109 protein-coding genes and 1 riboswitch (2 of these 110 only partly in view) are annotated in these 115,343 nt (G+C 44.3%); of the genes, 63 read left to right on the top strand and 46 right to left on the bottom strand.

Annotated elements, in window-relative coordinates:
* The 4 genes in view from OCV24_RS13750 to OCV24_RS13735 are tightly spaced (at most 55 nt apart) and all read left to right on the top strand, a layout consistent with a single transcriptional unit that may run on beyond the window.
* On the top strand, positions 1-318 hold the 3' portion of the coding sequence (locus OCV24_RS13750; RefSeq protein WP_150879315.1) for a Mu transposase C-terminal domain-containing protein. The gene continues 1,818 nt to the left of window position 1, outside the view; the window shows 318 of its 2,136 coding nt (coding positions 1,819-2,136); its start codon lies off the left edge, out of view; the stop codon is at positions 316-318.
* The gene (locus tag OCV24_RS13745) at positions 318-1,742 is read left to right on the top strand and encodes an ATP-binding protein (RefSeq protein ID WP_150879316.1); all 1,425 of its coding nucleotides are present in this window, start codon (positions 318-320) and stop codon (positions 1,740-1,742) included. The genes OCV24_RS13750 and OCV24_RS13745 overlap by 1 nt, the downstream gene beginning before the upstream one ends.
* A gap of 32 nt (positions 1,743-1,774) precedes the next feature.
* Positions 1,775-3,358: a TnsD family Tn7-like transposition protein gene (locus OCV24_RS13740; RefSeq protein ID WP_150879317.1), complete on the top strand. Its 1,584-nt coding sequence runs from the start codon at positions 1,775-1,777 to the stop codon at positions 3,356-3,358.
* A gap of 55 nt (positions 3,359-3,413) precedes the next feature.
* A complete protein-coding gene (locus OCV24_RS13735; RefSeq protein ID WP_150879318.1) occupies positions 3,414-3,731 on the top strand; it encodes a hypothetical protein in 318 nt (105 codons plus the stop codon).
* Between the two features lie 310 nt (positions 3,732-4,041).
* Here the strand turns inward: OCV24_RS13735 and OCV24_RS13730 are convergent, their stop codons facing one another.
* Together OCV24_RS13730 and OCV24_RS13725 are read right to left on the bottom strand one after the other, a co-directional pair.
* Complete coding sequence (locus tag OCV24_RS13730) at positions 4,042-5,748, bottom strand: ATP-dependent nuclease (protein WP_062854496.1); 1,707 nt, start codon at positions 5,746-5,748, stop codon at positions 4,042-4,044.
* Between the two features lie 109 nt (positions 5,749-5,857).
* Complete coding sequence (locus OCV24_RS13725) at positions 5,858-6,202, bottom strand: hypothetical protein (RefSeq protein ID WP_062854497.1); 345 nt, start codon at positions 6,200-6,202, stop codon at positions 5,858-5,860.
* Positions 6,203-7,055: 853 nt separating this feature from the next.
* Between OCV24_RS13725 and OCV24_RS13720 the strand changes: the two genes are divergently transcribed.
* Together OCV24_RS13720 and OCV24_RS13715 are read left to right on the top strand one after the other, a co-directional pair.
* Positions 7,056-7,844 (top strand): hypothetical protein, encoded by a 789-nt coding sequence (locus OCV24_RS13720; protein WP_150879319.1) that lies wholly within the window; start codon positions 7,056-7,058, stop codon positions 7,842-7,844.
* Between the two features lie 128 nt (positions 7,845-7,972).
* On the top strand, positions 7,973-8,623 hold the full coding sequence (locus OCV24_RS13715; protein ID WP_244291745.1) for a hypothetical protein: 651 nt from the start codon (positions 7,973-7,975) through the stop codon (positions 8,621-8,623).
* On the opposite strand, the gene OCV24_RS13710 is transcribed toward OCV24_RS13715, so the two are convergent.
* Positions 8,555-9,523: an IS30-like element ISVa6 family transposase gene (locus OCV24_RS13710; protein ID WP_109376058.1), complete on the bottom strand. Its 969-nt coding sequence runs from the start codon at positions 9,521-9,523 to the stop codon at positions 8,555-8,557. The genes OCV24_RS13715 and OCV24_RS13710 overlap by 69 nt on opposite strands.
* 298 nt (positions 9,524-9,821) lie before the next feature.
* Between OCV24_RS13710 and OCV24_RS13705 the strand changes: the two genes are divergently transcribed.
* On the top strand, positions 9,822-10,235 hold the full coding sequence (locus tag OCV24_RS13705; RefSeq protein WP_012774818.1) for a hypothetical protein: 414 nt from the start codon (positions 9,822-9,824) through the stop codon (positions 10,233-10,235).
* 70 nt (positions 10,236-10,305) lie between these two features.
* Here OCV24_RS13705 and OCV24_RS13700 read toward each other — a convergent pair whose 3' ends face one another.
* Positions 10,306-11,337: a hypothetical protein gene (locus tag OCV24_RS13700; protein ID WP_150879121.1), complete on the bottom strand. Its 1,032-nt coding sequence runs from the start codon at positions 11,335-11,337 to the stop codon at positions 10,306-10,308.
* A gap of 554 nt (positions 11,338-11,891) precedes the next feature.
* Between OCV24_RS13700 and OCV24_RS13695 the strand changes: the two genes are divergently transcribed.
* Positions 11,892-12,743 carry a hypothetical protein gene (locus OCV24_RS13695; RefSeq protein WP_150879119.1) on the top strand — a complete coding sequence of 284 codons (852 nt, stop codon included), beginning with the start codon at positions 11,892-11,894 and terminating at the stop codon, positions 12,741-12,743.
* A gap of 108 nt (positions 12,744-12,851) precedes the next feature.
* Positions 12,852-13,070 (top strand): hypothetical protein, encoded by a 219-nt coding sequence (locus tag OCV24_RS13690; RefSeq protein WP_045966243.1) that lies wholly within the window; start codon positions 12,852-12,854, stop codon positions 13,068-13,070.
* 211 nt (positions 13,071-13,281) lie between these two features.
* Here OCV24_RS13690 and OCV24_RS13685 read toward each other — a convergent pair whose 3' ends face one another.
* On the bottom strand, positions 13,282-14,187 hold the full coding sequence (locus OCV24_RS13685) for a DMT family transporter (RefSeq protein WP_017055569.1): 906 nt from the start codon (positions 14,185-14,187) through the stop codon (positions 13,282-13,284).
* 138 nt (positions 14,188-14,325) lie between these two features.
* Between OCV24_RS13685 and rmuC the strand changes: the two genes are divergently transcribed.
* From rmuC to tatC, 7 genes are all read left to right on the top strand, one after another.
* On the top strand, positions 14,326-15,858 hold the full coding sequence (rmuC, locus tag OCV24_RS13680) for a DNA recombination protein RmuC (RefSeq protein ID WP_077679792.1): 1,533 nt from the start codon (positions 14,326-14,328) through the stop codon (positions 15,856-15,858).
* A 66-nt stretch (positions 15,859-15,924) separates the two neighbouring features.
* Positions 15,925-16,704, top strand: coding sequence for a bifunctional demethylmenaquinone methyltransferase/2-methoxy-6-polyprenyl-1,4-benzoquinol methylase UbiE (ubiE, locus tag OCV24_RS13675; RefSeq protein ID WP_029626870.1), 780 nt, complete (start codon positions 15,925-15,927; stop codon positions 16,702-16,704).
* Between the two features lie 100 nt (positions 16,705-16,804).
* Positions 16,805-17,410, top strand: coding sequence for a ubiquinone biosynthesis accessory factor UbiJ (locus OCV24_RS13670; protein ID WP_077679793.1), 606 nt, complete (start codon positions 16,805-16,807; stop codon positions 17,408-17,410).
* Positions 17,407-19,041 (top strand): ubiquinone biosynthesis regulatory protein kinase UbiB, encoded by a 1,635-nt coding sequence (ubiB, locus tag OCV24_RS13665; protein ID WP_046223403.1) that lies wholly within the window; start codon positions 17,407-17,409, stop codon positions 19,039-19,041. Before OCV24_RS13670 ends, ubiB begins: the two co-directional genes overlap by 4 nt.
* A gap of 53 nt (positions 19,042-19,094) precedes the next feature.
* Positions 19,095-19,349, top strand: coding sequence for a Sec-independent protein translocase subunit TatA (tatA, locus tag OCV24_RS13660; protein WP_004735565.1), 255 nt, complete (start codon positions 19,095-19,097; stop codon positions 19,347-19,349).
* Positions 19,350-19,352: 3 nt separating this feature from the next.
* Positions 19,353-19,760 (top strand): Sec-independent protein translocase protein TatB, encoded by a 408-nt coding sequence (tatB, locus tag OCV24_RS13655; protein ID WP_046223404.1) that lies wholly within the window; start codon positions 19,353-19,355, stop codon positions 19,758-19,760.
* Positions 19,761-19,907: 147 nt separating this feature from the next.
* Complete coding sequence (gene tatC / locus OCV24_RS13650; RefSeq protein WP_017055575.1) at positions 19,908-20,663, top strand: twin-arginine translocase subunit TatC; 756 nt, start codon at positions 19,908-19,910, stop codon at positions 20,661-20,663.
* A 275-nt stretch (positions 20,664-20,938) separates the two neighbouring features.
* On the opposite strand, the gene OCV24_RS13645 is transcribed toward tatC, so the two are convergent.
* The gene (locus OCV24_RS13645) at positions 20,939-21,703 is read right to left on the bottom strand and encodes a TatD family hydrolase (RefSeq protein WP_077679795.1); all 765 of its coding nucleotides are present in this window, start codon (positions 21,701-21,703) and stop codon (positions 20,939-20,941) included.
* 207 nt (positions 21,704-21,910) lie between these two features.
* Here OCV24_RS13645 and hemB point away from each other — a divergent pair, with 207 nt between their 5' ends.
* The 4 genes from hemB (at position 21,911) to OCV24_RS20845 (ending at position 27,206) form a co-directional block, all read left to right on the top strand.
* On the top strand, positions 21,911-22,954 hold the full coding sequence (hemB, locus tag OCV24_RS13640; RefSeq protein ID WP_017055577.1) for a porphobilinogen synthase: 1,044 nt from the start codon (positions 21,911-21,913) through the stop codon (positions 22,952-22,954).
* A 77-nt stretch (positions 22,955-23,031) separates the two neighbouring features.
* Positions 23,032-23,472: a GNAT family N-acetyltransferase gene (locus OCV24_RS13635; protein WP_150879117.1), complete on the top strand. Its 441-nt coding sequence runs from the start codon at positions 23,032-23,034 to the stop codon at positions 23,470-23,472.
* Between the two features lie 694 nt (positions 23,473-24,166).
* Positions 24,167-26,965, top strand: coding sequence for a DNA polymerase I (polA, locus tag OCV24_RS13630; protein ID WP_017055579.1), 2,799 nt, complete (start codon positions 24,167-24,169; stop codon positions 26,963-26,965).
* A gap of 193 nt (positions 26,966-27,158) precedes the next feature.
* The gene (locus OCV24_RS20845; protein WP_438356636.1) at positions 27,159-27,206 is read left to right on the top strand and encodes a hypothetical protein; all 48 of its coding nucleotides are present in this window, start codon (positions 27,159-27,161) and stop codon (positions 27,204-27,206) included.
* A gap of 264 nt (positions 27,207-27,470) precedes the next feature.
* Here the strand turns inward: OCV24_RS20845 and OCV24_RS13625 are convergent, their stop codons facing one another.
* Both OCV24_RS13625 and yihA read right to left on the bottom strand, forming a co-directional pair.
* Positions 27,471-28,070 carry a GTP-binding protein gene (locus OCV24_RS13625; protein WP_150879114.1) on the bottom strand — a complete coding sequence of 200 codons (600 nt, stop codon included), beginning with the start codon at positions 28,068-28,070 and terminating at the stop codon, positions 27,471-27,473.
* A gap of 230 nt (positions 28,071-28,300) precedes the next feature.
* The gene (gene yihA / locus OCV24_RS13620; protein WP_150879112.1) at positions 28,301-28,960 is read right to left on the bottom strand and encodes a ribosome biogenesis GTP-binding protein YihA/YsxC; all 660 of its coding nucleotides are present in this window, start codon (positions 28,958-28,960) and stop codon (positions 28,301-28,303) included.
* Between the two features lie 148 nt (positions 28,961-29,108).
* Between yihA and OCV24_RS13615 the strand changes: the two genes are divergently transcribed.
* From OCV24_RS13615 to hemN, 5 genes are all read left to right on the top strand, one after another.
* Positions 29,109-29,726 (top strand): c-type cytochrome, encoded by a 618-nt coding sequence (locus tag OCV24_RS13615; protein WP_017055583.1) that lies wholly within the window; start codon positions 29,109-29,111, stop codon positions 29,724-29,726.
* A gap of 557 nt (positions 29,727-30,283) precedes the next feature.
* Positions 30,284-30,922, top strand: a complete 639-nt coding sequence (locus OCV24_RS13610; protein WP_060466890.1) for a class I SAM-dependent methyltransferase — start codon at positions 30,284-30,286, stop codon at positions 30,920-30,922.
* Positions 30,922-31,479, top strand: coding sequence for a Der GTPase-activating protein YihI (gene yihI, locus OCV24_RS13605; RefSeq protein ID WP_136979614.1), 558 nt, complete (start codon positions 30,922-30,924; stop codon positions 31,477-31,479). Before OCV24_RS13610 ends, yihI begins: the two co-directional genes overlap by 1 nt.
* Before the next feature lie 6 nt (positions 31,480-31,485).
* On the top strand, positions 31,486-31,974 hold the full coding sequence (locus tag OCV24_RS13600) for a DUF2489 domain-containing protein (RefSeq protein ID WP_017055586.1): 489 nt from the start codon (positions 31,486-31,488) through the stop codon (positions 31,972-31,974).
* Between the two features lie 318 nt (positions 31,975-32,292).
* A complete protein-coding gene (gene hemN / locus OCV24_RS13595) occupies positions 32,293-33,684 on the top strand; it encodes an oxygen-independent coproporphyrinogen III oxidase (RefSeq protein WP_137007551.1) in 1,392 nt (463 codons plus the stop codon).
* A gap of 97 nt (positions 33,685-33,781) precedes the next feature.
* Here hemN and OCV24_RS13590 read toward each other — a convergent pair whose 3' ends face one another.
* The 5 genes from OCV24_RS13590 to glnA form a co-directional block, all read right to left on the bottom strand.
* On the bottom strand, positions 33,782-36,328 hold the full coding sequence (locus OCV24_RS13590) for a phosphodiesterase GepA (RefSeq protein WP_150879110.1): 2,547 nt from the start codon (positions 36,326-36,328) through the stop codon (positions 33,782-33,784).
* 108 nt (positions 36,329-36,436) lie between these two features.
* Positions 36,437-37,840 (bottom strand): nitrogen regulation protein NR(I), encoded by a 1,404-nt coding sequence (gene glnG, locus OCV24_RS13585; RefSeq protein ID WP_060466895.1) that lies wholly within the window; start codon positions 37,838-37,840, stop codon positions 36,437-36,439.
* A gap of 110 nt (positions 37,841-37,950) precedes the next feature.
* Complete coding sequence (glnL, locus tag OCV24_RS13580; protein WP_029626872.1) at positions 37,951-39,027, bottom strand: nitrogen regulation protein NR(II); 1,077 nt, start codon at positions 39,025-39,027, stop codon at positions 37,951-37,953.
* Between the two features lie 167 nt (positions 39,028-39,194).
* Positions 39,195-39,758 (bottom strand): DUF4124 domain-containing protein, encoded by a 564-nt coding sequence (locus OCV24_RS13575; RefSeq protein WP_017055591.1) that lies wholly within the window; start codon positions 39,756-39,758, stop codon positions 39,195-39,197.
* Between the two features lie 207 nt (positions 39,759-39,965).
* Positions 39,966-41,375, bottom strand: a complete 1,410-nt coding sequence (gene glnA / locus OCV24_RS13570; protein ID WP_017055592.1) for a glutamate--ammonia ligase — start codon at positions 41,373-41,375, stop codon at positions 39,966-39,968.
* A 561-nt stretch (positions 41,376-41,936) separates the two neighbouring features.
* Between glnA and typA the strand changes: the two genes are divergently transcribed.
* Complete coding sequence (typA, locus tag OCV24_RS13565; protein ID WP_077679802.1) at positions 41,937-43,769, top strand: translational GTPase TypA; 1,833 nt, start codon at positions 41,937-41,939, stop codon at positions 43,767-43,769.
* A 189-nt stretch (positions 43,770-43,958) separates the two neighbouring features.
* On the opposite strand, the gene OCV24_RS13560 is transcribed toward typA, so the two are convergent.
* On the bottom strand, positions 43,959-44,489 hold the full coding sequence (locus OCV24_RS13560; protein WP_150879108.1) for an AAA family ATPase: 531 nt from the start codon (positions 44,487-44,489) through the stop codon (positions 43,959-43,961).
* Between the two features lie 43 nt (positions 44,490-44,532).
* Positions 44,533-45,174: a DUF2959 domain-containing protein gene (locus OCV24_RS13555; protein WP_150879106.1), complete on the bottom strand. Its 642-nt coding sequence runs from the start codon at positions 45,172-45,174 to the stop codon at positions 44,533-44,535.
* A gap of 42 nt (positions 45,175-45,216) precedes the next feature.
* Here OCV24_RS13555 and OCV24_RS13550 point away from each other — a divergent pair, with 42 nt between their 5' ends.
* The 3 genes from OCV24_RS13550 to OCV24_RS13540 are packed head-to-tail and all read left to right on the top strand — an operon-like array spanning position 45,217 to position 47,516.
* The gene (locus tag OCV24_RS13550) at positions 45,217-46,158 is read left to right on the top strand and encodes a virulence factor BrkB family protein (RefSeq protein ID WP_017055597.1); all 942 of its coding nucleotides are present in this window, start codon (positions 45,217-45,219) and stop codon (positions 46,156-46,158) included.
* Entirely contained in the window at positions 46,130-46,564 is a 435-nt protein-coding gene (dtd, locus tag OCV24_RS13545; RefSeq protein WP_004735590.1) for a D-aminoacyl-tRNA deacylase, read from the top strand. Before OCV24_RS13550 ends, dtd begins: the two co-directional genes overlap by 29 nt.
* 16 nt (positions 46,565-46,580) lie before the next feature.
* Positions 46,581-47,516: a bifunctional GNAT family N-acetyltransferase/hotdog fold thioesterase gene (locus OCV24_RS13540; protein WP_017055598.1), complete on the top strand. Its 936-nt coding sequence runs from the start codon at positions 46,581-46,583 to the stop codon at positions 47,514-47,516.
* A gap of 63 nt (positions 47,517-47,579) precedes the next feature.
* Here the strand turns inward: OCV24_RS13540 and OCV24_RS13535 are convergent, their stop codons facing one another.
* From OCV24_RS13535 to hslR, 4 genes are all read right to left on the bottom strand, one after another.
* Entirely contained in the window at positions 47,580-49,550 is a 1,971-nt protein-coding gene (locus tag OCV24_RS13535; protein ID WP_150879104.1) for an AsmA family protein, read from the bottom strand.
* Positions 49,551-49,701: 151 nt separating this feature from the next.
* On the bottom strand, positions 49,702-51,327 hold the full coding sequence (pckA, locus tag OCV24_RS13530; RefSeq protein WP_017055600.1) for a phosphoenolpyruvate carboxykinase (ATP): 1,626 nt from the start codon (positions 51,325-51,327) through the stop codon (positions 49,702-49,704).
* A 335-nt stretch (positions 51,328-51,662) separates the two neighbouring features.
* On the bottom strand, positions 51,663-52,556 hold the full coding sequence (gene hslO / locus OCV24_RS13525; protein WP_146443869.1) for an Hsp33 family molecular chaperone HslO: 894 nt from the start codon (positions 52,554-52,556) through the stop codon (positions 51,663-51,665).
* An 18-nt stretch (positions 52,557-52,574) separates the two neighbouring features.
* Positions 52,575-52,961: a ribosome-associated heat shock protein Hsp15 gene (gene hslR, locus OCV24_RS13520; protein WP_060466906.1), complete on the bottom strand. Its 387-nt coding sequence runs from the start codon at positions 52,959-52,961 to the stop codon at positions 52,575-52,577.
* A gap of 287 nt (positions 52,962-53,248) precedes the next feature.
* On the opposite strand from hslR, the gene gspC reads away from it, so the two are divergent.
* From gspC to OCV24_RS13460, 12 genes are all read left to right on the top strand, one after another.
* Entirely contained in the window at positions 53,249-54,175 is a 927-nt protein-coding gene (gene gspC / locus OCV24_RS13515; protein WP_150879102.1) for a type II secretion system protein GspC, read from the top strand.
* A 41-nt stretch (positions 54,176-54,216) separates the two neighbouring features.
* Positions 54,217-56,241, top strand: a complete 2,025-nt coding sequence (gspD, locus tag OCV24_RS13510) for a type II secretion system secretin GspD (protein WP_137007547.1) — start codon at positions 54,217-54,219, stop codon at positions 56,239-56,241.
* Complete coding sequence (gene gspE / locus OCV24_RS13505; protein ID WP_150879100.1) at positions 56,241-57,743, top strand: type II secretion system ATPase GspE; 1,503 nt, start codon at positions 56,241-56,243, stop codon at positions 57,741-57,743. The genes gspD and gspE overlap by 1 nt, the downstream gene beginning before the upstream one ends.
* Position 57,744: 1 nt before the next feature.
* The gene (gspF, locus tag OCV24_RS13500) at positions 57,745-58,965 is read left to right on the top strand and encodes a type II secretion system inner membrane protein GspF (protein ID WP_017055606.1); all 1,221 of its coding nucleotides are present in this window, start codon (positions 57,745-57,747) and stop codon (positions 58,963-58,965) included.
* A gap of 96 nt (positions 58,966-59,061) precedes the next feature.
* Positions 59,062-59,508, top strand: coding sequence for a type II secretion system major pseudopilin GspG (gene gspG / locus OCV24_RS13495; protein ID WP_017055607.1), 447 nt, complete (start codon positions 59,062-59,064; stop codon positions 59,506-59,508).
* Between the two features lie 82 nt (positions 59,509-59,590).
* Positions 59,591-60,184 carry a prepilin-type N-terminal cleavage/methylation domain-containing protein gene (locus tag OCV24_RS13490; RefSeq protein ID WP_046223422.1) on the top strand — a complete coding sequence of 198 codons (594 nt, stop codon included), beginning with the start codon at positions 59,591-59,593 and terminating at the stop codon, positions 60,182-60,184.
* Positions 60,171-60,566: a type II secretion system minor pseudopilin GspI gene (gene gspI / locus OCV24_RS13485; protein WP_150879098.1), complete on the top strand. Its 396-nt coding sequence runs from the start codon at positions 60,171-60,173 to the stop codon at positions 60,564-60,566. Before OCV24_RS13490 ends, gspI begins: the two co-directional genes overlap by 14 nt.
* Positions 60,553-61,338, top strand: a complete 786-nt coding sequence (gspJ, locus tag OCV24_RS13480; protein ID WP_150879096.1) for a type II secretion system minor pseudopilin GspJ — start codon at positions 60,553-60,555, stop codon at positions 61,336-61,338. Before gspI ends, gspJ begins: the two co-directional genes overlap by 14 nt.
* Positions 61,331-62,380: a type II secretion system minor pseudopilin GspK gene (gene gspK / locus OCV24_RS13475; RefSeq protein WP_136997998.1), complete on the top strand. Its 1,050-nt coding sequence runs from the start codon at positions 61,331-61,333 to the stop codon at positions 62,378-62,380. Before gspJ ends, gspK begins: the two co-directional genes overlap by 8 nt.
* On the top strand, positions 62,349-63,578 hold the full coding sequence (gene gspL / locus OCV24_RS13470) for a type II secretion system protein GspL (protein ID WP_150879094.1): 1,230 nt from the start codon (positions 62,349-62,351) through the stop codon (positions 63,576-63,578). Before gspK ends, gspL begins: the two co-directional genes overlap by 32 nt.
* A gap of 19 nt (positions 63,579-63,597) precedes the next feature.
* On the top strand, positions 63,598-64,086 hold the full coding sequence (locus OCV24_RS13465) for a type II secretion system protein M (RefSeq protein WP_017055613.1): 489 nt from the start codon (positions 63,598-63,600) through the stop codon (positions 64,084-64,086).
* A 1-nt stretch (position 64,087) separates the two neighbouring features.
* Positions 64,088-64,867 (top strand): type II secretion system protein N, encoded by a 780-nt coding sequence (locus tag OCV24_RS13460; RefSeq protein ID WP_136979602.1) that lies wholly within the window; start codon positions 64,088-64,090, stop codon positions 64,865-64,867.
* Positions 64,868-64,986: 119 nt separating this feature from the next.
* Here the strand turns inward: OCV24_RS13460 and cysQ are convergent, their stop codons facing one another.
* The 4 genes from cysQ to OCV24_RS20780 form a co-directional block, all read right to left on the bottom strand.
* Positions 64,987-65,814 (bottom strand): 3'(2'),5'-bisphosphate nucleotidase CysQ, encoded by an 828-nt coding sequence (gene cysQ / locus OCV24_RS13455; RefSeq protein WP_017055615.1) that lies wholly within the window; start codon positions 65,812-65,814, stop codon positions 64,987-64,989.
* Between the two features lie 57 nt (positions 65,815-65,871).
* Positions 65,872-66,423, bottom strand: coding sequence for an ADP compounds hydrolase NudE (nudE, locus tag OCV24_RS13450; RefSeq protein ID WP_150879092.1), 552 nt, complete (start codon positions 66,421-66,423; stop codon positions 65,872-65,874).
* A 293-nt stretch (positions 66,424-66,716) separates the two neighbouring features.
* A complete protein-coding gene (gene nfuA / locus OCV24_RS13445; RefSeq protein ID WP_029626881.1) occupies positions 66,717-67,301 on the bottom strand; it encodes a Fe-S biogenesis protein NfuA in 585 nt (194 codons plus the stop codon).
* Between the two features lie 109 nt (positions 67,302-67,410).
* Positions 67,411-68,124 (bottom strand): ComF family protein, encoded by a 714-nt coding sequence (locus OCV24_RS20780; RefSeq protein WP_167514280.1) that lies wholly within the window; start codon positions 68,122-68,124, stop codon positions 67,411-67,413.
* Positions 68,125-68,217: 93 nt separating this feature from the next.
* On the opposite strand from OCV24_RS20780, the gene bioH reads away from it, so the two are divergent.
* Both bioH and OCV24_RS13430 read left to right on the top strand, forming a co-directional pair.
* Positions 68,218-68,994 carry a pimeloyl-ACP methyl ester esterase BioH gene (gene bioH / locus OCV24_RS13435; protein WP_017055618.1) on the top strand — a complete coding sequence of 259 codons (777 nt, stop codon included), beginning with the start codon at positions 68,218-68,220 and terminating at the stop codon, positions 68,992-68,994.
* Positions 68,995-69,187: 193 nt separating this feature from the next.
* Entirely contained in the window at positions 69,188-69,661 is a 474-nt protein-coding gene (locus tag OCV24_RS13430; RefSeq protein ID WP_017055619.1) for a hypothetical protein, read from the top strand.
* A 208-nt stretch (positions 69,662-69,869) separates the two neighbouring features.
* On the opposite strand, the gene OCV24_RS13425 is transcribed toward OCV24_RS13430, so the two are convergent.
* From OCV24_RS13425 to OCV24_RS13410, 4 genes are all read right to left on the bottom strand, one after another.
* Entirely contained in the window at positions 69,870-72,200 is a 2,331-nt protein-coding gene (locus OCV24_RS13425) for a Tex family protein (protein ID WP_150879090.1), read from the bottom strand.
* 178 nt (positions 72,201-72,378) lie between these two features.
* Positions 72,379-73,674: an NAD(P)/FAD-dependent oxidoreductase gene (locus OCV24_RS13420; RefSeq protein ID WP_150879088.1), complete on the bottom strand. Its 1,296-nt coding sequence runs from the start codon at positions 73,672-73,674 to the stop codon at positions 72,379-72,381.
* A 43-nt stretch (positions 73,675-73,717) separates the two neighbouring features.
* Positions 73,718-75,199, bottom strand: coding sequence for a Na+/H+ antiporter NhaC (gene nhaC / locus OCV24_RS13415; RefSeq protein WP_150879086.1), 1,482 nt, complete (start codon positions 75,197-75,199; stop codon positions 73,718-73,720).
* A 128-nt stretch (positions 75,200-75,327) separates the two neighbouring features.
* Positions 75,328-76,287, bottom strand: coding sequence for an ornithine cyclodeaminase family protein (locus OCV24_RS13410; RefSeq protein WP_017055623.1), 960 nt, complete (start codon positions 76,285-76,287; stop codon positions 75,328-75,330).
* Between the two features lie 168 nt (positions 76,288-76,455).
* Between OCV24_RS13410 and OCV24_RS13405 the strand changes: the two genes are divergently transcribed.
* Entirely contained in the window at positions 76,456-77,238 is a 783-nt protein-coding gene (locus OCV24_RS13405) for an AraC family transcriptional regulator (protein WP_150879084.1), read from the top strand.
* A gap of 33 nt (positions 77,239-77,271) precedes the next feature.
* On the opposite strand, the gene greB is transcribed toward OCV24_RS13405, so the two are convergent.
* A complete protein-coding gene (gene greB, locus OCV24_RS13400) occupies positions 77,272-77,742 on the bottom strand; it encodes a transcription elongation factor GreB (RefSeq protein ID WP_017055625.1) in 471 nt (156 codons plus the stop codon).
* A gap of 170 nt (positions 77,743-77,912) precedes the next feature.
* On the opposite strand from greB, the gene ompR reads away from it, so the two are divergent.
* On the top strand, positions 77,913-78,632 hold the full coding sequence (gene ompR / locus OCV24_RS13395; RefSeq protein WP_150879082.1) for an osmolarity response regulator transcription factor OmpR: 720 nt from the start codon (positions 77,913-77,915) through the stop codon (positions 78,630-78,632).
* 328 nt (positions 78,633-78,960) lie between these two features.
* On the top strand, positions 78,961-80,262 hold the full coding sequence (gene envZ / locus OCV24_RS13390) for a two-component system sensor histidine kinase EnvZ (RefSeq protein ID WP_150879080.1): 1,302 nt from the start codon (positions 78,961-78,963) through the stop codon (positions 80,260-80,262).
* 76 nt (positions 80,263-80,338) lie between these two features.
* Here envZ and recG read toward each other — a convergent pair whose 3' ends face one another.
* The 4 genes from recG to gmk all read right to left on the bottom strand — a co-directional run bounded on the left by recG (position 80,339) and on the right by gmk (position 85,867).
* Positions 80,339-82,417, bottom strand: coding sequence for an ATP-dependent DNA helicase RecG (gene recG / locus OCV24_RS13385; protein WP_150879078.1), 2,079 nt, complete (start codon positions 82,415-82,417; stop codon positions 80,339-80,341).
* A gap of 243 nt (positions 82,418-82,660) precedes the next feature.
* Positions 82,661-84,787, bottom strand: coding sequence for a bifunctional GTP diphosphokinase/guanosine-3',5'-bis pyrophosphate 3'-pyrophosphohydrolase (gene spoT, locus OCV24_RS13380; RefSeq protein ID WP_017055629.1), 2,127 nt, complete (start codon positions 84,785-84,787; stop codon positions 82,661-82,663).
* Between the two features lie 67 nt (positions 84,788-84,854).
* Positions 84,855-85,127: a DNA-directed RNA polymerase subunit omega gene (rpoZ, locus tag OCV24_RS13375; RefSeq protein WP_017055630.1), complete on the bottom strand. Its 273-nt coding sequence runs from the start codon at positions 85,125-85,127 to the stop codon at positions 84,855-84,857.
* Positions 85,128-85,243: 116 nt separating this feature from the next.
* Complete coding sequence (gene gmk / locus OCV24_RS13370; RefSeq protein ID WP_017055631.1) at positions 85,244-85,867, bottom strand: guanylate kinase; 624 nt, start codon at positions 85,865-85,867, stop codon at positions 85,244-85,246.
* A gap of 324 nt (positions 85,868-86,191) precedes the next feature.
* Positions 86,192-86,291, top strand: a riboswitch (purine riboswitch).
* A gap of 58 nt (positions 86,292-86,349) precedes the next feature.
* Between gmk and OCV24_RS13365 the strand changes: the two genes are divergently transcribed.
* The 3 genes from OCV24_RS13365 to cspE all read left to right on the top strand — a co-directional run bounded on the left by OCV24_RS13365 (position 86,350) and on the right by cspE (position 88,826).
* Complete coding sequence (locus tag OCV24_RS13365) at positions 86,350-87,720, top strand: NCS2 family permease (RefSeq protein WP_017055632.1); 1,371 nt, start codon at positions 86,350-86,352, stop codon at positions 87,718-87,720.
* 155 nt (positions 87,721-87,875) lie between these two features.
* Positions 87,876-88,301: a phosphate-starvation-inducible protein PsiE gene (locus tag OCV24_RS13360; RefSeq protein WP_046223433.1), complete on the top strand. Its 426-nt coding sequence runs from the start codon at positions 87,876-87,878 to the stop codon at positions 88,299-88,301.
* 312 nt (positions 88,302-88,613) lie between these two features.
* Positions 88,614-88,826 carry a transcription antiterminator/RNA stability regulator CspE gene (gene cspE / locus OCV24_RS13355; RefSeq protein ID WP_017055634.1) on the top strand — a complete coding sequence of 71 codons (213 nt, stop codon included), beginning with the start codon at positions 88,614-88,616 and terminating at the stop codon, positions 88,824-88,826.
* A 357-nt stretch (positions 88,827-89,183) separates the two neighbouring features.
* Here the strand turns inward: cspE and OCV24_RS13350 are convergent, their stop codons facing one another.
* Entirely contained in the window at positions 89,184-90,050 is an 867-nt protein-coding gene (locus tag OCV24_RS13350; protein WP_017055635.1) for a YicC/YloC family endoribonuclease, read from the bottom strand.
* Positions 90,051-90,382: 332 nt separating this feature from the next.
* Here OCV24_RS13350 and rph point away from each other — a divergent pair, with 332 nt between their 5' ends.
* Both rph and pyrE read left to right on the top strand, forming a co-directional pair.
* A complete protein-coding gene (rph, locus tag OCV24_RS13345; protein WP_017055636.1) occupies positions 90,383-91,099 on the top strand; it encodes a ribonuclease PH in 717 nt (238 codons plus the stop codon).
* 232 nt (positions 91,100-91,331) lie between these two features.
* Positions 91,332-91,973 (top strand): orotate phosphoribosyltransferase, encoded by a 642-nt coding sequence (pyrE, locus tag OCV24_RS13340; RefSeq protein ID WP_017059267.1) that lies wholly within the window; start codon positions 91,332-91,334, stop codon positions 91,971-91,973.
* A 173-nt stretch (positions 91,974-92,146) separates the two neighbouring features.
* Here pyrE and lpxL read toward each other — a convergent pair whose 3' ends face one another.
* The 3 genes from lpxL to coaBC all read right to left on the bottom strand — a co-directional run bounded on the left by lpxL (position 92,147) and on the right by coaBC (position 95,138).
* Entirely contained in the window at positions 92,147-93,127 is a 981-nt protein-coding gene (gene lpxL, locus OCV24_RS13335; protein WP_017055638.1) for an LpxL/LpxP family Kdo(2)-lipid IV(A) lauroyl/palmitoleoyl acyltransferase, read from the bottom strand.
* A gap of 39 nt (positions 93,128-93,166) precedes the next feature.
* The gene (gene slmA / locus OCV24_RS13330; protein ID WP_017055639.1) at positions 93,167-93,757 is read right to left on the bottom strand and encodes a nucleoid occlusion factor SlmA; all 591 of its coding nucleotides are present in this window, start codon (positions 93,755-93,757) and stop codon (positions 93,167-93,169) included.
* A gap of 139 nt (positions 93,758-93,896) precedes the next feature.
* Positions 93,897-95,138 carry a bifunctional phosphopantothenoylcysteine decarboxylase/phosphopantothenate--cysteine ligase CoaBC gene (coaBC, locus tag OCV24_RS13325; protein WP_150879076.1) on the bottom strand — a complete coding sequence of 414 codons (1,242 nt, stop codon included), beginning with the start codon at positions 95,136-95,138 and terminating at the stop codon, positions 93,897-93,899.
* 225 nt (positions 95,139-95,363) lie between these two features.
* On the opposite strand from coaBC, the gene radC reads away from it, so the two are divergent.
* The 6 genes from radC (at position 95,364) to OCV24_RS13295 (ending at position 99,423) form a co-directional block, all read left to right on the top strand.
* Positions 95,364-96,038, top strand: coding sequence for a RadC family protein (radC, locus tag OCV24_RS13320; RefSeq protein ID WP_029626885.1), 675 nt, complete (start codon positions 95,364-95,366; stop codon positions 96,036-96,038).
* A gap of 291 nt (positions 96,039-96,329) precedes the next feature.
* Positions 96,330-96,566, top strand: a complete 237-nt coding sequence (gene rpmB / locus OCV24_RS13315; protein WP_004728407.1) for a 50S ribosomal protein L28 — start codon at positions 96,330-96,332, stop codon at positions 96,564-96,566.
* 13 nt (positions 96,567-96,579) lie between these two features.
* On the top strand, positions 96,580-96,747 hold the full coding sequence (rpmG, locus tag OCV24_RS13310; protein WP_002535344.1) for a 50S ribosomal protein L33: 168 nt from the start codon (positions 96,580-96,582) through the stop codon (positions 96,745-96,747).
* Positions 96,748-96,953: 206 nt separating this feature from the next.
* Complete coding sequence (locus OCV24_RS13305; protein ID WP_102508095.1) at positions 96,954-97,514, top strand: hypothetical protein; 561 nt, start codon at positions 96,954-96,956, stop codon at positions 97,512-97,514.
* A 3-nt stretch (positions 97,515-97,517) separates the two neighbouring features.
* Positions 97,518-98,327 (top strand): bifunctional DNA-formamidopyrimidine glycosylase/DNA-(apurinic or apyrimidinic site) lyase, encoded by an 810-nt coding sequence (gene mutM, locus OCV24_RS13300; RefSeq protein WP_150879074.1) that lies wholly within the window; start codon positions 97,518-97,520, stop codon positions 98,325-98,327.
* A gap of 91 nt (positions 98,328-98,418) precedes the next feature.
* Complete coding sequence (locus tag OCV24_RS13295) at positions 98,419-99,423, top strand: NAD-dependent epimerase (protein ID WP_010433784.1); 1,005 nt, start codon at positions 98,419-98,421, stop codon at positions 99,421-99,423.
* A gap of 77 nt (positions 99,424-99,500) precedes the next feature.
* Here the strand turns inward: OCV24_RS13295 and OCV24_RS13290 are convergent, their stop codons facing one another.
* The 3 genes from OCV24_RS13290 to OCV24_RS13280 form a co-directional block, all read right to left on the bottom strand.
* Positions 99,501-100,265 carry a glycosyltransferase family 25 protein gene (locus tag OCV24_RS13290; protein WP_150879072.1) on the bottom strand — a complete coding sequence of 255 codons (765 nt, stop codon included), beginning with the start codon at positions 100,263-100,265 and terminating at the stop codon, positions 99,501-99,503.
* A gap of 309 nt (positions 100,266-100,574) precedes the next feature.
* Entirely contained in the window at positions 100,575-101,057 is a 483-nt protein-coding gene (gene coaD / locus OCV24_RS13285) for a pantetheine-phosphate adenylyltransferase (protein ID WP_102508091.1), read from the bottom strand.
* 1 nt (position 101,058) lies between these two features.
* Positions 101,059-102,141, bottom strand: a complete 1,083-nt coding sequence (locus tag OCV24_RS13280; RefSeq protein WP_150879070.1) for a glycosyltransferase family 9 protein — start codon at positions 102,139-102,141, stop codon at positions 101,059-101,061.
* Positions 102,142-102,236: 95 nt separating this feature from the next.
* Here OCV24_RS13280 and OCV24_RS13275 point away from each other — a divergent pair, with 95 nt between their 5' ends.
* Positions 102,237-102,950: a 3-deoxy-D-manno-octulosonic acid kinase gene (locus OCV24_RS13275; protein WP_102508087.1), complete on the top strand. Its 714-nt coding sequence runs from the start codon at positions 102,237-102,239 to the stop codon at positions 102,948-102,950.
* Between the two features lie 16 nt (positions 102,951-102,966).
* Here OCV24_RS13275 and waaA read toward each other — a convergent pair whose 3' ends face one another.
* Positions 102,967-104,229 (bottom strand): lipid IV(A) 3-deoxy-D-manno-octulosonic acid transferase, encoded by a 1,263-nt coding sequence (waaA, locus tag OCV24_RS13270; RefSeq protein ID WP_102508085.1) that lies wholly within the window; start codon positions 104,227-104,229, stop codon positions 102,967-102,969.
* A 132-nt stretch (positions 104,230-104,361) separates the two neighbouring features.
* Between waaA and OCV24_RS13265 the strand changes: the two genes are divergently transcribed.
* Genes OCV24_RS13265 through OCV24_RS13255 form a run of 3 tightly spaced genes read left to right on the top strand, consistent with a single transcriptional unit; the run spans position 104,362 to position 107,106 of the window.
* Positions 104,362-105,393, top strand: coding sequence for a CDP-glycerol glycerophosphotransferase family protein (locus OCV24_RS13265; protein ID WP_102508082.1), 1,032 nt, complete (start codon positions 104,362-104,364; stop codon positions 105,391-105,393).
* A gap of 9 nt (positions 105,394-105,402) precedes the next feature.
* Positions 105,403-106,170 (top strand): glycosyltransferase family 2 protein, encoded by a 768-nt coding sequence (locus tag OCV24_RS13260; RefSeq protein WP_102508080.1) that lies wholly within the window; start codon positions 105,403-105,405, stop codon positions 106,168-106,170.
* Positions 106,171-106,173: 3 nt separating this feature from the next.
* Entirely contained in the window at positions 106,174-107,106 is a 933-nt protein-coding gene (locus OCV24_RS13255; RefSeq protein ID WP_102508077.1) for a polysaccharide pyruvyl transferase family protein, read from the top strand.
* Positions 107,107-107,152: 46 nt separating this feature from the next.
* Here the strand turns inward: OCV24_RS13255 and OCV24_RS13250 are convergent, their stop codons facing one another.
* From OCV24_RS13250 to rfaD, 5 genes are all read right to left on the bottom strand, one after another.
* Positions 107,153-108,232, bottom strand: a complete 1,080-nt coding sequence (locus OCV24_RS13250) for a glycosyltransferase family 4 protein (RefSeq protein WP_102508075.1) — start codon at positions 108,230-108,232, stop codon at positions 107,153-107,155.
* Positions 108,233-108,236: 4 nt separating this feature from the next.
* Positions 108,237-108,983, bottom strand: a complete 747-nt coding sequence (locus OCV24_RS13245; RefSeq protein ID WP_150879068.1) for a glycosyltransferase family 25 protein — start codon at positions 108,981-108,983, stop codon at positions 108,237-108,239.
* Positions 108,976-110,103 (bottom strand): O-antigen ligase family protein, encoded by a 1,128-nt coding sequence (locus OCV24_RS13240; protein WP_244291739.1) that lies wholly within the window; start codon positions 110,101-110,103, stop codon positions 108,976-108,978. The genes OCV24_RS13245 and OCV24_RS13240 overlap by 8 nt, the downstream gene beginning before the upstream one ends.
* Before the next feature lie 81 nt (positions 110,104-110,184).
* On the bottom strand, positions 110,185-111,141 hold the full coding sequence (gene lpxM / locus OCV24_RS13235; RefSeq protein ID WP_150879064.1) for a lauroyl-Kdo(2)-lipid IV(A) myristoyltransferase: 957 nt from the start codon (positions 111,139-111,141) through the stop codon (positions 110,185-110,187).
* Positions 111,142-111,275: 134 nt separating this feature from the next.
* Entirely contained in the window at positions 111,276-112,217 is a 942-nt protein-coding gene (gene rfaD, locus OCV24_RS13230) for an ADP-glyceromanno-heptose 6-epimerase (RefSeq protein WP_150879062.1), read from the bottom strand.
* A 151-nt stretch (positions 112,218-112,368) separates the two neighbouring features.
* On the opposite strand from rfaD, the gene OCV24_RS13225 reads away from it, so the two are divergent.
* Together OCV24_RS13225 and OCV24_RS13220 are read left to right on the top strand one after the other, a co-directional pair.
* Positions 112,369-113,532 carry a nucleotide sugar dehydrogenase gene (locus OCV24_RS13225; RefSeq protein ID WP_150879060.1) on the top strand — a complete coding sequence of 388 codons (1,164 nt, stop codon included), beginning with the start codon at positions 112,369-112,371 and terminating at the stop codon, positions 113,530-113,532.
* Between the two features lie 125 nt (positions 113,533-113,657).
* Entirely contained in the window at positions 113,658-114,296 is a 639-nt protein-coding gene (locus OCV24_RS13220; protein WP_017055663.1) for a TetR/AcrR family transcriptional regulator, read from the top strand.
* Between the two features lie 61 nt (positions 114,297-114,357).
* Here the strand turns inward: OCV24_RS13220 and OCV24_RS13215 are convergent, their stop codons facing one another.
* Positions 114,358-115,343 carry the 3' portion of a murein hydrolase activator EnvC family protein gene (locus OCV24_RS13215; RefSeq protein WP_150879058.1) on the bottom strand. 166 nt of this gene lie beyond the right edge of the window, so only the last 986 of its 1,152 coding nucleotides appear in the window; its start codon lies off the right edge, out of view; it ends in the stop codon at positions 114,358-114,360.

Genomic DNA, 115,343 nt, shown 5'->3' with positions numbered 1-115,343 from the left:
GATTTTATACAGGATTGGCTTGATTCAAAAAAAGAATTAGCTCCTATAAGCGTAGCTTCAATCGACGATCATAAGCACCGACAGCAAGTGACGCGCGATGCGAAGACGCGAAATAAAAACTCTGAAAAAATGACGTTTGCAGATAAAACAACAAATGTCCGTCAGCATCGTAAGGATGAACTTTCTGCAACAACGAATGTGCTTACCTCTGAGAGCGATAATTCAGCCTTAATTGAAGTCTCAGAAGCTCCACATACAGGTAGCAAGGTTATTCCGCTACCAAAGGGGAGAAAAAGAAGAACCAAAGGAGGCAAGTAATGAGAGTGGAGAGGGCAATCTATCATGATGCAATCCTACCTGAGCATAAAGGAAACCCATTAATAGAAGCTCTTCGACCAAAGAGACGTTGGGAAGACGTAATGGAGGAATTTAGTAACTATCCAGGTTATGCCGAAGATATTGCAGATGATCCAGATCCTTTAGTTCGAGAAGAGTACTTAAATCGAATTGAAGAGCTTAGACAGCCTCTAACTGCTTATCAAGCTTGCTTTAGAGCGGTAGAAAGAGCAATCAAAAAGGGATACTCAGTTAAGAACCCACTCAAACCTACAACTGCACAATATTTACACTACTTGGTAGATGAAAGGCCAGATGTCGAACCACTAACTGGTTTTTTTCAACCTAAAGGTGATGGATTGACTCTGATCGGTGAAAGTGGTGTCGGCAAGACATCCATGATTGAGCAAGTCTTGGGTTACTTTCCAAATGTTATTGAACACGATCGATATCATGGTCAGACGCTAGGACTGAGAAAGCAAGTGGTTTGGATTAAGGTTGATTGTCCTAGTAACTCAAGTGTAAGGGATTTATGCGAAGAAATATTATCTTCTTTAGATCTTGCTCTGGACCGAGAGAAAACTAAGCCAGCAGGGACGATTGGAGCTCTTGTTCGTCAGATGGAGCAATGCATTAAATCAAGCTTTCTTGGGATGTTAGTCATTGATGAGATGCAAAACCTTCAGTTCAAACGCACTGGAGGTGAAAATAACCTTCTTAAATTCTTACACAGATTGGTAAATAAATTAGGGATCCCTTTATTCTTTGTGGCAAATCCACCATTTGACCAGACATTAATCAAAGAGCTAAAAGCGGCCAGGCGTGCTGAAAGTGGTTATCATCACACTATGTCAGCCCTTGAGAAGGAGAGTGACTCTTGGAAGGCTTTCATAGGACAGCTTTGGAATTACCAATGGACCAATGTATATACAGAGCTGAATGACGAACTAAATGATACGCTTCACAAACTTTCGGTTGGTAATATTGATATGGCAAGTCGTACATATCGAGAGGCTCAGCGGTTGGTTATTGGAAGTGATGATGAAAGAATCACTGTTGCTACACTTGAATCGGGTAATGCCGTTGCGTGTGGGTTATCACGACAAACAGCCGAAGTTCACAAGCTAAAAAGTACAGTTGCTTTGCCTAGCGGTAAGCAACGACGAATTAAGCAAGACGGGAAAGTCGCTGCAATAAACATCGATAAAACGGGTGATATCACAAAACCTCAGCACCCAGAGTTTTCAGCGCAACTCATAGAGCTTGTAGGTGCAGTTGACTTATTAAGCCGAATTGACAACCCGAACTTATTTCAGCAAGCGGCTAGTATGGATGAACCTATACGTTATTTAAGATCTCGTAAAGTCCTGTTAGACGATCCTTTGTTGGAGTTGTCCTATAGTTGAGTTAGTTATCACTCTTTAAAAAGGGGTTGGTTATGTCGCTGCCTCAAGTGCTTCCTGATGAATCTCTATTTAGTCGAATATGTCGTTACTTAGCGCTCTCGGGTACGTCACGTAATCAGTCCTTACAGCGCTTACTGGGGGATGGAAGAGCAGCTGTTCATCCTTACCTGACTGCTCATTTAGCTAATCTTAGTCGATTTACTGAGGAATCGACGGGGAGCTTGCTGAGGTATCAGACATTACGTCCCTTATTTGCTTATTATTTGCCTCGATATAGCACTGGAATTAATGATGACTTTGCTAGCTCTAATGATTTAATAAGGGCTTGTCAGCTATCAGCTTTTCGAGAAAGAGAGCATTTAGTCGCAAAATATTGCCCCGAGTGTGCACAAGAAGATATGCGTAACTATGGTGTTGCTTATTGGCACTGTACACATCAAATCCCTGGTCTATGGGCATGCTCAAAGCACAATACTTGGTTAGTTCAGAGTGAACTTCCTAGTCGTTCTCATACGGATAGCCACTTTCTCCCGAATCCTTGTGTTCAGTCAGAAAGCTGTGGAAGTTTGGCGATGAAATTTGCCGAATATACAGAGCTAAAGTTGAACGTAATTCGTAATGAACGAAGTACAAAGGAAGTGTTTTCTGACTTGTATCGACGAGAGTTAAAAGGGAAAGGGGGCTTGACCAACGCTGGTCGGGTTAAAAGAAAAGCACTTGCGTTGGGGATGTTTGAAGTATCAGCGCAATTGTCACCGCGTCCATCTTATCTATATCCTCGCTCTCGAACTGACTTTCGATACTTCTCATCTTTGCTTTTAGGTCAACACCCACAACATCCATTCAAGCACCTCTTGTTGGAGTTTTATTTGTCTCAATGTTTGTCTGATAAGATCTTTCATAACAATGTAAGCCCTCCCCCCTCTAAAGAACTTGAGTATGAGGAGTGTTGTTGTGAGCTATTAAAATCAGGGTTATCCATGGCTGCAGTAAGCCGAGAAATTGGGAAAAGTAGATGCTACGTTAAAACTATCGCCTTGAAGTTTAAGATCCCAGTCAATTTAAAACCAAAAAAGATTACAGACAGACTAAAAGAATCCATCGTAAGGTTGGCTTATAAGGGCTTTCATCGCAATGTGATTGCTAAAAGGTTTGGTGTGTCGATAGGCAGTATTGAATTAATTATATCAACAACCTATGGGTTGGTTGAGTGGCGCAGAAAGTGCAAGAGAGAATCGCTCAAGCGAAAGTACAAATATTCGATTTTTAAGTTCGTGAAGGTCTATCCAAATTCATGCCGGCAAGAAGTAAAGAAGAATTGCGAAGCTGCATTTTATTGGCTTTATCAGCATGATCCTGAGTGGCTTGAATTAGTTCTTCCGATTCCTCAGAGAGCGTACCATATTGATCGGGTGGATTGGGTGGCTAGAGACAAAGAGATTTTTCAGAAAGTGTCCGAGTGGATATTTGAAAATGGAAGGGCTTTGACTTATGCAGAGTTAGACCGCAGGTTAGGGGGGCATGGATGGCTAACTTCAAAACAACATAAACTACCAATAACTATGAAGCTTTTAAGGACACATAGGCAGCAAAATGAAAGCCATGAAGACGAGTAGGGAAGTGCATGGCTAAATCTTTAATTCAATTTCATATGTTTCATAAGGAGAGTGTATGAGCTGCAAACAATTAGATGTTGGGGTGAAAGTTGCCAGAAGGCTACTAGAACAGTGGGGAGCGAGTCAGGAGGAAATTGATGTGATATTGGGCGATGATGACTTGGAGGCTGCTACAAGAGTGAGTCATATCCTCAACATACATGCATCTCTTCGACAAATATTCAGCAATCCGAAGAATATTAATAATTTCATGGGTAGCAAAAACGGCAACGATTTTTTTTCCCAAAGAACTCCTCTTAGTATAATTGTATCGGGACGCTTATCAGACCTGGAAGATGTTCACCAAAACATCGAGAGTTTGCTCGTAAGGTGAAAATGTTGGCTTTCTAGGCTGGGACCTTACGTTAACCCAATTGGTTACTTCGAATAATGCTGAGCAGGAAGGCGTGCTTTTCTACATTTTTAGGAACTGATCATTGTTTGCTCAGTTTTTATAATAAATAATTGGTGTATCATACTCATTGTCTGAGTTTCCACAGATTGAACTACTCCATTCAAACACACTTCTGGACAGAAATGAGTTAAGATTGTCCCTTAAGCCATTGGCTTCGAAAAAACTACGTTCAGGCGAATCCACATTGAAGGCTTTTCTAATGTGCCGTTGGTATGCATTCCGTGTAACATCACGTGTGGTCAGTCTCAGAACTGACTAAATCTCTAATAACCTCTTTAAGCATACTTAGTCTGCCTGCATCTAATGCATTTTCATGGTGTGCTTTCAACACGTTGATAGGCTTTAAATCGCTCCGTTTTTTATCAGGTTTAGGTATTTGGAGGAAATCTTCTAAATCAGACTCAAACTGATGCAATCCTGTTGTACAAGGTGTCTTGGCTCCTTGGATGATGCCATTCCAAACTTTATGATTAATGAACTTATTTACAGCGTCATTATCTCCATCAAATAGTACAGAGTGTTTAATACCTAATACATTGAGTAAATGCATAAATCGATGCAAATTAAATTTACCTACACAATCTAAGATGTATACGCGCTGTTCTCTCAAAAACTCCCAATCACTATCAGCTAAGCAATCAAGCAATACTTTTTCAGATGGTCCTTCACACAATAGTACATGTCTTGCAAAGAAGAGATTTGAACGCTCTGTATCTAGCCACAAAAAGTACTTTATCGCTTCATCAGCAGCTCTTACTTCCTCATCAAATTCGGGAGACTTATCTTCCCCATGAACTCTTGCAGCAACTAGGTTGTTTGATAGTATTTCCTTTAGAGAACGCTCTGTTATTTGATAAGCTGTTGTAGAATCTGTTTCTTTGAAAAGTCGAGAAATAGAGTTTATTGAGTCGATTGACTTGCTAACGAAAACTGATGAATGCGTCGAAACTAATACTTGTTGCTGCTCGTCTGAAACTAGTTTATTTAAGCTTCGGTAAAGCACATCTTGCTGTGCGGGATGTAAAAATGCCTCAGGCTCTTCAAATAGTATCAATGAAAAATCGGGGTTAAAATCTTTTTTGGTTGATTTGGTTTTAGCACTATATTTAGCTGAAAGCTTGATGAGTGTATATATCAAATGGCGTTGTAAACCTTGGCCAAATGACGAAATATCCACTCGCTCACCAAGGTTACTATCTTCAATATGTGGCTTTAACAAGCTCTTGACTAGGTCATCAGTGTTAATAGGGGACACTTCAATATCAAAACCTACACCCCATTGTTTCAATTCACTATTTATTTCAGATTTAACACCATCAATTGAAAATCCGCTAATTTCTTCCTGTTTAAATACTTTATTGAATTCGTTAAATGCGGTTGTTAACGTCTTAAATGACTCACTACTAGCAATAGCCTTTTTCATCACCACGTTAACCATATTTCTAAATGGTGAAGGTCCTGTAGTTTTCATGCTATCTTCGACCTTACTAACTGCTGGTATGTAGATAACACTACCTAGCTTAGATGTGGATACGTTAGCAGCACCGTAAAACAAATTGTTAGATAACTGCCCGTTCTCATAAGCATAAATATTTGATTGTTTAGACTGAACTAATCCATGCTCTGACTGAAGATATTTACGTACCTTAAGAACTCGATCTGCTGAACGATACTCTTCCTTCAGGGAGTCTTGTTCTTCTGGTGTAGTTAAGAAAGAAAGTTCAATCCAACTCTCTTTATCATCAGTTGAAAATTTGGGGAAATCTCTCTTAGTATCGAACTTTAAGCCACTTTCTTCATAAAATACGCGCAACGCCGACAAAAGGTTTGTTTTTCCTGAGTTATTTTCTCCAACAATCAAAGAATAAGGGTTAACCTCAATAGCAATATCCTTGATTGAACGGAAATTATGCACTTCAATTTTTGTGAGTTTCATATTAGTTATCTGCTTCTATAAAAATTTCCAAATGCCGCACTCTAAACCAATGCTGGGGTATCTATTCAGTAAGCCGACTTCAGGTATCAAATAATAAATTATCGCCACATTAGACACTTTCAGCGACTGATCTAACAGCTTTAACGATTGAAAATGGTCTTATCTCGTCATTGGAGAAATGAACCTTATAACAAGGGTGTGATGCCCATACACCATTATTTTGACGTTTCTCGTAGGCAACACTGAAAGCTGTAATCAATCGACCATTTAGCTCATAACCTGGTGAGTTATCACAGTATCTTACGTATACATCTTTGAGTGCTTCATATAGCTCACCTGCCTGAATTAATCCGCTTGATAGCTGTTCTTCCTTCTGCTCGGTGAAATAGCTAATAGCGTCGCCTTGTTTCTTAAATAGCTTCCCTGCAATTGTGACTGATTTTGCTTTGCCCATTAATATTATCCTTTAGATCTAGTTGTTGACTTATCTTACGCCCCTGACTTGAACCCAACTCTTTTTGTCCGCTTATAAGTTAGCTTAATATTCAACTGAATACATAGTGAGGCGTTAGATAAACTTGGTCAAACTGAAGTGACTAGAAATGTGTCCTAAACAGGTTTGGGGCAAAATCGTGCTAGATATCAAGAGTGACTGACTACCCCCTTCCGCATGTCGAGCAGGGGAGCTAAAGCTCCAAATCTTTTATACTAATCGTACTCAAAAATTAAGTAGTTCTTATCACCATGACTTTGATGACCACGATTGGATAAAAAGGCCATCACCGCTATCTCTCTTTCCAGTGCTTTAATATCAGCATTTATCCTTGCAAGATTACTATCGTATCGTTATGAGTAGCTTGAACAGGTACATTTCCGATCAAACTATTGCTCTCTGACAGCTCGTAGGTTTCGGTGTCCTGTGTGAGTAGAATAAAGTTTTATACCAAGTAATAAAGATTCATACTAAGTATTAAAGTGTCATACTAAAAGGTGGTGTTCTCCAATCGGTACGCTGCCTTTTGTGATTACGGATGTTATGGCTCTAAGAAGGTTCTGCCCCCAAAACAATTCAGAGCAAAAGCTCTTGCTTACTTCGAACCTAGTAATTTCCCCCATCAAAAGTTATCCGAAAGGGGTTGGGTAACAGCATTTTGAAATTATAAGGAATCATGAAATCTAATCTCTGTTAACTTTCATTAACCTATTGATTATACGTTGATGTGATATTAAAAAGGTTTCATAATAAGTGGATGAAAAGCGGCTTTAGTCTACTAATAAGTGTTAGATGAATAGTAAAGTAGAACACAATGAATACAATATTTCATATAAACCATAGAGCATCAGCCTTTAAAAACATTAGCTTTTGGTTATGTTTATGCCTGCCGTTAATTATTGGTCTTGCTGTAGGGACAATCATTTGGCTACCTCTAGAGTTAACTATGAACTCGAAAGGTTATAAATATTTTTTGGAAATAAGCGCACTACCCTTAGGTATTATGGGTTTGACATTTCCTAGCGTCGGTATTTACATGTTTCAGTTTAAGTCTAAGCAAGCTTCTGAGCTATATCTAATCAGTAAAAATCGAGATATAGAAATGAAAAGGGATAAATACCTAGATTCACTGATAGCTTTGAGTGTGATTGTTTCTAGAATAAGTAATCATTTGGCTGGTTTGGAGAAAAGTTCAACGATTGATGAATTTGATTTAGAGGAGCTGACAACTCATTTTAATCATGTTCAGAGCTTGTGGGAAACCATATTTAAAGATCCAATGTATGCTGTTGCACTATCTCGTTTATACAAAGATTTGGAAAAAGCAGATGCTTTTTTTTGTGGTGCGAGTCTGGGCATTTCTATTGACAAAACATATCACCTGAAAAAAGGTGTTTACTCTACGCTTATGAATGAGATGAAGGTGATTTCACTTAAGATCGCAAAGGACGCTTCGCATTGTAAATCTAAATCGTTACAAGACATGTATAACACCTATCTACTGTGTGGCTTTCCTCCTGAAGAAGTTGAATATGAACTGAAAAATGAAATACAAAAAATGGATGGGCTTGATAATAAAATTAGAAGCTTAGAGTCACAGTGAAGTGAGTAATTCATCATGCAAGCAGTTTAACATTGATTCGTGACGTTTGGCATTTACGGCGCAGTAGTTTAAGTAAGTTGCTAGCGTTGCTCACTACCTGACGCGGCTACATGTTTTTGGGACGTAATTTGAATAATTTAATTCGAGACAATATAGCAACGATGGTTGCTGTTTTGATTACAGTAATAAGTCTAGGTGCTTTTTTTATACAGTTTCACTCAGGTCTCTCAAATGAACAGAGTGATTGGGGGAGCTTTGGTAGTTATATTGGTGGAGTTCTTGCTCCTTTGTTTGCATTTTTAGCGTTTCTTGCTGGTCTAGAAAACTTGAAGTTTATTAAAAATCAACAAATCAGCGCTGAGACTCTAATGGCTATCCGTGCATATGAGAAAGATCTTAAAAGTTTATATGAGATGGTTGTAACTTGTGATGACCCATGGCTTTGGGTGCACGATATGGGAGGAGAGTATGCAGGATTGAAAGAACTTCCATTGAGCACTCTTTTAAAAAGTGACTCGCTAGACTGGGAATATCACTTGTCAGTACTTAAAGAGAGTCCTAAGTTGCGACGCCAACTTCAAGATAATGAAATTTGGTTACAAGCCCTAAATGCGTCCAACGGGCTATTTCGGTACATCGACTTATACCAAAAACAAGGTGGTGATCAGTCTATAATTGATCTTAGTATCAAGTTTGAAGTGCGACACTTTCTACAGATGCGCATGAATATACTCCGTTGGTGTCCTATACCCAAGCCTTTTGCGTGGGCGCGTATTTAATTTGTGTGCAATTTCATTGCAGAGCTTCTGTGTCACGTGTGACATAGAAGTTCGTTTTGGTAAGTATTGTCGTATCAAGCCGTTGGTGTTTTCATTTGTACCTCGTTCCCATGAGTGGTATGGATTTGCAAAGTAAAACAGACAGTTATGATGTTTCTCTAGTTGTGCGTAACCATGAAATTCAGTGCCGTTATCAGCAGTTATCGTCTTAAAAGGTAAGTCAGAGCGGGTCATTATTTTGCTCATTCTTACGTTGAGCGACTCGCTTGTTCTATCGTCCATTTGCCCAATAAAAGTGTAGCCTGTCATTCTGTCGACTAAAGTCACGATACAGTGCTTGGTTCCGCGGCCAACGACGGTATCAATTTCCCAATGACCAGGCTCTTTTCTATGCTCTGCATTTGCTGGTCTTTCGGTAATATGACGCTTTGCAGCTAGCCGTCCACGGCTGTCTTTTGAGTTATACCTTTTACGCCTTTTCTTGGTGGATTGGCGTAGGTGTTTCCATAGTGTTCCACCGAGAGTTTTGTCGTTCCAAACATGCTGATAAATGAGCTCGTGGCTCATTGTTGGATAGCCTCTTACCCTCAGATATCCGACGATTTGGTCAGGACTCCAATCCAGTCGTAGCAAGGCTTCAGGTAACCTGAAGTCGATTTCGCTGTAGCGCTTATTTCTGCGCGACCGGCGCAGCCGGTTGCGAGCCATTTGTTGGGCTCTCCATGCCTGATAGGAGTACCTTTTAAAGTGTCTGTTGTATCGGGAGTTGCGTTCAATTTCTCGATAGATAGTGGCTTTGTGACGCCCCAGTTGTTTAGCTATTTTAGCGGTACTAATTCCTTGCTTTCTGAGTGCAGAAATCATATACCTTTCGTTCTCAGTGAGGTGCGTGTATCTCATGTTTTTTACTTCTTGGCGGGAGCAAACTTCATGATTATCGCATCTCACTGTTTTTATGTTCAGAGGTGTCGCACTTCGTACTTGAATCCAAGGATTATTACACTAGTGCTTATGAGATTCCTTACAATCGGCTTATACGCAGCGAGATAGTATAAACCTAACAATGTAAGAGTGATGCGTCACGAGTGACATTTTTAGTATCCGTTGTTTTTAGTGATTAAGGTGGTATGTGGCAGCAGTAGTATTGCGTGCCTCACCTTAATTGGGCTATACATTTTAACCAAACTAAGGAGTAATCTTGGATTTACTAACTTCTTTGATCGGCTTCATGGGTGTTGTGGTTGGTTCTGTTATTTCCTATGTGGCAACATACAAATTTAAAAAGTTGGAACTTGAAACGAACGAGCGGCAAAAGCAAAAAGAAAATTTGAACTTAATCTACTGTTCTTTCTTGTCAAAGGTGTCAACTGCGATTAGTGCCCTAGATTTAGATAGCTCTAAAAACTACTCAACTTATCTCTCGCCAATCAACGAGGATCTCGTTCTTATTGAATTATTTAGTACTAACGAAGTGTATGACAAAGCTAGCTTATTAGTTTCAGAGGTGACCGATTTATTTGCAGATGAGCCTTCGGCTACTTTTGGTTCGTTCAACAGACTGAAAAGTGACTTCGTAAATGCGGTTAAAACTCAGGATAAATCAAATGTATGACAAAAAGAGCTTAATGCGCATAAAGCTACCGCCTAAGGTTGAGATAGGCGGGTTTTCATGTGAGATGTCGTTATTTAAACTCTTTTAGAACTTCTTTTTTAACTTTGTTCCATTGGTTTTCATCATCGAATTCTTCGACAAGCATTAGGTCGTGAAGGTAGATACTATCTCCCAACGTTTCCCCTGATTTACGAACAAAGCACTTAAAGATACGCGCCGAGCCAAATATAGGGTTTATGCCAAAAGCATATGCTACACAACCGACTTCAAAGCGTTGTTTTTTTCCAAAAGCGTTTGTTGATACAACCGATAAAGTGTTAGTAATCGTTTGGTCTTTGACTATAGTCTCAGAGTCAAGGATTTTGATTTCTGCGACAGCGTCATTAATAAGTTCATAAAATTTCTTAGTAAATGTTTCTAAAGGCACTGAGGCATTCTTTAACCCTTGTACAGTTCGTTCTTTTACTATTTCTTCTAGGTGTTTTTTTTCTTCTCCTGAAAGCGTTGGGTTTAAACTTGCTAGAATGACATCTGCTTCTTGGTTGAATGATTCATCGTCCAGTTCACAGGAAAACTGAGATATAGCATTAGAAATATCTTTCTCTAATTGTGGTTTTTTTGCCAAATACAAAGCATCTCTTAGGGAATCACGCTCTTTTATCAATTCATCTTTATTATGTGAGGCTGACTTTCTATAATCTTGTAACGCGATGAGTTCAGCTAAATAGTCTTGCTGGTATGGATCATCCTTGTATTTGGCTATTTCTTCTACAAGGGAATCATCACCTTGCCAACCCCAATCACTAATTTTTTTAGTTATCGCTTCAATTTCATCCGTGTCATGTAGAATGTTTTCGTAAATATCTATAATTTGTCTAAATGCAGTCGCACCATTGAATTGCTGTTTAACTCTGTTAACTAATTGCTCTGGAGTCTCATTATCTTTGATAACGTGACCACAATACTTTGTGCTACCAGTTTCTATAACTAAGTTCTTGTTAACTTGTGTTTGCAAGTACTTTTCATAGATAGCATCTTTGTTAACCAAACCGACAAGGCCTGTAGCTGCAACTATGATTACAGGTGCTAAAAATTTAATCATTAGAGTCTCTTAAGTACAAATTCATAAAATATCGCTAATAGTACTGCATAGTCATACGTAGGCATAGTTACATGACAAATAAGGATAGATGTCGCGCCGCTGACATCTTATCCGGGTATTGGACAAACCTGACGCCACTTTATTTAGTAGATTATTCGATGAAGATTGAAGCGGACTACTCCTGAGCTATCTACACCATTAGCTTTGGACATCGAGTTAAGCGACTTTTCCATACTGTAAGTAATTTATGAAATGCTAATATTCTAATTCCCGAAACTCATTTATGTCCAAAGGTGTGCTGACGGGACATGTAACACGAAATTGGCCAAGGGCGAGGTAAGCTTAGTATGGGGGTAATAAGTTAAAAGATGATAATAAGTCCTTCAGACGAATCTGCACATAGCTTTATTTTAAGGCATCATATTGTTTATGGTGTCTCGGATGTATCTAATATCGTAAGTAAAAGCGGATATTGGGTGAGGCAACCTGGCGTACTAGATTCTACAGTCCACCTGTACCAACAACATGAAGAGCATCATCTTTTAGTGCTGGTTATGAACTCTAACATTGTTAAAGAAACTAGGGCTATTTTCAGTAATCCTCAATATTTTTTATCGAGGTTGAATGAGACGTTTTATAAGGGGAAAGGGGCTTCTCAACAGTCTGGTTACTACACCATTAAGTTTTGTCCAGATTGTATACGTGCACAGATTAGGGAGTTTGGCTTCGGCTATTTTAAGGCCTGTTGGTTATGTAGTGATTTTTGCGTTCAACATCATCAGACACTACGAAATGTAGACTACCCACTTTCTAACCCCTATGACTATCTCCAAAAAATCTTATCAGGTCACTTTCCTGCCAGAATACATTCTCACGAAATTCGTAGATATCATGTAGAAAATACATTGCTCAAATTCGCTGCAAAGGCTTCCCCGTGCCTAGCGGAAATTTTCCAAAAATGGATAAGGAAGCGCCTTCACTTGATTGATGAGAAAGTTGCTGGAGAGTGTGGGGTTAATGATAGAGCCCGTGTTCTTGTGTGGTTACTGCATGATGATGGGCGTTTCCGTAACGCAGCACATGTTCATTTAGGCCTGATACTAAAAGCGATACAAAAGGTCTATTCAGATCATTATTTAGACTTTATCAATACACATAGTAAAACCATTATTATTCCTTGCGGTATTAAGTATCGAGAAACAGTGTTTATTCCGTTCATGGTTCATAATGAAAATGATTGTCAAAAATGCCTCGAGATCAATTGTGTTGCATCATGTTCTATCCCTGTAGTTTGCTCAATTGTTCAACAGAACTTAAGAGAAGAAATGAACTTATGTGACAAGATAATTTACAGAGAGAACATAGGTCAGAATACAAATTTCTTCTTTTCAAATAGGAAGAAATAACCGGACGAAAATTGATTTGTGCAACAAGGTTGCGTGAGGAGGTTCCTGTTTTGTCACTTATTTCGGCTATACTTTACTTCATAAATAATGAAATGTAAGAGTGTAATTATGTTAGAGGCCGATGAGTGGGAGTTTCCTTTTTTGCAACCTCAAAAACTTCCTAACGTCCCTTTTATGGTTGTAGACCCACGAGATTTACCTGATGAGTGGCAAGAAGCCTTTGAGCATTTTTTGATTGGTGCTGCAGCCCCTCACCCTATCTACGTTTATCAGCATGATTATGAAAGATTCTGTTTACTCGTGAAGAAGGGAGATATACTAATTTAGGTGGCTTGTGTAAAAAGAATCTGTAAGAGTTGCAACAACTACGGGCAAACTTTATTGTCAATTTTTCCTCTTACGGGCAAGCTTTATTGTCGCTGCACAAGTTATTTAGTCAGATGAATAAAAAATGGCGAGTCACATGACTCGCCATTTTTGTATCTATTTCAGAGTGAAAAGTAACTAAGTTGATGGCTTTCGCAGTCAATCGACACTTTTAGTTCTCATTAGCAACTGTCTTGTTTTTTGAAAACTTGATCTGCTGAATCACCAAGCCGGAAATGATTAATACCAGGCCAAATAGAGTGGCAGGGTGAATCTCTTCGCCAATGATGGTTGAAAGTAGCATCAGTGAGATAAATGGCGAGGCAAAAATTAGGTTACTGATACGTGCTGTGTTGTTGGTTAGCTTGAGTGCTGAGAGCCACAAGACAAAGGTAATGCCCATCTCGAACAGACCAACGTAAGTCACCGCCATCCAACCTTTCGCTGTGATTTGGCTAAAGCTTTCACCTTCGTAAAGGGTTAAACCAATCGCGAATGGCAATGCCACTAAGAACCCAAGCAGTACACCCACCACAGGGTCAGCCTTGTTTTTGGTATTGAGAATCCAGTAGCCCGCCCAAAGCAAGGTTGAAAGCAGCGCCAGTGCCACACCGAGTGGGCTATCGAACTGCATGCCTAGCACGTCGCCTTTGGTAGCAATCACCACCACGCCGGCATAGCTGAAGGTACACGCTATCCAATCTTGTTTGCGAATCTTTTGTCCTAGAAACACCGCTGCCATTAAGGTTAGGGTGATCGCCCAGCTGTAGTTGATGGCTTGAGCTTGAGAAGCGGGCAGTAGGTCATACGCTTTAAAGAGAATCAGGTAGTAGGCTAGAGGGTTCACCAAACCGAGCAGGAGGTAATACCAAGGGTTGGAAAGAAACGTAGTACTCAACTGAGTAAGTTTGCCTTGAAAGGCGCAAACCGCGATCAGTGCAATCGACGACACAATGCTGGCGATGGTCAGCATTTGAATCGGTGAAAACTCAGCAAGGGTCAGCTTAAAAGCAGTAGCGACTGTTGACCACAGCAATACCGCAGCAAGGCCAAAGCCCAAGGCACGACGTTCGTTCATAGCAACTCATTCTAATTTGATGGAAATTAATACAGAGCGCTTAGTCTATCTGGCGAATTTTAATACGGCAAACTGGACATTTATCCAGTATCAAAATACCATTTAATGAGTTATTTCCAATTAGGCTAAATCATTATCATGCAATGGATTATCGAACATCAAGCAACGCTTATTGCTGCAATTTCTGGCGCGCTCGTCAGTAGCAGTGTGGTGGGTTGGTGGATAAAGCAAAAGTTCTCTTTTCAACAGCGACTTCTTGAACAGCAACTTGAGTCCGATCGTTTGTTGCATCAATCTCAACAGGCGCAACTCAAGTTATCGCTTGCAGAGGCACAACAAGAGTTGGATGAGCTGGATGATGAGCGAGACAAAGCGGTATTTGAACTCAAGCAAGCGCACGGCAAGGTGATGGCCGCGATGGAAAAGCTTCGTTATTTTGAAGCCGTTAAGCAGGAGCGCCAGCAATATGCAGATGAGATCAATGTGCTGAAGGCTCATAAATCAGAGCTAGAAGCTGAGCTGCGAGAGCAAGAGGCGAGGCACGATCAAGAAAATCTCGCCAATAATGAAAAACTGCAGCTGTTGGAGCATGCTGAATCTCGATTAAAGCAACAGTTTGAGCATTTAGCTAACCAGTTATTTGAAACTAAAACCGCCAAGGTCGATCAGCAGAACAAGCAGAGCCTAGAAGGTTTGTTGTCACCGTTGAGAGAACAGTTAGAAGGTTTTAAAAAGCAGGTTAACGATAACTTTAGCCAAGAAGCCAAAGAGCGTCATACTTTGGTGCATGAACTTAAAAACCTGCAACGTCTTAACGAGAGCATGACGCGTGAAGCGGTTAATCTGACTCAAGCGCTTAAGGGTGATAATAAGCAACAAGGTAACTGGGGTGAAGTGGTATTGGCTCGCGTACTTGCTGAATCAGGCTTGCGCGAAGGCCATGAATACCAAACGCAAGTGAACCTACAAAACGATGCGGGCAAGCGTTATCAACCGGATGTGATTGTGCATCTGCCACAAGATAAGCAAGTGGTGGTGGATTCGAAAATGGCGTTGGTGGCCTTTGAACGCTACTTCAATGCTGAAACTGATCAACAACGCGATGCTGCACTACGGGATCACTTAGTTTCTCTAAGAGCACACATCAAAGGCTTGAGCCAGAAAGATTATCATCAACTCAAAGGCATTCAGAGCCTCGATTATGTGTTGATGTTTATCCCTGTAGAGCCGGCATTTCAAGTGGCGATTCAAGCCGACCCTAGCTTAGTCAAAGACGCGATGGAACAAAACATCATCTTGGTTAGCCCAACGACCTTGCTGGTGGCACTGCGTACCATTGATAACCTGTGGCGCAACGACAGGCAGAACCAGAACGCTCAAGTTATTGCGGAACGTGCGAGCAAGCTTTACGACAAATTGCGCTTGTTTGTTGATGACATGGAAGGCCTTGGTAGCTCATTAGATAGAGCCAATCAAAGCTACCAAGGTGCCATGAATAAGCTAGTAACAGGGCGGGGCAATGTGATTCGTCAGGCAGAAAGCTTCAAGCAATTGGGTGTTGAAGTGAAAAAACCGATTTCGATAGGTTTGGCTGAAATGGCGCAAAATGAGGCTTTTTCAGAAAATGCCTCCTTAGTAGAAAGACAACCTGCTGAGGATAAAGTAAACTAATCGGCCGCAGCGCCTCTTAAAGAGAGAGTGTGCTGTCGATGAGAACTTACCATGGTAGATAACAGCATTATGGACACAAGCGTGCAGACAAATTCAGAAGTAGAGTCAGAAACCACACACTTTGGTTTCGAAACCGTCGCGAAAGACGAAAAAGTCGCGAAAGTCGCAGAGGTATTTCACTCTGTAGCCGCTAAATACGACATCATGAATGATTTAATGTCGGGTGGTGTTCACCGCTTGTGGAAGCGATTCACGATTGATTGCAGTGGCGTTCGCCCGGGTCAACGTGTTCTAGACCTCGGTGGTGGTACTGGCGATCTTACGGCGAAATTCTCGCGTATTGTTGGTGACAAAGGCCACGTGGTTCTTGCTGATATCAACAATTCAATGCTGAATGTTGGCCGTGATAAGCTGCGAGATAACGGTATTGTGGGCAATGTGCATTACGTACAAGCCAATGCTGAAGAGCTACCATTCCCTGACAACTACTTCGATTGCATTACCATTAGCTTCTGTCTGCGTAACGTAACCGATAAAGACCAAGCATTGCGTTCAATGTTCCGCGTACTTAAGCCGGGCGGCCGCCTGTTGGTTCTGGAGTTTTCGAAGCCAGTACTTGAGCCACTATCGAAAGTGTATGACGCATACTCCTTTCACCTGTTACCTAAAATTGGTGAGCTGATTGTCAATGATGCAGACAGTTACCGCTACCTTGCCGAATCTATCCGCATGCACCCAAATCAAGAAACTTTAGAAGGCATGATGCAAGACGCGGGTTTTGAAAACACTAAATACTACAACCTAACGGGCGGCATTGTTGCGCTGCACCGGGGTTACAAGTTCTAGTCGAACTTGACAGTAGGCTCGTTGAGCTGGCTAGACAATAAAAGAATAAAGACAGAACGGATAGGTTAAGGCTTATCCGTTTTCAAAGGTAAGGACAGTCATGCCATTTGATCCATTGGTCACCGCGGTTATTGAAACCTCTTTAAATACTTTCGTGAACGATGATCCAGCCTTGGTTCGTCGTTTGTCTCGTTTAAAGGGGCAGATCATTCAAGTCAATTTGAAAGAGTTGAATAAAACACTCACTTTCGTTTTCAGCCAACAAATTGATGTATTGGCTGAATACGAAGGACAACCTGATTGTTATTTATCCTTGAATCTATCGGTATTACCGGAACTGCGTGAGCAGTCGAATATCACTAAGCTGATCAAGCAAGATAAGCTGATCTTAGAAGGTGATATTCAGTTGGCACAAAAATTTGCTCAATTGATGACAGACTGCAAGCCTGACTTGGAAGAGTGGTTGTCACGAGTGACTGGCGATGTGGTTGCGCATACCTTGGTCCAAAGCGCTAAAAATGTGGGTGACCTGATGGCCAAGCAGGCAACTAAGCATCAAAACCACCTTGCTCAGGTTTTGACTGAGGAGTGGAAGATGGCACCCGCTCCGTTAGAAGTCGCACATTTTTGCGATCAGGTTGATGACGTGAAAAGTGCCACCGCACGCCTTGAATCAAAATTGAATACTCTGTTGGAGAAAGCATGACCCCTGCAGAAGTGAAACGTCTTTATCATATTATCAAGGTACAGTTAGAGTATGGCCTTGATGAGTTGATGCCAGAACACCAATTGACTAAAGCCCCTTTGCTGGCGAGAAAGGCACTGTTTTGGCTCAAGAATAAGCATCAAGATAAAGAGTTAGGCCACCGCTTGCGTTTAGCATTACAAGAATTAGGGCCGGTCTGGATCAAATTCGGACAAATGATGTCGACTCGTCGTGACCTATTTCCTCCTCATATCGCCGATCAATTGGCGTTGTTGCAAGACCAAGTGGCGCCATTTGATGGCGCGTTGGCCAAGCAAGATATGGAAACGGCACTGGGTGGCAGTTTAGATAACTGGTTTACTGATTTTGATATTGAGCCACTGGCTTCGGCTTCTATTGCTCAGGTGCATACGGCAAAGCTGAAAGAGAGTGGTCGCGAGATTGTTCTCAAGGTAATTCGACCTGATATTCGCCCGGTGATTGATGCAGATCTAAAACTGATGCACCGAATGGCGCGTATAGTCGCTAAGTCGCTTCCTGAAGCACGTCGTTTGAAACCCGTTGAGGTGGTCCACGAGTACGAAAAAACGCTACTTGATGAATTAGATCTGCGTCGTGAGGCAGCCAATGCGATTCAACTGCGACGTAATTTTGAAGGCAGTGAAGAGCTTTATGTTCCAGAGGTTATCCCTGATTTAAGCAGTGAAACCCTGATGGTGTCAGAACGAATCTATGGTATTCAGGTTTCAGACATTGAAACGCTAAACGCCAACGGCACTAACATGAAATTGCTGGCTGAACGCGGTGTGACAGTATTCTTCACCCAAGTGTTCCGCGACAGCTTTTTCCATGCAGACATGCATCCGGGTAACGTGTTCGTTAACCCTGAAAATCCAGATAATCCTCAGTGGATTGGCTTGGATTGTGGCATTGTCGGCACGCTTAACAGTGAAGATAAGCGCTATTTAGCCGAAAACCTGCTGGCTTTCTTTAATCGAGATTACCGTAAAGTCGCAGAGCTGCACGTGGATTCTGGATGGGTGCCACACGATACCAACGTCAATGATTTCGAATTTGCGATTCGTATGGTGTGTGAGCCTATTTTTGCCAAACCACTTGGCGAGATCTCATTTGGCCATGTGTTGCTAAACTTATTTAATACAGCAAGACGTTTCAACATGGAGGTTCAACCTCAGTTGGTACTTCTGCAGAAGACCTTGTTGTATGTGGAAGGCCTAGGCCGCCAGTTGTATCCGCAACTTGATTTGTGGGCAACGGCGAAGCCTTTCCTAGAAACTTGGATGATGAATCAAGTGGGGCCGCAAGCTGTGATTAACGCAGTCAAAGAGCGCGCGCCATTTTGGGCAGAAAAACTGCCAGAGCTGCCAGAGCTACTTTATGACAGCTTGCGCCAAGGTAAAGCGATGAACCACAGAATGGATCAGCTTTATCAAGGCTACCGAGATAGTAAGCGTCAGCAAGCGACTGGAAAGTTTTTGTTTGGCGTTGGAGCTACTTTAGTCGTATGCTCCGCAATATTAGTTTCAAGCCCTTATGAGCAGCTATCCATGGGCTGTGGCATCGCAGGTGTCACATTTTGGTTGCTTAGTTGGCGAGCTTACCGTCGTTAGACAGTAGACTCTCTTAATATTTTTATGTGTAGACAGACCCGAGGACAATGACAATGGGTGGTATCAGTATTTGGCAACTTTTAATCATTGCTGTAATTGTAATTTTGCTATTCGGAACAAAGAAACTGCGCGGCATGGGTGGTGACTTAGGTTCAGCGGTTAAAGGCTTCAAAAAAGCGATGAGCGATGAAGACAAGCCTGCAGATAAGAAAGATGCAGACTTCGAACCAAAGAATATTGAACAGCAGAAGAAAGAAGCGAGCGCTGAAACAACTGCTGAAACAAAGAAAGACAAAGAGCAGGCGTAAATCGTGTTTGATATCGGTTTTTGGGAACTGGTATTAATATCTGTCGTTGGGTTAGTGGTTTTAGGACCTGAGCGTTTGCCCGTAGCGATTCGCAGTGTCTCCAAGTTTGTTGGACAAGCGAAAAGCATGGCAAATAGTGTGAAAGATGAACTTTCTCATGAGCTTAAGGTACAAGAGCTGCAAGAAAACCTACGTAAGGCGGAAAAAATGGGTATGGAAGATTTATCTCCAGACCTACAAGCATCAGTCGATGAACTTAAGCAGGCCGCTGCTGATGTTCAACGTCCATATGCTAAGCCTGAGTCTGATAAGCCAAGTGAGACTAAATCCAGTGTCACGGAAGCTGTGGAATCTGAAACTATTCAGGTTAACAGTGAGGCTTCAGCACCGTCAGATAAGAAAGCCGAATAGTCTCGCAAGGAGGAGTCGCCAGATACTTATGTAGCTAGATGTTTAAGTAGCTAAATATTTAAGTAGATAGCTATTCAAGTGGATACTAATTCAACTGGATAGATAGGCGCGCGGCTCCTTTTCGATCTTCCTTTTAAGAGGTTTGACATGTCTTCGACTGAGCAGACACAGCCTTTAATTAGCCATCTTCTAGAGCTACGTAATCGCCTACTGCGTGCGATTGTTGCAGTTCTGGTTGTGTTTGTTGGGCTAATTTATTTTGCTAATGATATTTATGAATTCGTATCGGCACCCTTGGTAGATCGCCTACCTGAAGGGGCGACGATGATTGCAACGGATGTTGCATCACCATTTTTCACGCCGTTAAAGTTAACTTTAGTAGCCTCTATTTTTGTCGCGGTACCGTTTATTTTGTATCAAGTATGGGCTTTTGTTGCACCAGGCTTATACAAACATGAGAAGCGTTTGATAATGCCTTTGCTGGCTTCAAGTTCGCTGCTGTTTTACTGTGGTGTAGCGTTTGCTTACTTCGTGGTATTCCCGTTGGTATTTAGCTTCTTTACCACTATCTCTTTGGGACAGGTGGAGTTTGCGACAGACATATCGAGTTATCTTGATTTTGTACTGGCACTGTTCTTGGCCTTTGGTATTGCTTTTGAAGTGCCTGTTGCGATTATCTTGTTATGTTGGACTGGTGCGACAACGCCTAAATCGTTGTCTGAAAAGCGCCCTTATATTGTTGTGGGTGCGTTCATTATCGGCATGATGCTCACACCACCTGATATGATTTCGCAAACGCTGTTGGCCATTCCAATGTGTATTTTGTTTGAGATTGGTCTGTTCTTTGCGCGCTTCTATGTGCGTAAGCCGAATGGCGATGAAGAGGAAGAAGCTGAATCTTAATTGAACCGTGCTTCTTAACGAGTCATTTAACAATAAAAAAGCGGCCATAGGCCGCTTTTTTATTGTGTCTTGTTTATCGAATCTTTAACTGATATCCACAGTTTTGACATATGTAGAGCTCTTTAATCCCTAATATTTTATGCCACAAGGTCCGATGCTGGCGTTGCAAGTGCTGTGAGTGGTCACACATAATTATCATCTCCATATGAATGCAGTTGATAATAGACCTGTTGCTTTCTCTTCTCAAATATTTTGGTGGTTTAAATCAATTTGATTTATGACAAATTAAATAATTCTCTCGCATTTTGAGTGGTTATTGCGTCAACTTCTTTCATTGTCATGCCCCTTAGGTCGGCAATACGTTTCGCAACCAACTCCGTATAAGCGGGTTCATTACGTTTACCACGGTGTGGCGCGGGTGCTAAATAAGGGCAATCTGTTTCCAAGATGACGTAATTCATATCCAGATGTGGGATTACCTTATCCATCCCCGAATTCTTAAAAGTAGAGACTCCCCCTAACCCTAAATGAAAACCTAGTTCATTGATCGCTTGAGCTTCTTCTAAGCTGCTCCCAAAGCAGTGGAACACGCCACGTAAGCTGCCATCTTGCTCTTGACGGAGTAGAGTTAGTGTCTCCTCGATAGAGTCTCGAGTATGGATCACTACTGGTAGATCGAGTTCTTTTGCCCACTGCAGTTGAGTCACAAACGCCATCTCTTGTTCGGCTTTAAAGGTTTTATCCCAGTACAGGTCGATACCAATTTCACCTACGGCGATAAAGTCACGCTTATCGAACCAAGCTCGAATGGTTTTTAGGGTTTGTTCAATATTGGCATCCACGTAGCAGGGGTGTAAGCCCATCATCGAATGACACACCTCAGGGAACTGTGCTTCCGTTGCTAGCATTGGCTCGATAGATTCTAAATCGATATTAGGTAGCAGAATCGTATCAATTCCTTGATCTCGTGCGCGTTGTACTACTTGTTCGCGGTCTTCGTCGAATTCGCTCGCGTAAATATGAGCATGGGTGTCGATCATTATTTTGTCCTGAAAGCGGTCTGTACTGAGTTGTTGTGAGTATACGGCAGTGTGAGGAGAAGGTCATTTTTTGCCATTCATCCCTATTTTTGAATGGGTTTTATACTTTACTGCTAGCGTCCTGAGCCATCAATGATATGCTTTTGCTTGTATTTAGCACTTTTCATATCTAAGTATTTCGTGCTTAGACTAGGCAAGGAGAATCTAGTGTCTGTTTCAATTCAAGGTCAATTTCCAGGTCGTCGTATGCGCCGTATGCGTAAGCATGACTTTAGCCGTCGCCTAATGGCAGAAAATCAATTGTCTGTGGATGATCTAATCTACCCAATGTTCATCCTGATGGGCAAAGAACGCCGCGAGCCTGTAGAATCCATGCCGGGTGTTGAACGCCTGTCGATCGATCTTATGCTTGAGGAAGCGGATTACCTGTCAAAATTAGGTGTTCCTGCGATTGCTCTGTTTCCGGTAGTGAACCAAGACGCTAAAAGTTTATGTGCGGTTGAAGCTCATAACTCGGAAGGTTTAGTTCAACGTGCAGTACGTTTACTAAAAGAGCACGTGCCAAACATTGGCGTTATTACTGATGTAGCACTAGACCCGTTCACTACTCACGGCCAAGACGGCATCATCGATGAAGATGGTTACGTGATAAATGACGAGACGACCGAAGTCTTGATCAAGCAGGCGCTGTCGCACGCTGAAGCGGGGGCTGATGTGGTTGCCCCATCAGATATGATGGACGGTCGTATTGGTAAAATCCGTGAAGCGTTGGAAGAAGCCGGTCATATTCATACTCAAATTATGGCGTATTCTGCGAAATACGCGTCTTGCTACTATGGTCCATTCCGTGATGCTGTTGGTAGTGCTTCAAACCTAAAAGGTGGTAACAAGAAGAACTACCAGATGGATCCGGCGAACAGTGATGAAGCAATTCATGAAGTGGCAATCGATCTGAATGAAGGTGCTGACATGGTGATGGTGAAACCAGGCATGCCTTACCTAGACATCGTGCGCCGTGTGAAGCATGAACTACAAGCGCCGACATTTGCTTACCAAGTGTCTGGTGAATATGCGATGCACAAAGTCGCTATTCAAAATGGTTGGTTGAAAGAGCGCGAAACCGTCATGGAATCACTGCTGTGCTTTAAGCGTGCGGGCGCCGATGGCATTCTTACTTACTTCGCTAAAGATGTCGCAGAGTGGCTTGCTGAAGACAATGCACAAGTATCAAAGCATTTAAAAGAAAAGTAACTGCGCAGAATGAACTTAAGTGATCAGTAAAAGGGTTGGCTATTGTGCCAGCCCTTTCGTTTATAAGGGTGGATAAGATGTCAGTCATTGTACGTGAAGGCTCACTGGAAGAGGTGGTGTCTGTTGTTGATCAGATTACTGAGTTTGCTAAAAAAGAGAGTGTCGCGTCTTTATCGGAGCGGTTAGCGGGTAAAACAAGCCTGATCCTCGTTGCTGAAGAAGCGGGCGTGTTACTGGGTTTTAAGATCGGCTATGAATTGGATCGGCAGACCTTTTATAGTTGGTTTGGGGGCGTTTCTCCACTTGCAAGAAATAAAGGGGTCGCACAGGCGCAGCTCGATGCTCAGGAACAATGGGTGAAGAAACAGGGCTATCAACAACTGAAAGTTAAATCTCGCAATCAGTTTCCAGCTATGCTGCGTTTGTTATTGAGAAACGGCTATCAAATCGAAAAACTGGAAGAAAAAGAATATATTACTGAAAATCGAATCCATTTTTTGAAGGCACTTTCAGTGTGATGAGTGATTGAAATTAGTGTGATGATTCACTAATTATAAATTAAATGAGATTTATTATCATCTAACTGTTGACTATTAAATGAGAATCATTATTATTAACCCTGTCTTAGGGAATAAGGAAATGTTCACAAGGATGTTGAGTACTCAAGTATCTACTTGGTTACGTAACAGAATTCTCGCGAACTTATACTAAGTTCTTTTTGACACGACATTGCTCACATTGCTTCCAGTGTAATTTATAGCTTTTAGGTAAAGCTGTGGTATTCAATTTGAATAGCTTTACCGGTTTTTGCTAGGCGACATCTTCGGGTGTCGCTTTTTTTATACCTCTATTTCAACAAGATGCATATTTAGTGGCACGTATTTTTATGAATAAAACGCCATCAGTATTCTTTTCCACAATGCAGGATCGAAAAAAGATCGTTGATCATCTGTTCGATCTGTTATTTTTTTCTTTATTTTCAGTTGTTTATGCTTGTTTTTTTATTGCTTCACCTTAGTTCTCAACAGGGTGGATAAATAATATAAACAGAGTTATCCACAGGTGGCTAGTGTCTCAGAACAAAAAATAACAATAAATTGATTATAACGAATACAATCGAATGAACGGATACGGATCGACAACGTAGAATCCAACCAACAGACGTGGCATTCTTAACAGATTATTTCTGTACTTACTGGATACACAAACATTATGGCTCGTATTCCTGATAATCCATTGATTCTAATCGATGGCTCTTCTTACCTATATCGCGCGTTCCATGCTTACCCTGGCACAATGAGCAATGGTGATATCCCAACCAACGCTGTTTATGGTGTGGTTAACATGCTACGTAGCATGATGCGTCAATTCGCTTCTGATCGTATGGCGGTAATTTTTGATGCGAAAGGGAAAACGTTCCGTGATGATATGTACCCAGAGTACAAAGCAAACCGTCCACCAATGCCTGACGACCTTCGTTGCCAGATCGAGCCACTGCATAATGTCATTCGTGCGATGGGTCTACCGCTTATCTCTATCCCTGGGGTAGAAGCCGATGACGTGATTGGTACGCTGGCTTCTCAAGCTTCCGCGATGGGCATGCCTGTTCTTATCAGTACTGGCGATAAAGATATGGCCCAACTGGTTGATGACAACGTTACTCTTATCAACACCATGACTAATGTGGTGATGGATCGTGAAGGCGTTATCGAGAAGTTTGGTATCCCACCTGAGTTGATCATCGATTACCTTGCTCTAATGGGTGATAAAGTCGATAACATTCCGGGCGTGCCGGGTGTGGGTGATAAGACAGCGACGGCTCTGTTGCAAGGCATCGGCAGCATCGAAAAACTGTATCAAAACCTTGATGACATTGCGGCGCTTGGCTTTCGTGGTTCAAAAACCATGGCGAAGAAGCTTATCGATAATAAAGACAACGCTGAGATGTCTTACGAACTTGCGACCATTAAGTTGGATGTTGAGTTAGAAGAAACACCGGAATCGCTCGTGAAAGCTCAACCAAACATTGATGAGCTGATTAAGCTATATGGTCAGCTGGTGTTTAAGTCTTGGCTCAATGAGTTACTTGACGGCGGTAATGGGGTGGTGGAAGCGGCTGAAAGATCAGGTGCGGTACGCAGCAACGGCTCGTCTGCCACTTCAGCTGTTGAGATGAATACCTCTGCAGTGACGATTGATCGCAGCCACTACGAAACGATTCTAGATAAAGATGCTTTCAATACTTGGTTAGAAAAACTTAAAGCGGCTGAAGTGTTTGCTTTTGATACAGAGACAGACAGCCTAGACTACATGGTCGCTAACCTTGTCGGTCTATCATTTGCCACTGAAGAAGGCGTTGCCGCTTACGTGCCGGTTGCTCATGACTACCTCGATGCTCCTCAACAACTCGATCGTGATTGGGTACTAGAACAGCTTAAACCGATACTAGAAGATGACTCGCAAGCAAAAGTAGGTCAAAACCTAAAGTATGATATGAGCGTTTTAGCGCGCTACGATATCGAGATGAAAGGCATCAAACACGACACCATGCTGGCATCATACGTTTTCAACAGCGTAGGTGGTAAGCATGATATGGATAGCTTAGCGCTGCGTTTCCTTCAGCATAGCTGTATCTCATTTGAGCAAATTGCAGGTAAAGGAAAAAAACAGCTTACTTTCAACCAGATTGAATTGGGCGAAGCATCTCCATATGCTGCGGAAGATGCTGATGTGACATTGCGTCTTCATCATCGTTTAATGGAAAACATTGAGCAAGATGAAAAGCTAAAAACCATCTATGAAGACATTGAAGTACCACTGATTCCTGTGATGTCTCGTATTGAACGCACAGGTGTCTTCATCGATGACATGTTACTAGGGGCTCAATCGCAAGAGATTGCGGTTCGTCTTGTTGAGCTAGAACAGAAAGCTTATGAGATTGCAGAGCAAGAGTTCAACATGAACTCGCCAAAACAGCTGCAAGCGATCTTGTTTGAAAAGATGGGTCTGCCCGTTATCAAGAAAACGCCATCAGGTAGCCCGTCAACCAACGAAGAAGTGTTGCAAGAGTTAGCGTTGGACTACCCGCTGCCTAAGCTGATCATTGAGTATCGTGGCCTAGCAAAACTGAAATCGACGTATACTGATAAACTACCTAAGATGATCAACGCTGAAACGGGTCGTGTTCATACGTCCTATCACCAAGCGGTGACAGCGACAGGTCGTTTGTCTTCGACCGATCCAAACCTGCAGAACATCCCAATTCGTAATGAAGAGGGTCGTCGTATCCGCCAAGCATTTGTTGCTCAACATGGGTGGAAGATTTTAGCGGTCGATTACTCACAAATTGAATTACGTATTATGGCGCACCTGTCGGGCGACAAAGCCTTATTGGAAGCTTTCCAACAAGGCAAAGACATCCACGCAGCCACTGCGGCTGAAATTATTGGCGTTGATATTGAGAGCGTTACCTCTGAGCAGCGTCGTCGTGCAAAGGCGGTTAACTTTGGTCTTATCTATGGTATGAGTGCCTTTGGTTTGGCTAAGCAGCTGGGTATTCCTCGCGGTGAAGCGCAACATTACATGGACACCTACTTCGAACGCTATCCTGGCGTAATGCAGTACATGGAAGACACACGTAGCGCAGCGTCAGAGCAGGGCTTTGTTGAAACGATTTATGGTCGTCGTTTACATTTGCCGGAGATTAAATCTCGAAATGGCATGCGTCGTAAAGCGGCTGAGCGTGCGGCGATCAACGCACCAATGCAAGGTACGGCAGCTGACATTATCAAAAAAGCAATGCTATTGGTTGATGAGTGGATTCAAGCGGAAGGCGATGGTCGTGTGAAACTGCTAATGCAAGTGCACGATGAATTGGTATTTGAAGTGGAAGAGTCATCTTTAGCCGAAATTGAAAGTAAAGTACAAGAATTGATGGAATCCGCTGCTGAGCTAGCCGTTCCGCTTGTTGCGGAAGCTGGCCACGGTGATAACTGGGACCAAGCCCACTAATCAGTTTTTGACCTTATCGAGTGAATTAGTATGAGCCAGTGCACAAACACTGGCTTTTTTTTATCTAAAATAAAGTTGAATTGTGGAAAGAACTAGGATGTTTTAATAAAACATTCATGAAAAAAAATTACAAAAAATGTTTTCATTTCTGAGCAATTGTTGTACATTAAATCTCGTAGGGTACAGAGGTAAGATGTTCTATCTTTCAGACCTTTTGTTTCACGTTATTGGATTAGGCTGATTCAGCCGCCCCAGTCAGCATTTGACTGGGGCGTTTTTTCTTGTGCGAAAGAAAAATATTTCCAACCATAATTACCCTACTGATCCGCTTACTTTTCATGCCTTTTCCTAGGCTTTTCAAAAATCCTCTTTATTACGTTAGTTTTCTTAAATTTGGAACTCAATCAGAAATTGGTAATTTTAATCCGTCTTAAATTCGATTGTTTTTTCATTTGAAATAACTTTTATTTTACAAATTTCCGGTAAAGGATTGATGGCTCATGCCTTATTTATCAGAGCATTGAGTTGGTGAATGCTCGATGTAGTCCATGATTTTCTGTTGTTTCTCGGTGCTGTATTTCAGTGCTTCGGCGGTGATCTGGATGGAGCGTGCCATCGAAGAGATATTGTTGGTCGCTTTCACCAAGGTTTGCTGCATTGGTTTCAGGATAAGCAGATAGATAGCGGTTAAAGCGATAATAATGACAGCGATAACCGCCGCCAGCGCAATGATGAGTTTGGTCTGTATATCATCGAGCAGTATTTGACTGGTTTGTTTAAAGGCGAGGCGAGATTGATCCAAGGCTTGAGGGAGTTGATTGAGTGATGTCTGAGTTGAAGCCGCAAATTTATTCATGCTGTCGATGGTCTGATTCAAGGCTTGTTGCTGGTCTTCGCTGAGATTGGGGTTATTGACGATGGCTTGCAAAGATTGCGATATCCTCTCAAGAGATTCACTGGCCTCCTGAGCATACTTCTCCATGCCATCGAGATCTAAGGTCATATCGACGTTGATCAGTGGTGCTTCTGTTGGTTCTGCTTCAGAGGTGTGGCCTGTAACAGGTATCAGCATCATTGCTATTATCGCCAAGAGTGTTTTCCACATGAGTACTCCTTTCTCGTTGTTCTGTTTAGCAAACGTTGTTTTTAGTATGGTTTACTTCTATACGTTCAAGCGGATAAATATCATTTTTAACGTTTAAAATTGGGCTTAACTCACTCATTTATGAGCAAAAAAATACCCCACCTAATAAGGTAGGGTATTGATAAGGTTAAATCACTGGTAGTCCGTGCTTTAACTTCTCGCTATAGATGAAGCGATTATAGATAGAGGCGCTATTCGGAGTCGTTGTGCTCTTCATCTGCTAGCTCATCAATAAGTTGGTCTGCAAACGCAGGTGCGAACCACTCATCCATTTTGCTACGCAGTTGGTCAACACCGATACCCTTCATTGAAGAGAAGACATCAACCGCGACATCACCACCGAAAGATTTTGCATCGTTACGGATTTTCAGTAGCTGTGCTTTACGCGCGCCACTTTTCAGCTTGTCGGCTTTTGTTAACAAAACCTGTACTGGGATGTGGCTATCGATAGCCCAGTAGATCATTTGTTGGTCAAGGTCTTTCATTGGGTGACGGATATCCATCAATACCACCAAGCCCTTCAGGCTTTCTCGGCGTTGTAGGTATTCACCTAGCGACTTCTGCCATTTTTTCTTCATTTCAAGTGGAACTTGAGCGAAGCCATATCCAGGTAAGTCGACGATATGACAACCATCTGTTACCTTGAATAGGTTAATTAACTGAGTTCGACCTGGTGTTTTACTGGTTTTCGCCAAGCTTTTTTGGTTTGTAACGCGGTTTAGCGCGCTAGATTTACCAGCATTGGAGCGTCCTGCAAACGCAATTTCGATTCCTTCGTCTTCTGGTAAATGACGAATATCAGGTGCACTGGTAATGAAATGCGTGTTTTGATAATGAATTTTTACGCTCACTGTTAACTCCATCTCGACTTTGTGTAGTCGATTGATTACTTTTTTGTGAATTTGTGTAAAATAACCGTGCTCGGCATAAGGTCGCCTATTGTACCATGAGTGGCAACATAGAGTGGTACTGGAAGCTTGATAATTATAATGGAATGTCATGAAGAAATTAGCGCTAATTTTGAGTCTTTTAGCCAGCTGCTCAGTATGGGCTCAAGGTAGTATTGAAGCTGGTAAAGCCAAATCACAAACATGTGTCGCCTGCCATGGTGCTGACGGCAACAGTCTGATCACCCAGTACCCTAAACTGGCTGGTCAACATGAGAAGTACCTAATAAAGCAGTTAAAAGAGCTTAAGTTAGGTATGACGAGTGGTGGTAAACAAGGTCGTTATGAACCTGTAATGGGTGCAATGGCGATGCCTTTATCTGAAGAAGATATGGCTGACCTAGCGGCATACTACGCATCTCTCCCTATCTCTAATAACTCTACTCCTGAAAATGTTGTAGATGAAGGTAAGGTTCTTTACACGGCGGGTGACTCAGAACGCGGCCTAACAGCGTGTACTGCTTGTCATGGCCCTCGTGGTAACGGCACCGAACTTTCTGGTTTCCCTAAAATTTCAGGCCAACACGCAGATTACATCAAGGCTCAACTTGAGAAATTCCGCGATGATAGCCGTAATAACGACATGAATGCGATGATGCGTGATGTAGCTAAAAAGTTAACAGACGCAGACATTGATACCTTATCGAAGTACGTTGGTGGTCTACACTAATTTGTCGGTTTCTTGCTCTTAGCCAGAGTTAAGAAATGTACGTTCGAGCGAGTTTAAAGAGACACCCTGATCAGTAATGGTTGGGGTGTTTTCTTTTGTGTGGATTTTATTTATGTGTTTTTATTTAATGTCTGATTTATCAATGTGTGGTCGATTCGTGTACGAAAGTGTGAAGTAGCACTCTTGTAGTCTTTTTGTAACCGGGTAAAGTAATCGCCATCAGCTAGGAGCTGACTTAGATACGGATGATCATCTAGTCTAAAGGTATAGACAGAAACGGATCAGGCTAGGACAGCCCAGCAACAAGGTGTTAGAAAAGGATAGCCAAAACTCATCAGGACGATGAACAACAAACAAATTTGGCATGGAAAGCACCAATAACAAAGGGAGATTTGTGTACCAAGTTGAGTATGCAAATTTTGGCCGATAAAGGCAGATTTAGAGAGCGATAGGTTTTCCTATCGCTTTTTTTATTGATTTGATGAAAAAACACCCAATACCTCTCCACTATAAACTCAGTTTCTGGTATGTTTCGCATCCCTGTTTAAGGATGTGCTATGTATACTTGTCCCTTATGCCATCACCAAGGCGTGAATCACTATTTTGAAGACAAACGCAGAGCCTATCTGCAGTGTCAGCAATGTGAACTGGTATTTGTTAAACCTGAACAAAGGTTAGAAGCAAAAGAAGAGAAAGCACACTATGATCTCCATGAGAATGATCCTAGTGATGAAGGTTATCGCCGCTTTCTATCTCGCATCGCGGATCCACTAACAGACAAAATTTCATCTAACTCACAAGGGTTGGATTTTGGTTGTGGACCGGGCCCTACGCTATCTATTATGTTAGAAGAAGCCGGACACAGCGTGGAGTTGTACGATATCTATTACCATCCAGAGCCTTCTGTGTTGGAAAAAACGTATGACTTTGTGACTGCCACGGAGGTGATTGAACATCTTTATCATCCAGACAAGGTGTGGCAGCAATGGTTGAATTTAGTTAAACCCAAAGGCTGGATTGGTCTTATGACTAAGCTAGTAATAGACGTAGACGCGTTCGCTGGTTGGCACTACAAGAATGACCCGACACATGTCGTCTTCTTTAGTCGTCAAACATTCCAGTTTTTGGCAGAGCGGGATAAGCTCGAACTAGAATTTTTTGGAAATGATGTAATTTTACTGAGGAAAGTGCAGTAATGGGTCGTAGTAAGAAATCAAGAAAGCCGGGCGCACTTGGCGCTCCGGAACCTATGGTTACTCGTAACCGTAGTGAATCTGATGTTGAAGGTCGTGAGCGTAAGCGTGTTAAAAAGCGCAAAGGTCTTAAGTCTGGCAGCCGCCATTCAGATGGTAGCGAAGCAAAACAGCGTAAAGCTGCACAAGATCGCGATCCACGTTTAGGCAGCAAGAAAAAAATCCCACTGATTGTTGAACCAGCGAAGAAGCCGACTAAACAAGAACGTAAGCTATCTAACGAACAAGAGTTAGAGATGCTTGAGAACGATGCTCAACTGAACACACTATTAGATCGTATCGAAAATGGTGAGAACCTAGGTGCAGGTCTACAGAAGTTTGTTGATGAGAAGCTTGATCGTATCGAACACCTGATGGGCCGTTTAGGTCTGTTAGAGCCAGAAGACGATGAAGAAGAGATCTTCGAAGAAACAGCAGTTGAATCGAAGAAGAAAACAAACTCTGATGAAGACTTGTTATCTCAATTTGAAGACATCGACTTAGACAGCTTTAAAGGTTAATAGCCAATGAACGTAACCTTATTAGCAATTGCTGGTGGAATGATCATTCTCGGCTTGGGCTCTTACGCAGGTTACCTTCTACTTCAAGTGAAGAAGCAGACGGAGTTGCAAAAGCAGCATCAAGCACTCGCCATTGAAAAACGTAACGCAACGATTTACGACAACGTAAATACCTTGTGTTTAGCGGGTATCCAAGGCCAGTGTGATTTACCTGAGATCAGTATCCGAGTGTGTATCATAATGGATAATGTTCAGGGTGATGAACGTGTCGATTTTGATTCGGAATATCCTGCTCTTTCTGAGCTGTACCATATCGTTAAAGATATGGCGCGAGGAGAGGCAAGACAGGAACTGACGAAAAAAGAACGCATGCAGCAGAATCTCACACGCCACAAGGCAGAGACTCGCTTGAATGATGCGGTTATCGAAGATTTGAAAAGGTTGCAGGAGAAGGTCAAGCCTCTCAACAACCAAATCAGCATTCAGATGATCTAGTCACGACAGACTTTTAAATATAGAGGTTTGTTTAATATACACGTTATTCTTAAGGCATATTGCTTTTAGGACACATTGTCTTCAATAGTATTGTCTTGAATACCGAATGTTAAACGAGCCTTCTTACCTCTTGCGTCTCGTTAATCCCGACGCTTTGTTAGTGATCAAGCTAGCAGTTCTGAGTTTTTCTTTGAAAAATTGATTTTGTCTTGAACGACCTTACAGGTCGTGTGGCAAAATAGCCCGTCTATATTTTAATGTATGTAAAATGATTTGAGAGACCTTAGGTTCTCGCGGATCTAAATTGGAAGTACCGCTATGTCGAGCAAGCCAGTAACAACGAATCAGCAAATCGTTTGGGATCAAGAAATCTTAAACAAGTATAACTATTCGGGACCTCGTTACACCTCATACCCAACAGCGTTGGAGTTTCATGAAGCGTTTACCGTCGCTGATTACGACATGGCGTGTACTCAATACCCAGAGCGTCCCCTCTCTCTTTACGTGCACATCCCATTTTGTCACAAACTTTGTTACTACTGTGGTTGTAACAAGGTCATTACTCGTCACTCGCATAAAGCGGATGAGTACCTTGATGTGATTGAGCATGAAATTCGCCAGCGTGCGTCGCTGCTGAATGGCCGTGAAGTGACTCAACTGCATTTCGGTGGCGGTACGCCAACGTTCTTGACCAAAATACAAATCACTCGCTTGATGATGATTCTGCGTGATGAGTTTAACTTCACTGCGGATGCTGAAATCAGTATCGAAGTAGACCCACGTGAGATTGAACTAGACGTTCTCGATCACCTGCGTAGTGAAGGCTTCAACCGCCTGAGTATTGGCGTGCAAGACTTTAACAAAGAAGTCCAAAAGCTGGTTAACCGTGAGCAAGATGAAGCGTTCATTATTGCGATGGTTCAACGTGCTAAAGAGTTAGGCTTCCGTTCGACTAATCTAGATTTGATCTACGGCCTGCCAAAACAGACTCAAGCTTTGTTCGCTGAAACACTGAAGCAAGTGCTTGAAATGAAACCGGGTCGTTTATCGGTATTTAACTACGCACACATGCCGCAGCTGTTTGCGGCGCAGCGTAAGATTAAAGACGAAGACCTGCCAGAAGCAAAAGAGAAAATGGCGATTCTGCAAGATACCATCGAGACTCTAACGGGTGCGGGTTACCAGTTCATCGGCATGGACCACTTCGCATTACCTGAAGACGAGCTCGCGGTTGCACAGCGTGAAGGCATCCTGCATCGTAACTTCCAAGGCTACACCACTCAGGGTGAATGTGATCTGATTGGTTTTGGTGTCTCGGCTATCTCTATGGTAGGCGATGCTTATGCGCAGAACCAAAAAGAGCTGAAGAAGTATTACGCTCAGGTCAATGACCTGCGCCATGCCCTTTGGAAAGGGGTGGTACTAGACGATGATGATCTGCTGCGTCGTGAGGTGATTAAGCAGCTTATTTGTAACTTTAAGCTTGATAAAACCACGATTGAATCTGAGTTTTCAGTTAACTTTAATCGCTACTTCAAGGAAGACTTAGAGCTTCTACAAACCTTCATTAATGATGGGTTAATTGAAGTCGATAACAAGGAAATCCGCGTGACTTTGCGTGGCCGTTTGTTGATTCGTAATATCTGTATGTGTTTTGATAAATACCTGCGCGCTAAGGCTCGCCAACAACAATTCTCTCGCGTTATCTAATCGCTCGATTGAGAATAGAAATGTAAAAAATGCCAGCATCATGCTGGCATTTTTGTATTTGGTTTATTCGATTCTCTGCTGATTGTTACGCCATGCTTTATTTACTGTTGTGATTCGTGATGTTGGTAGGCCACTGATCAAAAGGAACAGGGCGACTGTATAAGAAACCTTGAGCTAGTGGACACTGTAGCTGCTTGAGTAGTTCAGCCTGTTGCTGAGTTTCAACGCCTTCGGCTACCAAGCTTACTTTGAAACCTTTAGTGATGTTAACGATGGCTGCGACGATGGAGCTGTCGAGGTTCTCTTGATCGAGTTTGCTAACAAAGCTGCGATCGATTTTAAGGCAATCAAATGGCAGCTTGTGCAAGTAAGCAAGCGATGAGTAGCCGGTACCAAAATCATCAATCGCAATTGAGATACCCAATGCTTTCAGCGTTAGCATGTTTTCGATGATCGTTGGATCATTGTCGATGATGCGTGACTCGGTGATCTCTAATGTGAGGTTTTTGGCCGGTAACTTGGTGTCAGACAAAGTGTTTTTAACCAAGTCAATGAAACCGTTTTCGGTGAGTTGATCGACAGAAAGGTTAACGTGCAGAGAGAAGTCTTCGTCCCATTTTCCTAACTCAATGGCGATGGCGGTATCTCGACAGGACTTGTGTAGTATTTGTTTGCCGATATCGTAGATAAGCCCTGTATCTTCGGCAAGCGGAATGAATTCAAGTGGTGAAATGACGCCCTCTTTCGTTACCCATCGTGCCAGAGCCTCTGCACCTATCGGGGAGCCAGATTCAAGGTCTATGATTGGTTGATAGAAAGGCTCGAACTGTTGTTGCTCAATTGCTCGATTGATGCGTGCTAGCATCTGGGTTCGATGCCTAGAAGCGTTGCCCATCTCTGGGCTGTATATACTGACGCGAGTCTTGTCTTGCTTGGCATTACTCAAGGCAATACTGCTGTTACGCAGCCACAATATAATATCTTTAGTGCCTGAAACATGAACCACACCGATAGAGACATTGATCACGACATTCTCGGATTCCATGGCAAATGGAGCCGCAAAGGTTTGGAGTAAGCGGTTAGTGATCTGATGAACCCCCCCCTCTTGGAGAGCGTCAGGCGCGTAAATCGCAAATTCATCACCACCAGTACGTGCCAATAGATACTCAGATGGTAGCGTACCTCTCAAACGAGCGGCTGCGATGATGAGCAGTTGGTCGCCATTGTAATGGCCTAGGCTGTCATTAATGTCGCGAAAGCGATCAATACCGACTAAATACAGTGTGCCTTTCTCGGTTTTTGTATTTTTCTGTACAGCATCGATAAAACCTTCTCGGCTGTACAATTTGGTTAATGAGTCATAGGTAAGTTGAGACTGTAATTGTTCAAAAGAAGCCTTTAAGTTGTTAGTCATTTCATTAAAGGCTTCTACCAACATGCTAGTTTCATAGATATTACCTGGTTTCGGCATGCTGCTGTCCCAATCGCCAGTCGCTAGACCTTTTGCTGCATCTGCGGTGGAGGTGATGGGTTGGGTCACTCGATTAAAAGCAATTAATCCGGCGATGACACCAATGCAACTCAGCGTTAGTCCAAGTAACCAGCTGTTTCTTTGGTTTTCTGGTAATGCACCGAGTAGGTTGGTTTCAGGGATCGACATACCAATAAACCATGTGATGCCATGTTCATCCTCGTAAGGCGTTATCTGGTTGAAGTATCGCTCGCCATTCAGAGTAAAGTCGAAACGTTGTATTTGCCTGTTTTCAATCAAATGGAATTGGTTAACGTAACTGGCGCTCTCTCGTATTATTGGGTTGTCACTCTCTGTAGCCAATAAGCGCTGACTTGTGTGGCTTTTATCCGTCCTTTTGGAGACAACCTTGCCTCCTCCGGAGTGCGCAACCAAGCGCTGCTTTTGGTCAATGACGTAGACAGAGGCATCGGTTTTGTATTTCAAGTTATTCAAAAATACGTTAAAGGTATTGAGCTTGATGTCACTGACGATAACCGCTTTAAATTCGTTGCCGTCATAGATAGGGGCGAGGGCAGATAAGGTGATCTCTTGGCGTTCATCAGCATTAGTGTAAATCGGAGACCATGAGGCTTTTTTCTGGTTAGCAACAGGCGTATACCAAGGACGAACTCTTGGGTCATATCCCGAAATGACTGAACGTATATCGTCACTGATCTGGCTACCACGATAGATCACGAGTTGATTTTGAGTGCGATCATCTTGCACCATCAAGGTGTAACCATTATTAGCTTCTTTACGGAAACCGACGTAGTTACCGTTTTCAGAGCCAAAGCCGATCACATCGAGTTGAGGTACAGTCGTAAAATGATTCGAAAACTTATAAAGAATGTAGTCTTGGACCTTACTGAGGTGACCAGCTTGGTAAAGGTGGTGATAACCAATGTTGTGACTGAGTGAAAGGTTAGCGAGAAACGGCTTTTCTAAAAATTCTGTGAGGCTTTGATGAACGTTATCAGTGAGTGATGTTAGTTGGCGTGTACTAAGATCACTCACCGTTTCTTCATAGTTCTGCTTTTGAGTGAAAACCATTACGCCCATAGTGAACAGAAAAATCATCACGAATGGCAGAACCACTGCGGTTCTCAATGTAATTTGTGTTTTCAAAGACATTTTTAGCTACAGTTTTGGTGAATGTCGTTTTTTAATTGTACTGATACTATTAACACCAAGCGACACTTTTTTGATTAAAAAAGTAGCTGCACCGATAGTCATATAAGCTTAGTACAGTTCTTTGAGCTTACGAGTAAGGGTGTTTCTCCCCCATCCCAATACTTTGGCTGCGTCCTGTTTGTGACCATTGGTATGTTTGAGTGCAGCCTCCAGCAGTATCCGTTCAAACTCAGGAAGAGCATAAGTGAGTAATTCTTTTTCTCCTGAATCAAGTGCACATTTTGCCCAATTAGCGAGCAGTTGTTGCCAGTTATCTCCAGATCCTGAAGTGGTCACTGTTTTCTCTTCCAACAGCTCCGGTGGCAGATCTGAAGGGAGTATTTCACTACCGCTGGCCATGACGGTGAGCCAACGGCAAATGTTTTCAAGCTGACGAACATTACCGGGCCAATTCAGCTGATTCAGTTTTAAAACCGTCTCAGGATGCAGTGTCTTCACTTCCACCCCGAGCTCTTCAGCGGCTGAAGCTAGGAAGTGATGAGTGAGCTTTTCTATGTCTTGCTTACGTTCGCGCAGTGCAGGGATATGAATTCGAATAACATTGAGTCGGTGGAAAAGGTCTTCACGGAAGCCACCTTCATGCACTAATCGTTCAAGATCTTGGTGGGTTGCCGCCACGATACGAACGTCGACCTTAACCGCAGAGTGGCCACCCACGCGATAAAACTGACCATCAGAAAGCACACGCAGTAAGCGAGTTTGAATGTCGAGTGGCATATCACCAATTTCATCAAGAAATAACGTGCCACCGTTAGCCTGTTCAAAACGTCCTTGGCGAACACTATTTGCGCCAGTAAAGGCACCTTTCTCATGACCAAATAGCTCCGACTCGATGAGATCTTTGGGGATTGCGGCCATGTTAAGAGCGATAAAGGGGTTCTTTGCTCTAGGGCTGTGGCGGTGTAAGGCATGTGCGACCAGTTCTTTACCGGTACCCGATTCACCATTGATGAGAACAGAAATAGATGAACGCGATAGTCGCCCTATGGCACGGAAAACTTCCTGCATCGCCGGTGCTTCACCGATGATTTCGGGTGCGTTAGTCTCTTCGACCACCTCGCTGGCTTGTTCTCGCTTCTGTTCTTGGCTGTGTGCGATGGCTCGCTCTACCAAAGTAAGCGTTTCATCGATATCAAACGGCTTAGGCAGATACTCAAAAGCGCCTTTCTGATAAGCGTTTACCGCAGCATCAAGGTCGGAGTGTGCGGTCATGATGATCACTGGCAGGTCGGGGGAGCGCTGATGAACTTGATGTAACAGCTCAATCCCGTCAATGCCGGGCATTCGAATATCAGACACCAGAACGTCTGGTGTTTCGCGCTCAAGAGCGAGCAATACGCTCTCTGCATCAGCAAATGTTTCACACTTAATATCCGCAGATGACAGTGTTTTCTCTACGACCCAGCGTATAGAACTGTCGTCATCGACGACCCAAACGTATCCCTTACTCATAATTCAATTCCTTTGCAGCCAAATCTATTGTGATAATCATTGTTGTTTTTATTGTTCGGTATTTGTTGTTGCCGATGAAACGTTGTTTCCAGTGGGAAACAAGATTTCGCCTATATCGGCAAATAAATCGTGAATGTGGTATTACCCGGCCAACTCTCAACATCAATTTTCCCATTGTGCTGATCGATGAGGTTTTGAGATATCGATAACCCAAGCCCTGTGCCACCCTCTCGTCCGCTGACCATGGGGTAAAACAGGGTGTCTTTTAACTCGTCGGGAATGCCTGGGCCGTTATCGCTGATCTCAATGCGAGCAGCGAGCTTATGTCGCTGCCCATGAATGTTTGCTTGATGCACTGTTCTGGTGCGAATGGTGATTTTCCCTGATTCCTGGGCTTTTAAAATCTGTGCGGCATTACTCACGATATTGAGCATAGCTTGCTCAACTTGCGCAGAGTCCATCAAAATATCAGGTAGGCTTGGATCGTAGTCTCGTTCGATAGCGAGCGTTGAACCCGATTCGAGCTCTACCAACTGTCGGACTTTTTCTAGAATCTGGTGAAGGTTCTCTTCTGACTTAGTTCCCGGCTTTTGCGGGCCAAGAAGCCTATCCACTAGGGCTCTCAGGCGGTCTGCTTGCTCAATAATGATCTGCGTATACTCATTCAGAGATTGATCAGGGAGCATCTTTCCAAGCAGCTGCGCGGCTCCTCGCAAACCACCTAAAGGGTTCTTAATTTCATGCGCTAACCCGCGCACCAGTAACTTCGCCGCTTGTTGTTGCGCGTGTTGGTTGAGCTCTTGGCTGAGTCGTCTTTGTTGGTCTATCTTACGCATCTCAACCAATAACAACGTCTCACGCTGCCAAGAAATTGGGCTAACCGTTACCTCAAGCATTAATGGGCGGTTGTCTACGACAAAGGTAACGTCACTGTCGGTAATACTCTGGCCGCTTTGTAGTGGTTGAGTGAGCAGTGCTAAGTCGAGAGAGGCGTGCTGGATAAGTTGGCTCAATGGATGATCAACGATGCGTCGTGCGCTCTGTGAAAAGAGCTGTTCAGCCGCCGGGTTGGCGTATCGGACATACAGTTGCTCATCGAGCATCAATGTCGAGGTCACCATATTGTCGAGAATGGCGCTGGAAAGATGATCTGTATCTATACTGTCGCTTTTGGCTGATCGATTCACTGTTTCGTCCTTGAACTGGTGTTTTATCGCTGCACCAAGTTGGTGCGAAGCTAAGTTCAAGTATGGCGCATATCAATCAGAAGCTAAAGGTAATTCATTAGGGTCGCTGAAAGCTGCTTCGATTCGGTGAAAAGTAGAGGTAATCTCGTCTCTTTTTGCACATTGGCCTACTTGATCGTCGCTCGATGTAAATACACGGTGACTGGACTAGTAGATGCAATAAGCTTGCCGCTTCTATGTGCTTGAATGGCAATGGTGTGTGTGCCTCGTTCTATGTCTTTGAGTTGCCAATTCGCTTGAGTCTGCGGGGCGCCATAGCGACGTCCATCGAGCATCAATTGCAACTGCTCTCCAATACCGAGTTTGCGGTTAAGATCTATCTGAACAGGGATTAAGCCGAGGTTGCTACGGATGGTTTGATCATGAACTGGATTTAGCATGGTGAGTGTTAATTGAGTTGGTGCCTCGCGTTCTGTAGTTTTTGGTTGAGTTTGAGCTGGCGTTGCCGTTTTAGTTGCAGATGAAGCTGCAGCGTCAACGGGTGTCGAGTTTTCAAATTTAGGCGCGGGCGCAGAAGCTTGTACGTCAGGTAAGTGAAGGGACTTGGCACTTTGACTGGTAGGAGTATCACTAAAGTGGAGCACACCATCTTCATCTACCCAAGTATATACCGTTTGAGCAGTGCATGAGAGTGCGACGGTTAACCCGATTAAGAACAGTATATTTTTCATATGTTTAGGCTCTTTCCACCGCAGGTGGTTTGATGTTTGGCGTTGATTGTATTGTGTTTGGTAGAAGGCATGTTACGAAGAAGAAGAGGGGGGGAGAATAGAAAAAAGGCCCACCTGCGAGGCGAGCCTAATATTTTTTAGTAGTTCTTACATGTTGCAGTGGATTTCACCTGTTAGGGTAAGGGCTGCAGCACTTCCAACTGAGGATTAAACTGAGTAGTACAATTCAAATTCAAGTGGGTGTGTCGCCATGTTCACGCGCTGTACATCGTCAGATTTCAGAGTGATGTATGAATCGATGAAGTCATCAGAGAATACGCCACCAGCGGTTAGGAATTCACGGTCTTCGTTAAGCGCAGCTAGAGCTTCTTGTAGTGATTCTGCAACTGTTGGGATTTCAGCCGCTTCTTCTGCAGGAAGGTCGTATAGATCTTTATCCATCGCTTCGCCTGGGTGAATCTTGTTCTTAATACCGTCAAGGCCAGCCATCAGCATTGCTGAGTAACATAGGTATGGGTTAGCAGCTGGGTCACCAAAACGTAGCTCGATACGGCGAGCTTTAGGGCTTGGTACTACTGGGATACGGATAGAAGCAGAACGGTTACGTGCTGAGTAAGCAAGCATTACCGGAGCTTCAAAACCAGGTACAAGACGCTTGTACGAGTTCGTTGATGGGTTAGCAAATGCGTTGATTGCACGAGCGTGTTTGATTACACCACCGATGTAGTAAAGCGCCATTTCAGATAGGCCGCCGTACTTATCACCCGCAAACAGGTTAACGCCGTCTTTTGCTAGAGATTGGTGAACGTGCATACCAGAACCGTTATCACCAACGAGTGGCTTAGGCATGAATGTCGCTGTTTTACCAAATGCGTGAGCAACGTTGTGCACAACGTACTTGTAGATTTGAGTCTCATCGGCTTTTGTTGTTAGCGTGTTGAAGCGAGTTGCGATTTCGTTTTGACCCGCAGTTGCTACTTCGTGGTGGTGAGCTTCAACGACTAGGCCCATCTCTTCCATTACTAGACACATTGCTGAACGGATGTCTTGAGATGAATCTACAGGAGCGACTGGGAAGTAACCGCCTTTAACGCCAGGACGGTGACCTTTGTTACCGCCTTCGATGTCAGAACCTGTGTTCCAAGCTGCTTCTACGTCATCAATCTTGAAGAAAGAACCCGACATATCGTTTGAGAACTTAACGTCGTCAAATAGGAAGAATTCTGGCTCTGGACCAACTAGAACTGTGTCTGCGATACCTGTAGAACGTAGGTACTCTTCAGAACGTTTAGCGATAGAGCGTGGGTCACGGTCGTAGCCTTGCATTGTTGCAGGCTCAAGAATGTCACAACGGATGTTTAGTGTTGCGTCTTCTGTGAATGGGTCCAGTACAGCAGAGGCTGCGTCTGGCATCATTACCATGTCAGATTCGTTAATGCCTTTCCAACCAGCTACTGAAGAGCCGTCAAACATTTTGCCTTCTTCGAAGAAGTCTGCATCAACTTGGTGAGAAGGAATAGAGATGTGCTGCTCTTTACCTTTTGTATCAGTAAAACGTAAGTCGATAAATTTAACTTCGTTCTCTTGGATCAGGGATAGTACATTTTCTACTGACATCTTGGATAACCTCCAGTGTTATTAATTCGGTATTAGCTCGATTCGGTTGAAACTAGCATTGATTAATGTCTATAAGTGCATTAATCGATGCTGATTTATCTAAAGCCAAAAACGTGCCAAAAAAATTATTCCATTAATTTCAACGGTTTACTTGTTTGTCTGTGTTGTTCATTTTAATTTTTGCACCAAAATGATCCTCCATTGCACTTTATTGGTGCAGTTGTTTGCCTGTGCACCAATATATGACATATGAGAGCACCATTCAGCAATGAATTGCTTAAGTTGTCAATCCACTTTTATGGTTTTGCCAGAGATTTAGCTCGCAGCTCACGTGCGATGTTTTTTTAGAGCTCTGCGAATTTAGCTGTGCAGCACCGTACTGGCTCAAAGTTAGCGGATATGAATCGCTAACTAAGAAAAAAGCTTTGGTTCAGATCACATATTTCTAGGTTTTTGTCTAGAATCTGGTATATTATTGACCGTTTTTTAAATCAAGCTAGCGGTTATTATCCAAACTTTTGAGATAACTGACGGCTACTTTTATGAGTGAATCGAGAATCCATGTCTACTCCACAGATTGATAAGTTAAGAAATATCGCGATCATCGCGCACGTTGACCACGGTAAAACGACTTTGGTTGATAAACTGCTACAACAGTCAGGCACTCTTGAGTCTCGTGGTGAAGCTGAAGAGCGTGTCATGGATTCGAATGACATCGAAAAAGAGCGTGGCATTACCATTCTTGCTAAAAACACAGCAATTAACTGGAATGATTACCGCATCAACATCGTAGATACTCCGGGACACGCGGACTTCGGTGGTGAAGTTGAGCGTATCATGTCTATGGTTGATTCTGTTCTGCTTATCGTTGACGCAGTTGATGGCCCAATGCCTCAAACTCGTTTCGTAACGCAAAAAGCATTCGCACACGGTCTTAAGCCAATCGTTGTAATCAACAAGATTGACCGCCCAGGCGCTCGTCCTGATTGGGTTATGGATCAAGTATTCGACCTTTTCGACAACCTAGGTGCTACCGATGAGCAACTGGACTTCACCGTTGTTTACGCTTCAGCTCTAAACGGTTGGGCAACAATGGAAGAAGGCGAAGTTGGTACAGACATGGAACCATTGTTCCAAGCGGTTGTTGATACAGTAGACGCGCCTGCCGTTGACCTTGACGGTTCTCTACAGATGCAAATTTCGCAACTTGATTACAGCGCTTACGTCGGTGTTATCGGTGTTGCTCGTGTTACACGTGGTTCTGTTAAGCCAAACCAACAAGTAACTATCGTTGGTTCTGACGGTAAGAAACGTAACGGTAAAGTCGGTACAGTTCTAGGTTACCTAGGCCTTGACCGTCACGAAGTTGAACAAGCGAATGCTGGTGACATCATTGCGATTACTGGCCTTGGTGAGCTGAAAATTTCAGACACTATCTGTGACGTAAACAATGTTGAAGCGATGGAAGCTCTGTCTGTTGATGAACCAACAGTAACAATGACGTTCCAAGTAAACACTTCTCCGTTCGCGGGTAAAGAAGGTAAGTTTGTTACTTCACGTAATATCCTTGAGCGTCTAGAAAAAGAACTCGTACACAACGTTGCACTACGTGTTGAAGAAACTGACAGTCCAGACCGTTTCCGTGTATCAGGTCGTGGTGAGCTTCACCTATCTATCCTTATCGAAAACATGCGTCGTGAAGGTTTTGAGCTAGCAGTATCTCGTCCAGAAGTAATCATTAAAGAAGAAAATGGCCAGAAAATGGAACCGTTTGAAACGGTGACTATCGATGTACTTGAAGAGCACCAAGGTGCAATCATGGAAAGCATCGGTCTGCGTAAAGGTGAGCTAACGGATATGGCTCCAGATGGTAAAGGCCGTGTTCGCATGGACTTCATGATGCCTTCTCGTGGTCTTATCGGTTTCCAAACTGAATTCCTAACAATGACGTCTGGTTCTGGTCTTATCTACCACTCATACGATCACTACGGCCCTTACAAAGGCGGTATCATTGGTCAGCGTAATAATGGTGTTCTTATCTCGAACGCAACGGGTAAAGCTCTGACTTACGCACTATTCTTCCTTCAAGCTCGTGGTCGTCTATTCACAGAGCACGCGGATGAAGTTTATGAAGGTCAAATCATCGGTATTCACAACCGTTCAAACGACCTGACAGTAAACTGTCTGAAAGGTAAGCAACTAACGAACGTTCGTGCATCTGGTACTGATGAAGCACAAGTTCTTTCTCCACCGATCAAGCACACTCTAGAGCAAGCTCTTGAGTTTATCGATGAAGATGAGCTAGTAGAAGTAACGCCACTAAACGTACGTATCCGTAAGAAGCTTCTTACTGAAAACGAACGTAAGCGCGCTTCTCGCCCAGCTAAAGACTAATTGTCTGCAGGCGAGTTAGTTTAGAGCTAACTATACGTTTTAGTTAAAAAAGCCCCGAGTAGCGACTATGCTGCTCGGGGCTTTTGTTTTGTGTGGCATTAGCATAGATACGGGTAAACGAGATGCGAGATACGAAGGGCGTTCAAGTATTCGTTATCCTCAAGCGGGAGGAGTGGTTGCGTTGGGGGGCTAATTTTTGATACCTAGGTGGTTTTTAACAAATAAAACACGCGCTTCTACTGACATAAACGGCACTTCAACCACCTCATAACCAAGCTCTTGGTAGATTGTTACTAGCGCGTGGTGAATCTCTAGTGCTTCCTCAAAGGGATAAGGTCTAACATCATCCTGTACGTAAATCGACGCCTCAGGACGACAGAACAAGACTTGGGAGTGATAGCCTTTGCTGGCTTCTCGGTAAATCTCATTAATCTCAAGGTTAGCCTGAGTTAGGTAACCACAGATATCTGGGATCGCGCGATCGAGAAATGTAATTTGATGTTGATTAGCTTGTTCCTTCTGTTCACTCATCAACGTTAAACACAGGCGAGCAAATCCCGGTAAGTCTAGCCAAGGCAGGACTCCACCTTCAAGCTGACTTTGCTGTTCAATTAACTGGCGAGAGGATTCAGAAAAGATAGGGTAACCTTCGCAACCTAAGGCATTCACTAAGGTTGTTTTTCCGGCTCCGGGACCGCCAGTGATAATGATTGGGCTCATAACAAGTGACTACTTAACTTATATTGGCTAGCTTCAACTAGTATTATTTCTGTTTTAGCTGAGCTAGGAATTTATCTGATTCTGCTATCGCGGTATTCATCTGCTTTACCGCGTAAGCGATGTCTTTTTCTAAGCTCATAAACTCTCCTTGCAATGAACCTACGGCACTCGCATTGAGATTGTGTTTTAGATAAAGCGTGTTGTCGCGAAGGGTATTGAGTACTGGGTCCATTTTCTTCTCAGCGCGTTTCATTGCTGACAGCATCGTTTGGTAAGACGATTTAGTGTCTCGCAGTTTTTGTTCACTTGAGCTGCGCAGTGAGTCGCTGGTGTAGAGGTCTAGTTCGCTCTGCCACTCGGCGAACAGCGCATCGGATACGTCTTCAATGGCAGCGATGCGGTCACTGACATTTTGCGCGGCTTTCTCGCTGTCTTGGTATTTATCGTTGATTTGGTTGTACATATCTTCAAGGTCGCCACCACTGAAGTTAGTCAGGCTGCTGAGCGCCTCTAGCGCGCTGCTAAACTCTTCCTGAGCGTCCTGTTGTGACTCTTTCGCGTCTTCTACTCTATCAACCATAATATCGCGCTTGTGGTAGCCCACTTGCTCCATAGCGGAGTAATAAGCGGATTGACACCCAGTAAGCGTGAAAATAGAGAGGACTATAACGATTAAATAAGGCATCCTAGTTTCCTATAGTTAAATGACGGAATATTAATTAGGACTATGAACGAGTTACAAGAGGGTTACAAGTTGAAGATAAAAAACGCAATCACTGGAAGCATCCAGTTTTACCGCTATCTTCTCACGCGGATGGCACACGATAGAGTGAACGTAAATGCGGGCTATTTGGCTTACATTACTTTACTCTCGATCGTGCCGATGCTGACGGTTTTGCTCTCTACCTTGTCTTCGTTTTCAGTTTTTTCCGATGTCGGTCTGGTGATTCAAAACTTCATTATTACCAACTTTGTGCCTGCGTCAGGTGATGCGGTGAACAGTGCCTTGCTTGAGTTTGTCGCCAATACGGGCAAGATGACGGCGGTGGGCAGTGTGTTTTTGTTTATCGCAGCCTTGATGTTGATTTCCAATATAGATAAGAACCTGAACTACATTTGGCGTGTGACCGAAAAGCGACGTGCGGTGTTGTCTTTTTCTATGTATTGGATGGTATTAACGCTTGGACCTATTTTGGTAGGAGCGAGCATTGCTGTCACTTCTTATGTCACTTCCTTAAGTTTGTTGCAACATGACATCGTGTCTGACGCATTTAATACGGTCATTCGAAAGCTTCCTTTGATCATTTCCTTCTTAGCTTTCTTCGGTTTGTATCTGCTAGTGCCAAATAAAAAGGTACACTTTTCTCATGCGGCAGTTGGTTCTCTCGTGGCGGCTCTGTTGTTCGAACTCAGCAAGAAAGGCTTTGCGGCTTACATTACTCAGTTTCCGTCTTACCAGTTGATTTACGGTGCGCTAGCGGCGATTCCGATTCTCTTTGTTTGGATTTATTTGTGTTGGCTTATTGTGTTAGTCGGGGCTGAAGTGACCGCTGCGCTCGGTGAGCACGAACAGTGGAGTGGTTCGCAAGAAGTGGTACACTCGTCAGATAAAGACAAAATCACAGAGCAAGGAAACAACAGTGATAGCACTGATCCAGAGAGTAAGTGAAGCTGCCGTCCGTGTTGATGGCGAAGTCGTTGGGGAGATTGAGCAAGGCTTATTGGTGCTGTTAGGCGTAGAAAAAGGTGATGACGAAGCCAAAGCCAAACGTTTGATGGAACGAGTAACGACTTATCGTGTCTTTGGAGATGAAGACGATAAAATGAATCTAAACGTGAAGCAGGTAGAAGGTAAGGTATTGGTGGTGTCTCAATTCACTTTGCCAGCCGATACCAAGAAAGGGACACGAGCGGGTTTCTCTCGTGGTGCTCACCCAGAAGATGCTGAGCGTCTTTACAACTATTTCTCAGACCAATGTGAATCAGTGTTGCCAACGGAACGTGGCCGATTCGCAGCCGACATGAAAGTGTCGTTGGTTAATGATGGTCCAGTGACATTCTGGCTACAGGTTTAAGCTTAAAGGAATAAGCATGTTTAAACTCATAACTCCAACCACCGAAAATCAACTGAATAAGTATTACCATTTTCGATGGCAGATGCTGCGTGAGCCTTGGCGTATGCCCGTTGGCTCAGAGCGTGATGAATACGATCCTATGAGTCATCATCGTGTGATTGTGGATGGTCGAGGTCGTCCAATGGCGATTGGTCGCCTGTATATTACATCAGATCTAGAAGGTCAAATCCGCTACATGGCGGTGAAGAAATCTCGCCAAAGTAAAGGCATGGGCTCACTTATCTTGGTTGCGTTAGAGTCACTGGCACGTCAAGAAGGGGCCAAGCGTTTGGTGTGTAATGCACGTGAAGATGCGATCTCATTCTATGAGAAGAATGAATTTGAATGTCGCGGTGAGATTAGTGACCAACGTGGCCCCGTTCGTCATCAACAGATGGTTAAGCACCTTGACCCTATGGCTGACGTGCTTCGCAAACCAGAATGGTGTAATGAACTGCAGCAGCGTTGGGAGCATCAAATCCCAATCAGTGACAAAATGGGCATCAAGATCAACCAGTATACTGGCTATCAGTTTGAGTGTAGTGCTCAGTTGAACCCCAACCTCAATCCTCACAACACTATGTTTGCAGGTTCGGCCTTTACCTTAGCGACCTTAACGGGCTGGGGAATGACTTGGTTACTGATGAAAGAGCGAGGCCTTAGTGGTGATATTGTGCTGGCAGACAGTAATATTCGCTACCGTCACCCAGTCGAGCAAAATCCGGTTGCGGCGACATCTCTAGATGGGATAAGTGGTGACTTGGATCGCCTCGCTTCAGGCAGGAAGGCTCGTATTATTATTCATGTGACGATTCGCAGTGGCGATGTGGAAGCGGTGGAGTTTACGGGAACCTATATGCTGATCCCTGATTACAAAAAGATACTATCAACAGACACTAACGTGAGCGAGTAGCCCACACTTCGTACTCTGTTTATTTACCAATATATTGATTTAGTCAGATATTGATTGAAAGCGCTACTTCTGCGGAGTGGCGCTTTTTTGTTGGCAGTCATTTATCTCAGAATATTCAGCTTGGTCGATCTTTCCTGAGATTTGATGGCATTGGTCAGACAGAGTAATGGATAGCGTATGTCGCTCAGTTTTAAGCAAGTCGAGCTCTCCCTTTACCTCACCATTTAACGTTTGAACCCTTTGCGTACCTTTCTCGGCTGCGGATGCACCAATAATGTGCATTGGTTCGAGTGTGAAACGTCCACGGTCAAAATTCGCATTGAATTCTGGGATTTCAAACACGTTATCGGTCGATGCCTCAGAAAGCGTATCGTTAAAGGTCATCACCCCTTGGCGAACGCTACCGGTGAGTTGGCCAGTGGTTGAGTAGCCAAGCATTAACGAATCACCATATAAACCCGCAGCTTGAAGTTCGAACTCCCCGTAGCCTGTTGCATCGAGTGGTAACTCCAATGGTTGTAACATTAATGATATTGGTAATCCATCAGCCGAGATATCGACACTCCACGGCTTGCTGATTTGACTGAAGTCTAAGGTGGCGTTCGCTTCAATATAACCATGTTTCAATGGCATAAACAGGCGTGTTAACGTCCACTTTCCTTGTTTGCTATTCATCTCAATCACAGGCTGAGCACTGAGAATGTTTTGATAGCTCGCATCGTTGGCGCTTGCCAATAAATCTCCTTGCCACAAGCCTAGCTTTCTATCTTGTAACAGTTGGACTTGATGCCCTTCTACGTGCAGCCCTGATATCTGCCAGTAAGGTTTTTCTGCGAGCTGGATGAACTGGCTACGTTCTATGTTAAGTCGGTTAATTTCGACGTTCTGGAGTTGTGTCAGCCACGGTATTAGGCGTGCGGCTGGTAGGTGGTTATCTTGGCTTTCGGTAAGCCACTTGATGCCTTGCAGGTCGAGCTGTGCTAAGTCAATGGTATCAGGCGTCACCTTGCCATTGAGCTGAACACTGCCTTGAAGGAACTGAGTATAGAAGTCTTCAATCTGAATCCGGTTGGGCTCTAGGTTGAGTTTAAGGCTTGGCTCGATGAATTGGTCATTGTCTAAGGTGACGCCTTCAGCTTGTAGAGAAAAAATGGCGTTCTGTTGTTGCCACAATTCAAAAGGCAGCTGTATGTTTTCTAATGAGGCGTCAAAGGATGCTAGATGTCCGTCTGCCCATTCTAGGTCACTACGCAAAATATCTAAGCTGTTGATGTGATTGATCTGGATACCTGTCATATCCCATTGTTTGTTCAATAGGCTTTGGGTCTGTTTTTGGTTGAGTCGTAAACCATCGATCGTCACATTCACCAAAGACCAGTCATGTTGATATTGTTCTGCTTGACCGGAAACCTTAGCGTCACGCCAGTCAAATGAAGCGCCATAAAGAGTGCTGTCACTCGGCTTTAGTTCGAGGTCAATCAACAGGTTATCGAATGCTTCGTCTTGCCAATACAGTTGCGTGGCTGAGAGTTGGGTTTTTCCATAAGGTAATAACGAGTTGTGTCCGTCCCATACGGGGGCGGAGATCTGAAGATCAATACCTCGCGCATTAAAGTCTGGGGTCGAGAAATCTAGATTATTGATGGCCAACTGGTGAAGCTTGAGGTTTGGCTGCGTAAGTACCGATGTGAGGTTTTTTAAATCATCAACTTCTAACTGCAGACCGCTGATCAACACTGAATCCAAGACCAGTTTGGCTTGAACTATAGAACTAGGGCTAAACCATATACTGACTTTATCGATGTACAAAGGCGACTTTTTTGCAGGTCGGTTTTGGATAATACCCATCAAAGTGATGTGATAAGGCGCCTGATACTCAACATCTTCAATGAGTAGAGGTTGTTCAAGCGTATGTTTTATAAAAAAATTAGCAACATCAGCACGGTATTGAGTCTGCAGGCTTAATAATAACGCAGCGATAACCGCAACGGCGATAGCCAGCACAATACCGAATACCATGAATACCTTTTTCATTCCCTGAAAGCCTTAAATTTCAATAGTCTCAAACAGAGTGGAACAAAAAGGGATAAGCATCAACAAAAAAGCCCCTCAAAAGAGGGGCTTGCTACAAAATATCATTGTAAATGGGCGTTTGTTTTTGACTTAGCCCGAGCAGATAGGTGGGTTAGTCTAATTGTGGACCAGCCGCAACCAGTGACTGACCTTCAGCATTGTCTGTGTATTTATCAAAGTTGTTGATGAATCGTGTTGCTAGATCCTTCGCTTTGCTCTCCCACTGTAGCGGGTCAGTGTACGTATCACGTGGGTCAAGAATGGTCGAGTCTACATCATGCAAGGCGAGTGGCACTTCTAGGTTAAACATAGGGATAACCTTAGTATCTGCATTGTCGATTGAACCATCTAGGATAGCGTCAATGATGCCGCGAGTATCTTTGATAGAGATACGCTTACCACTGCCATTCCAACCTGTGTTAACTAGGTAAGCTTCTGCACCAGCCGCTTCCATGCGCTTCACGAGTACTTCAGCGTACTGAGTTGGGTGGAGCGTTAGGAATGCAGCGCCAAATGCCGCAGAAAACGTTGGCGTTGGCTCTGTAATACCGCGTTCTGTACCCGCGAGCTTCGCTGTAAATCCAGATAGGAAGTGGTATTTAGTCTGTTCAGGAGTCAGTTTCGATACTGGTGGTAGCACACCAAATGCATCCGCAGTCAGGAAGATAACTTTTTTAGCGTGACCTGCTTTTGATACTGGCTTAACAATATTTTCGATGTGGTGAATCGGGTAAGAAACACGAGTATTTTCTGTTTTTGAACCGTCATCAAAATCGATAGAACCATCACCACGGACCGTTACGTTTTCTAGCAGAGCATCACGACGGATTGCGTTGTAGATTTCAGGTTCCGCTTCTTTCGATAGGCGAATCGTCTTCGCGTAACAACCGCCTTCAAAGTTGAAGATACCGTCGTCATCCCAACCATGCTCATCATCACCGATCAGCTCACGTTTAGGATCCGTCGATAGTGTTGTTTTCCCCGTTCCTGATAGGCCGAAGAATACGGCTACGTCACCTTTCTCGCCAACGTTTGCACTGCAGTGCATTGAAGCAATGCCTTGCAGAGGAAGTAGGTAGTTCATCATTGCGAACATGCCTTTTTTCATCTCACCGCCGTACCAAGTACCACCAATGATTTGAACGCGCTCTGTCAGGTTGAACGCAACGAAGTTTTCAGAGTTTAGGCCCTGCTTCTCCCAGTTCGGGTTGGTTGTTTTAGCACCGTTCATTACCACAAAATCAGGTTCGAACGTTGCGAGCTCTTCGTCAGTTGGACGAATGAACATGTTCTTAACGAAGTGCGCTTGCCACGCTACTTCAGTGATAATACGAACACTTAAGCGCGTATCTGGGTTTGCACCACAGTAACCATCAATCACAAACAAGCGCTTGCCAGATAGCTGAGTTGTTACAAGCTCTTTCAGCTCATTCCATAATTCAGGTGTAATCGGTTTGTTGTCATTTTTGCCTTGATCTGACCACCACATGGTATCGCGGGTCGTGTCATCTTTAACAATGTATTTATCTTTTGGTGAGCGGCCAGTAAAGATACCAGTGTCAACCGCAACAGAGCCAAGTTCCGTTACTACGCCTTTTTCGTAGCCCTCTAAACCTGGCAGTGTTTCTTCAACGAATAGCTGCTCGTAGCTAGGGTTACGAAGAACTTCAGTAACGCCTGTCAGTCCGTGCTTAGTTAGATCAATTTGTGCAGCCTTTGTATGTTCCATAACGGTCATAGGTGCTCCTTGTAGGATATTTTGTAGGGATTTTGTATTAATTTTTATGGTTATCTGCTCACCATGCTAGCAACGAGACTCGGGGGAAACAGGGATACAGCTCAAAAAGTATCCATATTAACATTGAGGTTTTAAGTGCCTCGTCACATATTGGCCCAATTAGTCTATCCTGTACGCAAACCTTTGCGCTAGGGGCAGGAACATTATTAATTGATGAAAATTAAGCGGTGATTTTATTACGAGATGTAACGGGCTTTGCGCTATTTTGATCACAAAAAAGGCCAGCTTGCAGCTGACCTTTTTGGGTAAATTACGTGTTTTGGGTACGTTATAAATTAATGAACGGTATTGCTGCCTTTATCGGCTGCTTCAGCGTACAGAGCATCAACGTCGTTCTTGTCGAATGAATAATTTGTGCCACAGTAATCACAATGCAGAGCAACACTACCTTCGGTACTTAGGATGTCGTACATCTCTTCTTGAGCAACCGTAATGATAGCCGCCGCGCTCCGCTCACGTGAACAACCACAGTAGAACTCAATCGGTTGTGGGGTGAACAGCTGTACTTTCTCTTGGTTGTACAAACGGTAAAGCAGTTCGTTCGCTTCTAGGGAGAACAGTTCTTCGTTTTTAACTGTGTCAGTTAGCTGCTCTAGGTGTTCGAAGTCGTCTGGCGTACCTGTGCCGTCTGGCATAACCTGCAGTAACATACCAGCAGCGTGTGCTTTACCTTCATGATCGCCAGTGCGTAACCATAGACGAGTCTTAAGCTGTTCTGAGTTAGCGAAGTAACCTTCAAGCACCTCGGCTAGAGTGTCACCTTCAAGGCCAACGATACCTTGGTAACGCTCACCTTGCTTAGGGTCGATAGTGATCACTAGATGGCCTTTACCCATAAGGTCGTGTAGGCCTGCGTTGTCAGCAATATCCCCTTCAAAGCGAGCAACACCGCGGATCTTCTGGTTATTATCACCATTGATCACAGCGAGAGATACTGGGCCATCACCTTGAAGCTGCATAGTGATAGAACCTTCAAACTTTAAGGTCGCCGTTAGTAGCGTCGTTGAGACCAATAGCTCACCCAGCAGTTTCTGTACTGGCGCTGGGTATTCCTTGCTAGAAATAATCTGTTGGTACGCTTCATCCATTTGTACCAATTCACCACGTACTGATAGGTCTTCAAATAGGTAGCGATTTAAAACATTACTTGTAGACATTGGGTCTGCCATTTGGCTATTCCTTCTAGCTTATTGAGTCTTGAACTTGATGATGTCACGACGTTGCTTCTTATCCGGACGACGATCTGGAGCTGGGTTATGAGCATTCAGCTTGCGTTGTTTCGCAAACTCTTCTCTTTTTGCCAAGCTCTCGGTGGTTTCTTCATAGAGTGTTTGAGCGATCGGAGCCCCGCCACGATGCGCCGAAATTTTCTCGATAGTCACCGTTTTTTCTTCATTCCCTTGACGCAGTGTAATCACCGCCCCAAGTTCGACAATTTTACTTGGTTTGCTGCGTTGACCATTATAGTGGACTTTGCCACCATCGACCATGTTGCGAGCAATAGAGCGGGTTTTGTAAAAACGAGCTGCCCACAACCATTTATCGAGTCTGACAGCTTCATCAACAGTTTTCATATAGGGTTGTGCCTTTTCAGTGAAAAATGAATGTGGTTTAACTGTAATTAACAGAGCGCAACATGTTCTTGATGATGCTTATCACATTAAGTAGAAGCTTAAAGTGGAGGCGGTTGGCATTTTTTTCAAGTCATATTACAAAATAGCCATCTAATGCCGATTTATGAATTGGCTATGATATAATTCATGATCTTATGCTTAAATGCGCTTGGTATCGAACGAATGAATGAAAAAGTTGGAAGCTTAATGATTTTCAGCGTTTGTCGTCTTGAAAAGGGGCAAGGGAAGTGAACTTTTTAGAGCTCAAAAATCGCATAGGACACTCACCTGTGTTGAGCCGCTTATTAGAGAATAAATTTGTATTTCAGCAGAAACTAAGCCTAGCGACTTGTTGTTTGTTGATTGCTGCTTCAGCATGGATTTTAGGACAGCTTGCATGGTTTCTTGTACCTGCCGAGCAAACGGTTGTGCCTTGGAAAGCGTCTGTTTCATCTTCTTCTTCAGCACTTCAACCGACCCTTGATATCTCTTCTTTGCAACAGAGTAACCTTTTTGGCGCCTATAACCCAACCACGCCCGCTGTCGTTGAACAGCAAGTTATCCAAGATGCGCCAAAGACACGGTTGAACCTGATTTTAGTGGGGGCGGTCGCCAGTTCTAAACCCAAATTAAGCTTAGCTGTGATTGCTAATCGTGGCACACAAGCAACCTACGGAATTAACGAAGTAATAGAAGGCACTCGAGCTAAGCTCAAAGCGGTGTTAGTGGATCGTGTCATTATTGATAACTCAGGGCGAGATGAAACCCTGATGCTTGAAGGTATTGAATACAAACGTTTAGCCGTATCTGAACCTGCGCCACCTCGCGCTTCTTCTTCAGTTCGTGGCAATAACCCAGCTTCTGCAGAAGAGAAGCTTGATGAAATAAAAGCGAAGATAATGGAGGATCCACAACAAATTTTCCAATATGTTCGTTTATCTCAGGTAAAGCGTGACGATCAAGTGATCGGTTATCGTGTGAGCCCTGGCAAAGATTCAGAACTTTTTAACTCTGTTGGGCTCCAAAACGGGGATATTGCTACTCAGTTAAATGGACAAGATCTGACTGACCCTGCCGCTATGGGCAACATATTCCGATCAATCTCAGAGCTAACCGAGCTAAATCTCGTCGTTGAGCGAGATGGTCAACAACATGAAGTATTTATTGAATTTTAGAACTTTGCGTCTAACCAAGGACGAAAGTGTAGGAGAAGTACGTGAAGCATTGGTTTAAGAAAAGTGCGTGGTTATTGGCAGGAAGCTTAATCTGCGCCCCCGCAGCCATCGCTAGTGATTTTAGTGCTAGTTTTAAGGGCACTGACATTCAAGAGTTTATTAATATTGTTGGCCGTAATCTAGAGAAGACGATCATCGTTGACCCATCGGTGCGCGGTAAAATCGATGTCCGTAGCTATGATGTACTCAACGAAGAACAATATTACAGCTTCTTCTTAAACGTGTTAGAAGTGTACGGCTACGCGGTCGTTGAAATGGACTCGGGGGTTCTCAAGGTAATCAAAGCTAAAGACTCAAAAACATCGGCAATCCCCGTTGTCGGTGAGCGTGATTCGATTAAAGGTGACAGCGTGGTTACACGTGTTGTAACCGTTCGCAATGTCTCGGTTCGCGAACTTTCTCCTTTGCTTCGTCAACTGAATGACAATGCTGGCGCGGGTAACGTCGTGCACTACGATCCCGCTAATATCATCTTGATTACTGGCCGTGCAGCGGTGGTCAATCGCTTAGCGGAAATCATCAAGCGTGTTGACCAAGCTGGTGACAAAGAGGTTGAGGTGGTTGAGTTAAAAAATGCGTCTGCGGCCGAAATGGTACGTATCGTGGATGCACTGAGCAAAACCAACGATGCTAAAAATACGCCAGCATTTCTGCAACCAAAATTAGTCGCTGATGAGCGTACCAATGCGATTCTTATCTCTGGTGACCCTAAAGTTCGTAGCCGTTTAAGAAAGCTTATCGAGCAACTTGATGTCGAAATGGCGACCAAGGGCAACAACCAAGTTATCTATCTTAAGTACGCAAAAGCCGAAGATCTTGTCGATGTGTTAAAGGGCGTGTCGGACAACCTACAGTCAGAGAAGCAATCATCGACTAAAGGCAGCTCGTCTCAACGCAACCAAGTGATGATCTCGGCGCACAGTGATACCAACTCTCTGGTTATTACCGCTCAGCCGGACATTATGAACGCATTGCAAGACGTGATCGCGCAACTGGATATTCGTCGTGCTCAAGTATTGATTGAAGCTTTGATTGTTGAAATGGCCGAAGGCGATGGCGTTAACCTTGGCGTGCAATGGGGTAACCTAGAAACGGGTGCCATGATTCAGTACAGCAATACTGGTGCATCGATTGGTGGTGTGATGGTTGGCCTAGAAGAAGCGAAAGACTCAACGACAACTAAAGCCGTTTACGATGAGAATAATAACTTCCTGAGAAATGAAACGACTACTGAACAAGGTGACTACTCAAGTTTGGCTTCTGCTCTTTCTGGTGTTAATGGCGCTGCGATGAGTGTGGTAATGGGCGACTGGACAGCATTGATCAGTGCGGTAGCCACCGATTCCAATTCAAACATCCTATCTTCCCCAAGCATCACAGTAATGGATAACGGCGAAGCGTCGTTCATTGTGGGTGAAGAGGTGCCGGTTTTAACCGGTTCGACGGCGGGTTCAAGTAACGACAACCCATTCCAGACGGTTGAGCGTAAAGAAGTGGGTATCAAGCTGAAAGTCGTGCCACAAATCAATGAAGGTGACTCGGTTCAGCTGCAAATCGAACAAGAAGTATCGAACGTATTGGGCGCAAATGGTGCGGTTGACGTGCGTTTTGCTAAGCGACAGCTAAATACGTCAGTGATTGTTCAAGATGGACAAATGCTGGTGTTGGGTGGTTTGATTGATGAACGCGCATTGGAAAGTGAATCTAAAGTGCCGTTCTTGGGTGATATTCCAGTACTTGGACATTTGTTCAAATCAACCAGTACTCAGGTCGAGAAAAAGAATCTAATGGTCTTCATTAAACCAACCATCATTCGTGATGGCATGACGGCAGATGGTATTACTCAGCGTAAATACAACTTCATCCGTGCTGAGCAGCTGTATAAGTCTGAGCAAGGTTTGAAACTAATGGATGACGACAATATCCCAGTATTACCCAAGTTTGGCGAAAGCATGAATCACCCGGCTGAAATCCAAGCGTTCATCGATCAAATGGAACAAGAATAATGGCTGAATTGGTAGGGGCGGCACGTACTTATCAGCGCTTGCCGTTTAGCTTTGCAAATCGCTATAAGATGGTGTTGGAATATCAGCATCCAGAGCGTGCGCCGATACTTTATTATGTTGAACCACTGAAATCAGCGGCGATCATAGAAGTCAGCCGTGTTGTGAAAAGTGGTTTCACACCACAAGCGATTACTGCAGACGAATTTGATAAAAAACTGACCGATGCTTATCAGCGTGACTCATCAGAAGCGCGTCAACTGATGGAAGATATTGGTGCTGACAACGATGATTTCTTCTCTCTGGCAGAAGAGCTTCCTCAAGATGAAGATTTACTCGAATCGGAGGATGACGCGCCTATCATCAAATTAATCAATGCGATGTTGGGTGAAGCGATCAAAGAAGGTGCTTCGGATATTCATATCGAAACCTTTGAAAAGTCACTCTGTATCCGTTTCCGGGTTGATGGTGTACTACGTGATGTTCTCGCGCCGAGTCGTAAGCTGGCTCCGTTGTTGGTTTCACGTGTAAAGGTGATGGCTAAGCTGGATATTGCTGAAAAACGCGTGCCACAGGATGGTCGTATTTCTTTGCGTATCGGTGGCCGAGCGGTCGATGTTCGTGTATCAACCATGCCTTCTTCGCACGGCGAGCGTGTAGTAATGCGTCTATTGGACAAAAACGCCACTCGTCTAGATTTGCACAGTTTAGGCATGACGGCAGAGAACCACGAAAACTTCCGCAAGCTGATTCAGCGCCCACACGGCATTATCTTGGTGACGGGGCCTACGGGGTCTGGTAAATCAACGACCTTGTACGCCGGCCTGCAAGAGCTCAATAGCAACGAACGAAATATTCTAACCGTTGAAGATCCAATCGAATTTGATATTGATGGTATTGGCCAGACTCAAGTAAACCCTAAGGTTGATATGACCTTTGCGCGTGGTTTACGTGCCATTCTTCGTCAGGATCCCGATGTCGTCATGATTGGTGAGATCCGAGATCTGGAAACGGCAGAAATCGCGGTACAAGCCTCTTTGACAGGTCACTTAGTGATGTCGACCTTGCACACCAATACCGCAATTGGTGCGATTACCCGTCTGCGCGATATGGGGATTGAACCCTTCTTAACCTCTTCTTCACTACTTGGTGTTCTGGCTCAGCGTTTAGTTCGCACCTTGTGTCACCACTGTAAAGAACCTTATGAAGCCGATAAAGAACAGAAGAAACTGTTTGGATTGAAGAAAAAAGAAAGCCTGACCCTTTATCATGCGAAAGGTTGTGAAGAGTGTGGTCACAAGGGCTACCGAGGCCGTACCGGTATCCATGAACTATTGATGATTGATGAATCGGTGCAAGAGTTGATTCACAGCGAAGCGGGCGAGCAAGCGATTGAGAAAGCAATTCGTGGCACAACACCAAGTATTCGAGAGGATGGCTTGAGCAAAGTTCTGAATGGGGTAACGTCCCTAGAAGAAGTGATGCGCGTGACCAAGGAAGTCTAGTATGGCGGCATTTGAATACAAAGCGCTGGATGCTAAAGGCAAGAGCAAAAAGGGTTCTATCGAAGCTGATAACGCTCGTCAGGCTCGCCAACGCTTGAAAGAACAAGGCTTGATGCCGGTTGAGATGACTGAAGCCAAGGCTAAAACTGCGAAAGGTGGTCAGCCCTCGACCAGCTTTAAGCGTGGCATTAGCACGCCTGATTTGGCTTTGATTACTCGCCAAATATCAACGCTAGTTCAATCGGGTATGCCACTCGAAGAGTGCTTAAAAGCGGTTGCCGAGCAATCGGAAAAGCCACGTATTCGAACTATGCTGTTGGCCGTTCGCTCTAAGGTAACTGAAGGCTACTCACTTGCTGACAGCCTGTCTGATTATCCCCATATTTTCGATGAACTATTCCGGGCTATGGTTGCGGCTGGTGAGAAATCGGGGCACTTAGATGCGGTATTGGAGCGATTAGCCGATTACGCTGAAAATCGCCAAAAGATGCGCTCTAAGCTGCTGCAAGCGATGATCTACCCTGTGGTACTGGTGGTATTTGCAGTGACGATTGTTTCGTTCCTACTGGCAACCGTGGTCCCTAAGATCGTTGAGCCAATTATCCAAATGGGCCAAGAGCTGCCTCAATCGACACAATTTTTATTAGCATCGAGTGAATTTATTCAGAATTGGGGAATCCAATTACTGTTGTTGACCATTGGTGTGATTGTTTTGGTTAAGACCGCACTGAAAAAGCCAGCTGCTCGCATGAGTTGGGATCGCAAATTATTGAGCATTCCTCTGATCGGCAAAATAGCCAAAGGGATCAATACCTCTCGCTTTGCACGCACACTCTCTATCTGTACTTCGAGTGCGATTCCAATCCTTGAAGGAATGAAGGTCGCGGTTGACGTGATGTCGAATCACCATGTTAAACAACAAGTATTACAGGCATCGGATAGTGTTAGAGAAGGGGCTAGCCTACGTAAAGCGCTCGACCAAACTAAGCTATTCCCTCCTATGATGTTGCATATGATCGCCAGTGGTGAGCAGAGTGGCCAATTGGAACAGATGTTGACCAGAGCAGCAGACACCCAAGATCAAAACTTTGAGTCGACAGTCAATATCGCCTTAGGCATTTTTACCCCGGCTCTTATCGCTTTGATGGCAGGCTTAGTGCTGTTCATTGTGATGGCGACTCTGATGCCGATGCTTGAAATGAATAATTTAATGAGCGGTTAACAACAATCGACTCATAGAACAGAACGTTAGTTTTTGGATGATCGAGATGAAGGCGATCACTCCCTTCAACTCGCTGTCTTTAATTTGGAGAAAATAATGAAAACTAAAATGAAGAAACAGTCAGGCTTTACCTTATTAGAAGTGATGGTTGTTGTGGTTATCCTTGGTATTTTGGCGAGCTTTGTTGTCCCTAACTTACTGGGTAACAAAGAGAAGGCTGACCAACAGAAAGCCATCACGGACATTGTAGCGCTAGAAAACGCGCTGGATATGTACAAACTGGATAACAGCGTTTACCCAACAACGGATCAAGGGCTTGATGCACTGGTTTCTAAGCCAACAAGTAGCCCTGAGCCTCGTAATTACCGCGATGGTGGTTACATCAAACGTCTGCCGAACGACCCATGGGGTAACGAGTACCAATACCTAAGCCCAGGTGATAACGGCACTATCGATATCTTTACTCTAGGTGTTGATGGCCAAGAAGGTGGTGAAGGTATTGCTGCCGATGTTGGTAACTGGAACATACAAGACTTTCAATAAGCTTCGGCTTATTGTTGGTTGATAAGTTATTGGGATTGATGCCGTTATTTGATGGTAGGACGCAAACAGATGGAGTCTAAAGGTGAAAACTAAGCAAACACAGCCAGGTTTCACCTTAATTGAGATTCTTTTGGTGTTGGTATTATTGTCATTAACGGCGGTTGCGGTGATCGCGACCATTCCTACCAATAGTAAAGATGTCGCCAAAAAATACGCTCAAAGTTTTTATCAGCGAGTTCTATTGCTCAATGAAGAGGCTATCTTGAGTGGATTGGACTTTGGCGTTCGTGTTGATGAAAAGAAATCGACCTATGTACTGATGGCGCTAAAGTCAGAAGGGTGGCAGGAGGTCGAATTCGAAAAGATCCCCTCTTCAACGGAATTACCGGAAGAACTCGCATTGTCACTGACTCTAGGTGGTGGCGTATGGGAAGACGATGAGCGGTTGTTCAATCCAGGAAGCTTGTTTGATGAAGATATGTTTGCTGATCTTGAAGAGGAAAAGAAACCGAAACCACCACAGATCTACATCTTGTCGAGTGCTGAAATGACGCCATTTGTGTTGTCGTTTTATCCAAATACCGGAGACACCATACAAGATGGTTGGCGTATTCGAGTATTGGACAACGGTGTCATTCGATTGCTAGAACCGGGGGAAGAAGATGAAGAGGAATAACCATTCTCCTTATCGTTCTCGTGGTATGCCTCTTGGTTCTCGAGGAATGACTCTACTTGAAGTATTGGTGGCGCTCGCTATCTTTGCGACCGCGGCGATCAGTGTGATTCGTGCTGTCACTCAGCACATCAATACCCTCAGTTACCTAGAAGAAAAAACCTTTGCTGCTATGGTCGTTGATAATCAAATGGCTTTGGTGATGTTGCACCCTGAGAAGCTAAAAAAAGTGCAGGGTACACAAGAGTTGGCTGGAAGAGAGTGGTTCTGGAAAGTGACGCCAATTGATACCAGTGATGATTTATTAAAGGCGTTTGATGTGAGTGTGGCAACCAGTAAACAAGCTTCTCCAGTGGTCACGGTGCGCAGCTATGTGGTCAACTAGGGGCATGTGGTTAACTAAAAGCATCGGGCTAATTAAAAGCGTGTCGTTAACTCACAACCACTCATCAAGTAATAGCAGCTTGGCAAATAAACCTATGCCACGCCAACAAAGTTTATCTTCAAAAGGGAGAGGCTTTACCTTAATTGAAGTGTTGGTCTCGATCGCTATCTTTGCCACGTTGAGCATGGCGGCTTATCAGGTCGTGAATCAGGTGCAGCGAAGCAACGAACTCTCAATCGAACGCAGTGCTCGTTTGAATCAACTGCAACGTAGCTTAGTCATTTTAGATAATGATTTTCGTCAGATGGCGGTGCGAAAATTTCGTACTAATGGTGAAGAAGCATCATCTAAGCTGATATTAATGAAAGAGTATTTATTGGACTCCGACGATGTTGGCATCATATTTACTCGCCTGGGTTGGCACAACCCACAGCAGCAGTTTCCTCGTGGAGAAGTCACGAAGGTTGGCTACCGCATCAAAGAAGAAACACTTGAGCGTGTCTGGTGGCGATACCCTGATACCCCAGCAGGCCAAGAGGGTGTGATTACTCCGCTGCTTGATGATGTCGAAGGCTTTGAAATCGAGTTTTATGATGGGAGTCGCTGGGACAAAGAGTGGCAAACCGATAAATCCTTGCCGAAAGCGGTGAGACTCAAGCTGACGTTGAAAGACTACGATGAGATAGAGCGAGTTTATCTCACGCCAAGTGGTACTCTAGATCAGGTCAATGACGCAAGTGACTCTTCAAATAGTGAGGGGAACAATGGCTAATCGCACCCATGATCTTGCTAAGATAAATTCTGCAATGGGACGAAAACAAAATGGTGTAGCACTGATCATCATTCTGATGCTTTTGGCTATCATGGCCACCATTGCGGGCAGCATGTCGGAGCGTTTGTTTACACAATTCAAACGTGTTGGTAATCAGTTAAATTACCAACAGGCCTATTGGTATAGCATTGGTGTGGAAGCACTAGTACAAGACGGGATTAGTCAAAGCTATAAAGACAGTGATACCGTGAATCTAAGTCAGCCATGGGCATTAGAAGAACAGGTATACCCATTGGATTATGGACAAGTATCGGGTCGCATTGTCGATGCCCAAGCGTGTTTTAACCTCAATGCTTTGGCTGGGGTAACGGCGACTTCAAGCAATCAAACACCCTATTTAGTGACGGTTTGGCAAACCTTGTTGGAAAACCAAGATATTGAACCTTATCAGGCTGAGGTGATCGCAAACTCAAGCTGGGAGTTTGTCGATGCAGATACCAGAACCACTTCTACGGTAGGCGTAGAGGACAGTACTTATGAGGCGATGAAGCCATCTTATTTGGCGGCTAATGGCTTAATGGCCGATGAATCCGAGTTACGAGCGGTTTATCAGGTTACTGGTGAGGTGATGAATAAGGTTCGCCCCTTTGTTTGCGCTCTGCCAACCGATGATTTCCGCTTGAATGTAAACACACTCACGGAAAAGCAAGCGCCTTTATTGGAAGCGATGTTTGCTCCGGGCTTAAGTGAGTCGGATGCAAAACAACTGCTAGACAAGCGACCATTTGATGGCTGGAATACGGTGGATGCTTTTATGGCTGAGCCTGCCATTGTTGGTGTGAGTGCAGAAGTCAGCAAGAAAGCGAAAGGGTATTTAACTGTAGATAGCGCCTATTTTGAGCTAGATGCAGAGGTATTAGTTGAGCAGTCACGTGTACGTATACGAACGCTTTTCTATAGTAGTAATCGAGAAACAGTGACGGTAGTACGCCGTCGTTTTGGAGGAATCAGTGAGCGAGTTTCTGACCGTTCGACTGAGTAGCGAACCACAAAGCCCTGTGCAGTGGTTAGTTTGGTCGACAAGCCAACAAGAAGTGATAGCAAGCGGTGAGCTGTCTAGCTGGGAACTGCTTGATGAGTTAACGCCTTACGCTGAAAAGCGCAGCTGTATCGCTTTATTACCGGGAAGCGAATGCTTGATAAAGCGCGTTGAAATCCCGAAAGGTGCAGCTCGCCAGTTCGATTCTATGCTGCCGTTTTTGTTAGAAGACGAAGTGGCGCAAGATATCGAAGATTTACATTTAACCATTCTACATAAAGACGCCACCCATGCCACAGTATGCGGTGTCGAACGCAAATGGTTGAAACAAGCTTTAGATAAGTTTCGCGAAGCCGGTATTGTCTTTCGTAAAGTGCTGCCGGATGCGTTAGCGGTACCTTTGGAAGAGCAGGGCATCAGTGCGTTGCAGATTGATCAATATTGGCTTTTACGCCAAGGTAACTATCAAGCGGTATCGATCAGCGAAGCATGGCTCCCGATGTTCTTGCAGAGTGACTGGGTTGTCGTTGATGACGAAGAGCAGCCAGCGACTATCTTTAGTTACACCTCGATGCCGAGCGACGACGTTCAGCAACAAAGTGGTGTGAAGTGGCAAGCGAAGCCTGCGGAATTGGTAATGGCTCTATTGAGCCAACAAGCGATCATGAGCAGTGTGAATTTACTGACTGGCACCTTTAAAACCAAATCTTCCTTCAGTAAATATTGGCGCGTATGGCAAAAAGTAGCGATTGCTGCTTGTTTGCTGGTGGCCGTGATTGTGACTCAACAAGTGTTGAAGGTTCAGCAATACGAAGCGCAAGCACAAGCTTACCGCATGGAGAGTGAGCGTATCTTTAGATCCGTACTACCTGGCAAGCAACGCATTCCGACCGTGAGCTACCTTAAGCGTCAGATGAGCGACGAAGCTAAGAAATATGGTGGCTCAGGTACTAACGATTCCTTGTTAGGGTGGTTAGCTTTATTGCCAGAAACGCTAGGTCAAGTGAAGTCAATCGAAGTTGAAAGCGTTCGCTACGATGGTAACCGTTCTGAAATTCGACTACAGGCTAAAAGTTCGAACTTCCAACATTTTGAGACCGCTAGAATGAAGCTCGACGAGAAGTTTGCTGTGGAACAAGGGCCATTAAATCGTAATGGCGATGCCGTATTTGGCAGCTTTACTCTTAAACCACGACAGTAACCGCGCAAGGAGATCAGTGATGAGAAATATGATTGAACCACTCCAAGCGTGGTGGACCTCAATAAGTCAAAGAGAGCAACGGCTGGTCATTGGTTGTTCAATTTTATTGGTGGTGGGTGTCGTTTATTGGGGATTAATACAGCCACTTAGTCAGCGAGCTGAATTGGCGCAAAGTCGTATTCAAAGTGAGAAACAACTCTTAGCTTGGGTAACCAATAAAGCCAATGAAGTTGTTGAGTTACGAGGCAGTGCAGGCATTAGTGCTAGTCAGCCTTTGAACCAATCTGTGCCCGCTTCTATGCGTCGTTTTAAGATTGAGTTGATTCGAGTGCAACCGCGTGGCGAGATGCTGCAAGTGTGGGTAAAACCAGTGCCTTTTAATAAGTTCGTTGACTGGCTGACATACCTGAAAGAAAAACAGGGTGTTGAGGTTGAGTTTATGGATATTGATCGCTCTGATAACCCTGGGGTTATTGACGTCAACCGACTACAGTTTAAACGAGGTTAATGTGAAACGCGGTTTATCTCTTAAATATGGCCTGCTATTCAGTGGCACCTTTATTGTCTTTTTCTCTGTCAGTTTGTTGCTGCACTTACCGGCATCTTTTGCTCTTAAGCATGCACCTGCTGTACGCGGTCTGAGCATCGAAGGTGTTGAAGGTACAGTTTGGCAGGGTCGCGCCAACAATATTGTGTGGCAGCGAGTCAATTACGGAGCAGTTCAGTGGGATTTCCAGTTCTCTAAATTATTCCAAGCTAAAGCGGAGCTAGCCGTTCGTTTTGGCCGTAACAGCGACATGAACTTGTCAGGTAAAGGGCATATTGGGTATAGCATGAGTGGTGCATATGCGGAAAACTTAGTGGCTTCAATGCCTGCTATGAACGTGATGAAATATGCCCCAACCATCCCAGTGCCTGTTTCGATTGGTGGACAAGTTGAATTGACGATCAAGCACGCGGCTCATGCTCTGCCTTGGTGTCAATCGGGCGAAGGCACAGTAGCGTGGTCTAGTGCGGCAGTGGATTCCCCTGTTGGTTCGTTAGACCTAGGCCCTGTGATAGCGGATATTACCTGTCAAGATAGCGCTATTTCAGCCAAGGGACTACAGAGTAGCCCACAAGTGGACAGCGAGTTTTCTGCGAGCGTAACGCCGAATCAAAGCTACACCTCATCGGCATGGTTTAAACCGGGAGCTGAGTTCCCGCCTACGATGCAGAGCCAGCTTAAATGGTTAGGTAACCCTGATAGCCAAGGGAAATACCAATTTACCTACCAAGGTCGTTTTTAGCCCGGTATCTACTTCTGAACTAGCATCCGTTGGTTATCAAACAACGAGATATAAAAAATGGGCACCTCACTGAGGTGCCCATTTTATTTGAATATCAGATGGTCATGACACGACGCGATTTAGTCTTTACCTTGTAAGATCTCGGGCCATGGTAAGTCTGCATCACCAAGCACGATGAAGTTCGGGTTCTCAAGTGTCTCTCTTTCATTGTAAGAAAGCGGCTCTAACTGTGTACTCAAAATACGACCGCCAGCCTCTTCAACAATGCATTGTGTCCCTGCGGTATCCCACTCGCCCGTTGGTCCAAGTCTGAGATAACAGTCCACCGCCCCTTCAGCGACTAAGCAGGCTTTAAGCGCGGCTGAACCTAGCGGAACCAAATCATAATTCCAAGCAGAGTTCATACGGCTAGTGATGCGATTGATATCTTGGCGGCGACTGATTGCCATTGCGATGGATTGGTTTGGCAGTTCATGACGATGTGTCTTGATTTTAACGCTGTCGTTAAGGTCTGGGATCTTCCAAGCCCCTTTGCCACTGTAAGCGTAATAACTCACACCGGAAACAGGAGCATATACGACCCCCATGACGGGTTTATTATGCTCAATTAGGGCGATGATTGTCGCGAAGTCGCCACTTCTTGCGATGAATTCCTGAGTTCCATCTAGTGGATCAACCAACCAGTAGCGATCCCATTGAGAACGTTGCTCTAGGCTAATGTCTGCAGCTTCTTCAGATAACACGGGAATATCAGGGGTGAGTTCACTGAGTTTTTTCGAGATTAGTTTATGCGCTGCAAGGTCGGCACTGGTGACCGGTGTGTCATCGCTTTTGGTGAACTCTTCGTAATTTTTCTTCTCGTATATCTCTAAGATGAGCTGTCCAGCAGAACGAGCAATCTCAATGACAGAGGGAAGGAGGTGAGAAAAATCTTTTGTTATTGGCATAAATGTTCTCTTACTCTTCGATCGGGCTTGTTTGGTCTTCGAGTGCGATCGTTTGTTCTAATTGTTATTTAAGACTCGAAGGGCTAATAATAGGGCTGTAATAGATCGAGCCTCGCAGAAGTCGAGGTGTGTTAGCAGCTCTTCGGCTTGCGAGAGCGGCCATCGCACGACATCTAGTGGCTCTGGTTCATCCCCTTTGAGTTTCTCTGGGTATAGTTCTTCTGCAATGAATAGTGTCATTTTGCTAGAGAAATAAGAGGGCGCGAGGATAACCTCTTTGAGTGGAGTGAGTCTGCTGGCACCATAGCCGATCTCTTCTTTCAGCTCTCGAACAGCAGCGTCAGCAGGTTGTTCACCAGCATCAATGAGTCCTTTAGGGAAGCCAAGTTCATAGCGTTCGGTCCCTGCTGCGTATTCACGCACTAACAGAATATCGCCGTGTTCAGTAATTGGAACCATCATTACTGCATTGCGGCCACTGGGCTTCATGCGTTCGTACGTACGCTCTTCACCGTTTGAAAAGCGTAAATCGAGCGACTCTATAGAGAACAGTTTTGACTGAGCGACAGTTTGCTGAGCCAATATTTCCGGCTTGGTCCTTTTTGTCATGCGCCCACTCCTTAACTCATTGGATTTTTCTTAGAAAGTCATTCTAATATAGGGGAAATGACGCTGAGTTCCTAGAGGCGAGTTTTCATATCCTAGAATTATTGAACAGGAACCGATTGCGATCACTGCTATTGTTTAAATCAAAGTGGAATCGGGCTTCTACGGCTCAGTGAGTTGATTGGAAAGTGGTATTTTGAATGGCAACAGACAGGTGTTCTCTACCTTTAAAAAACAAAAAAAGGTTGATGCTAGTGCATCAACCTTTTTATTCGTTACTAACGCTTAATCAGTGATTAGTAGTAAGAGTGCTCACCACGATCGTGTTCTGTTGCGTCACGAACTGCCGTTAGTTCACCTTCAAATTGTTGAAGAAGTTCTTTCTCGATGCCTTCTTTTAGGGTTACATCAACCATAGAACAACCGTTACAACCGCCACCGAATGCAACGATAGCCGCACCATCTTCAGTGATTTCTACCAAGCTAACGTGGCCACCGTGACCAGCCAGTTGCGGGTTAACTTGTGTTTGAATTGCGTATTCAACACGCTCGGTAAGAGACGCATCATCTGATACTTTACGCATTTTCGCGTTTGGCGCTTTAAGCGTTAGTTGAGAGCCCATTTTGTCTGTTACGAAGTCAATCTCAGCTTCGTCTAGGAATGGTAGGCTTAGCTCATCTACGTACGCAGAGAAAGCGTCGAAAGACAGTTTAGTGTCAGACGCTTCGATAGCATCTGTTGGGCAGTAAGAAACACCACACTCAGCGTTTTGTGTGCCTGGGTTTACCACGAACACACGAATGTTTGTACCTTCAGGCTGCTGTGACAGCAGATTGGCAAAGTGAGTTTGAGCTGTTTCTGTAATAGTAATATTTGACACGACGAATACCTGAGTAGATTTGTAGGTTATTAGCGCCATTCTACCCCTGTCAGATTTGTAATTCAGCCCTTTTTTGTTGGATTGCTGTACAAGTAGCGATCCACAGCTTTTATCCAGAGGGCTCAGGAGTCCGGCAGATGCAGTAAATATCAATCCTTTTAACGCCCACTTCAAGTAGTAATTGGCATAATTGATACACAGTACTGCCTGTGGTTACAACATCATCAATTATCGCGATGTGAGAATAATTGTTCGTTGAAAAATTCATATTGCGCAGCGTGAAAGCGTTTTTTAGATTGATCTGCCTTGCGGATTTGGTTAATCCTTGCTGCGAAACCGTTGAACGAGATCGACGAAATAAAACTGCACTTTTAACGTTCAGTTCCTGGGCTGTGTAATGGGCTAATAACTGACTCTGATTAAAGCCCCTATGAATATACCGCCCCCAATGTAGAGGCACACTGGTTATCAATGGCGCTGGGTGCTGAATACGTGGCGCTAACAATTTTGATAAATCGCGAGCGAACCAGAACTTATCGGCGTATTTCATTTGTTGGATATAGCGTGCTGTTGGAAAGACGTAGTCACCCACACAATAGAGACGATGCCAAGGTGGTGGGTTCGATAGACATTGACCACATTGCTCGACGTTAGTTAAGGTTTTCAAGCCACATTGCTGGCAGCGTGGCTGTTGGCAAAAGAGATCGAGGCAAGTTTGGCACCACCGAGGATGAGTATCGCTGAGGAGCTTTTCTAGCTTGCACAGGTGGCATTGTGATGTGACCAGATGCGGTGTGTGTTTTTGTAGCCAATCGGATAACATAGCTTGTGATGCTTTTGGGTTATGGTGTTCCTTTTACTCACCATAGTGAAAAGTGCAGGTTATTGCTGATGGAAAAAGTAGGGAATATTGAGAATGAGTGACGCGTTGTATTGGCATGTATCCGGGCAAGGAACGGATTTGGTCTTGGTTCACGGTTGGGGAATGAATGGGGCGGTATGGCAGCAAACCGTAGATGCTTTAGAGGCTAATTTCCGAGTTCACGTTGTGGATCTGCCGGGGTATGGACACAGCGCGCATTGCCATGCTCAAAACCTTGAAGAAATTGCTCATCAACTGATGGTCGACGCACCGAAACAAGCGATTTGGGTTGGTTGGTCGCTCGGTGGTTTGGTCGCGACACATATGGCCTTGCATCACTCTGATTACGTAAGCAAACTAGTGACGGTTGCGAGTTCTCCTAAATTTGCTGCTGCAAAAGAACCTGTACTATGGCGAGGTATTCAACCCAACGTATTAACGGCGTTTACCGAGCAGTTAGTTGAAGACTTTCAAACAACTATCGAACGCTTTATGGCATTGCAAGCCATGGGGAGCCCTTCTGCAAGGCAAGATGTAAAACAGCTCAAGCAAGCGGTGTTGTCCCGTCCACTACCTAACCCTAAGTCGTTGTTAGCTGGTTTGAAAATGTTGTCGGATGTGGATCTCCGTGACCAGTTACCTGAGATTTCAGTGCCTATGTTGCGCTTATACGGTCGATTAGATGGATTGGTGCCAATCAAGGTCGCCAAAGACCTGGGCACAGCCTTGCCTCATACCGAGCAATACATCTTTACTCAGTCTTCGCATGCACCATTTATGACAGAAGCGGATGCCTTTTGTAGTGAACTGGTCAGCTTCGCTCAAAAATAACTGCTAAATTAATAAATAACTTGGTCGATATATAGACTACCCCTAGAGTAGTTCATATGAATTAGGCCAATGTGGTTGTATTCGCGGTATGGATTTGAACTAGAGGGGCTATGTTTGTGAGCGTTGAGTTGTTGAAGATGATGCTCGCGGCAAACTAGCAATAGCGATGGGCGATTCTTGAGGAGAGTTCGCGATGATTGTGTCACCTGCAACTGCAGTGAGTGTGCCACTAATTGCCCCATCCGTTAATGTGCAAACAGAGCAAGTTGCGCGTGATAATAGAGTTCGAGTACCCGTCGCTCCCGCAGTAGCATTGGCCAAAACCAATGCAGAACGAAAGGTAAAACCGGACGATAAGCGAAGGCAGCAGTCGGCTTGGGATCCTTCAGACCATCCAGGTTATGACATGGAAAACGAGTCAGAGGCCAATTCGATTAGCCATGAAGAACCTCAAGATCCTTTTGAGCGGTTATTCAGCCTATTGGCATTGAGAACATACAGTGCAGACCAAGGCAAAGGCTATACCATGCGTTTCCGCCTGCCAAAGCATGTTTTAGGTGCGGCGATTCAGGAGGGACAGATGGAGAAACGACGTAAGGTCATAAAATATCATTATGGTCATGCTGTTGCGCCTCATGCTCCATCGGAAGTGTTGGTTGTATTGTGATTATACTCTTCATACTTGTTGCCTCGCAGCAACTCCAATTATTTTGAGTATAAAATACGTAGAATACAGTTCAGCTTTGATGTCTTTTTTGAACACATAATAAAAAACCTGCATACCCTTAGGGGTGCAGGTTTTCTGTTTTAGCACGTCAGTTTTGTTGAAGATGAAAACTGACTTGTTAGTCGCTGGCTATTCGCTTTAGCGCAACTTATTTCTTCGCTTTAGCAAAGGCAGCAGCGAAAGCACCGCCCATCGCAGCGTTTTGTTGCGGTTCCTCACGACGACGCTGTCCACCTTGTGAATTTTGATTCGGGCGGTTTTGCGTGCGAGGTGTACTTGAACGTTGAGCTCTATTGTCTTGGCCTGGTTCATCTTTCATACGCATGCTTAGCGCAATACGCTTACGCTGAACATCCACTTCCATCACCTTCACCTTGACGATGTCACCGGCTTTAACCACTTCTCGTGGGTCAGAGACAAAGCGATCGGTGAGCGCAGATATATGCACTAAGCCATCTTGGTGAACGCCAATATCAACGAAGGCACCAAAGTTGGCCACGTTTGAAACCACACCTTCTAGAATCATGCCTGGCTCTAGATCTGAAACACTATTTACGCCATCAGCGAAGGTTGCTGTTTTGAACTCAGGGCGAGGGTCGCGTCCCGGTTTATCCAACTCTTTAATGATGTCGGTTACGGTTGGTACACCAAAGCTTTCGTTGGTGTAATCAATCGCATGTAAACCTCGTAGGAAATCTGTATTGCCCACCAGAGACTTGATGTCTTTGTGGTTTTTCTCAGCGATTGTTTTCACCACTGGATAAGCTTCTGGGTGAACCGATGAAGCATCCAGCGGGTTCTTGCCATTCATGATACGTAAGAAGCCGGCACACTGTTCAAAGGCTTTAGGACCTAAACGAGCCACTTTCTTCAATGTAGTGCGCGCTTCAAAACGACCATTCTCATCACGGAAGTCCACGATGTTCTGAGCGATGGTGTTAGAAAGGCCGGCAACGCGAGTCAGCAGCGCAGCAGACGCGGTATTCACATCAACACCTACGGCGTTTACACAGTCTTCGACAATCGCATCTAGGCGTTTAGCGAGCATGGTTTGGCTAACGTCATGCTGGTACTGGCCCACACCGATCGATTTAGGGTCAATCTTCACCAGCTCTGCCAGTGGATCTTGTAGACGACGAGCAATAGACACCGCGCCACGAATCGATACATCCATGTTCGGGAATTCTTTTGCTGCTAACTCAGACGCTGAGTACACCGATGCACCCGCTTCGCTAACAATGATTTTTTGCGCTTTTAGGTTGCCGCGTTTAATCACATCAGCCACAAAACTGTCGGTTTCGCGTGAAGCGGTACCATTACCAATCGCAACTAGGTCAACATTGAATTGACGAATCATCTGCTCAACAACGTGTGCGGATTTGTCGTATTGCTTTTGTGGCGGGTGAGGGTAAATGGTTTCTGTCGCCAGAACTTTACCAGTTGAATCCACCACCGCGATTTTCGAACCAGTACGTAAACCCGGATCTAAGCCTAAAGTTGCACGAGGGCCAGCCGGCGCTGCCATCAGCAAGTCTTTAAGGTTAGTTGCGAACACTTCAATCGCTTCGATCTCTGCACGCTCTTTCATCGCGCCCATCAATTCAGTTTCCATGTGCATAGAAACCTTGATGCGCCATGCCCAGCTGATCACTTGCTTACGCCATGCATCCGCAGGTGCGCTGCTTAGGGTAATGCCGTAGTGATCAGAAATGATGTTCTCGCAGTATGAAGCACGAACACCTTCTTCTTGCTCTGGGTCTGCATTCATCGCCAGCGTTAGGAAGCCTTCATTGCGGCCACGTAACATCGCAAGCGCACGGTGAGATGGCACTTTGCTGAGCTTTTCGTTGTGTTCGAAGTAGTCTTTGAACTTCTCGCCTTCTTGTTCTTTGCCTGCCACAACACGCGCCACTAGCTCCGAGTTGCGTGTGAGGTGTTGGCGAATCTTCTCAAGTAGGTTGGCGTCTTCAGCAATGCGCTCCATGATGATCGCACGTGCGCCATCGAGTGCCGCTTTGGTATCGGCAATACCTTTATCGCTGCTGATGAAGTTAGCAGCTTCCGTTTCAGGATCGTGTTGTGGTTCATTCCAAAGTGTATCGGCAAGAGGCTCTAAGCCTGCTTCGATTGCGATCTGGCCTTTGGTGCGGCGCTTTGGTTTGTATGGCAGGTACAGATCTTCTAGGCGCGTCTTGCTGTCGGCTTGAGTGATATCACGCTCTAACTCTGGCGTGAGTTTACCTTGGTCTTGAATCGACTTAAGAATCGTTTGGCGACGATCATCAAGTTCGCGAAGGTATGAAAGGCGGCTATCAAGGTTACGTAGTTGAGTATCGTCTAAGCCACCCGTCACTTCTTTACGGTAGCGGGCAATAAAGGGAACGGTGTTACCGTCGTCAATTAGGTTTACTGCGGCAGTGACTTGCTCAGAACGGACATTCAGTTCTTCAGCGATCAGTCGACAGATAGCTTGGCTCATCCGATGAATCTCTAGTTTGATGTTGATGGCCCTATTCTACGGAGTAAAGTAGCGCAAGCAAGCGGTGATATGTCAATGATGTGTAAGCATGAAGCGATATGTGAAGCGGAAAAAATCCGCCTCTCTCGGCCTGTTAAAAATTGGGTTTCAATGGGTGGCTAGCGGCAATCGGTAAGGCTTAAAACCTATCCACCCGATACGGAGCAACATCAAACTCAGGCTCTGTTTTACGCAACAAGCTGATCACCAACTCCGCGCTAATAGCGGCTTGAGTCAATCCTAAGTGCTGATGGCCAAAAGCAAACAATAATTGTGGATGATGTGGGTGTCGATCTATCACCGGCAGTGAATCGGCAATCGTGGGCCTGTGTCCCATCCATTCACTCACTGGCAACGCCGAATTGTTCAATAACGGCAGCAGTTGCCTGCTGTGATGACGTAGCACATGAAACCTGTGAGTAAACGCTGGTAAACGCAAGCCTCCTATTTCTGTTATCCCCACGACCCTTAAACCCGACGCCAATGGGCTCATAACAAATTTACGCTCTGCTGAGCCAATCGGATGTTTGAGTGGCTTAGATTTCAAATCCGTTGTATCCAAATCCGTTGTATCTATCGTCAAGTGATACCCACGCTCAGCTTCGAGTGGAACGGAAATACCCACTTGTTTTAGTAATGGTTTCCCCCACGCTCCCGTGCAAAGTATCGCATGCTCATACACATGCAAATCCGTGGTGACCACTCTAACGGAATTACCTTGTGGGTGAATTTTGTCTACTTCAGCTTGTTCAAAGCATCCCCCGCGGGCCTGAAAAACCGCAAATAAATGTTTTGATAAGAGGTAAGGGTCTTTAACTCGGCAAGCATTGGGAAAAAATAGAGCATGACTGACCGTCTCAGCCAGCCCCGGTTCTTTTTCCCTCAGTTGTGCTCCTTGCAATAAGACACTTTCTACTTCCCACTGTGCAAGGTAAGCAGCATGCGCTTTTGCCTCTTCTAATTTGCTTGCTGATTCCCATACCAATAAATAACCTGACGGTACGAGATGTTCTTGGGCTCCAATATCGGCTAAGCAGCGTTGCCAAGCGGGAACGGCGGCTTGATTGAGTTGATAGAGCGCTTTTCGGCTTGCCTCAACTTTTGAAGAAGAGGCTGATCGCACAAAGCGTGCTAACCAAGGGATCGCCTTGGGTAGATACTGCCACGGTAGTGCCAGCGGACCTTTTGGGTCTATCCACATTTTTGGCGCAGAAGACAATGTCTTTTTCGTTGCCAAAGGATCCATCAATTCTGTGGCTAAGTAACCCGCATTGCCAAACGAAGTCCCTTTACCCGGCAGTCCCTTATCAAACAGTGTGACTTGATAGCCATGGCGCTGCGCTTCTAGGGCTGTACAAAGGCCAACGACTCCAGCACCAATTACTGCAACAGTGGACTGAACGTCATTCGGTGTGTGTATAGCGGATTGTGTCATGTTTTACCTACTGGCTTAGCGAAAAAATCGTGTGTTATATGGATCAGTGGGGGCTGCCACTGGTGGCTGAAACCACCTCATTATTGGTAGCTTCGTCTTTCTCGGTGCGCTTTGAGAACCACCCTGTTTGAGCGTAAATAATGCCGATAGTGGGTGACAACCAACAAGCAAATGCTAATGGTGCGTATAGCAATGCACTGTAATCACCTGGAGTGACAACCAGCCCTAATGTTCCCATCACAAATGCGCCACCCGCATTCCAAGGGATCAAGGGCGAGACTAATGTGCCTCCTTCTTCAATCGCTCTGGATAGATTTAGTCTGCTATAACCGAGTTTGTCGTATTGCGGTCCAAACATACGGCCAGGTAACGCGATAGAGAGGTACACATCACCCGATACGGCGTTGGTCGCTACCGAAGTGAGGATGGCATTGGTTTGTAACCCTCTGAAACCTCGGGTGGACTTCATTATTGCATTGACGACAGACTCCAAACATCCGGTACGCTCCAGCGCGCCACCAAATGCCAGCGCAAACATCATTAAGGTAATCACCCAGGTCATGGATGTGACGCCACCACGATTCAGCAAATTATTCAGCGCTGCAGATCCTGTCTCTATTTTGTATCCACTGTGGGCAAATGTCAGAATGTCATTCAGGTTGTAATCATAATTATGCACTGCTACACCGGCACCGAAAACAAAACCTGTAAACAGGGCAGGGATCGGCGCTATTTTGTAAAAAGCGAGCACCATCACCACCAAAAGTGGCAGCAAAGGAAGAAAACCAAGAGAGAAATGACTCTCCAAACCCGATTGAATAGCGGTGATTTCTTGTAGCTGCTGAGCGCCTGATGTCGTATCGCTCATCACCACACCACCAAGAATGGAGTACAGCGTTAAAGCGATTAGCATGGCTGGAATGGTGGTCGGCATCATGTTGCGAATATGAGCGAACACATTCGTTTCAGTCACAGCGGCAGCAAGGTTGGTCGTATCAGACAACGGTGAGATTTTATCGCCAAAAAAAGCACCAGATACAACGGCTCCCGCCGTCCAGTAGGCTGGGATACCAAAAGCAAAACCAATACCCACTAAGGCAAGACCCACCGTACCGACAGTGGTCCAACTCGAACCAATAGAAAGGGAAACGACAGAGCACAATAACATTGTGGCAGCAAGAAACCATTCAGGTTCGATTAACACTAAACCGTAATAGATCAGCGTCGGTACCGTACCACTGGCAATCCAAGTGCTGACTAGCATACCCACAACAATAAGGGTTGCAATTGAAGGCATCGCCACGTGTAAAACACGAAATGCACCGGACTCTATGTCCTGCCACCGAAGCCCTTGATACCAACCAACCAGCGCGGTAATGGCGAAGCCAATGGCCAGCGCAATATGTGGGGTGAAGTCGTCATAATAAAAAATTTGTGTCGCTAACAGCGCAATGGTGAGAATAATCGGTACGATCGCCAAGCCTAGTGGTGGTGGCGCCGTATAATCTGAATTCTTTTTAGTCATAGGTATTTTTCCAAATAAAGTCACGAGAATCACACCAAGCAAGGTGCGCCGCGTATGGAAATCCTGCTAGTGGATAAACAGGCCGACAGCAAAATAAAAGGCCAAGTACACGTCGGCCTTATTACTATTTAAACGCTCTGTACTGACTGGTAAGCCAGAATCGCGCCAGCCAGATCTTCACGAGAATCACCGACCGATTTGAAAAGAGTGATTGCGGCTTCAGGATCGTCAAGGCCTGCACGCCCTGCATGTTGACCACTACACAAGGTTGAGAAATCGGCTAAGATACTCTCTTCGGTAATCGCGCCATCACGGATAGGCATGATTAACTCACCCGTCTCAACCAGTGCTGCTGCTTTCACATCCACAAAAACATTGGCTCGTTTTAGCGCTTCATTGTTGGTTTCACGCATCGTAGGGGTAAAGCTTCCTACTAAGTCTAAATGCGCACCGGGTTTAAGCCACTCACCTTTAATGATTGGGGCCGTTGAAAGCGTTGCACAACTAATCAGATCTGCGTCTCTTGCTACCGCTTCCAGTTGATCATTTGGGCAGGCAACAGCGTCCACTCCCTCATCGCGTAACTCTGTTGCTAATTGCTCAGCAGCGGACTGGTTAATATCCCACACATGAACGGTCTTGATTGGACGTACACTCATATGGGCTGGGACTAAGCGTCGTGCCACTCTTCCAGCTCCAACCATCAGCATTTTGCTCGCCGTTTCACGTGATAGATAATGAGAAGCTAATGCTGAAGCGGCCGCGGTTCTGCGTGCCGTTAGTTCGTTCCCATCAATCTGAGCTAACATTTTTCCAGTTTTACCACAGCTAAGTAGATAATGGCTGCTGAGCCCTGGTTGATTACGAGCAGAGTTGCCCGGAAATACATTGACCTGTTTCACTCCCAAATACTCACCTTCAATCCATGCCGGCATTAATAGCAAAGTCGCGCTAGGATCTTGCGGTACATTCATGGTGTGGTGATGACGAATCGGTGCCGTTACATCGCGTGTGAAAATATCCTTTAGCGCGTCGACTAAAGGTAGCCACGGTAGTGCGTTGTGAACCTGTTGTTGGTTAAGTTGCATGTCATTCTTCCTTCCCTGTTAATATATTGTTATGTTATCTGTTAAAAGAGATGAACATTTGCCTGAGACTCTGTGGTATTTAACTCAGACTCCGAAAGTGAAAGATTTTGGGGAAGGAAGTACTACAGTGGGAAAACTAAGCACGCAGATAAACGTAGGAAAGACACGGTGAATCAAACTCAGATCAGACGAAATGTTATTGCTAGACGCCAGGGTCAGCACCTACACAGCTATGCTCAAGTTCTGCTAGGTTGGCGAGGTACCATGGCGTGTGAGTTTGAACGTGAAAGTGGGCAAATAGGTCACGGTACGGTGGCGGTCATCCCCAATAATGCACCGCATTTTTATAATGGCCTAAGTGAAGACAGCGAATTATTGGTCATTGACTTAGCGCCTGCCGACCCTTACATCCAAGCTCTAGAGCAAGCGTGTAATTTATCATTACAGGAATCGATATTTCAGCAGCCTTATTTTTTAGATTTAGGGGCCGAAAGCCAGATATTATTGGACTTTGCCGCTCAGAAAGTTCGGCAAGATACGATGTCACCACAGATAAACTGCCAGTTAGTGTCGTTGTTTTTAACGCAATTAGGCCAAATGTCGGCATCATCTACTACGCCTTCACCTCACCGCCGTTTAGAAACGAGTCACTTAAATGCTTACATCGACCAACACATTGCGACTGCGTTAACGAATGCTCAGCTTGCTCATGCAATGCATTTGAGTGAGAGCCACTTTTACTGTTTATGCCAAAAACAGTTTGGGGTGACACCGCAAAAATATGTCATTCAGCGACGCATGCAAAAAGCACAGCTTTTACTTCGCAGCAGCAACATGCCAATGACTGAACTCGCGGCCGAGGTTGGCTTTTCTCAGCTATCGAGTTTTTCTCGTGCCTACAAACGCAGCTTTCAACATTCGCCTAGCGACACACGCCGAAAGCCACGCTAATAACAAATCGATAGGTCACGCTTATTCGGTTTATTAATAGTGAATCGAGTTAATGAACCACTCTTTGTCGCCTTCCGGTGTGGTTACCGTAAACTCATCATCCACTTCTTTCTTGAGCAGAGCTCTCGCCATTGGCGAGTCGATAGAGATATAACCTTTAGCATCGCCGTAGATCTCTTCGGGACCGACAATACGAAACTTCTTAATGTCCCCATCTTCATTCTCAATTTCGACCCAAGCACCGAAAAATACCTTACCTTCTTGCTGCGGAGAGTAATCCACGATAGTGACATCAGGTAGGAATTTGCGTAAGAAACGCACTCGACGATCAATCTGACGAAGCAAACGCTTATTGAACGTGTAATCTGCGTTTTCCGAGCGATCTCCAAGGCTTGCAGCCCAAGTGACTATTTTTGTGATTTCTGGACGTTTTTCGTGCCATAAATGGTCATGTTCTGCTTTGAGCTTGTTATAACCTTCTCGGGTGATAAGTTTGGTTTTCATATATCGGACTTAATGAAATGATGTTCTAAGATAGAATATATAGAAAGGCAACATACGTTAACAATTATTTAGGCGACTTTTTCCTCAATAATGTTACATTTTTAATGTCTTATACAATTTACCAAAAATGCTTAACCTACGGTTTGAGCTTTAATAGGTGGAACCATTACATGCAAGAAAACTACAAAATTTTAGTGGTCGATGACGATGCTCGCTTACGTGCATTGTTGGAACGCTATCTGTATGAGCAGGGCTTTCAAGTGCGTAGCGTGGCAAACAGTGAGCAGATGGACCGCCTGTTAACCCGTGAAAATTTTCACTTGATGGTATTGGATTTAATGATGCCGGGCGAAGATGGCCTCTCGATCTGTCGTCGTCTACGCAACGCAAATAACTCACTACCTATTTTAATGCTGACAGCAAAGGGTGATGAGGTCGACCGTATTGTGGGTTTGGAAGTGGGGGCCGATGACTACCTGCCGAAACCATTTAACCCGCGTGAGCTTTTGGCTCGCATTAAAGCGGTAATGCGCCGCCAAGTGATTGAAGCGCCGGGCGCACCAAGCACGGAAGAGTCTGTGGTTGAATTTGGTGAGTTCCGCCTGAACTTAGGTACGCGTGAAATGTTCCGTGGTGATGAGCCAATGCCACTGACTTCCGGTGAATTTGCTGTGTTGAAGTCACTTGTGACCAACGCTCGTGAGCCAATGTCTCGCGATAAGCTAATGAACATGGCACGTGGCCGTGAATATGCAGCGATGGAACGTTCTATTGATGTTCAGATTTCACGTTTGCGCCGCCTTGTTGAAGAAGACCCAAGTAAACCCCGTTATATCCAAACCGTGTGGGGCCTAGGTTATGTCTTCGTTCCAGAAGGTAAAGCGGTGTAATCTCGCGTTATAAGATCAAAAGCGGCTTTACCGGTTCTGTGATTCAGAGTTTATTATTTACGGGCCACCTCATTGATATGTGGTGGCCCGTTTTCTATTCAGCACAATGAGAGATACCAATCGTAGTAAATAACTGCTCACCCTAGCTTGTTAAAACGCTCGATAACTTCGTTAGAAATTTTGATTGTAGAATAACTACTTATCAAAAATTGCTGCCTTGTTCTCAAGCCTTTTTCCGGCGCTATTTATGATCATTTACTTACTGTGATTGGTATTACAGCTATAGTTCCCACTATATCCCTTTATCACCTCTAACTTTAGGCCTTCTATGCGTATACGTAGCTCCTTTACTCAGTCGATAGTGCTCTTGTTAACTTTGCTGGTTGCCAGCCAAGTTTTTTCTTACTACGCCGTATTTAACTATGCTTTGATGCCGAGTTTGCAGCAGTTTAATAAGATCTTGGCTCATGAGTTAAACCTAGTGTTGGATCAAGACAGTGACATGGATATCGAGATTGATGCACCGCTACGTCAGCGTGTGCTTGAACAGCTAGGAGTCACCGTTCATGCCAAGGACAGCGGAGCGGCGGATGAGTATTACCATGCGGTGGCGATTGATCTGATGAGCGAGGAGATGACCAAAGAACTCGGCTCTGAGACGGAAGTGCGGCTGATGTTAGGCAAAGAGAGTTACGTGTTGTGGATGGACATTGCGCAGCTACCTAATTCTTTGATTCGTATTCCGCTATCAGAGTTGCAAGAGGAAGACTTTGCCCCTCTTTTTCGTAATAGCTTGATCATGGCGATGTTGATTGTCGCGGGTGGTTGGTTGTTTATTCGATTACAAAACCGACCATTAATTACCTTGGAGAAAGCGGCTCAAGGTGTCGGGCGAGGTGAGATTCCCCCACCATTGCCAGTTCAAGGTGCACAAGAGATTCGTTCCGTCACTCGAGCCTTTAATCAAATGTCGAAAGGTATTCAAGAGTTGGAAGAAGATCGAGCGCTGCTGATGGCAGGTATCAGCCATGACTTACGTACTCCATTAACGCGAATCCGATTAGCGACTGAGATGATGTCGCCAGAAGATGGCTATTTAGCGGAAGGGATCATCAGTGATACCGAAGAGTGTAATGAGATCATCAGCCAGTTTATGGATTACCTAAAGCCTGTTGATCGAGATTCATTCCAAGCGGTGTTTGTCGATGATATTGCTCGAGAAGTTTCTAGCTCTGAGGGTGGGTACGAGGTACAGATTGAAACTGATATTTCAGAATCAATGAAACCCGCCTTAGGGAACCCGATTGAAATGAAGCGTGCGGTGAGCAACTTGGTGGTCAACGCGCTGCGTTATGGTAATGGTTGGGTCAAAGTATCAACGGGAATGACAGCCGACAATAAGCTTGCTTGGGTAACGGTGGAGGATAATGGTCCGGGTATTCCGCAAAACCAAGTCGGTAAGCTGTTTGAACCGTTCACGCGCGGTGATACGGCGCGTGGTAGTGAAGGTACAGGCTTAGGCTTGGCTATTGTCAAACGTATTGTCAGCCAGCACCAAGGCGCAGTGGTGGTTAACAATCGTAGTGAAGGTGGTTTGAAAGCGCAGATCAGTTTCCCTGTAAAACCTTAGAGTTGAACGGACTAGTACGAAAAAGGCTTCCTTGAGGGAAGCCTTTTGACGTTTTGGATTAAAGTTGCTTTGTTCATTAAGCCTTAGAATACACATCACGCTCGCCCAACCAACGGTTGATGATCGCCTTGGCATTCTCCGGGTAGCTATCGTGAATATGACGCGCAATACGCTGCACTTCAGGAATCAGTCGCTGGTCTCGTACCAAGTCAGCAATCTTGAAGTCGGCTAAGCCCGTCTGTTTGGTACCAAGCAGTTCACCGGGGCCTCGAATCTCTAAGTCACGCTGCGCAATCACAAAACCATCGTTACTTTCACGAAGCACACCTAAGCGCTTCTGAGCAGTTTTAGACAGTGGTGAGTGGTACAGCAATACACAGTGGCTCGCGACCGAACCTCGGCCGACACGGCCACGAAGCTGGTGGAGTTGTGCTAGGCCAAGACGCTCTGGGTTCTCGATGATCATTAAGCTCGAATTTGGCACATCTACACCCACTTCAATCACGGTTGTCGCAACCAATAGGTGCAGTTTGTTCTCTTTGAACTCCTGCATCACTGCTTGCTTCTCGGCTGGCTTCATCCGTCCATGCACCAAACCAATTTTTACGTCTGGCAGTTTGCGTTGCAGCTCTTCTGCAGTATCAGCCGCGGCTTGCGCTTCTAGGACTTCCGATTCATCAATGAGCGTACACACCCAATAGGCCTGCTTGCCCTCATTGAGACACGCATAACGTACGCGTTCGACAATATCATCCCGTTTGGTGTCAGGAATCGCCACGGTTTGAATCGGTGTTCGACCCGGCGGCAATTCATCAATAATCGAAGTTTCGAGATCGGCATACGCTGTCATGGCTAACGTTCTTGGAATCGGGGTGGCGGTCATCACCAATTGATGTGGGTAATAACCTTGTTTTGCGCCTTTCTCACGCAGTTCTAATCGCTGGTGGACACCAAATCGGTGTTGCTCATCAATGATCACCAAGCCAAGGTTTTTGAACTCGACATGCTCTTGGAATAGCGCATGAGTACCAACCACCATTTGCGCTTCGCCACTGGCAATGCGCGCTAGCTCGGTTTCACGGGCTTTGCCTTTGAGTTTGCCAGCCAGCCAGCCGACTTGAATGCCCATCGCTTCAAACCAGTTGGCGAAGTTGATCGCGTGCTGTTCTGCCAAGAGTTCGGTGGGTGCCATCAGCGCCACTTGTTGGCCATGCTCTAATGCTCGAACCGCTGCCAGTGCAGCAACCAAGGTTTTACCTGAGCCAACATCACCCTGTACTAAGCGCATCATAGGGTGCGGTTTTTCAAGGTCAGCTTCGATCTCTTTGGTGACTCGTGCTTGAGCATTGGTTGGCGAAAACGGTAGCTGAGCTAATAGCTTGTCTTTGAGTGTATGTACTGGAGGAAAGGGCATCGCTTTGTCTTGCTGTCCTTTACTGCGAACCGATAGCATCGATAGGTTTTGAGCCAGTAGCTCTTCCATAATTAGGCGCAGCTGAGCAGGGTGCTTACCTTCATCAAACTGCTCTAGGTCAATCCCTGGAGGTGGTCTGTGAATGGTGTGCAGTGCTTGGGCGAGGGTAATTTGGTGATCGTATAAACCGGAAGGCAAAAGTTCATTCACCGCGGCCTTGTCGATCAGCTCTAACGCTTGGTCAGTCAGATTGCGCAGTGTGACTTGTCTTAGCCCTTCGGTGGTTGGGTATACCGGAGTTAAGTTAGCTTCAACGTCAGGTTGCTGCCTTGGGGCAAAGAATTTGTAATCCGGGTGGACTATCTCCAGTCCCATATTGCCGCGCTTGATCTCACCATAAGCATGCACTTGTTTTCCTTCGGCAAAGTTATTTTTCATGCCGGCAGTGAAGTTAAAAAAGCGCAGAGTAATCGTACCGTTGCCATCGCTGATCTTTACCGTCAGCATCTTACGTTTACCGAAAATAGTATCAACGTGCATCACCTTGCCTTGTACTGCCGCCCAAAGGCCTGCGTGCAGTTTTACGATGGGATAGATACGTGTTCTATCTTCATAGCGTAAAGGGAGGTGAAACAGCAGATCTTGTACGTTGTTAAGCCCAACCTTTTCCAGTTTCTCTGCGACTTTAGCGCCGACTCCAGATAAAGAGTTGAGAGGGATAGCAGATAAAAGCTGTGACATAACAAGGCTCATATACGTAAGAGAGATGATCTATTCAAGCATTTTACTGGATTTTTGTACAGGATAAAGCTTAGAAGCAGATACGCGATGCGAGTAAACGAGATTCGAGGGAATAAGAGCAGATACGGGATGCGGGTAAACGAGATGCGAAGGGATTAAAACAGATGTGGAGCCAAGATGGTGAGTCACGAAGTTTTATGCTCTTCGCATCTCGCCATCTCGAATCCCTCATCTTTATTTTGATCAGTTCTTACGACGTCTTACCTTCAGCGCGTGTGGCATCACACGTAGCTTCTTCATAATACTTGCCAGGTGAACACGATCTTTAGTGGTCAGCAAGATTGTCACAGTGTACAAGCGTCCATCACGTTCTTCAGTTGAAATCGCGTGAATGTTAGATCCTGTTTTTGAGACAACATTCGTTAACTCAGCCAGCGCACCTTGGTGGTTCTGTAGATCAACCTTAAGTTCAGCGATGAACTCTTGATCATAATCATCAGACCATTCAACCGCCATGTATTTATCTGGTTCTTTCTGGTAACCACGAACGTTTGGACACGTTTCACGATGGACCACAAGACCACGGCCTGGAGAGACATGGGCGATGATGTGATCATCTGGAATCGGGTGACAACATTTAGCGAATGTCAGCAATAGACCTTCAGCCCCACGGATAGGTAATTTCTTCCTAGGTTTGTTGCTGTTGTTTTCCATTTCAGTCAGTTCGTCAGCATCACCGAGTAGACGGCGAGCAATCACGATACTCATCAACTCACCGAGACCAATTGATGTCAGTAAGTCTTCAATGTTGGTTAGACGAAGATCAGACAATACATGGTCAATATTCTCTTGGCCGATATCGGCAATAGAACGCTCGCCAAGTGCGTGATTAAGTAAACGACGACCTAGCGTAATCGACTCTTCGCGGCGCATCGTTTTTAGAACCTGACGGATCTTAGTACGAGCGCGTGAGGTCACTACGTAGTTGAGCCATGCTGCATTTGGGCGAGCGCCCGGAGCACTGATGATCTCAATCGTTTGACCATTCTTCAGCGACTTGCTGAGTGGATAAGGGTTCATGTCTACACGAGCCCCCACGCACATGTTGCCGACATCGGTATGGACCGCGTAAGCAAAATCGACCGCGGTTGCGCCTGCAGGAAGTTCGACAATGCGACCTTTCGGCGTGAACACGAAGATCTCATCTGGGAACAGATCAGATTTAACGTTTTCAATAAATTCGAATGAGTTACCTGCGCTTTGTTGAAGCTCAAGTAAGCTCTGCATCCAACGTTGTGCTTTAACCTGTGCGGTTGTCCCGTTGCTGCTGCGCGAACCATTGCCTTTGTAAGACCAGTGTGCAGCGACACCTTTGTCTGCCATTTGATCCATATCTTCAGTACGGATTTGAACCTCAACGGGCACCCCATGAGGGCCGATCATTGATGTATGCAGAGATTGGTAGCCGTTGGCTTTTGGTACCGCAATGTAATCTTTCATGCGGCCAGGGCGTGGTTTGTATAGGCTGTGAGCCTGACCAAGTGCGCGATAACAAGTATCTGGGGTATCAACTACGACGCGAAAAGCGTAAATGTCCATAATGGTGTGGAAGCGCTGTTCTTTGGTTTTCATCTTGTTGTAGATAGAGAACAGATTTTTTTCGCGACCAAGTACACGCGCTGGTAAACCGACTTCTTCAAGACGGCCTTCAATTTCGTTATGGATACGTTGGATCATTTCCTTACGGTTACCACGTGCAGCTTTCACTACGTTTTTAAGTACACGATAACGGTTAGGGTAGAGGGCTTCGAAGCCCAACTCTTCCAGTTCAGTCTTGATGTTATGAATACCAAGACGATGAGCTAGCGGAGAATAGATCTCTAGGGTTTCACGGGCAATACGACGCTTTTTGTCAGGACGAAGAGCCCCAAGCGTGCGCATGTTGTGCGTGCGGTCAGCTAATTTGATCAAGATAACGCGGATGTCTTGCACCATAGCGAGAACCATTTTGCGAAAGTTCTCTGCTTGCGCTTCTTTGCGATCACGAAATTTAAGCTTATCCAGCTTAGATACACCATCAACCAATTCAGCAACGGTATTGCCGAATTGAGCTTCTAGCTCCTCTTTTGTAACTTCAGTATCTTCAATTACATCATGGAGTAGGGCGGCTTGCAGAGTTTCGATATCCAGACGCATTTCTGCCAGAATTCTTGAAACCGCTACAGGGTGGATAATGTATGGTTCACCCGTTGAACGGGTTTGCCCTTCATGGGCGTTTCTCGCTACCACATAAGATTGACGCAGAGCCTCAACTTGAGGCTCTGTTAGGTATTCTTGGGCAACGTCTTTGAGGCTATCGAATAGATACAAATTAAAGGCCCGGAAGGTTAATTAGTTCGAATGACGCTTTTAGCGGCTGTGAGCTAACGACTGCGAGCTAACGAGTGTGAGCGATGCTGCTTACTGCTGCAAGTTCAGCCGCTTCTTGCTCTTGTTGCTCTTGACGCTCACGAGCATCTAGTACGTCTTTAGTGATAAGGCTTTCTTCGATTTCGCGAAGGGCGATAACCGTTGGCTTATCGTTTTCTTCAGGCACTAGTGAATCTTTGCCGCCAGTTTGCATTTGACGTGCGCGGCGAGCCGCAATAAGAACTAGGTCGAAACGGTTGCCAACTTTTTCAACAGCGTCTTGAACAGTTACGCGTGCCATGAGGACTCCAAATAGTAATTAACTAATAAATTTTTAATGACGAGAAAGTATACAAGTTTAACTAGATACTTACTAGCTTACCGTATACTTATCTCAGTGGAAAATCTAGTTCTAGATTATTCCGCCAGTAGTGCTGTAAGCATGCCGCTGTATTTTGCTGCTTGCTTATCTTGTTTTAAACGTTCCGCACGAATGATAGCTCTGAAGTCCATTAGGGCTGCATCAAAGTCATCATTCACGATCACATAATCGTATTCTGCATAGTGAGAAATTTCTGATTTTGCTTCGCTCATGCGTTTCGCAATAACGTCGTTGCTGTCTTGACCGCGAACATTCAAACGACGCTCAAGTTCACCATTTGATGGTGGAAGAATGAAAACACTCTTTGCTTGAGGCATTTGTTTACGGATCTGACGAGCACCTTGCCAGTCGATATCTAGAAATACATCGATACCGCGGTCTAGGTTTTCTTCAATCCAAACGCGTGAAGTACCGTAGTAGTTGCCGAACACTTCAGCGTACTCTAGGAACTCACCTTTACCGATAAGGTCTTCGAAGTGATGTTTTTCTACAAAGTGGTAGTGAACACCATTCTCTTCACCAGGGCGCATACCGCGAGTGGTGTGTGAAACAGATACCTTCATTGCGTAGGTTGGATTGGTTTCTAGCATTGCTGAGATCAAGCTCGACTTACCTGCGCCACTAGGTGCAGATACGATGTAAAGAGTACCTTTGCCCATCTGTATATTTCCACTGTTGGTTGGATTAAGTGCAGGCGATAAACCGACACTATAAAAGATAGCACTGACCTTAATTGTTGTACCGATGATTGCATCTATAAAGGAATAGCGAGTGAAATCAATAGAGGCAACTGGTAAAAATTAGGTCAGAAAAATGGAGGCGAAGAGTAGCATATTTAGATGATTGAGAACAACTGGCTTGATCGTTATTTATTAGTGAATGATCCTTTGACTGAGTTTGGTATAAATGTAATGACCCTCGACGCTCATTTTTTTATGTGATCTAGGCAAAAAATGTTGATGTTTTAATCTCAATCCTTACAATCCGCGCAAACGATTAAATGCTGTATATGTCTAGTGATATGGACTAGATGTTTCTACTACCGAGCCTATCTTGGTGACTACAGTTTTTAGTGTAGAGACCTCTCTATTCTCACAGCATTTGAATCACCAAATTCTTAATTTATTGCAAAGGTTTTGTTGTGAGTACCGATTCCACCCTGAAAGCCCAGAACACCTCTGGTTCGCTTGATTCGATGTTTAAAATCACTGAAAGAAAAACCACGATTGGCACTGAACTGTACGCGGGTTTTATTACTTTCTTGGCGATGAGCTACATTCTTGCGGTTAACCCGGCCATTTTGGGGGGGATCCCAGGTATGGACAAAGGGGCGGTATTTACTGCAACGGCATTGGCTGCGGCTATCGCAACGCTCATCATGGGCATTTGGGGCAACTACCCAGTCATGCTTGCACCGGGTATGAGCATGAACGGCTTCTTCAAAGGTTTGCTATTAAGTGGTTCAGTTGCAGTGCTTTGGAATGAGGCGCTGTTCGGCATTTTCCTGTCAGGTATCTTGTACCTCGCGTTCTCGTTAACCAATATTCGTAAGTCGATGATTGAGTCGATTCCTGAAGACTTGAAGCTGGCGATTACTGTGTCTCTCGGCTTATTCATTGCATTCTTAGGCCTTAAGAATGCAGGCATCATCGTTTCTAACCCGTTCGTACTGGTTGGCTTAGGCGACATTTCCGATCCAAAAGTGGTCATCGCTTACGTGAGCATCTTCATCGCACTAGGATGTATGGTTCGTGACATCAAGCTAGCGACGTTCATCTCGTTCGTTTCTGCTATCGTATTGACCATTCTTGCTGACTTCTTCATGGGCACTTCAAACGCACCCATTCCAGATCAGTTTGTTGCTATGCCGCCAAGCATGGCCGGCAGCTTCGGTGCTATTTTTGATTTCTCTGCTTTCACGCCTGAGAAAATGTTCGATCTCTTGTTCATTGTCCTTATCTTCCTGATTGTCGATTTCTTTGATGGCTTGAGCACAATTGTGGGCGTTGGCCGTGATGCGGGTATTATCGATAAAGATGGCAAGGTGCCAAACGCGAAGTCAGCGTTGGTTGCTGATGCCGGCGGTACGGTGATTGGTTCGATTCTTGGTACGACATCAATTACCGCTTTCTCTGAGTCTGGCATTGCTTCTTCTCAAGGTGCAAAAACGGGGTTAGCGGCAGTGATGGTGGCTGGCCTGTTCTTAATCTCGCTCTTCCTATACCCAATCTTCTCTATCTTCTCGGCAGCAATGGTTGCGCCAGCGATGGTCGTGGTCGGTATTTATATGGTGGGCCGTCTTGGCCAGATTAATTGGGAAAAGAAAGAGTCACGCATTGCAGCCTTCTTCACCATCATGTTCACAGTGCTAAGCTTCTCACCTGCGAACGGTATGGCGATGGGCTTCATCAGCTACGCATTCACTATGGTTGTCGCGGGTAAGCGTAAAGAAGTACACCCGCTTATCTACGGACTGTGTGTGGTGTTCTTAACTTACCTAATCCTGCTATAAGCTTAATAGCGAAGTAACGTTTGTTAAGTAACAGTCGTTAAGTAAAAAACCAATAGATGGCTCTGCAGTGAATGTGGGGCCATTTTTGTATTCGTCGCTTCTCTAGAGTGCATGCTAATGTAGAGGTTGGATTAATTATTTTTTGAAGAGTGACTATGTCTTCTCATTTACCTAAATCTTTTAGTAAACCGTTTTTAAAAGTGTTCCACATTATGGAAGCGGTCTTGCTGGTGGCGATCACACTGGCGACCTTGTTTGCGATGGTTGAAGAGTTCATGCACGTTTTTTCTGAGCGGCGAGTGCAACTGACCGATATTCTTCTGATGTTTATTTACTTGGAAGTGTTGGCGATGGTTCAGCAGTTTGTGATGAACGGTAAGATCCCAGTCCGATACCCAATCTACATTGCGATGATGGCGATTGCTCGTTACATCACCTTAGGTATGAAGGAGCTCGATGCAGTATTGATCGTTTGGTTGTCTTTAGCGGCCTTTACCCTGGCAGCTGCCACATTACTGATTCGAGTCGGACATCACTATTGGCCCTATGTAGACCTTCGAACTAAGCAACCTGATGAGTAGGAGTTGGTTTTCTTTCGACTCAGCGCGTAGCACAAGAACCCCAGTTCGCTGGGGCTCAATAGATGTAAATTGAACGAAAAATAAATTTTATTGAAATAACGCTTTACAACTCAGCTCAGATAACTAATAATCACCTCGCTCTGTTTTCAGAGTTATTAAATGAAACATCCAGTTGTAAAGAAAAACCCTCAGTATTGCTTCGTTGTTATCCTCAGTGTTTCCCTTAGCTTCATAGATACATTAAATAATTCAAGCTTTCAGCGCATCGCACTTTTGGCGATTAATTTTTTATTTTTATATAAGGGACACAACATGTCTAACAAAACAAACGGCGTAGTAAAATGGTTTAACGAAGAGAAAGGTTTCGGTTTCCTAACTCAAGACAACGGCGGCGCTGACGTATTCGTTCACTTCCGTGCTATCGCTTCTGAAGGTTTCAAGACTCTTAAAGAAGGCCAACAAGTGTCTTTCGAAGTAGAGCAAGGCCAAAAAGGTCTTCAAGCTGCAAACGTTGTAGCTGTATAAGATTTTAAGTCGACGCAGGTTGTATACAACCTGCGTCACTTTCCTGCTTTACCTTCTGCTTTAATTTCTATCTCCTGCTTCAAGTCTTCATCTCTCTCTGAAATATCTTTAATACCTTTTTACTTTCATTACCCCCATTACTTCTTTAATACCTTTTTACTTTCATTACCCCCATTACTTCTTTACACCCTTATCGTAATCCACAATCTATACTTCGTTCTAAGCTAATTTTCCGGCTCACTTTCTGATCTTCGATTTTTCTTGCTGTGCATCATTGTATTTATAAAAAAAAGCCCCTAAATTTAGGAGCTTATCTTTAAGTTAATCAACACTGATTCAGCTTGTTCTTACAAACTGTTATTCAATATTCTGGATCTGCTCACGCATCTGTTCGATAAGAACTTTAAGCTCTACGCCTGATGCTGTGATGTCTGTGCTGATAGACTTAGATGCTAGCGTGTTTGACTCACGGTTGAACTCTTGCATCATGAAGTCGAGCTTACGGCCACAAGCGCCGCCTTTCTTCAGTACTGCGTTTGCTTCTTTGACATGAGAGTCTAGACGGTCTAGCTCTTCTGCTACGTCTGACTTCTGTGCCAGCAAGATAAGCTCTTGCTCAACACGAGAACCTTCAAGCTCAATTTTCGCTTCTTCAAACTTGTTAAGTAGACGCTCACGTTGCCATTCTAAAATCTCAGGCATGCGTGCACGAACTTTCACGACTTCTTCAGTGATTGCATCTAAGCGCTGTACGATGAGCGCCTTCATATTCTCACCTTCGCGAGCACGAGCATCAATGAACTCTGCGATTGCTTCGTTGAATGCTTCTAGCAGGTCTTTGTTGATGGCATCCATGTCTTGCTCAGGTGTTTCCATCACGCCAGGCCAGTTCATCACTTGGAATGGGTTCAAACGGCTGTCTTCGCCTGTCATCGTCATTACTTGGTTCGCAGCATTGATTACTTGCTGAGCCAAACCTTCGTTAATGCTTAGCTCGCCCTTTGCTGCAGGGTTTGCCTCAAAGCGTAGGTTACATTCAACCTTACCGCGTGCAAGACGCTTACGGAAACGCTCACGCAAGATTGGCTCTAAACCACGGAACTGTTCAGGCATACGGAAGTAAGTTTCTAGGTAGCGTTGGTTTACACTACGGATTTCCCATACTGCGCTGCCCCAATCGCCTTTTACTTCTTTGCGTGCGTACGCGGTCATACTATAAATCATCGAATTTTCCTGTCTTTTATCATTCTGAAAATAACGCGCACGCATAGTATCACGATACGGGTTGCACCCGAAGCCGGAGCTTTTCACGTAGTTATCCTTTCAGCCTCATTCTTTCTTTCATGTTCGTTTCCTTTTCGCAGTAGTTCCCCTTTCACGGTAAACCTCCTGTTACGAAAAATAGCTTTCGATGATAAATCGCTTTGAACGGTAAATAGATTTGAAAGGTAAACTGCTATATAATCTTGCCCCAATCAAAACTGTCTCACCCCTTTCTCAGGTGATGCACTCTTTCGATAGTAAATCACTTCAGACTGTTAATAAGGTAGATACCAATGCGTCCAAATGACCGCGCTGCAGATCAAATTCGTCCAATTAAAATTACTCGTAACTACACAGCTTATGCTGAGGGTTCTGTATTAGTTGAGTTCGGCAACACTAAAGTTCTATGTAATGCAACGGTAGAAGAAAACGTGCCGCGTTGGTTAAAAGGCCAAGGAAAGGGTTGGGTAACCGCTGAATACGGTATGCTGCCACGTGCAACACACACTCGTAACCGTCGTGAAGCGGCGAGCGGTAAGCAAGGTGGTCGTACGATGGAAATCCAACGTCTGATCGCTCGTAGCCTGCGTGCAGTTGTTGATCTAAAAGCAATGGGTGAAATCATGATCACTGTCGATTGTGATGTTATCCAAGCCGATGGTGGTACACGTACTGCGTCTATCTCTGGTGCAAGCGTAGCGATGGCTGACGCAATCAAGAGCCTATTAGACAGCGGCAAACTGAAAAAGAACCCAATGAAAGGCCACGTAGCGGCAGTTTCAGTGGGCATCGTTGGTGCACAAGCACTGTGTGACCTTGAGTATGTTGAAGACTCAGCAGCTGATACCGACATGAACGTTGTAATGACCGAAGACGGTAAGATGATTGAGATTCAAGGCACCGCAGAAGGCGAACCGTTCAGCCACGAAGAGCTGATGCAGCTTTTAGCCCTGGCGAATAAGGGCATTGCTGACATTGTTGAAGCGCAAAAAGCTGCGTTGGCCGACTAATCATTTTTAATAGCTCCCAAATGGGGGCTATTTTTTTATTTTCATCATAGATAACTCTACACCTGTGTTAGCTACAATTTTTCACCCTAATCACATAGGTTCCCTATGCTCATAGGGCTGAAAAATTTTGCTGCCTTGTTGTAGAGCTATCTATTTAGAAAATACATCATCGTTAGCTTTCGAAGTGATCGGAAGTTAGGAATTGGAAAGTAAATTAATTTAGAGGATGAGCATGAAAGCATATCAACGTGAATTTATTGAATTTGCACTAGAGAAAGAAGTACTTAAGTTTGGTGAGTTTACTTTAAAGTCTGGCCGTAAGAGCCCTTACTTCTTCAATGCTGGATTGTTTAATACAGGTCGTGACCTAGCGCGTTTAGGTCGCTTCTACGCAGCAGCATTGGCTGATTCTGGCATTGAATTCGATGTGCTATTTGGCCCTGCATACAAGGGTATTCCAATTGCAACGACAACAGCGGTTGCATTGGCAGATCACCACGATGTAGACACGCCTTACTGCTTTAACCGTAAAGAAGCGAAAAACCACGGCGAAGGTGGCAATCTAGTAGGTAGCGCACTTGAAGGTCGCATCATGCTAGTGGACGACGTGATCACTGCAGGTACTGCGATTCGTGAGTCGATGGAAATCATCCAAGCAAACGGCGCTGATTTAGCGGGCGTGCTTGTTGCTATCGACCGTCAAGAGAAGGGCAAAGGCGAACTGTCTGCGATTCAAGAAGTTGAGCGTGACTTCGGTTGTGCAATCATCTCAATCGTTAGCCTGACTGACTTGGTGACTTTCCTTGAAGAGAAAGGCACAGACGCCGCGCACCTAGAATCTGTAAAAGCGTACCGCGCTCAATACGGAATCTAATTCCTGAAATGTCGAATCTAACAGTTTAGCGTTCTAAGTTTAGAATCGAAAAATCAAAAAGGCCCGAGAGATAAATATCTGTCGGGCCTTTTACTTTTCTATTGAAGTGAGCAGTTTCCTATCTAAAGATAGGCGCTCTATTTGTAGCGGTAACTCTATTTATAACGGCTACTCTATTTATAACGAATACCGCGCTCCACTTCTGGATCTTCCATTGTTTTGAAGCGCTTGTGTAGCCACATCCATTGCTCTGGAGCACGTAAGATAATCTTCTCAAGGTAGCGGTTCATGTAAGCCGCCGCTGCTTTCTCATCTTTCTGTGGGTAGTTATCTTCGATTGATTCATCGGCCATGATTTCATACTTGCCATCGGCATTTCTAAAACCTGAACCCGGAACAATTGCGCATCGGCTGGTGTAAGCCAGAATGCTAGTCCCTGTGGTAGTACACGCATCTTCTACCGCGAAGAAAGGCACAAACACAGCTTTGTTACGACCGTAATCATGATCTGGCAGATAGAAAAGGATCTCACCCTGACGCAGAATTCGAATCATACGTTTCACATCTTTACGGTGAATCAAGCGATTGCCGTTCTGAGTACGACCTCGGTATTGAATGAACTCATAAGCTGGATTGTTGTGCGGGCGGTAAACACCTAAACCAGAAATGCCAAGTACCGCCATTGCTCGCGCAGTGATCTCTAGATTTAAGGCATGAACGCAGCATAGAAGAACCCCTTTACCGTTGGCTTTGTGAGTACGCAGCATTTGGGTGTCTTTGTCCACTAGGATGCGCTTGAAACGCCATGTTGGCCAAAACCACGTAATACCGGTTTCGATTAGCGCCATACCAGTATTCTTAAAGTTCTCACTGACCATTGTCGCGACTTCATCAGCTGGCTTGTCTGGGAAGGCGAGTTCCAAGTTACGGGTTGCTACAGCGACGCGCTTCTTGCCAAAACGAGCACCAAGAGAACCCAATAAACGACCTAGCAGTAATAACATACGGTAAGGGAGAACATTAACGATAAGCGCTAATAGCCCAAAACCGAACCAAACGCCCCAGTATTTAGGGTGGAGTAACGCCAGAGTAAAAGGTGGCTTAGTAATAACGTGTTGTGCAGTGCTGTTTGTCGGAGAAGTTTTCGTCGTCATAACCATCACTTAAGATTTGATTGCTACTTAATTTAATTGCTACTTAATTTGAGCGCTTAGCAGAGCCCAATAAGCATCAAAGTTTTCTGTCGGTTGATATTTGAAATCTGAGCGAACAAATCGATTCAAGCTACCTTCAACTTGACCTAGCAGCTGAGCGGCTAAGATTTTCTCATCAACCGGGAATGATTTCCCTTCACGAAGCTTTCTTTCACGCAGGATCTGGCGAAGTTGCGTCTCAATGCGTTCGAAAAGTTGGTTGATGCGATCACGCAGGCGTTCATTTTCAAACATTAGAGCATGGCCAGACAAAATTCGAGTCAGGCCTGGGTTACGTTCTGAGAAAGCTAAAATAAGTTGTAGCACTAGGCGTATGCGCTCTAGCGTGTCTTTCTCTTCATCCAGAATGCGGTTGATTCGAGACATCAACGCTTCTTCAATGAACTCGATCAGGCCTTCAAACATGCGGGCTTTGCTTGGGAAGTGGCGGTATAATGCAGCTTCAGAAACACCCACTTGCTTGGCCAACTTTACCGTTGTGATACGAGAAGCACCTTCGGTCGATTCCAACATTTGTGCGAGAGCTTGTAGGATTTCTTCACGACGGTTTGATTTTCGAGCACCAGCCATCTATTTACTTCCTTTCCTAAAGATGAGGATTGAGTGAAGAAGGATTATAAACACCATTCAATTCTGTTTCCTAGTTTTGTGAGCCCTAGGTCAACAGAATCGAGAGGTGTCAGCAGATTGTCAGAGCAAAATTGTGCGTTTATGCATCAATAAGCTTTTGGATCTGATCGAGGATCTGGAAACCAAGTGTGTCTTTGCTTTCCAGTGGTAGAGATTTATCGCCGCCTTTCCAATAAAGGTGCAGCTCATTGCTACTGCTATTGAAGCCTTGCCCTTCGACAGATACGTCGTTGGCGCAAATCATATCGAGATTCTTTCTTTCAAGTTTGCCGCGTGCGTACTTCTCAACATCTTGAGTTTCTGCTGCGAAGCCGACAGTAAATGGGCGACCTTCGGTCATTGAAGCGACAGAAGCGACGATATCTGGATTCTTAACCATTTGAATGGTCATGTCGTCTTTACCATCGACCTTTTTAAGCTTTTGGTCTGCGATGGTCTCAGGGCGATAATCGGCAACCGCGGCGCAGCTGATGAAAATATCGTGTTGAGAAGCGCTTGCTGCAACCGCATCAAACATCTGTTGAGCGCTGTCGACATCAATACGAGTCACTTGGCTTGGTGTCGCGAGTGATACAGGGCCGCTGACTAGAGTGACTGTTGCGCCTTGTTTGGCGGCTGCTTCAGCCAGTGCATAGCCCATCTTGCCTGAGCTGTGATTGGTAATGTAACGCACAGGGTCAATCGCTTCACGAGTCGGACCTGCAGTAATAAGCACAGAACGGCCAGTAAGCGGCTTAGGTTGGAAGAAGTCTTCACAGCGATGTACTAGCTGCATTGGCTCTAACATACGACCCATACCGACATCACCACACGCTTGCTCGCCAGCCGCAGGTCCCCAGATTTCACAACCACGACGTTTTAGTGTCGCGATGTTTTCTTGAGTCGCAGGATGGCTGTACATTTGCTGGTTCATGGCCGGAGAGACCGCAACTGGTGCATCGGTTGCTAAAACCAAAGTGGTCAGCAAGTCGTTACCCATGCCAGCTGTCATGCGCGCAATAAGGTCGGCGGTTGCTGGTGCTAGTAATACCAAGTCAGCCCACTTTGCGAGCTCGATGTGCCCCATGGAAGCTTCCGCCGCAGGATCAAGCAAACTATCAGACACTGGCCTTCCAGAGACGGCTTGCATGGTGAGGGGAGTAATGAACTCCTTGGCCGCATTTGTCATCACGACTTGTACCTGTGCTCCACGTTCAATTAAGCGACGAGTCAGTTCGGCACATTTATAAGCAGCGATACCACCACTAATACCAAGTAGGATTTTTTTACCTGCTAGGCCTTGTTGGTCTGCGTTACTCAGTTGATTAACCAATGTTTGCATGATTCTGTTCCTTAATTTTTCTGGGACTTACGATATCAGAACAAAGGATGAGTGCCTAGAAGCAGAGTTCGAACAGAGTTGACGCGCATCAAGTTGGTGTTATCAAACTTATCAATTACATGGTTTTACAATCGACTCGACCCCCTTCTACTGCATTGAAGGATCTCAATGAGCAAGGCCGTTAATCTGATGGACTGTATTTATGACCAACGAAATAGCCTTTATATGCCTATCAGTAATATTCCTGCCGAATCGATGCCGAGAGAAAAACTACTAAATAGAGGGCCGGATTCTTTGAGTGATGCCGAATTGCTCGCGATATTTCTTCGTACAGGTACACAGGGAATGAACGTACTAGAGTTAGCCGATAAGTTGATCAAAGACTTTGGCTCGCTACGGCAACTTTTTTCTGCAACGGAAACGGAATTCTGTGCCCATAAAGGACTGGGGCAAGCGAAATATGTTCAATTGCAGGCTGTGTTAGAGATGACGCAACGTTATTTAGCAGAGACGTTATCTCGTGGAGATGCATTAACGAGCCCTAGTCATACCAAGCTCTACCTTTCGAGTATGTTGCGCGATCGCCAGCGAGAAGCCTTCTATATATTGTTCCTCGATAACCAAAATAGGGTAATAAAGGACGAGGTGATGTTTGAAGGAACCATCGATGCTGCATCGGTTTACCCTCGGGAAGTGGTTAAACGGTCTCTTCACCATAATGCAGCGGCATTAATCCTGGCTCATAACCATCCTTCGGGTGTCGCAGAGCCCAGCCAAGCGGATAGGCGAATCACACGCCGTTTAACCGATGCATTAGCGTTGGTGGACATCCGAGTTCTCGACCATTTTGTCGTTGGAGATGGCGAAGTTGTCTCTTTTGCAGAGCGTGGATGGATTTGAATCACATTTTAGGTTGTTAGTTGCGTTAAATCTGCTATTATTCCGCCCACATTTTTAGACCTAAAATCAGCTCTGATTACTCAAGCAAGCTGCGCTGCACAAAAAAAGATCACGAAATCCGTAAAAAGGATCTGTTCGGGTCTTGAGCAATGCGTGTCAAGTTAGTATAATGCGCGACCTTTGATAGCCTTGTATGGATTTTCCATAACGGTTTTTACCTTCTATTTTAATTGATAGAGAGGTTCGGCCACCAAGGTTGATATCGAGCTGAAACGATTGGAGAAGACATTCATGTCCCGAGTATGCCAAGTAACTGGTAAGCGTCCAGTAACGGGTAACAACCGTTCACACGCACGCAATGCTACTAAGCGCCGTTTTCTGCCGAACCTACAAACTCATCGTTTCTGGGTAGAGAGCGAAAAACGTTTTGTTAAACTACGTCTAACTGCTAAAGGCATGCGTATTATTGATAAGAAAGGCATCGATGCTGTTCTTGTTGATATCCGTGCACGTGGCGAAAACGTTTAAGAGGAATTAAGCAATGGCTAAAGGCATTCGTGAGAAAATTCGTCTAGTATCTTCTGCAGGTACTGGTCACTTCTACACAACTGATAAGAACAAACGTAACATGCCAGGCAAATTTGAGATCAAAAAGTTTGATCCAGTAGTTCGCCAACACGTTATGTACAAAGAAGCGAAAATCAAGTAATTGATGCTTTTTTTGCTCTTCTCCAGTAGAAGAAAAAGTTAAAAAACCCAGCTTAATCGCTGGGTTTTTTTATATCTGAAATTAGGCATTATCAATTCTCCCCCTTTAATCGATAAGCAAACAACGCACAGAAAGTCGTGTGCATAGAAAGTGTTGCTCGTTTCACGATATACTGATTGCTCAATAGATTAGATGAGCAGAATCAGATGAGATATCGTGGACGCCGGTGGAACAACATACTCATGTTAAGCGTGATCGCTTTTATTGGGGTGTTAAACCTTCCAACACTGATCAAAGCGTACCTTATCGAGCCTGAGCCTCAGGTTGAGAGCCCTTACCCTTATCTCCTAAATCCAGCAGCAGAGCTTCAAGCGTTACACTTTGCTAAGTGGTCTGTCGTTCAACAAGACAATCAATGGGTTTACCAGTTCAAAGATGCAGACTTCCCTCAAACTATCAATGCACAAGAGTTGTCACAGCGTTGGAAAGAGCTTGTGGGTACGGAAGTCGACTCACAGACTTATACAGACCTTACGCCTCGGTTAAATACACCACATACCATCGAAGTATGGTATCAAGACCAAGAAGAGCCCCAGCGTATTACCTATTATCAATTGCCAGAGTTCTGGTTGTTAAAAAACTGGAATGATCAGTGGTTGGCGGTGTCTATTGAAGAGAGCTACCTGTTTCCAAGCCTTAGCTCAGAACATTCATTGAAATCAGACAAGCTATCTATATCAGACAAACCACCTAAATCGGACGAATAAATTATGCCTGAATTACCCGAAGTTGAAGTGAGCCGTATGGGGATCTCGCCTCATTTAGTTGGTGAGACAATAAAAACGATGACTTTTCGGACACCTAAATTACGTTGGGATATCCCACTTGATTTAAAACAGTTGGAAGGTGAAAAAATACTCGCCATCTCTCGTCGAGCTAAGTATCTGATCATTGAAACTAAGGTTGGCAGTGCCATTGTTCATTTGGGGATGTCTGGTTCACTGCGCGTATTAGATGCAGACTTCCCTGCAGCTAAGCACGATCACGTGGATCTTAAGCTCACTAACGGCAAGGTACTGCGTTATAACGACCCACGCCGCTTTGGTGCTTGGCTATGGTCGGCGCCTGATGAAGTCCATCCTGTGTTACTGGGGTCTGGCCCCGAGCCGCTAACGGACGACTTCAATGCCGACTACATAGCCGAGAAGGCAGAAAAACGTAAAGTCGCCGTGAAGCAATTCATCATGGACAACAAAGTGGTGGTGGGTGTCGGTAATATTTACGCCAACGAAGCACTATTTGCTTCACGTATTAGCCCTTTGCGCCCTGCAAGCAAAGTGACAAAACAAGAGTGGCTCTTGTTAACCAAAGAGATCAAACAAGTGCTCGCCACCGCTATCAAACAAGGCGGGACCACTTTAAAGGATTTTGCACAAGCTGATGGTAAGCCTGGATACTTTGCTCAAGAGCTACAGGTTTATGGTAAAGCGAAAGAGGAATGCCCTAATTGTGAGGCTCTGATTCAAGAGTTAAAAATAGGGCAGAGAAACACGTTCTTCTGTGAACAGTGCCAAGTATAAAAAAACTGAACTTATGTTCACTTTTTTACGCTAGTAGATAGGCAGGCTAGTAGCTACAATTACACTAATGATATGAATTGAGAATAGTAGAATGAAATATTTAGTAACTGGCGTTGCCGGTTTTATCGGCTCTGCAGTGTCAGAGCGACTATGCGCAGCAGGCCATGAAGTTGTCGGTATTGATAACTTGAATGACTACTACGAAGTCTCACTGAAGCATGACCGTCTGAAACGTATCGAGCATGAAAACCTGACCTTTATCGAGCTGGATCTTGCTGATAGAGAGGGCATGGCGAAGCTGTTTGCTGAGCAAAAATTTGACCGTGTGATTCATTTAGCAGCGCAAGCGGGTGTTCGTTACTCAATTGATAACCCAATGGCGTATGCCGATAGCAACCTTGTCGGTCACTTAGCTATTCTTGAAGGCTGTCGCCATAATAAGGTTGAACACCTCGTTTATGCTTCATCGAGCTCCGTTTATGGCTTGAATCAAAAAATGCCATTCCATACAGCAGACAGTGTTGATCACCCGATCTCACTATACGCCGCGACCAAGAAATCGAATGAGTTGATGGCACATACCTATTCTCATTTATACGACGTACCGACGACAGGCTTACGCTTCTTTACCGTTTACGGCCCTTGGAGCCGCCCTGATATGGCGATGTTCAAGTTTGCGAACTTAATCGTGGCGGGTAAAGAGATCGACATTTACAACAATGGCGACATGATGCGCGACTTCACTTATATCGATGATATTGTTGAAGGTATTATTCGCGTGCAAGATCGTATTCCAGCCAAGCAGCCGGATTGGACAGTAGAGCAAGGCTCTCCAGCAACCAGTTCTGCACCGTATCGTGTATTTAACATCGGTCATGGCAGCCCGGTTAAATTGATGGACTACATTGAAGCATTAGAAGGTGCTCTAGGTGTTGAAGCGAAAAAGAACTTCATGCCAATGCAACCAGGTGATGTGTACGCGACTTACGCTGATACGGAAGATTTGTTTGAAGCGGTTGGCTACAAGCCTCAAGTGAAGATCCAAGAAGGAGCAAAAGCTTTCGCAGATTGGTATAAAGCCTATTATTCGTTGTAGTAATCGATAGCTTTGAAACAAAAGTAGCGCTCATTGAGCGCTACTTTTGTTTTTTGAAGATCGTTAACGCTGAGCATCTATAATTTTGGCCTGTATTCTTTTCCTAAAATAGACAAGTGGTAAAAATTAGTTGCTAGGTTGAGCGTCATGCTCTTTATTTTGTTAACGGCTTTCATTAAGGCTACTGAATAGTGTTTTTTGCCTTTGCCTTTGCCTTTGCCTTTGCCTTGACGAATGATTGACGGCTGCTTACTACGCTGTAATCCCGCAGGTGCAACACCAAACATGGGATGTTTATGAACCCAAGTATTCCGTAAGAAGACGTCGACCGGATAATTGAAAGTCGAACTATGTTCGATAAACGCTCGTGCAGCTTTGGGAGATATAGCGTAGCAGGCAGTTCCTTGAGGAACTTTCAAGTACTTTACAAGGTTTTGTTTTTGGTACTTATCAACAGAGTAATGCAGTTTGTTTTTACTGTCTTGTAACCGAATAAAACCACATTGCTCAATATGCTGCTCTGCGATAGCTAGCGTATTACGAAATATGTTTTCGTCAATATTGACATGATCTTCGAAGACTAAAACTGGTTCGTTGAGCTCTATACACTTTTGCCATATAAGGTAATGACTTGCATAGCATCCAACTTCACCGATAATATGGGGCCTCCCCATGTTGTACAAAAAAATTCTTTCTTGAATTCTGGTTAGTAAAGGATGCTCATCAACTCTTGCATCCACTCCAATAAAAAACTCAAAATCAACCTGAACATCCTTAAGGGCGTCGGCTGTTGATCTTTGCCTACAATGATTATTTTTCAAGGTAATACAGTATGATTTCATAATGTTGTAGTGATGTGTTTGTTGTTAGGAGAATATGTTAGCACCTACTTGTTTTATTGTGATAGTTGGTCACCTTCCTGTAAGCGAGGGTTGTGATTGATGTCAATAAACCTAAAACTCATGAGGTAAATTTGTTACTAAAGATGTGTTTGAAGCTCTTATCTATAAAGCTCAAGTTGAAATTTAAGAAGGGGCAAAAGCTTTCGCAGATTGGTATAAGGCCTATTACTCGCTGTAGTAATTGATAGCTTTGAAAATAAAATAGCGCTCAATGAGCGCTATTTTATTTTACGATTTAGCTAAAGAGAGCTATTTAGTTGTTTTTAGCTTTATTTCATCTGCTACTTTTTGTGGCACAAACTGACTAATATCCCCGCCGTGTATAGCGACTTCACGAACAATGGTTGAAGAGAGGAAGGCATATTCTTCTGAAGGGGTAAGGAACACACTTTCAAGCCCCGGCAGTAACTTTCGGTACATGCTGGTGAGTCCAAACTCGTACTCAAAATCCATGGTTGTTCTTAGTCCTCGCACCAACACATTCGCTTGCTGCTGTTTAGCAAAATCGACCAGCAACCCCGAAAATCCTTCAACAGAGACATTCGGGATATGAGCCACGGCATCACGCAGTAGCTCTACTCGTTCATCTAACTCAAACATGGTCTTTTTACTTGGGCTCTCAGCTACCCCAACGGTAATATGGTCAAACATGCTAGCGGCACGAACAATGATATCAAGGTGGCCATTGGTCACCGGATCAAAAGTTCCTGGATAAATAACGTGTGTGCTCATTTTAGCTGTCCTTGCTTAATGTAGTGTTCGAATTCGGTGCTTTACTAGAGTTTAAGGCCTTATCGAGTTGCTGCTTTACCATATCGAGTGTGATGTCTTTCATTAGGTCATCGCCTTTAGCACGGGTTCCCCATGGAAGGTCTGCGACTGGTTTACCTTGTTGTGCTTCTACGTGCTGTTGATAAACACTCACTACGATATCGAGATCGTTGTAAGGTCCTGTTCTACGAGGGTCGCTGTGCGCGTACAAGCCGATTACAGGCGTTGACTGCGTAGTTGCCAAGTGGGCTGGGCCAGTATCAGGTGCCAATACCACCGTTGCATGTTTCAGTACGGCAGTCAGTTGCTTCAAGTTCGTTTTGCCAATCAAGTTGGTTACTGGCGACTGGCATAATTTTTCGATGTCGCTACCAAGGTTAACTTCTCTTGGCGCCGGAGAACCACATAACACCACTTGCATGCCTTGTTCGACAGCATAATCAGCAATAGCAGCGTATCGCTCTGTTAGCCAGTTGCGCGAGTCTTTGCTGGCAGCAGGCGAGATAACCAGTGTAGGTTGGTTGGCTATGGTGCTGATTGCTAGCTCTTCATCTTCTGGCGTTAATGGAATAGCCCATTGAGGTTTATCGAAAGGCACACCAATGTATCGCGCAAATTCGGCAAAGTTATCTAACACATGAAACTTTTCTGAGATAGGAAGTTGGCGATTGGTGAACAGTGATTGACCTTCACGAGTGCGGTTTTTACCAAAGCCCACTTTATACCTTGCTTTGATCCCCCAAGATAGCACGCTGGCTCTCAGTGCCGCTTGCATGTGCAGCAGTGCGTCAAATTTACGATCAGAGAGCTGTCGCCATAATTCACGCATTCCTTTGAAGCCTTGTTTTTTATCGAAAACAATCACCTCAATACCCGGAAGATCGCCGATTAGCATGGCTTCGATTTTCCCCGTGATCCAAGTGATTTTCGTTTCAGGCCACTGCTTCTGAATGGCTTGAACCACAGAAATAGCATGACAAACATCGCCAATAGCGGAAAGACGAAGTATGCAAAGAGATTGAGGTGCAGTTGAGAACAGTGACATAAAGTGCCCGAAAAAGTGAATAACATCAGAATTATGCAGATACTCGCATTAGTTGTAAAATAGCAATGACGAAAAGCGACCCAAAGGCCTCATAGATGGAAACAATTAGCACCAACAACCAAACAATTTGGTATGACCCTGAACTTTTGGCTCAGGTACCAGAGGGCGATATCGATCAGATCTTTGAGGCTGAATATTGGCAGCAACAAGACGCCATTTCAGGCAGTGCTCAAGGACGAGGTACCACATGGTTCATTCAGCTTGATGGTATACAGGCCGCATTGCGCCATTATCGCCGTGGCGGATTGTTTGGGAAGCTAGTCGAAGACCAATATCGTTTCTCTGATTGGGAAAGCACGCGCTGTGCAATGGAGCTCAACGTTCTCAATGTCTTGGCCAATGCAGGTGTTAATGTACCGAAGCCCATTGCTGCTAGAGCCATTAAAAGCGGGCTGCTTTATCGAGCGGACTTAATGTCTGAACGAATTCCCAATGCCAAAGATCTGGTTGATATCTTGGTTGCTCATCCGATAGATGCGAATATTTACCGTAAAATTGGCCAAGAGATAAGAAAAATGCACGATACAGGGGTCAATCATACCGATCTCAACATTCACAATATCCTGCTTGATGATTCGCAAACGGTGTGGATTATTGATTTTGATAAGTGTCGCCAGCAAGCAGGTGATGACTGGAAAGAAGGCAACTTGAACCGCTTAAAGCGCTCGTTCTTAAAAGAAGTGAACAAGCGCCAGATTCAATGGCAAGAGTCAGATTGGGAACTGTTATTGCAAGGCTACCAAGGTTAATTAAATCAAATGGTTGTTAGCCAATAATGTGTTGTAAGGTGCTATCCAATGCCCCTCGGTTCTGTTCAACTACTTGATAAGCCGCTAAGCCTTTATTCTTACGTAATTTAGGTTGGGTGAACAGCTCTCTGAGTTGGCTTACAATGTCACTACTATCTTGACAAATAACCACGGCATTGGCTTCCAGCAGTTTGTTTGTGATCTCGCTGAAGTTAAAATAGCTAGGGCCATTGAGTAAAGGTAACTGCAGTGCCGCCGGCTCTAGAAGATTGTGGCCGCCTACTTTATCGCCGACAAGACTTCCTCCCATAAAACACACATCAGCGCCACCGAGTAATACCAACATCTCTCCCATCGTATCAGCTATATAGACTTCAACATCAGGCGTTATTGGCTGTTGACTCGTTCGAGTGATAGTGTTGAATTCTTGCTGTTCAGCCAGTTCCGTCACTTGGCTGAATCGTTCAGGGTGACGAGGTACAATCATCAATAACGCTCTTGGGTTGTCTGTTAGAAGTTGCTTATGAGCATCTAAAACAATTTCATCTTCACCTTGGTGAGTACTAGCAGCAATCCAGACATCGCGTTCAAAACCTATCTGTTTCCTCAATGCTTTGCCTTTTTCAACTTGTTCAGCTGAAACTTCAATATCAAACTTGATCGATCCAGTCACATGCACAGATGCTTTATCTAACCCTAATCGTATAAAACGCTCAGCATCACTTGGGTATTGGCAAAGTACTTGAGAGAGATTTTTGGCTAAGAGATCAAAAACGGCTTGGAATTTAGCATAACGCTGGCACGAGCGTTCAGATAGGCGAGCGTTGAGTACCGAAATGGAGATTCCAGCTTTCGCGACGCAGTGCAGTGTGTTTGGCCATAACTCGGTTTCCATGATTAGCATCTGTTTAGGCTGAACACTCTTCAAAAAACCTCGAATACACCAAGAAAAATCAATCGGCATGTAGCGATGCTCGACTAAATCACCGAGTTTTTCTATCTGCTCTGCACCCGTGCTGGTTGTCGTGGTAACGATAATGGCTTGGTTTGGGTTGCGTCGCTTCAGTTGCTTGATGATAGGTACGGCGGCAATCGATTCACCAACCGATACTGCGTGAATCCAGATAGGATTCTTACCTTGAGTTTGCGGTGTGATCCCGAAATGTTCTTTCCAACGCTGACCAAAACTTGGCTTTCCAGGTTTGCTCTTATAAAGCCCATACAGCAGTAGCGGAGAAGCTAATGACAATATGAGAGTATAGATAAGTCGTATAAGCATAGGAACAGTGACACCAGAAGGTAAAATCAATATTCAGAAGAGTATTTTCTTCAATCTCGAAAGTAAAGAGCGTTATAATTAAATGCTTAGTTGCACTTTCAAACGGACATGGTGAATTTTATCTCCTCGCTTATGCAAACCGATCAAACCTATCGTTTCTTGCTCTACGTCGAGCAAAATTATTCATTTGCTATCCTTCGCCCATTCTATGACTATGCGAAGCGACTTGGTCATGATGTAAAATGGCTACTGGTGGGTGACGATGCGTCCGAGCACTTGTTATTAGAGCAAGAGCAAAGAGTCTCTTTAGACGAAGCGGTGACCTTTAATCCCCATGCCGTCTTAGTTCCCGGCGATCGTGTCCCTGCATTTGTTTCAGGGATGAAGGTACAAGTATTCCATGGCTTGAACGAAAGCAAACGTGGGAACTTATACCCTGAGCGTGGTCTATTTGATTTGTATTGCACAGAAGGCCATGAAAGAACCAATTCACTTGAGCCATTAGCCAAACAGCGTGGCTATTTTCAAGTAAAAGAAACCGGGTGGCTGAAGCTGGATAGCTTGTTTAATTATCAAGCAAGTGAACACAATTACGAGAGACCCCAAATTCTATTTGCTTCGACGTTTTCGCCAAGCTTATCGTGTGCTGAGTTGGTTTATGAAGAACTTAAGCGCCTCAGCCAGCTGAGTCAGTGGCAATGGTTAGTGACTCTTCATCCGAAAATGAAGCAAGAGACCCGAGCAAAGTATCAGGCGTTGGAAGGCGATAATCTTCTGTTTTTCGATAATGACCGAGTGATTGAAATGCAACATCGTGCTGATGTGATGGTGTGTGATAACTCATCGATATTTCAGGAATTCTTGTTGCTCAATAAGCCGGTAGTCACGGTAAATAATCGAGACCCTCAAGCAAGCTTTATTAATATTACTCAAGCCGAGCTGTTAGAGTCAGCAATTAAGCAAGCGATGCTACCTGATGAAACAAGAGACAAAGCTATCGCCAGTTATGGTCCATCAATCACCCCTTACTTAGATGGGCAATCCTCAGCGAGAGTTCTGAGTGCTATTACTGATGTGCTAGAAAGCGGCTGGCAAGATAACAAGCCAAAAAATTGGATTCGTAACTTTAAAATCCGTAAATCATTAAACTATTGGAAATTCTAGGGCTGAATAATGAGAAAACATACCCTGTCTGTCATTGTTATTACCAAGAATGAAGAAGACCGAATTGAAACTTGCCTTAAATCTGTTGTTGATATTGCCGATGAACTGATTGTTTTAGACAGTGGCTCAACAGATGCAACCGTTGAAATATGCCAAAAATATACAGATAACGTGACAATCACAGATTGGCCTGGCTTTGGTAAGCAAAAGCAGCGAGCGCTAGATAAAGCGACATGTGATTGGGTGCTATCAATTGATGCTGACGAAGCTCTCGATAAAGAGATGAGCAACGCTCTTGTTGAACTATTAAAACAAGATCAAATCAAACACACTGCGTACAAACTGCCTTGGGGAGTGACGCTTTATGGCACGACTCTAAAACATGGCCGCAGTGCTCGTGCTGTGTTGAGACTCTTTAAAAGAGAGGGCTCTCGATATACGTTGGATGAAGTTCATGAAACCGCTATACCGGAACAAGGAACGACGGGCACTCTGAAAGGTTACTTGCTCCACTATACCCACAGAGATTATGGGCACGGCTTAGATAAAGCAGCGCAATATGCTTGGCTTGGTTCTCAAAAATATCACCGTAAAGGTAAGAAGTCACACGGCCTATTCCTTGCTCTAATAAGAGCAATATGGACGTTCTTCTTGGTCTATATTATCCGCCGTGGCTTTATGGATGGCAGTGTCGGTTTCATCATGGCTATGACCTACGCTCAAGTGAATTTCAATAAATATGTTGGCTTGTGGCTTATCGAAAAAGAAAGGAGTTAACCAGTGGCTTTTAAATTAGAGTACTGCCTGTCAGATACTTACAATGTAGGGGATGATCTTAACCCTTGGCTATGGCCACAACTGTTTGGTGACTTGATTGTAGAAGATAGCTCTCGTTATTTTTTAGGCATAGGGACGATTTTGACGGAGAAGCGATTAAATAAAACGCTTTCAGGTGCGGACGAAGTTATTATTTTCTCATCAGGTGCATGGGAGTGGAACGTCCCCAAGTTATCTGATAAGTGTGCTGTTTATGGTGTAAGAGGACCTAGGACGGCAAAAAAATTAGGGTTAAAACCCGAACTGGTGGTTGGAGATGGTGCTTATCTCCTTCGTGAAGTTGACTTCCCTAAAGCGGAAATACAAAAAGGGAAGATTGGATTTATACCTCATCATCGTAGTGAAGATTTTATCGATTGGGATAAAGTTTGCCAGAAGATAGGTTTAACATACATTACAGCAAAACAACCGGTCGAGACTTTTTTGTTGGCTCTTCAAGAGTGTGAGTCCGTTGTGACTGAGGCCATGCACGGTGCAATTATTGCGGACGCACTTCGCATCCCTTGGAAAGGAGTTCGTTTCTCCCCGGCATTTGACGATGAAAAGTGGTATGACTTTGCTGAATCTATGGATGTAGAGCTAATATTACACGACTTACCTTTTATTAGTGTTAATAAGATGCCCATTGGTAAATTGTTAGAAAATACGTTTAAGAGAAATGTAGCTAAATTATTTAAATCTTCATCGAGAAAGTGGCTGTCACTCGTGACTGTGTACAAACTGGCCTCTAATGACGATATGAAAAATTTACAATTGAAGCTTAAAGTTTTAGCCAATGACAAGAGCAATTACCAATTGAGCTCTTTGGCACAACTCAATGCGATAGTCGAAATTCAAAAAGAAGTGATAAGTAAAATTATCAAAGATCAAAACTAAATCGTTAGGGCAGGTTAACTCATTTTCCTGCCCTTTTAGTATCAGATCATTTCTTAGTTAGTTTTTCAAAAAAATTAATATGCTGTTTTACTGTTTCTGATGACGAAAAGTAGCGTTGAAGTCTGATTTTTGCTTTACGTCCCATCTCCGCGCAATGTTCTTTATTCTTCGCCATATTGTTTATAGAATCACCTAATAACTGGGCGTTTTTTACGGGAACAATGTAGCCAGTTTCGTTTTCTTCAATAAGTTCTGGGGAGCCACCAGTTGTCGTTACGATGGATGGTGTCCCATTAGCCATGGCTTCAACTATCGTTCTTGGAAGGCCTTCTCCACTGATTGATGGCTGGATTTGAAAGTCAGCCATTGCCATTATAGATGGCACATCTTTTCTGTGACCAATGAAGTGTATTCTTTCCGACATAGGGCTTTCTTTGGCCATTTCGAAATAAGGTTCGTAGCCACTGCCAATCAAAAGAAGATGGAAGTCGGGATTATCTACAAAGTGTGTAGCTCTGATTAGAACATCAATTCCTTTACTGGGTCTTACATGAGCAGCGCACACAGCAACGACTTTATTGGAATCTAAGCCAAATTCTTCCGGTTTATTTGCTTGAACAGTGTACCAGTCTAGTTCATGACCTTTGTAGATGGTGACTACATTGTCTTTATTGCACCAAACTCTCTTCTTGACGTCGTTAGCAACAGCTTTTGATACACAAACAACGCCGCTGACTTTTGGGTGCAGGTGAGTAAGATAGGCTGAAGGATCATGACGATACAGACCACCTGTAGTCCCGCGATATGTGATTAATTTTGTTTTTGTGCCAATACACGCAAACGCCGCGTTTGGGATTGTTTTGGAGTTAAATGCATAAAAGATGTCATAGCTTTTATTATTAAGTTCTTTTTTATAAGCTTTGATAGTCTTTAAACAAATCTTTTTATTTGGGTAGGCATCAACAACTCTTACGCCATTTTCTTGAAACCGTTGAGCGTATTCTGCATCGCCTTGGGTAAGAACTGTGACCTCATGACCTTGCTTTACCATTTCTATAAACATTTCGGCTTCAGGACGTACACTATTTCGAGCATGATAGTAGGAACTAGCAATAAGAATTTTCATTGGATTACCGCTTCGAGTATTTGAATTTTATGTTATGTAGGTGACGTTGGATAGTTTCGTTTAAATTGAACCATTCACGCTTACATTTCTTGAATAAACTTCTGGTGCTTGTGCGTTTTTCATATCCGATATCAGAATCAAACTTAGGGTCGTTCGTTAAGCAGGGTACTGCAGTGCCGTAGCACTCGACTTCGTTTTGCCAGAATCGGTCCATATAAATATCTACAGCCATATACCACTCTTTTGAGTGTTCAAGGAATTTTCTAGCTCCTGAAGGCCTTAAGAAATAGGCTGTTGCACTCATATGCCCTTTAGTGAACTTGTGAATACTAGTAGATTTCGCTTCGAGCACTTCGTAAGAATCATATTTACGGCGCTTGTTTTTGAATAATCTTATGCACTCTACAGTTTCGGGGATGTCACTAATATCTTGTATGAAGTTAAGGAATGCCTCTTTAAATATAAGAGCATCGTCTTCAATTACGATTATTGGTTGGTTGAGTTCGACACACTTCTGCCATAATAAGTAATGGCTTGCATAGCACCCTAACTGACCAGCGCTTAGTGTTTTTGCTCGGTATGTTTGGCTTAAATCATCATTATAACGCTTAAGTAGCGGATGAGGAGGTGATGTTCTGCCATCCACGGCAGAAAATAGCTCAAAAGGAAGAGATAGTTCATCTAGTTGACGACTAATGTTTTCTTTTCTATCTGTGGAAGATTCTAAATTTATGACAAAGATTTTAGTCATTGGTAACTCTCTTACATCTTGAGCAAATAGGGACTAGGAACAATAAATACAGCATCAGGGGTTGAGGATGATTAAAAGGAACATCCGTTAATCCAGCAATGAAAAATAGACTAACTAAACCAATCACTATATATGCATCGAGTGATGGTAATTTTTTAACTATCATTACTGGATAAAGTAGAAGTCCAATTACAAGTATTAAACCTATAATTCCAGACTTAACCGCTTTATCTAAAAATTGGTTGTGGTAATGACTGGAAGCATAATAATAAAGTTGATTGGATATTTCATTTTTATCTAGCTTTGTTTGTAATATTTTTTGTTGTTCATGCCCTTGTCCAAGTAACGGCTTTTTTTGTATTAACTCAGGAGCTAACATCCACATTTGTAATCTAAGACCAAAAGACGTTCTATAGTCATCGGCTTGAATTCTTTTGACTTCATAAATGGTACTATCATATCGTTGAACTATTTTATCTTTAAATAAAAAAGCACCAGAAGAGGCTAAAATGGCTGTAAATATAAAAGAAGATAATATTTGTTTTCTTGACGGAGGATTTTTAATACATTTAGCTATTATTATAATAAAGATACTTAAAGTGAACGCTAACCAGATACCTCTAGCCTCACTTAAGATTATAGGGGGTAATGATAGCAAAAAAGCTATCATAGGAAGAACCTTTCTCTTTAAAGGTGAGTTATCTAGAAATAAAGAGAAAGCGATTATGGATATCAATGCACACACTGTCGCGTAAGGTATCGGGTTTATATAGCCAGCATCACGCTCTATACCTATATACAGGTTGAAATAGATGCTATTGATACATACTGTAAAACTACCGACTAAAACTATCCATTGAATCACTCTTTGAGTAAGGATTTGATATGGAAAAAACAAAATAAACAGTGTCGCTCCAAGCAGTGCTCTTGTTTCTCTAGAGCTTGCCCCATGGTAATAGTAACTAAATATTGTATATATACATAATAGAGATAATAGCCATATAAATGGATGTTTAATATTTTTAATGATTAGCTCTTTTTTATACAAAAATATACTAATCACTATACTAAGTATAATAAATGGAATAAGCTTTTTATCACCATTATCTAATACAAGCATGCCTGTTACCGAAAAAAAATAAGGCAGTATCAGCAAAAGGGGTAGGCTGCGTTTGATAAGAGTCATTATAGTTATTACACACTAGCTATTATAAGGATTAATATTACTTTCAGGACGAGTCTTAAGCAGTCTTAAGATCCACATATATTGTTCAGGATTCTTACTCACGTAATCTTCAATGCATTGATTCATCATGCGTGCGTCTTGCCCTTCACTCCCTGTTGGGAATGGTAGAGCAGGGTAGAAGTCAAGGGTGTATTGGCCTGTACTGCTATCGTATTGAGCAAACAGAGGGATGATTTTAGCCTTGCTCAGTTTTGATAGTCGTCCGAGGCCTGAAATAGTTGCTTTTTGAGTCGCGAAGAAGTCTACGAAGACACTGTGCTCACGGCCAAGATCTTCATCAGGGAGATAGTAACCCAGGTACCCATCACGTACTGACTTGATGAAAGGCTTGATGCCTCCGCTACGGTCGTAAACACGACCGCCGTATTGCACGCGCTGTCGGTGCATTAACCAGTCACTGACTTTGTTTTTTTGTGCTTTTGCCATGGCTGATACCGGAAGGTTACGCGATGCCAGCAATACCGCTGGGATATCGATAGCCCATGTGTGTGGTACCAGCAAGATCACATTCTCGCCGCTGTCCGTAATATCGGTTAGGTTACTCAGGCCGTTTATCGAGGTGTTATTCTCTAGCCAAGTTTTACTCTTGAGTGTCAGTGAAGCAAATCCCATCAAAAATGAGATGGAAGTAACGTATGACTGATAGAGAGTTTCTTCGCGCTGTTCTACCGGTTGCTCGGGAAAGCACATCTCAAGGTTTACGCGAGCTCGGCGGTTAGCCTTATTCTTGATTTTTACAGCTTGCTTAGCCATAAACTTAGCTAATGCTAAACGAATGCTATTAGGTAAGAAGCAGACTAAAGACGATAACAAAACAGCAATCCAAGTTCCCCAGTATTTAGGTGCTAGAAACCCCCATTCAAACTCAGGATTGTAAGCTTTTGGATCAAAATCATTGCGTTGTGTGGTCATTCATTCACTACATTATTTAAATCAGAGAGTTAACTTAATATCGGTTACTCTGGGAATGATTATATTCGTTAGACATTCCCAATAATACACGCTAAAAGTAGGGTGTATTATTGGTCCTAATCTGAAATATACCGTTAAGCGTTTACGAGCTTCATGTACTCAGCGACACCATCCGCCACTGTTCTAAACTCGATATCGCAACCTGTACCGCGAAGCTTCGTTAGGTCTGCTTGAGTGAATTCTTGGTAAGCGCCTTTTAAATGCTCAGGGAAAGGAATCGTTTCGATTTCGCCTTTACCATGGTGCTTGATAACTGCCTTGGCGACTTCTTCAAACGACTCAGCATTGCCTGTACCTAGATTAAAGAGGCCAGATACACCATTTTCTAAGAACCACAAGTTCACCGCCGCGACATCACCGACATACACAAAATCACGTTTGAAAGTTTCGCTACCTGCAAACAACTTCGGGTTTTCACCGGCGTTCATTTGATTGTTGAGATGGAATGCGACTGAAGCCATGCTGCCTTTGTGCTGCTCACGCGGACCGTATACATTGAAATAACGAAACCCTACGATTTGTGGTAGCGTTTCGTTGTACGCTGCAGCATCCGCGGTTAGGCGACGAACATAGTTATCAAACTGCTGTTTTGAATAGCCGTAGACATTCAATGCACCTTCGTACTCTCGCTCCTCGATGAAAGTATCGGTTTCACCGTAAGTCGCCGCTGAAGAGGCGTATAAGAAAGGGATTTCACGCTCAACACAGTAATGAAGTAGCTCTTTTGAGTATTCATAGTTGTTGAGCATCATGTATTTGCCATCCCACTCGGTAGTGGCAGAGCATGCACCTTCATGGAAAATCGCTTCAATGTGACCGAAATCATCACCGGCCATGACTTGAGTTAGGAAGTCATCACGATCCATGTAATCAGTGATGTCTAGGTCTACAAGGTTCTTAAATTTCTTACCATCTTTTAAGTTGTCGACGACTAGAATATCGTTGTGGCCCGCTTCATTAAGCGCCTTAACAATATTGCTGCCAATCATGCCAGCACCACCCGTTACGATAATCATAATTTTCTAACTCTTTTGAATACAAAACTGTATCGAGTATAGCAAGGAATGGATAAAGCGGGCTAGTGGAATAATTCCCCAACCGGAGTATGATACGACAAGCTAAGTTATAATTTTTATTGAGTTAATAGCTCAAAACATAGGTATTATCATGAAGATTGCAGTAGCCGGTACCGGATATGTAGGTCTATCAAATGCAATGTTGTTAGCGCAGCATCATGAAGTAATCGCGGTAGATATCATTGATGACAAAGTGACAATGCTAAACAACAAGCAGTCGCCGATTGTTGATAATGAGATTGAGCACTTCTTGTCAAACAAGACGCTGAACTTCAGGGCAACAACAGACAAAGCGGCTTACCAAGACGCTGAATTTGTCATCATTGCCACACCAACTGATTATGATCCGAAAAATAATTATTTCGATACCAGTTCTGTGGAGTCGGTTATTAAAGACGTCATGGATATCAATCCAAATACCGTCATGGTGATCAAATCAACGGTCCCTGTTGGCTATACTGAGCGCGTTAAGCAAGAGCTGAACTGTGAAAACGTTATGTTCTCACCTGAGTTTTTACGTGAAGGCAAAGCCCTGTACGATAACCTACACCCATCACGAATTATCGTGGGTGAGTGCTCTGAACGCGCTAAAGTATTTGCTAATCTTCTGGTGGAAGGTGCTGAAAAAGAGAACATCGATGTGCTCTTTACCAATTCAACAGAAGCTGAAGCGGTAAAACTATTCTCTAATACTTATCTCGCGATGCGAGTTTCTTACTTCAATGAGCTTGATTCTTACGCGGAAGCGCATGGCTTGGATTCTCGTCAGATCATCGAAGGTGTTGGCTTAGATCCTCGTATTGGTAATCACTACAATAACCCTTCATTTGGTTACGGTGGTTACTGCTTACCGAAAGATACCAAACAGTTGTTAGCGAATTACCAAGATGTACCAAACAACATTGTTGGTGCCATCGTTGATGCTAACCGAACCAGAAAAGATTTTATTGCGGATTCCATTATCAAGCGATCTCCTAAGATTGTTGGCATCTATCGATTGATAATGAAAGCCGGTTCGGACAACTTCCGTGCTTCTTCGATTCAAGGCATCATGAAGCGTTTGAAAGCTAAAGGTATTGAAGTGGTCGTATTCGAACCTGTGTTAGAGGAAGAGCATTTCTTTAACTCGAAGGTTTATTCTGACCTAGAAGCGTTCAAAGCTGTATCGGATGTGATTGTATCTAACAGAATGGTTGATGAACTCTCCGATGTTGCAGACAAGGTATACACACGAGACCTTTTCGGCAGTGATTGATTACAGCAGCGATTCATTGCAGTTGAATTTTAGCGATTGCTAATTCGACCAGATGTTAACAGCTCGATCTATCCGTTTAGTGGCGATATACTGAACCATTGAACGGATAGGGATACTAATGACTAATGAAAACACGTGACAAGATTGTTTACGCGGCGCTAGAACTTTTTAATGAGCACGGCGAGCGTAGTATTACGACCAATCATATTGCTGAGTATATCGAGATCAGCCCTGGTAACCTTTACTACCACTTTCGCAACAAACAAGAAATTGTCCGTGATATCTTTACTCTCTATTCGACAGAGCTGCTTGAAAGGTTCACCCCTATTCAAGGGCAACAAGAAAGCCTGACGCTACTAAAGCGCTACTTAGATTCTATCTTCACGCTGATGTGGAAGTACCGATTCTTCTATGCCAATCTACCGGAAATATTGTCGCGTGATGAAAAGCTCCATCTTGATTACATGGCCGTACAAGAAAAGCTGCAAACCAATCTTGTGGGTATCATGAGAGCCTTCGTTGAGTTGAACTTGCTCAAAGCAACAGATGCAGAAATGAAGTCGATGGTGACGTCTCTTCACTTGATTGCATCGGGTTGGTTGGCGTATCAGTCTGTCATGTCGCCAAAAGCTCAAATTACCGAGCAAGTGGTCCATCAAGGAATGCTGCAGATGATCGCGACGGTTAAACCCATTGCGACAGCCCAAGGCTTTGAGCAACTAACGCTATTAGAAGATGGTGTCAGGGCGTTGAACTCAAAGTAGAAAGAGACGAGTAAGCGAGATACGGGTAACGAAGAGCTTTACTCGAATTCCGTATCTGCTCTTACCTAACCAACCAACTCTTCGGGTTTTGAGCTTTACTATTTCTACGGATTTCAAAGTAAAGCGATGGACGGGTTTGGCCGCCAGTGTTACCGACAAGTGCAATGGCTTCACCTGCTTTCACCTTATCACCTTCTTTTTTCAATAGCGCTTGGTTAAAGCCGTAGAGTGTCATATCGCCTTTACCGTGGTCGAGCAATACAACCAGTCCATAACCCCTTAAATATTCGGCAAAAACGACCGTTCCTGAGTAAACCGACTTTACTTGCTGACCGTAATTAGCGTTGATCACCATGCCTTTCCAGTTTACTTGACCAGTTTGACGAGAGCCGTAGTTATGTAGGATATTCCCTTTTATTGGCCAAGGCAGCTTTCCTTTGCGCTTGGCTAAACCATCCATAGGGACAGAGTTCTGTCTCTCGCGAGCGGCTTTCTCTGCTTTGGCTATCTCGGCTTTGAGGCGAGTTTCATTGCGCTGGAGTTCCGCTAAATAACTCTTGTCACCGGAGATATTATTTCTAATATGACCAACCGTTTTCTTACGTTGTACTTGTGTCTGTGACAGCTTATCGCGCTTTGTCGTTTGTTGTTTTAAAAGCGTTGTTATTTGTTCTTGCTCAAGTTGGCGTTGTTTCTGGCTTTCTTCTAATTCCCGTTGAGTGTGTTCAATCGTATTTATCGTTGCAGAGCGAGCTTTAGCAAGATGTTGGTAGTAGTGGCTAATGCGGTCTTCTTCAACACCGGTATTGAGGATATGAGAAGAGGCTTTCGCTCGACTTGTCATATAGTAAGTTTGAATCAGTTGTTCTAACTTGTCTGTCTGCACTTTTTTTTGTGCGGTGAGTTCTGTGATCTTTGTGTTCAAGTTGGCAATGTTAGCATTGGCCGTCTTGAGTTGCTTTTTGCTATCTAAGATCGCTTTTTCAAGTGAAGCAATGGCGAGCTCTTGCCTTTTTAGATTGGCTTGCAACGTATCCAGTTTTTTTT

Source organism: Vibrio kanaloae, assembly GCF_024347535.1.
In the GTDB taxonomy this organism is placed as follows: domain Bacteria; phylum Pseudomonadota; class Gammaproteobacteria; order Enterobacterales; family Vibrionaceae; genus Vibrio; species Vibrio kanaloae.
This window is presented reverse-complemented; position numbering and strand designations above follow the sequence as displayed.

Excerpts from the sequence above, each read along its gene's own strand:
- OCV24_RS13745 (WP_150879316.1), top strand. The coding sequence starts at position 318 with ATGAGAGTGGAGAGGGCAATCTATCATGATGCAATCCTACCTGAGCAT.
- OCV24_RS13740 (WP_150879317.1), top strand. The coding sequence starts at position 1,775 with ATGTCGCTGCCTCAAGTGCTTCCTGATGAATCTCTATTTAGTCGAATA.
- OCV24_RS13735 (WP_150879318.1), top strand. The coding sequence starts at position 3,414 with ATGAGCTGCAAACAATTAGATGTTGGGGTGAAAGTTGCCAGAAGGCTA.
- OCV24_RS13730 (WP_062854496.1), bottom strand. The coding sequence starts at position 5,748 with ATGAAACTCACAAAAATTGAAGTGCATAATTTCCGTTCAATCAAGGAT.
- OCV24_RS13725 (WP_062854497.1), bottom strand. The coding sequence starts at position 6,202 with ATGGGCAAAGCAAAATCAGTCACAATTGCAGGGAAGCTATTTAAGAAA.
- OCV24_RS13720 (WP_150879319.1), top strand. The coding sequence starts at position 7,056 with ATGAATACAATATTTCATATAAACCATAGAGCATCAGCCTTTAAAAAC.
- OCV24_RS13710 (WP_109376058.1), bottom strand. The coding sequence starts at position 9,523 with ATGAGATACACGCACCTCACTGAGAACGAAAGGTATATGATTTCTGCA.
- OCV24_RS13700 (WP_150879121.1), bottom strand. The coding sequence starts at position 11,337 with ATGATTAAATTTTTAGCACCTGTAATCATAGTTGCAGCTACAGGCCTT.
- OCV24_RS13695 (WP_150879119.1), top strand. The coding sequence starts at position 11,892 with ATGAACTCTAACATTGTTAAAGAAACTAGGGCTATTTTCAGTAATCCT.
- OCV24_RS13690 (WP_045966243.1), top strand. The coding sequence starts at position 12,852 with ATGTTAGAGGCCGATGAGTGGGAGTTTCCTTTTTTGCAACCTCAAAAA.
- OCV24_RS13685 (WP_017055569.1), bottom strand. The coding sequence starts at position 14,187 with ATGAACGAACGTCGTGCCTTGGGCTTTGGCCTTGCTGCGGTATTGCTG.
- rmuC (WP_077679792.1), top strand. The coding sequence starts at position 14,326 with ATGCAATGGATTATCGAACATCAAGCAACGCTTATTGCTGCAATTTCT.
- OCV24_RS13670 (WP_077679793.1), top strand. The coding sequence starts at position 16,805 with ATGCCATTTGATCCATTGGTCACCGCGGTTATTGAAACCTCTTTAAAT.
- ubiB (WP_046223403.1), top strand. The coding sequence starts at position 17,407 with ATGACCCCTGCAGAAGTGAAACGTCTTTATCATATTATCAAGGTACAG.
- tatA (WP_004735565.1), top strand. The coding sequence starts at position 19,095 with ATGGGTGGTATCAGTATTTGGCAACTTTTAATCATTGCTGTAATTGTA.
- tatC (WP_017055575.1), top strand. The coding sequence starts at position 19,908 with ATGTCTTCGACTGAGCAGACACAGCCTTTAATTAGCCATCTTCTAGAG.
- OCV24_RS13645 (WP_077679795.1), bottom strand. The coding sequence starts at position 21,703 with ATGATCGACACCCATGCTCATATTTACGCGAGCGAATTCGACGAAGAC.
- OCV24_RS13635 (WP_150879117.1), top strand. The coding sequence starts at position 23,032 with ATGTCAGTCATTGTACGTGAAGGCTCACTGGAAGAGGTGGTGTCTGTT.
- polA (WP_017055579.1), top strand. The coding sequence starts at position 24,167 with ATGGCTCGTATTCCTGATAATCCATTGATTCTAATCGATGGCTCTTCT.
- OCV24_RS13625 (WP_150879114.1), bottom strand. The coding sequence starts at position 28,070 with ATGTGGAAAACACTCTTGGCGATAATAGCAATGATGCTGATACCTGTT.
- OCV24_RS13615 (WP_017055583.1), top strand. The coding sequence starts at position 29,109 with ATGAAGAAATTAGCGCTAATTTTGAGTCTTTTAGCCAGCTGCTCAGTA.
- OCV24_RS13610 (WP_060466890.1), top strand. The coding sequence starts at position 30,284 with ATGTATACTTGTCCCTTATGCCATCACCAAGGCGTGAATCACTATTTT.
- yihI (WP_136979614.1), top strand. The coding sequence starts at position 30,922 with ATGGGTCGTAGTAAGAAATCAAGAAAGCCGGGCGCACTTGGCGCTCCG.
- OCV24_RS13600 (WP_017055586.1), top strand. The coding sequence starts at position 31,486 with ATGAACGTAACCTTATTAGCAATTGCTGGTGGAATGATCATTCTCGGC.
- hemN (WP_137007551.1), top strand. The coding sequence starts at position 32,293 with ATGTCGAGCAAGCCAGTAACAACGAATCAGCAAATCGTTTGGGATCAA.
- OCV24_RS13590 (WP_150879110.1), bottom strand. The coding sequence starts at position 36,328 with ATGTCTTTGAAAACACAAATTACATTGAGAACCGCAGTGGTTCTGCCA.
- glnG (WP_060466895.1), bottom strand. The coding sequence starts at position 37,840 with ATGAGTAAGGGATACGTTTGGGTCGTCGATGACGACAGTTCTATACGC.
- OCV24_RS13575 (WP_017055591.1), bottom strand. The coding sequence starts at position 39,758 with ATGAAAAATATACTGTTCTTAATCGGGTTAACCGTCGCACTCTCATGC.
- glnA (WP_017055592.1), bottom strand. The coding sequence starts at position 41,375 with ATGTCAGTAGAAAATGTACTATCCCTGATCCAAGAGAACGAAGTTAAA.
- typA (WP_077679802.1), top strand. The coding sequence starts at position 41,937 with ATGTCTACTCCACAGATTGATAAGTTAAGAAATATCGCGATCATCGCG.
- OCV24_RS13560 (WP_150879108.1), bottom strand. The coding sequence starts at position 44,489 with ATGAGCCCAATCATTATCACTGGCGGTCCCGGAGCCGGAAAAACAACC.
- OCV24_RS13555 (WP_150879106.1), bottom strand. The coding sequence starts at position 45,174 with ATGCCTTATTTAATCGTTATAGTCCTCTCTATTTTCACGCTTACTGGG.
- OCV24_RS13550 (WP_017055597.1), top strand. The coding sequence starts at position 45,217 with ATGAACGAGTTACAAGAGGGTTACAAGTTGAAGATAAAAAACGCAATC.
- OCV24_RS13540 (WP_017055598.1), top strand. The coding sequence starts at position 46,581 with ATGTTTAAACTCATAACTCCAACCACCGAAAATCAACTGAATAAGTAT.
- OCV24_RS13535 (WP_150879104.1), bottom strand. The coding sequence starts at position 49,550 with ATGAAAAAGGTATTCATGGTATTCGGTATTGTGCTGGCTATCGCCGTT.
- pckA (WP_017055600.1), bottom strand. The coding sequence starts at position 51,327 with ATGACCGTTATGGAACATACAAAGGCTGCACAAATTGATCTAACTAAG.
- hslO (WP_146443869.1), bottom strand. The coding sequence starts at position 52,556 with ATGGCAGACCCAATGTCTACAAGTAATGTTTTAAATCGCTACCTATTT.
- hslR (WP_060466906.1), bottom strand. The coding sequence starts at position 52,961 with ATGAAAACTGTTGATGAAGCTGTCAGACTCGATAAATGGTTGTGGGCA.
- gspE (WP_150879100.1), top strand. The coding sequence starts at position 56,241 with ATGGCTGAATTGGTAGGGGCGGCACGTACTTATCAGCGCTTGCCGTTT.
- gspF (WP_017055606.1), top strand. The coding sequence starts at position 57,745 with ATGGCGGCATTTGAATACAAAGCGCTGGATGCTAAAGGCAAGAGCAAA.
- gspG (WP_017055607.1), top strand. The coding sequence starts at position 59,062 with ATGAAAACTAAAATGAAGAAACAGTCAGGCTTTACCTTATTAGAAGTG.
- gspI (WP_150879098.1), top strand. The coding sequence starts at position 60,171 with ATGAAGAGGAATAACCATTCTCCTTATCGTTCTCGTGGTATGCCTCTT.
- gspJ (WP_150879096.1), top strand. The coding sequence starts at position 60,553 with ATGTGGTCAACTAGGGGCATGTGGTTAACTAAAAGCATCGGGCTAATT.
- gspK (WP_136997998.1), top strand. The coding sequence starts at position 61,331 with ATGGCTAATCGCACCCATGATCTTGCTAAGATAAATTCTGCAATGGGA.
- OCV24_RS13465 (WP_017055613.1), top strand. The coding sequence starts at position 63,598 with ATGAGAAATATGATTGAACCACTCCAAGCGTGGTGGACCTCAATAAGT.
- cysQ (WP_017055615.1), bottom strand. The coding sequence starts at position 65,814 with ATGCCAATAACAAAAGATTTTTCTCACCTCCTTCCCTCTGTCATTGAG.
- nudE (WP_150879092.1), bottom strand. The coding sequence starts at position 66,423 with ATGACAAAAAGGACCAAGCCGGAAATATTGGCTCAGCAAACTGTCGCT.
- OCV24_RS20780 (WP_167514280.1), bottom strand. The coding sequence starts at position 68,124 with ATGTTATCCGATTGGCTACAAAAACACACACCGCATCTGGTCACATCA.
- bioH (WP_017055618.1), top strand. The coding sequence starts at position 68,218 with ATGAGTGACGCGTTGTATTGGCATGTATCCGGGCAAGGAACGGATTTG.
- OCV24_RS13430 (WP_017055619.1), top strand. The coding sequence starts at position 69,188 with ATGATTGTGTCACCTGCAACTGCAGTGAGTGTGCCACTAATTGCCCCA.
- OCV24_RS13425 (WP_150879090.1), bottom strand. The coding sequence starts at position 72,200 with ATGAGCCAAGCTATCTGTCGACTGATCGCTGAAGAACTGAATGTCCGT.
- OCV24_RS13420 (WP_150879088.1), bottom strand. The coding sequence starts at position 73,674 with ATGACACAATCCGCTATACACACACCGAATGACGTTCAGTCCACTGTT.
- nhaC (WP_150879086.1), bottom strand. The coding sequence starts at position 75,199 with ATGACTAAAAAGAATTCAGATTATACGGCGCCACCACCACTAGGCTTG.
- OCV24_RS13410 (WP_017055623.1), bottom strand. The coding sequence starts at position 76,287 with ATGCAACTTAACCAACAACAGGTTCACAACGCACTACCGTGGCTACCT.
- greB (WP_017055625.1), bottom strand. The coding sequence starts at position 77,742 with ATGAAAACCAAACTTATCACCCGAGAAGGTTATAACAAGCTCAAAGCA.
- ompR (WP_150879082.1), top strand. The coding sequence starts at position 77,913 with ATGCAAGAAAACTACAAAATTTTAGTGGTCGATGACGATGCTCGCTTA.
- envZ (WP_150879080.1), top strand. The coding sequence starts at position 78,961 with ATGCGTATACGTAGCTCCTTTACTCAGTCGATAGTGCTCTTGTTAACT.
- recG (WP_150879078.1), bottom strand. The coding sequence starts at position 82,417 with ATGTCACAGCTTTTATCTGCTATCCCTCTCAACTCTTTATCTGGAGTC.
- rpoZ (WP_017055630.1), bottom strand. The coding sequence starts at position 85,127 with ATGGCACGCGTAACTGTTCAAGACGCTGTTGAAAAAGTTGGCAACCGT.
- gmk (WP_017055631.1), bottom strand. The coding sequence starts at position 85,867 with ATGGGCAAAGGTACTCTTTACATCGTATCTGCACCTAGTGGCGCAGGT.
- OCV24_RS13360 (WP_046223433.1), top strand. The coding sequence starts at position 87,876 with ATGTCTTCTCATTTACCTAAATCTTTTAGTAAACCGTTTTTAAAAGTG.
- cspE (WP_017055634.1), top strand. The coding sequence starts at position 88,614 with ATGTCTAACAAAACAAACGGCGTAGTAAAATGGTTTAACGAAGAGAAA.
- OCV24_RS13350 (WP_017055635.1), bottom strand. The coding sequence starts at position 90,050 with ATGATTTATAGTATGACCGCGTACGCACGCAAAGAAGTAAAAGGCGAT.
- rph (WP_017055636.1), top strand. The coding sequence starts at position 90,383 with ATGCGTCCAAATGACCGCGCTGCAGATCAAATTCGTCCAATTAAAATT.
- pyrE (WP_017059267.1), top strand. The coding sequence starts at position 91,332 with ATGAAAGCATATCAACGTGAATTTATTGAATTTGCACTAGAGAAAGAA.
- lpxL (WP_017055638.1), bottom strand. The coding sequence starts at position 93,127 with ATGACGACGAAAACTTCTCCGACAAACAGCACTGCACAACACGTTATT.
- slmA (WP_017055639.1), bottom strand. The coding sequence starts at position 93,757 with ATGGCTGGTGCTCGAAAATCAAACCGTCGTGAAGAAATCCTACAAGCT.
- coaBC (WP_150879076.1), bottom strand. The coding sequence starts at position 95,138 with ATGCAAACATTGGTTAATCAACTGAGTAACGCAGACCAACAAGGCCTA.
- radC (WP_029626885.1), top strand. The coding sequence starts at position 95,364 with ATGCCTATCAGTAATATTCCTGCCGAATCGATGCCGAGAGAAAAACTA.
- rpmB (WP_004728407.1), top strand. The coding sequence starts at position 96,330 with ATGTCCCGAGTATGCCAAGTAACTGGTAAGCGTCCAGTAACGGGTAAC.
- rpmG (WP_002535344.1), top strand. The coding sequence starts at position 96,580 with ATGGCTAAAGGCATTCGTGAGAAAATTCGTCTAGTATCTTCTGCAGGT.
- OCV24_RS13305 (WP_102508095.1), top strand. The coding sequence starts at position 96,954 with ATGAGATATCGTGGACGCCGGTGGAACAACATACTCATGTTAAGCGTG.
- mutM (WP_150879074.1), top strand. The coding sequence starts at position 97,518 with ATGCCTGAATTACCCGAAGTTGAAGTGAGCCGTATGGGGATCTCGCCT.
- OCV24_RS13295 (WP_010433784.1), top strand. The coding sequence starts at position 98,419 with ATGAAATATTTAGTAACTGGCGTTGCCGGTTTTATCGGCTCTGCAGTG.
- OCV24_RS13290 (WP_150879072.1), bottom strand. The coding sequence starts at position 100,265 with ATGAAATCATACTGTATTACCTTGAAAAATAATCATTGTAGGCAAAGA.
- coaD (WP_102508091.1), bottom strand. The coding sequence starts at position 101,057 with ATGAGCACACACGTTATTTATCCAGGAACTTTTGATCCGGTGACCAAT.
- OCV24_RS13280 (WP_150879070.1), bottom strand. The coding sequence starts at position 102,141 with ATGTCACTGTTCTCAACTGCACCTCAATCTCTTTGCATACTTCGTCTT.
- OCV24_RS13275 (WP_102508087.1), top strand. The coding sequence starts at position 102,237 with ATGGAAACAATTAGCACCAACAACCAAACAATTTGGTATGACCCTGAA.
- waaA (WP_102508085.1), bottom strand. The coding sequence starts at position 104,229 with ATGCTTATACGACTTATCTATACTCTCATATTGTCATTAGCTTCTCCG.
- OCV24_RS13265 (WP_102508082.1), top strand. The coding sequence starts at position 104,362 with ATGCAAACCGATCAAACCTATCGTTTCTTGCTCTACGTCGAGCAAAAT.
- OCV24_RS13260 (WP_102508080.1), top strand. The coding sequence starts at position 105,403 with ATGAGAAAACATACCCTGTCTGTCATTGTTATTACCAAGAATGAAGAA.
- OCV24_RS13250 (WP_102508075.1), bottom strand. The coding sequence starts at position 108,232 with ATGAAAATTCTTATTGCTAGTTCCTACTATCATGCTCGAAATAGTGTA.
- OCV24_RS13245 (WP_150879068.1), bottom strand. The coding sequence starts at position 108,983 with ATGACTAAAATCTTTGTCATAAATTTAGAATCTTCCACAGATAGAAAA.
- OCV24_RS13240 (WP_244291739.1), bottom strand. The coding sequence starts at position 110,103 with ATGCTTGTATTAGATAATGGTGATAAAAAGCTTATTCCATTTATTATA.
- lpxM (WP_150879064.1), bottom strand. The coding sequence starts at position 111,141 with ATGACCACACAACGCAATGATTTTGATCCAAAAGCTTACAATCCTGAG.
- rfaD (WP_150879062.1), bottom strand. The coding sequence starts at position 112,217 with ATGATTATCGTAACGGGTGGTGCTGGCATGATTGGCAGCAATATTGTT.
- OCV24_RS13225 (WP_150879060.1), top strand. The coding sequence starts at position 112,369 with ATGAAGATTGCAGTAGCCGGTACCGGATATGTAGGTCTATCAAATGCA.
- OCV24_RS13220 (WP_017055663.1), top strand. The coding sequence starts at position 113,658 with ATGAAAACACGTGACAAGATTGTTTACGCGGCGCTAGAACTTTTTAAT.